The organism is Brevibacterium renqingii, from assembly GCF_017808105.1.
Classification (GTDB): Bacteria; Actinomycetota; Actinomycetes; order Actinomycetales; family Brevibacteriaceae; genus Brevibacterium; species Brevibacterium renqingii.
On record NZ_JADBHF010000005.1, the window covers coordinates 1 to 115343 of the forward strand.

At 65.9% G+C, this 115343-nt stretch carries 94 protein-coding genes, 1 tRNA gene and 3 pseudogenes (1 of these 98 running past the window's edge); 54 read left to right on the top strand and 44 right to left on the bottom strand.

Annotation, left to right across the window (positions count from 1 at the left end; genetic code table 11):
• Positions 1–95: 95 nt before the first annotated feature.
• Positions 96–172, bottom strand: a tRNA-Leu gene (locus IHE57_RS06360).
• 90 nt (positions 173–262) lie between these two features.
• On the opposite strand from IHE57_RS06360, the gene IHE57_RS06365 reads away from it, so the two are divergent.
• Together IHE57_RS06365 and ppk2 are read left to right on the top strand one after the other, a co-directional pair.
• Positions 263–1552, top strand: a complete 1290-nt coding sequence (locus IHE57_RS06365; protein WP_209371792.1) for an MFS transporter — start codon at positions 263–265, stop codon at positions 1550–1552.
• Positions 1553–1619: 67 nt separating this feature from the next.
• Positions 1620–2522, top strand: a complete 903-nt coding sequence (gene ppk2, locus IHE57_RS06370; protein ID WP_209371794.1) for a polyphosphate kinase 2 — start codon at positions 1620–1622, stop codon at positions 2520–2522.
• A gap of 282 nt (positions 2523–2804) precedes the next feature.
• Here ppk2 and IHE57_RS06375 read toward each other — a convergent pair whose 3' ends face one another.
• The 5 genes from IHE57_RS06375 to IHE57_RS06395 form a co-directional block, all read right to left on the bottom strand.
• Positions 2805–3929, bottom strand: coding sequence for a TIGR01906 family membrane protein (locus tag IHE57_RS06375; RefSeq protein ID WP_366933872.1), 1125 nt, complete (start codon positions 3927–3929; stop codon positions 2805–2807).
• A 133-nt stretch (positions 3930–4062) separates the two neighbouring features.
• Positions 4063–4989, bottom strand: a complete 927-nt coding sequence (locus IHE57_RS06380; protein ID WP_209371796.1) for an AEC family transporter — start codon at positions 4987–4989, stop codon at positions 4063–4065.
• Positions 4990–5062: 73 nt separating this feature from the next.
• The gene (locus IHE57_RS06385) at positions 5063–5374 is read right to left on the bottom strand and encodes a hypothetical protein (protein WP_209325402.1); all 312 of its coding nucleotides are present in this window, start codon (positions 5372–5374) and stop codon (positions 5063–5065) included.
• Between the two features lie 97 nt (positions 5375–5471).
• Positions 5472–6641, bottom strand: coding sequence for an acyl-CoA dehydrogenase family protein (locus IHE57_RS06390; protein ID WP_209371798.1), 1170 nt, complete (start codon positions 6639–6641; stop codon positions 5472–5474).
• A gap of 57 nt (positions 6642–6698) precedes the next feature.
• Positions 6699–8258: an AMP-binding protein gene (locus IHE57_RS06395; RefSeq protein ID WP_209371800.1), complete on the bottom strand. Its 1560-nt coding sequence runs from the start codon at positions 8256–8258 to the stop codon at positions 6699–6701.
• A 142-nt stretch (positions 8259–8400) separates the two neighbouring features.
• Between IHE57_RS06395 and IHE57_RS06400 the strand changes: the two genes are divergently transcribed.
• The 6 genes from IHE57_RS06400 (at position 8401) to IHE57_RS06425 (ending at position 15650) form a co-directional block, all read left to right on the top strand.
• Complete coding sequence (locus IHE57_RS06400) at positions 8401–9009, top strand: TetR/AcrR family transcriptional regulator (protein ID WP_209371803.1); 609 nt, start codon at positions 8401–8403, stop codon at positions 9007–9009.
• A 229-nt stretch (positions 9010–9238) separates the two neighbouring features.
• Complete coding sequence (locus tag IHE57_RS06405) at positions 9239–10249, top strand: ABC transporter permease (protein ID WP_209371805.1); 1011 nt, start codon at positions 9239–9241, stop codon at positions 10247–10249.
• A gap of 3 nt (positions 10250–10252) precedes the next feature.
• A complete protein-coding gene (locus IHE57_RS06410; protein ID WP_209371807.1) occupies positions 10253–11941 on the top strand; it encodes a dipeptide/oligopeptide/nickel ABC transporter permease/ATP-binding protein in 1689 nt (562 codons plus the stop codon).
• Entirely contained in the window at positions 11938–12753 is an 816-nt protein-coding gene (locus IHE57_RS06415) for an ABC transporter ATP-binding protein (RefSeq protein ID WP_246475903.1), read from the top strand. The genes IHE57_RS06410 and IHE57_RS06415 overlap by 4 nt, the downstream gene beginning before the upstream one ends.
• A complete protein-coding gene (locus IHE57_RS06420; protein WP_209371810.1) occupies positions 12750–14039 on the top strand; it encodes a serine hydrolase domain-containing protein in 1290 nt (429 codons plus the stop codon). Before IHE57_RS06415 ends, IHE57_RS06420 begins: the two co-directional genes overlap by 4 nt.
• Before the next feature lie 30 nt (positions 14040–14069).
• Positions 14070–15650: an ABC transporter substrate-binding protein gene (locus IHE57_RS06425; RefSeq protein ID WP_209371812.1), complete on the top strand. Its 1581-nt coding sequence runs from the start codon at positions 14070–14072 to the stop codon at positions 15648–15650.
• A 128-nt stretch (positions 15651–15778) separates the two neighbouring features.
• Here the strand turns inward: IHE57_RS06425 and IHE57_RS06430 are convergent, their stop codons facing one another.
• The 3 genes from IHE57_RS06430 to IHE57_RS06440 form a co-directional block, all read right to left on the bottom strand.
• Entirely contained in the window at positions 15779–17671 is a 1893-nt protein-coding gene (locus tag IHE57_RS06430) for an alkyl/aryl-sulfatase (RefSeq protein WP_209371814.1), read from the bottom strand.
• A gap of 90 nt (positions 17672–17761) precedes the next feature.
• Positions 17762–18103: a DUF202 domain-containing protein gene (locus tag IHE57_RS06435; protein WP_209325393.1), complete on the bottom strand. Its 342-nt coding sequence runs from the start codon at positions 18101–18103 to the stop codon at positions 17762–17764.
• Positions 18100–18492 carry a YidH family protein gene (locus tag IHE57_RS06440; RefSeq protein ID WP_209371815.1) on the bottom strand — a complete coding sequence of 131 codons (393 nt, stop codon included), beginning with the start codon at positions 18490–18492 and terminating at the stop codon, positions 18100–18102. Before IHE57_RS06440 ends, IHE57_RS06435 begins: the two co-directional genes overlap by 4 nt.
• A gap of 193 nt (positions 18493–18685) precedes the next feature.
• Between IHE57_RS06440 and IHE57_RS06445 the strand changes: the two genes are divergently transcribed.
• Both IHE57_RS06445 and hrpA read left to right on the top strand, forming a co-directional pair.
• Positions 18686–20017, top strand: a complete 1332-nt coding sequence (locus IHE57_RS06445) for an Nramp family divalent metal transporter (RefSeq protein ID WP_209371816.1) — start codon at positions 18686–18688, stop codon at positions 20015–20017.
• 134 nt (positions 20018–20151) lie between these two features.
• On the top strand, positions 20152–24384 hold the full coding sequence (gene hrpA / locus IHE57_RS06450) for an ATP-dependent RNA helicase HrpA (protein ID WP_209371820.1): 4233 nt from the start codon (positions 20152–20154) through the stop codon (positions 24382–24384).
• A 284-nt stretch (positions 24385–24668) separates the two neighbouring features.
• On the opposite strand, the gene IHE57_RS06455 is transcribed toward hrpA, so the two are convergent.
• Positions 24669–25043, bottom strand: coding sequence for a hypothetical protein (locus tag IHE57_RS06455; protein WP_209325389.1), 375 nt, complete (start codon positions 25041–25043; stop codon positions 24669–24671).
• 210 nt (positions 25044–25253) lie between these two features.
• Between IHE57_RS06455 and IHE57_RS16680 the strand changes: the two are divergent.
• Positions 25254–26078 (top strand): annotated as a pseudogene (locus IHE57_RS16680) (GTP-binding protein); the annotation flags it as partial.
• A 90-nt stretch (positions 26079–26168) separates the two neighbouring features.
• Here IHE57_RS16680 and IHE57_RS06465 read toward each other — a convergent pair.
• Positions 26169–26270 (bottom strand): annotated as a pseudogene (locus IHE57_RS06465).
• A gap of 111 nt (positions 26271–26381) precedes the next feature.
• Between IHE57_RS06465 and IHE57_RS06470 the strand changes: the two are divergent.
• The 11 genes from IHE57_RS06470 (at position 26382) to IHE57_RS06520 (ending at position 38262) form a co-directional block, all read left to right on the top strand.
• A complete protein-coding gene (locus IHE57_RS06470) occupies positions 26382–26846 on the top strand; it encodes a hypothetical protein (RefSeq protein WP_209325388.1) in 465 nt (154 codons plus the stop codon).
• Between the two features lie 155 nt (positions 26847–27001).
• A complete protein-coding gene (locus IHE57_RS06475; protein ID WP_209325387.1) occupies positions 27002–28087 on the top strand; it encodes an inositol-3-phosphate synthase in 1086 nt (361 codons plus the stop codon).
• A gap of 312 nt (positions 28088–28399) precedes the next feature.
• Entirely contained in the window at positions 28400–29983 is a 1584-nt protein-coding gene (locus tag IHE57_RS06480; RefSeq protein WP_209371822.1) for an AbgT family transporter, read from the top strand.
• A 209-nt stretch (positions 29984–30192) separates the two neighbouring features.
• The gene (locus tag IHE57_RS06485; RefSeq protein ID WP_209325492.1) at positions 30193–30987 is read left to right on the top strand and encodes a Bax inhibitor-1/YccA family protein; all 795 of its coding nucleotides are present in this window, start codon (positions 30193–30195) and stop codon (positions 30985–30987) included.
• A 203-nt stretch (positions 30988–31190) separates the two neighbouring features.
• Positions 31191–32738, top strand: coding sequence for a sodium-dependent transporter (locus IHE57_RS06490; protein ID WP_209371824.1), 1548 nt, complete (start codon positions 31191–31193; stop codon positions 32736–32738).
• A 248-nt stretch (positions 32739–32986) separates the two neighbouring features.
• Positions 32987–33877 (top strand): dihydrodipicolinate synthase family protein, encoded by an 891-nt coding sequence (locus tag IHE57_RS06495; protein WP_209371825.1) that lies wholly within the window; start codon positions 32987–32989, stop codon positions 33875–33877.
• A 1-nt stretch (position 33878) separates the two neighbouring features.
• Positions 33879–35366 carry an aldehyde dehydrogenase family protein gene (locus IHE57_RS06500; RefSeq protein ID WP_209371826.1) on the top strand — a complete coding sequence of 496 codons (1488 nt, stop codon included), beginning with the start codon at positions 33879–33881 and terminating at the stop codon, positions 35364–35366.
• Between the two features lie 29 nt (positions 35367–35395).
• On the top strand, positions 35396–35752 hold the full coding sequence (locus IHE57_RS06505) for a hypothetical protein (RefSeq protein WP_209325382.1): 357 nt from the start codon (positions 35396–35398) through the stop codon (positions 35750–35752).
• Positions 35753–35903: 151 nt separating this feature from the next.
• The gene (locus IHE57_RS06510) at positions 35904–36116 is read left to right on the top strand and encodes a hypothetical protein (RefSeq protein WP_209325499.1); all 213 of its coding nucleotides are present in this window, start codon (positions 35904–35906) and stop codon (positions 36114–36116) included.
• A complete protein-coding gene (locus tag IHE57_RS06515; protein ID WP_209371827.1) occupies positions 36113–37660 on the top strand; it encodes a sodium/proline symporter in 1548 nt (515 codons plus the stop codon). Before IHE57_RS06510 ends, IHE57_RS06515 begins: the two co-directional genes overlap by 4 nt.
• Positions 37657–38262 (top strand): hypothetical protein, encoded by a 606-nt coding sequence (locus tag IHE57_RS06520; RefSeq protein WP_209371828.1) that lies wholly within the window; start codon positions 37657–37659, stop codon positions 38260–38262. The genes IHE57_RS06515 and IHE57_RS06520 overlap by 4 nt, the downstream gene beginning before the upstream one ends.
• A gap of 34 nt (positions 38263–38296) precedes the next feature.
• On the opposite strand, the gene IHE57_RS06525 is transcribed toward IHE57_RS06520, so the two are convergent.
• Complete coding sequence (locus IHE57_RS06525) at positions 38297–38731, bottom strand: VOC family protein (protein WP_253720008.1); 435 nt, start codon at positions 38729–38731, stop codon at positions 38297–38299.
• Positions 38732–38749: 18 nt separating this feature from the next.
• Here IHE57_RS06525 and IHE57_RS06530 point away from each other — a divergent pair, with 18 nt between their 5' ends.
• A complete protein-coding gene (locus IHE57_RS06530) occupies positions 38750–39724 on the top strand; it encodes a helix-turn-helix domain-containing protein (protein WP_209371830.1) in 975 nt (324 codons plus the stop codon).
• Between the two features lie 76 nt (positions 39725–39800).
• Here IHE57_RS06530 and IHE57_RS06535 read toward each other — a convergent pair whose 3' ends face one another.
• From IHE57_RS06535 to IHE57_RS06550, 4 genes are all read right to left on the bottom strand, one after another.
• On the bottom strand, positions 39801–41315 hold the full coding sequence (locus tag IHE57_RS06535) for an alpha/beta fold hydrolase (protein ID WP_209371831.1): 1515 nt from the start codon (positions 41313–41315) through the stop codon (positions 39801–39803).
• 92 nt (positions 41316–41407) lie between these two features.
• The gene (locus IHE57_RS06540) at positions 41408–43522 is read right to left on the bottom strand and encodes an iron ABC transporter permease (RefSeq protein ID WP_209372109.1); all 2115 of its coding nucleotides are present in this window, start codon (positions 43520–43522) and stop codon (positions 41408–41410) included.
• Between the two features lie 21 nt (positions 43523–43543).
• A complete protein-coding gene (locus IHE57_RS06545) occupies positions 43544–44584 on the bottom strand; it encodes an ABC transporter substrate-binding protein (RefSeq protein ID WP_209371833.1) in 1041 nt (346 codons plus the stop codon).
• Between the two features lie 64 nt (positions 44585–44648).
• Positions 44649–45458 (bottom strand): ABC transporter ATP-binding protein, encoded by an 810-nt coding sequence (locus IHE57_RS06550; RefSeq protein WP_216629727.1) that lies wholly within the window; start codon positions 45456–45458, stop codon positions 44649–44651.
• Between the two features lie 237 nt (positions 45459–45695).
• Between IHE57_RS06550 and IHE57_RS06555 the strand changes: the two genes are divergently transcribed.
• Positions 45696–46829, top strand: coding sequence for a metallophosphoesterase family protein (locus IHE57_RS06555; protein ID WP_209371840.1), 1134 nt, complete (start codon positions 45696–45698; stop codon positions 46827–46829).
• Positions 46826–49483 carry an AAA family ATPase gene (locus IHE57_RS06560; protein WP_209371842.1) on the top strand — a complete coding sequence of 886 codons (2658 nt, stop codon included), beginning with the start codon at positions 46826–46828 and terminating at the stop codon, positions 49481–49483. The genes IHE57_RS06555 and IHE57_RS06560 overlap by 4 nt, the downstream gene beginning before the upstream one ends.
• 28 nt (positions 49484–49511) lie before the next feature.
• On the opposite strand, the gene IHE57_RS06565 is transcribed toward IHE57_RS06560, so the two are convergent.
• Genes IHE57_RS06565 through IHE57_RS06580 form a run of 4 tightly spaced genes read right to left on the bottom strand, consistent with a single transcriptional unit; the run spans position 49512 to position 54338 of the window.
• Positions 49512–51212, bottom strand: a complete 1701-nt coding sequence (locus IHE57_RS06565; protein WP_209371844.1) for a class I adenylate-forming enzyme family protein — start codon at positions 51210–51212, stop codon at positions 49512–49514.
• A gap of 51 nt (positions 51213–51263) precedes the next feature.
• Positions 51264–52466, bottom strand: a complete 1203-nt coding sequence (locus tag IHE57_RS06570) for an acyl-CoA dehydrogenase family protein (protein ID WP_209371846.1) — start codon at positions 52464–52466, stop codon at positions 51264–51266.
• Between the two features lie 10 nt (positions 52467–52476).
• Positions 52477–53307, bottom strand: a complete 831-nt coding sequence (locus tag IHE57_RS06575; RefSeq protein ID WP_209371848.1) for an SDR family oxidoreductase — start codon at positions 53305–53307, stop codon at positions 52477–52479.
• The gene (locus IHE57_RS06580) at positions 53304–54338 is read right to left on the bottom strand and encodes a phosphotransferase family protein (protein WP_209371849.1); all 1035 of its coding nucleotides are present in this window, start codon (positions 54336–54338) and stop codon (positions 53304–53306) included. Before IHE57_RS06580 ends, IHE57_RS06575 begins: the two co-directional genes overlap by 4 nt.
• A gap of 111 nt (positions 54339–54449) precedes the next feature.
• On the opposite strand from IHE57_RS06580, the gene IHE57_RS06585 reads away from it, so the two are divergent.
• Positions 54450–55484 (top strand): NADPH:quinone oxidoreductase family protein, encoded by a 1035-nt coding sequence (locus IHE57_RS06585; protein ID WP_366933875.1) that lies wholly within the window; start codon positions 54450–54452, stop codon positions 55482–55484.
• Between the two features lie 9 nt (positions 55485–55493).
• Here IHE57_RS06585 and IHE57_RS06590 read toward each other — a convergent pair whose 3' ends face one another.
• On the bottom strand, positions 55494–56657 hold the full coding sequence (locus IHE57_RS06590; protein WP_209371850.1) for an acyl-CoA dehydrogenase family protein: 1164 nt from the start codon (positions 56655–56657) through the stop codon (positions 55494–55496).
• 172 nt (positions 56658–56829) lie between these two features.
• Here IHE57_RS06590 and IHE57_RS06595 point away from each other — a divergent pair, with 172 nt between their 5' ends.
• Both IHE57_RS06595 and IHE57_RS06600 read left to right on the top strand, forming a co-directional pair.
• On the top strand, positions 56830–57522 hold the full coding sequence (locus IHE57_RS06595; protein WP_209371851.1) for a TetR/AcrR family transcriptional regulator: 693 nt from the start codon (positions 56830–56832) through the stop codon (positions 57520–57522).
• 59 nt (positions 57523–57581) lie between these two features.
• Complete coding sequence (locus IHE57_RS06600; RefSeq protein ID WP_209371852.1) at positions 57582–59159, top strand: AMP-binding protein; 1578 nt, start codon at positions 57582–57584, stop codon at positions 59157–59159.
• Between the two features lie 15 nt (positions 59160–59174).
• Here IHE57_RS06600 and IHE57_RS06605 read toward each other — a convergent pair whose 3' ends face one another.
• On the bottom strand, positions 59175–60554 hold the full coding sequence (locus IHE57_RS06605; RefSeq protein WP_366933876.1) for an MFS transporter: 1380 nt from the start codon (positions 60552–60554) through the stop codon (positions 59175–59177).
• A 466-nt stretch (positions 60555–61020) separates the two neighbouring features.
• Between IHE57_RS06605 and IHE57_RS06610 the strand changes: the two genes are divergently transcribed.
• The gene (locus tag IHE57_RS06610) at positions 61021–62595 is read left to right on the top strand and encodes a BCCT family transporter (protein WP_209371853.1); all 1575 of its coding nucleotides are present in this window, start codon (positions 61021–61023) and stop codon (positions 62593–62595) included.
• A 43-nt stretch (positions 62596–62638) separates the two neighbouring features.
• Here the strand turns inward: IHE57_RS06610 and IHE57_RS06615 are convergent, their stop codons facing one another.
• The 4 genes from IHE57_RS06615 to IHE57_RS06630 form a co-directional block, all read right to left on the bottom strand.
• Positions 62639–63364: a DeoR/GlpR family DNA-binding transcription regulator gene (locus tag IHE57_RS06615; RefSeq protein ID WP_209371854.1), complete on the bottom strand. Its 726-nt coding sequence runs from the start codon at positions 63362–63364 to the stop codon at positions 62639–62641.
• A 38-nt stretch (positions 63365–63402) separates the two neighbouring features.
• Positions 63403–64449 (bottom strand): 4-hydroxythreonine-4-phosphate dehydrogenase PdxA, encoded by a 1047-nt coding sequence (gene pdxA, locus IHE57_RS06620; protein ID WP_209371855.1) that lies wholly within the window; start codon positions 64447–64449, stop codon positions 63403–63405.
• A gap of 74 nt (positions 64450–64523) precedes the next feature.
• Entirely contained in the window at positions 64524–65987 is a 1464-nt protein-coding gene (locus IHE57_RS06625) for a four-carbon acid sugar kinase family protein (RefSeq protein ID WP_253720010.1), read from the bottom strand.
• Complete coding sequence (locus IHE57_RS06630; protein ID WP_209371856.1) at positions 65984–67465, bottom strand: GntP family permease; 1482 nt, start codon at positions 67463–67465, stop codon at positions 65984–65986. Before IHE57_RS06630 ends, IHE57_RS06625 begins: the two co-directional genes overlap by 4 nt.
• A gap of 220 nt (positions 67466–67685) precedes the next feature.
• On the opposite strand from IHE57_RS06630, the gene IHE57_RS06635 reads away from it, so the two are divergent.
• Together IHE57_RS06635 and IHE57_RS06640 are read left to right on the top strand one after the other, a co-directional pair.
• Entirely contained in the window at positions 67686–69872 is a 2187-nt protein-coding gene (locus IHE57_RS06635) for a heavy metal translocating P-type ATPase (RefSeq protein WP_209371857.1), read from the top strand.
• A gap of 188 nt (positions 69873–70060) precedes the next feature.
• Positions 70061–70573, top strand: a complete 513-nt coding sequence (locus tag IHE57_RS06640) for a hypothetical protein (RefSeq protein ID WP_209371858.1) — start codon at positions 70061–70063, stop codon at positions 70571–70573.
• 55 nt (positions 70574–70628) lie between these two features.
• Here IHE57_RS06640 and rraA read toward each other — a convergent pair whose 3' ends face one another.
• From rraA to IHE57_RS06660, 4 genes are all read right to left on the bottom strand, one after another.
• A complete protein-coding gene (rraA, locus tag IHE57_RS06645) occupies positions 70629–71096 on the bottom strand; it encodes a ribonuclease E activity regulator RraA (protein ID WP_209371859.1) in 468 nt (155 codons plus the stop codon).
• Positions 71097–71135: 39 nt separating this feature from the next.
• Positions 71136–72158, bottom strand: coding sequence for a D-cysteine desulfhydrase family protein (locus IHE57_RS06650; protein ID WP_209371860.1), 1023 nt, complete (start codon positions 72156–72158; stop codon positions 71136–71138).
• A 46-nt stretch (positions 72159–72204) separates the two neighbouring features.
• Positions 72205–72672, bottom strand: coding sequence for a hypothetical protein (locus tag IHE57_RS06655; RefSeq protein WP_209371861.1), 468 nt, complete (start codon positions 72670–72672; stop codon positions 72205–72207).
• Between the two features lie 230 nt (positions 72673–72902).
• Positions 72903–74246 (bottom strand): dicarboxylate/amino acid:cation symporter, encoded by a 1344-nt coding sequence (locus IHE57_RS06660; protein ID WP_209325354.1) that lies wholly within the window; start codon positions 74244–74246, stop codon positions 72903–72905.
• Between the two features lie 231 nt (positions 74247–74477).
• On the opposite strand from IHE57_RS06660, the gene IHE57_RS06665 reads away from it, so the two are divergent.
• The 3 genes from IHE57_RS06665 to IHE57_RS06675 all read left to right on the top strand — a co-directional run bounded on the left by IHE57_RS06665 (position 74478) and on the right by IHE57_RS06675 (position 78244).
• Complete coding sequence (locus IHE57_RS06665; RefSeq protein WP_209325353.1) at positions 74478–75479, top strand: acetamidase/formamidase family protein; 1002 nt, start codon at positions 74478–74480, stop codon at positions 75477–75479.
• Between the two features lie 65 nt (positions 75480–75544).
• Complete coding sequence (locus IHE57_RS06670; RefSeq protein ID WP_209371862.1) at positions 75545–76303, top strand: SDR family NAD(P)-dependent oxidoreductase; 759 nt, start codon at positions 75545–75547, stop codon at positions 76301–76303.
• A gap of 87 nt (positions 76304–76390) precedes the next feature.
• Positions 76391–78244, top strand: a complete 1854-nt coding sequence (locus IHE57_RS06675) for an acyl-CoA dehydrogenase (RefSeq protein WP_366933878.1) — start codon at positions 76391–76393, stop codon at positions 78242–78244.
• A gap of 11 nt (positions 78245–78255) precedes the next feature.
• Here the strand turns inward: IHE57_RS06675 and IHE57_RS06680 are convergent, their stop codons facing one another.
• The 3 genes from IHE57_RS06680 to IHE57_RS06690 all read right to left on the bottom strand — a co-directional run bounded on the left by IHE57_RS06680 (position 78256) and on the right by IHE57_RS06690 (position 81260).
• A complete protein-coding gene (locus IHE57_RS06680; RefSeq protein WP_216629945.1) occupies positions 78256–78990 on the bottom strand; it encodes a phosphatase PAP2 family protein in 735 nt (244 codons plus the stop codon).
• Positions 78991–79058: 68 nt separating this feature from the next.
• Positions 79059–79724 carry a response regulator gene (locus tag IHE57_RS06685; protein ID WP_209371874.1) on the bottom strand — a complete coding sequence of 222 codons (666 nt, stop codon included), beginning with the start codon at positions 79722–79724 and terminating at the stop codon, positions 79059–79061.
• Positions 79725–79784: 60 nt separating this feature from the next.
• A complete protein-coding gene (locus IHE57_RS06690) occupies positions 79785–81260 on the bottom strand; it encodes a sensor histidine kinase (RefSeq protein ID WP_366933879.1) in 1476 nt (491 codons plus the stop codon).
• 159 nt (positions 81261–81419) lie between these two features.
• Between IHE57_RS06690 and IHE57_RS06695 the strand changes: the two genes are divergently transcribed.
• On the top strand, positions 81420–82190 hold the full coding sequence (locus tag IHE57_RS06695) for a DUF4352 domain-containing protein (RefSeq protein ID WP_209371876.1): 771 nt from the start codon (positions 81420–81422) through the stop codon (positions 82188–82190).
• A 19-nt stretch (positions 82191–82209) separates the two neighbouring features.
• Here the strand turns inward: IHE57_RS06695 and IHE57_RS06700 are convergent, their stop codons facing one another.
• Positions 82210–83001 carry a fructosamine kinase family protein gene (locus IHE57_RS06700; RefSeq protein ID WP_209371878.1) on the bottom strand — a complete coding sequence of 264 codons (792 nt, stop codon included), beginning with the start codon at positions 82999–83001 and terminating at the stop codon, positions 82210–82212.
• 139 nt (positions 83002–83140) lie between these two features.
• Between IHE57_RS06700 and IHE57_RS06705 the strand changes: the two genes are divergently transcribed.
• From IHE57_RS06705 to IHE57_RS16330, 5 genes and pseudogenes are all read left to right on the top strand, one after another.
• Positions 83141–84202 (top strand): zinc-dependent alcohol dehydrogenase, encoded by a 1062-nt coding sequence (locus IHE57_RS06705; RefSeq protein WP_209371880.1) that lies wholly within the window; start codon positions 83141–83143, stop codon positions 84200–84202.
• 57 nt (positions 84203–84259) lie between these two features.
• Positions 84260–84643, top strand: a complete 384-nt coding sequence (locus IHE57_RS06710) for a 6-pyruvoyl trahydropterin synthase family protein (protein ID WP_209325346.1) — start codon at positions 84260–84262, stop codon at positions 84641–84643.
• A complete protein-coding gene (locus IHE57_RS16685; protein ID WP_209325345.1) occupies positions 84640–85695 on the top strand; it encodes a glycosyltransferase family 4 protein in 1056 nt (351 codons plus the stop codon). The genes IHE57_RS06710 and IHE57_RS16685 overlap by 4 nt, the downstream gene beginning before the upstream one ends.
• Positions 85692–86582 carry a class I SAM-dependent methyltransferase gene (locus IHE57_RS06720; RefSeq protein ID WP_209371882.1) on the top strand — a complete coding sequence of 297 codons (891 nt, stop codon included), beginning with the start codon at positions 85692–85694 and terminating at the stop codon, positions 86580–86582. The genes IHE57_RS16685 and IHE57_RS06720 overlap by 4 nt, the downstream gene beginning before the upstream one ends.
• Positions 86579–87049: pseudogene (locus tag IHE57_RS16330) on the top strand (lysylphosphatidylglycerol synthase domain-containing protein); the annotation flags it as partial. The gene IHE57_RS06720 and the pseudogene IHE57_RS16330, both read left to right, overlap by 4 nt.
• A 313-nt stretch (positions 87050–87362) precedes the next feature.
• Here IHE57_RS16330 and ribA read toward each other — a convergent pair.
• Both ribA and IHE57_RS06730 read right to left on the bottom strand, forming a co-directional pair.
• Positions 87363–88805, bottom strand: coding sequence for a GTP cyclohydrolase II RibA (gene ribA, locus IHE57_RS06725; protein ID WP_209371884.1), 1443 nt, complete (start codon positions 88803–88805; stop codon positions 87363–87365).
• 28 nt (positions 88806–88833) lie between these two features.
• A complete protein-coding gene (locus IHE57_RS06730) occupies positions 88834–89562 on the bottom strand; it encodes a CDP-alcohol phosphatidyltransferase family protein (RefSeq protein WP_209371886.1) in 729 nt (242 codons plus the stop codon).
• A 320-nt stretch (positions 89563–89882) separates the two neighbouring features.
• Here IHE57_RS06730 and IHE57_RS06735 point away from each other — a divergent pair, with 320 nt between their 5' ends.
• A complete protein-coding gene (locus IHE57_RS06735) occupies positions 89883–90818 on the top strand; it encodes a formylglycine-generating enzyme family protein (protein ID WP_209325341.1) in 936 nt (311 codons plus the stop codon).
• A gap of 9 nt (positions 90819–90827) precedes the next feature.
• On the opposite strand, the gene IHE57_RS06740 is transcribed toward IHE57_RS06735, so the two are convergent.
• Positions 90828–91760, bottom strand: coding sequence for a LysR family transcriptional regulator (locus tag IHE57_RS06740; RefSeq protein ID WP_209371889.1), 933 nt, complete (start codon positions 91758–91760; stop codon positions 90828–90830).
• 172 nt (positions 91761–91932) lie between these two features.
• On the opposite strand from IHE57_RS06740, the gene IHE57_RS06745 reads away from it, so the two are divergent.
• From IHE57_RS06745 to IHE57_RS06765, 5 genes are all read left to right on the top strand, one after another.
• On the top strand, positions 91933–93276 hold the full coding sequence (locus IHE57_RS06745; protein WP_209371891.1) for an MFS transporter: 1344 nt from the start codon (positions 91933–91935) through the stop codon (positions 93274–93276).
• A gap of 20 nt (positions 93277–93296) precedes the next feature.
• Positions 93297–94802, top strand: a complete 1506-nt coding sequence (scpC, locus tag IHE57_RS06750; RefSeq protein ID WP_209371893.1) for a succinyl-CoA:acetate CoA-transferase ScpC — start codon at positions 93297–93299, stop codon at positions 94800–94802.
• 200 nt (positions 94803–95002) lie between these two features.
• Positions 95003–96268 (top strand): sensor histidine kinase, encoded by a 1266-nt coding sequence (locus IHE57_RS16690; RefSeq protein ID WP_209371895.1) that lies wholly within the window; start codon positions 95003–95005, stop codon positions 96266–96268.
• Entirely contained in the window at positions 96265–96945 is a 681-nt protein-coding gene (locus IHE57_RS06760; protein ID WP_209371897.1) for a response regulator, read from the top strand. Before IHE57_RS16690 ends, IHE57_RS06760 begins: the two co-directional genes overlap by 4 nt.
• Positions 96946–97061: 116 nt before the next feature.
• Positions 97062–98213: a fatty acid desaturase family protein gene (locus IHE57_RS06765; RefSeq protein ID WP_216629946.1), complete on the top strand. Its 1152-nt coding sequence runs from the start codon at positions 97062–97064 to the stop codon at positions 98211–98213.
• A gap of 71 nt (positions 98214–98284) precedes the next feature.
• On the opposite strand, the gene IHE57_RS06770 is transcribed toward IHE57_RS06765, so the two are convergent.
• From IHE57_RS06770 to IHE57_RS06780, 3 genes are all read right to left on the bottom strand, one after another.
• Entirely contained in the window at positions 98285–99166 is an 882-nt protein-coding gene (locus IHE57_RS06770; RefSeq protein WP_366933880.1) for an MBL fold metallo-hydrolase, read from the bottom strand.
• Positions 99167–99272: 106 nt separating this feature from the next.
• Complete coding sequence (locus tag IHE57_RS06775) at positions 99273–100019, bottom strand: MgtC/SapB family protein (protein WP_209371906.1); 747 nt, start codon at positions 100017–100019, stop codon at positions 99273–99275.
• A gap of 63 nt (positions 100020–100082) precedes the next feature.
• A complete protein-coding gene (locus tag IHE57_RS06780; RefSeq protein ID WP_209371915.1) occupies positions 100083–102407 on the bottom strand; it encodes a DUF3533 domain-containing protein in 2325 nt (774 codons plus the stop codon).
• A 94-nt stretch (positions 102408–102501) separates the two neighbouring features.
• Between IHE57_RS06780 and IHE57_RS06785 the strand changes: the two genes are divergently transcribed.
• Entirely contained in the window at positions 102502–103182 is a 681-nt protein-coding gene (locus tag IHE57_RS06785) for a TetR/AcrR family transcriptional regulator (protein WP_209371917.1), read from the top strand.
• A gap of 111 nt (positions 103183–103293) precedes the next feature.
• On the opposite strand, the gene IHE57_RS06790 is transcribed toward IHE57_RS06785, so the two are convergent.
• Both IHE57_RS06790 and IHE57_RS06795 read right to left on the bottom strand, forming a co-directional pair.
• Positions 103294–104358, bottom strand: coding sequence for an Rv2578c family radical SAM protein (locus IHE57_RS06790; RefSeq protein ID WP_209371919.1), 1065 nt, complete (start codon positions 104356–104358; stop codon positions 103294–103296).
• Positions 104359–104460: 102 nt separating this feature from the next.
• Positions 104461–104991, bottom strand: coding sequence for a flavin reductase family protein (locus IHE57_RS06795; protein ID WP_209371921.1), 531 nt, complete (start codon positions 104989–104991; stop codon positions 104461–104463).
• A 282-nt stretch (positions 104992–105273) separates the two neighbouring features.
• Here IHE57_RS06795 and IHE57_RS06800 point away from each other — a divergent pair, with 282 nt between their 5' ends.
• The 4 genes from IHE57_RS06800 to IHE57_RS06815 all read left to right on the top strand — a co-directional run bounded on the left by IHE57_RS06800 (position 105274) and on the right by IHE57_RS06815 (position 110233).
• The gene (locus tag IHE57_RS06800) at positions 105274–106635 is read left to right on the top strand and encodes an MFS transporter (protein ID WP_209371923.1); all 1362 of its coding nucleotides are present in this window, start codon (positions 105274–105276) and stop codon (positions 106633–106635) included.
• Positions 106632–108011 carry an LLM class flavin-dependent oxidoreductase gene (locus tag IHE57_RS06805; protein WP_209371925.1) on the top strand — a complete coding sequence of 460 codons (1380 nt, stop codon included), beginning with the start codon at positions 106632–106634 and terminating at the stop codon, positions 108009–108011. The genes IHE57_RS06800 and IHE57_RS06805 overlap by 4 nt, the downstream gene beginning before the upstream one ends.
• A gap of 74 nt (positions 108012–108085) precedes the next feature.
• Complete coding sequence (locus IHE57_RS06810; protein WP_366933887.1) at positions 108086–108619, top strand: MFS transporter; 534 nt, start codon at positions 108086–108088, stop codon at positions 108617–108619.
• Positions 108620–108706: 87 nt separating this feature from the next.
• Positions 108707–110233, top strand: a complete 1527-nt coding sequence (locus tag IHE57_RS06815) for an MFS transporter (protein ID WP_343071879.1) — start codon at positions 108707–108709, stop codon at positions 110231–110233.
• Positions 110234–110345: 112 nt separating this feature from the next.
• Here IHE57_RS06815 and IHE57_RS06820 read toward each other — a convergent pair whose 3' ends face one another.
• Positions 110346–111029 (bottom strand): GntR family transcriptional regulator, encoded by a 684-nt coding sequence (locus tag IHE57_RS06820; protein WP_209371927.1) that lies wholly within the window; start codon positions 111027–111029, stop codon positions 110346–110348.
• A 12-nt stretch (positions 111030–111041) separates the two neighbouring features.
• Positions 111042–112718 (bottom strand): DUF885 domain-containing protein, encoded by a 1677-nt coding sequence (locus tag IHE57_RS06825; RefSeq protein WP_209371929.1) that lies wholly within the window; start codon positions 112716–112718, stop codon positions 111042–111044.
• Positions 112719–112836: 118 nt separating this feature from the next.
• Between IHE57_RS06825 and IHE57_RS06830 the strand changes: the two genes are divergently transcribed.
• From IHE57_RS06830 to IHE57_RS06840, 3 genes are all read left to right on the top strand, one after another.
• Entirely contained in the window at positions 112837–114033 is a 1197-nt protein-coding gene (locus IHE57_RS06830) for an MFS transporter (protein WP_209325327.1), read from the top strand.
• Between the two features lie 101 nt (positions 114034–114134).
• A complete protein-coding gene (locus IHE57_RS06835) occupies positions 114135–114932 on the top strand; it encodes a nitrilase-related carbon-nitrogen hydrolase (protein WP_209371931.1) in 798 nt (265 codons plus the stop codon).
• A gap of 101 nt (positions 114933–115033) precedes the next feature.
• Positions 115034–115343, top strand: partial view of a TetR/AcrR family transcriptional regulator gene (locus IHE57_RS06840; protein WP_209371933.1) — the 5' end (the start) only. It continues 398 nt past the right edge of the window; the window shows 310 of its 708 coding nt (coding positions 1–310); its start codon is at positions 115034–115036; its stop codon lies beyond the right edge, outside the window.

A 115343-nucleotide genomic window follows, 5' to 3' on the forward strand; every position in this document is an offset into this window, starting at 1 on the left:
AAGGGCTGGGGCGGCAGATCCCAGTGAAGACCAGCATCGACACGCCCTGCCCATACACACATTTTGGCCTATAACCCATGTACTGAGACATCACATGGTCCCCCCAGTGGGACTCGAACCCACACTGAATCGATTTTAAGTCGACTGCCTCTGCCGATTGGGCTATAGGGGGACACTCCAGAACACACTGTATCGGCTAACCGACGATGCCGCGATCTGAGACGCGCCGCAGACGCTTCCCCGACGGAGTTAGCCTCGAGCCATGACGACGAGCCGACCGAGCCTCCAGGCCTGGGTGATCCTCGTCGTCGGCGTCCTCACCCAGATGGCCGCCACCATTGCGATCGCCGGTCCGGCGTTCCTCATTCCCCATATGCATGCCGACCTCGGCTTCACGCTGACGCAGGCCGGCACCGTCGCCGCGGCACCCAGCTTCGGTCTCATCCTCACCCTCATCGCTTGGGGCGCCTTCGCCGACAGGTACGGTGAACGGCTCGCCATGACCTTGGGGATCGGCTTCACGGCCCTGGCCTCCGCGGTCGCAGTCCTCGTCGTCGACTCACCGATCTGGATGGTGATCGTCATCGCAGCCTCCGGAGCGGCCGCAGCATCGGTGAATTCCGCCAGCGGCCGCGTGGTCATGGGGTGGTTCCCCCGCCATCGGAGGGGACTGGCGATGGGTATCCGACAGATGTCCCAACCCCTGGGCACCAGCGTTGCGGCCGTGACCGTCCCGCCGATCGCTGCGGCCGGGGGCTTCCCCGCCTATCTGTGGTTCGTCGTCGCCGTCTCCGGGGCACTGACCCTGACCTGCTTCGCCGTCATCCGCAACCCACCGCAGGCGTCCACCCGCACCGAGGTGGCCGACCTCGACCGTGCCCCCGCCTCCGAGCCGACGGCGACCGGGAGCGGATCTGCCGGGCCGGGATCGGCCTCGGCGGGGGAGTCGTCAGGGAGTCCTGCCTCGGCGGTCAACCCCTACCGCAGCGATTCCTTCCTGTGGCGGATCCACGCGGTCTCCGCCCTCCTGGTCATTCCGCAGTTCGCCTTCTCCACCTACGGACTCATCTGGCTCATCGCCGTACAGGGAATCGGTGCGGGAGCTGCCGGCGGGATCGTCGCCACGGCCCAGATCGTCGGTGCCCTCGGTCGCATGGTCGTCGGCGGGCTCTCCGACCGCACACGGTCGCGGGTCGGGCTCATGCGCATGGTGGCGATCGCCGCCGTGGTGTTCACGGGCGCGATCGCCTTCCTCTCACTCGATCGGATGCCGATCGCGGCGGCCATCGTCTTCGTGCTCGCCTCGGCGGTGTCCGTCGCCGACAACGGCCTCGCGTTCGCCTCCGTGGCAGAGGCGGCGGGACCTCGCTGGTCGGGGAAGGCGATGGGCGCGCAGAACACGGGGCAGTTCGTCATGTCGGCCCTGCTGGGCCCGGGCTTCGGCGCACTCGTGACTGCCTTCGGCTACCCTCTGTCCTTCGGTGTCATCGCAATCGCCCCATTGCTCAGCCTCGGAATCATTCCCCAGCGCGACGTCGATCGCATAACCTGAAGTTCATCCGGGAGCGCCAGCACGCACCGGGCACGGCATCGTGTCGACATCGGAAGGGGAGGATCTCGTGAACGATCTGTTCCAGGAGAACCTGCGGGAGTACATCGACAAACTCCGCCTCGAAGGCTACGCCGTCGAGGACAGCCAGACCACGGACCCGCACCTCATCGACCCCCTGGGCCGAGCCGTCGAGACCTGGCGCGAGGGGTACCCCTATGCAGAGCAGATGGACAGAGAAGCCTACGAACTCGAGAAGTACAGGCTGCAGGTCGAGCTGCTGAAGTTCCAGTACTGGGGTCAGGACACCGGCGCCAAACACGTCATCGTCTTCGAAGGCCGCGACGCCGCCGGCAAGGGCGGAACGATCAAGCGGTTCACAGAACATCTCAACCCTCGTGCGGCGCGCGTCGTCGCACTCAACAAGCCCTCGGACAGGGAAGCCGGTCAGTGGTACTTCCAGCGCTATATCTCGCATCTGCCCACGAGCGGAGAGATCGTGATGTTCGACCGCTCCTGGTACAACCGGGCGAACGTCGAGCGGGTGATGGGCTTCTGCACGGACGAGGAGTACGAGACATTCATGGAGCAGGCTCCCGTGTTCGAGAAGATGCTCATCGATTCCGGCGTCCACGTGACGAAGTTCTGGTTCTCCGTGACCCAACGCGAGCAGCGCACTCGCTTCGCGATCCGTCAGATCGATCCGGTGCGGCGGTGGAAGCTGTCTCCGATGGATCTCGAATCACTCGACCGATGGGACGACTACACGAAGGCCAAAGAGGAGACCTTCCGCCGCACGGACACCGACCATGCCCCCTGGATCACGATCAAGAGCAACGACAAGAAACGAGCCAGGCTGAACGCGATGCGCTACTTCCTCAACCAGTTCGACTACGAGGACAAGGACTCCTCGGTCGTCTACGACGCCGACCCGCTGCTCGTGCGCCGAGGGCGTGACGCCGTCGACGACTGAGACGGCGGGCTTCGGCAACCAGCTGCCGACCGGTCCACGGTCCGATCAGTGACCGGCCTCGGCTCGTCGACGATTGTTGCCGGGGAGGAATCTGGTCGGTTCGCTGCGGGTGGATCCACTGCGAAATCCGACGCTGGATCGCGATGGATCCACCCGCAGCGAACGCGGGACGAGATTCCGCTGGTGCCGGGGGAGAAATTCGGCCGGGTGGAAGGGGAAAGACCACCCGGCCGGAACCGTGGAGCGGGAATCTCACCCGCAGAATCGCTGCCGATCAGCTGTTCAGGCGCCGGCCTCTTTCCGGGCCCTGCGCAGAGCGCGGCGCTTCTTGTGACCGGCGAAGCTGAAGCAGAAGAGGACGATCGCCAGGAGGACGAACAGGCCTCCACCGGCGATGCCGGCATCGACCCAGAACTGCGGCGGGAACAGCCGGATGAGCGAGTCGTCGGCGTAGAACTCCCACGTTCCGTCAGCGAAGAAGACTTTGTGGAAGCTGCGGAAGAAGCTGTCCCAGCCGAGCAGTGCGACGACGGCGACGGCGCCCATGACGATGATGCTGAAGATCGCTCCCAGGCGCACTCCCGTGTGGATGCCCATGCCGCCTCGACGGCACATGTAGAGGCCGAAGAGGACTGCGCCGATGAGTCCGATGAGAGCCACGAGGTAGAGCAGGGAGATCAGTCCCTTGACATCGGCCATGTGGCTGAGCTCTTCCGAGATGAAGATCGGTTCCCCGTTGGGCATGACGACATCGGCGAGGTAGCGCCGGGAGTCGAAGTTGTGCAGATAGTCGATGACGTACGTGGCATAGTGCTCGCGATCGGCCGAGCCGAAGCCGAACCGATCGGCAGGGAAGCCCGGGCGGAAGTACTCGAACTTCAGGAACACGCCCGAGGCGATGAAGCGCACCGCCAGTGCCAAGAGGACGAACGGGGTCGCGAGCACGATCCAGATCGTGCCGATGACGTCGAGGACCGACCGGCGCTTCTCCGGGACCTCGGGATCGCGGGCATCGGTCGAGGTCGCCGCCTTCGACACGGCCGCCCAATCGGCTTCGCTCATCACCGAGGTGCGCGCATTCGCAGGCACCTCACGTGTCTGACCGGTGTCGGCCGCTGCGAGCTGATCGCCGGAACGCGTGCTCGCGGTCGTCTGCTGGGCGTGCGGATTCGTCGAATGGGCGGGAGCCACCCGGACCGGACCCGTCGACGGCTTGGCGTCCGTGCCGTGCCCGGGGGTCTCCTCGGCGATGGGATCCGTGATGGGATCGAACGCCTCGGTGTCCGTCGACGGATCGTTGGCAGCCTCCAGCGAGGTGTCCGACTGCTTTTCGGCAGCCTTGCCGGATCCTGAACTCATCCGCCTGCTCAGGAGGTCTTCGGTGTCGTTCTTCTCATCTCCAGCCACATCCCCATTGTCAGTGAACGGCAGGACCATCTCGGGTAGGACACGCCACAGGTCCGCAGATCACCGTCGCGCGGGGAGAGGCGCCTGCGGCAGACCCGCCGGTGCCGCCCGGTCACGTGTCTCGCTCCTGCGCTCAGCCCAGGAACGCGGCCACGATGACGAGCGCGGGAACGGCGAGGACGGTGGTGATGAAGACGGCATCGCGCATGAGTGCCTCGGACTGCCGATACTGCATCGAATAGATGTAGACGTTCTGGGCCGTGGGCAGGGCGGAGGTGACGACGATGGCGAACAGGTCGATGCCTCCGTATCCGAGCATCGGGCCGCCGATCACCCAGGCGATGAAGGGCTGGCCGATGAGCTTGGCGCCCGTGATGTAGCCCAACTGCGAACGTGTGCCCTTGGCCGGCAGCGCCCACCCGTCCTTGAGCGAGATGCCGAAGGCCAGCAGAGCCCCGGGCACGGCAGTGGCACCGATCATGTCGATGGGTTCGAAGACGAAGCGGGGGAGTTCGAACCCGGTCGCCGAGGCAGCCACGCCGGCGGCCGCGCCGAGGACGATAGGATTCCGCAGGACCTGGAACAGGGCGGAGTGCCAATGCGAATCGTGCTGCTTCCGACCTGCACCGTCGAGCACGGCCATGCCGATCGGTGCGAGGACGAGCAGTTGGAACAGCAGGACCGGGGCGACGTAGCCGATGTCGTGGAGCACATAGGCGGCGATGGGGATGCCCAGATTGCCGATGTTGACATAGCTGGTCGCCCAGGCCGAGAACATCGCCTCGCCGGTGCTGCGCCGGCGGACCCAGCGCGTGAGTGCGAAGAGGGCGAGGCCGACGATGATCGCCGAACCGCCTGTCGCGAACAGGGCGGTGTTGAAGATGAGGCCGAGATCGGTGTCGGCGACGGTGACATAGAGCAGGGCCGGGGTGCCGGCATAGAAGACGAGTTTCGCGATGACCTGCTGACCGTGTGGTCCGAGCACACCCGAGCGGCCGAGGACGAAGCCGACGAGGATGACCGCCGCGATGACGGCGAAGCCTTCGAACACAGCCAGCATGGGTTACTCGCGGTCTCGCTTTCCGAGGTGGTGGGCACCGGGGGCCCGATGCCGGCCGGGAGCCCGGTGTCGATCAGGCGGCGCTGTCCGAGACGATGTAGGACGCGGCCGCGCTGACCGCGCTCACGGTGAGGACCGCGGGCCACGCACCGATCTTCTTCGCCAGGGGATGGGAGGCGCCGAACCCGCCGAGGTAGGTCAGCCCGAGTGCGGTCGCCGCAGGCCAGCCCTTCTTCGCGTACCAGGAGCGGGCGGCATAGGCGCCCGCGGCGGCGAGCACGACCCCGCCGAGCGGGCGGACCCCCGTCTCACGGGCAGTGAGGAAGCCGCCGACGAGTCCGACGGCGACGAGCGGGGCAGTGGAGACTTCGAGTGCGTCCTTCATGGACACCAGTGTAGGCAACGCAGCAGTCGGCTCGAACGTCGGTCTCACAACGAGGAACGATCGCGGACCTCCAGGAGGTCGAGGACCGCTGGGCGGTTCATGAGAGCAGGGCCTTGGCGATCCCGTTCTTCTGGATCTCGTCGGAGCCGGTGAGCATCCGGAACATCCGCAGGCGCCGCCAGATCCCTTCGATCTCGGACCCGTGGACCATGCCGGCCTTCCCCTGCAGCTGCATCGCGGAATCGACGATCGAGAAGGCCTTCTGAGCGACGAAGAGCTTGCACATGAAGGCCTCGGGCATGATCGCCTCACCCCGATCGAGGGCGGCGAGAGCGTCGAAGGTCATCGAGCGCGCCGCGTAGTAGTCGGTGGCCATCTCGGCGAGCGTGTGCTGGACGGACTGCAGCTGGGCCATCGAGCCCGCAGCGACCTGGCGATTGCGGACGAAGTCCACAGTCAGCGTCAGCGCTCGCCGCACCTGCCCCAGGACCGTCGGGCAGTGCAGCAGCCGATTCGTGGTCACCCTGCCGAGACCGATCTTCAGTCCCTGACCGACCTCACCGAGGAGCTGGTCGGGCTCTACGCGCACATCGTCGAGGATGATGTCGGACTCGATGTGCTGGCCGGACAGGGGGACCTCGCCTTCGACGACCTGGACGCCGGGGGAGTCGAGATCGACGAGGAAGGCCGAATACGCCTCCTCCTCGCCGGCCATGCGGGCGATGAGGATCGAGAAGTCGGCGAACGGACCGGCCGAGGAGAACACCTTGTGGCCCGAGATGCGCCACCCCTCGCCGTCTGGGGTGGCCACGGTGTGCATCGCGCGCACATTCGAACCGGCGTCGGTCTCCGTCAGGGAGAAGCAGCATGCGCGCTCTCCGCGGACGACGGGCAGCAGATACCGTTCGATCTGGGCCGGGGTGGCGAAGCGGAAGATCGAACCCACTCGCAGAGGCCCTCCCATATCCCCGAGCACGCTCTGGGACAGCACCCGTCCCGAGGCGGAGACCTCTTCCTTGAGGATGGCCAGATCCGTGTGGCTCAGTCCCCGTCCGCCGAGCTCCGGCGGGAGGTGGATGCCGTAGAAGCCGAGCTCATGGGATCGCTTCCACACCGTCTGCAGGGTCGCGCGGTCGAAGCGGGACTCCGGATGCAGCTCGTGCTCCTGTTCGTATTCGGCGAGCTCCCCTTCGAGGTAGGTGCGCAGGCTCGCGATGGTCTCGGCGAGCGGATGGTCGGAGTAGTCGGGGTTGAGGGTGAAGGACATGTCTGGCTCCAATCGACATGGGTGGTTGCGGCTGACCGAAGGCGGTGGGCCGGTCGCTCAGTTGACGCTGCGTTCGGCCCCGGCCCAGTAGCCGGAGCGGACCTGACGGCGATCGATCTTGCCGTTGCGGTTGACGGGCAGCTCGGTGACGAAGTCGATGCGCCGCGGTTTCTTGAAGCGGTCGAGGCGCTGACCGCAGAAGTCGATGATCGACTCCGCGCTCGGCTGCGATCCGCTGCGGGCGACGACGACGGCGGTCACGGACTCGCCCCACCGGTCATCGGGGGCACCGACGACACAGACCTCGCTGACATCGGGGTGCTCATAGACGGCGGCCTCGACCTCGGTGGAGTAGATGTTGAATCCGCCGGAGATGATCATGTCCTTCTTCCGATCGACGATGAAGACGTACCCGTCGGGGCGGATATAGGCGATGTCGCCGGTGAGCACCCAGCCGTCGCGGAACGTCTCCGCGCTGAGCTCCGGAGCTCCCCAGTACTCGCTCACGCAATCGGGCCCCCGCACTGCGAGCTCACCGAGCTCCCCGGCGGGCACGCGCCTGCCGTCGTCGTCGAGCACCGCGACCTCCGAATCGAAGACGGCGCGCCCGCAGGAGAGCAGCAGCTGCGGATCGGACTCGATGCCGCGGACGATGTCGTCCTTGGTCAGCGCCGTGACCCCACTGGTCGTCTCCGCCTGTCCGTAGCCCTGTTCGATGATCGGGCCGAATGCCTCCACGGCTTCCCTCAGCCTCTGCGGGCTGACCGGTGCGCCGCCGACGGTCAGAGATCGCAGCGTAGCGACATCGGCCGGATCCACGCCGTGATCGAGGAGCATGTGCAGCATGGTCGGGACGACGAAGGAAGAGGTCACCCGCTCGTCGCGGACCAGGCGCAGGAACTCGCCGGCGTCCCAGGTCGGCAGAACGACGATCGTCGAGCCGCGGCTGAGAGCGGCCAGGACTCCCATGCCCGAGGCGTGGGTGATCGGTCCGGCGACGAGGTACCTGGTCTCCTCGTCCGTCGACTTCGAAGGGTCCATGAGCCGTTTGCGCATATTCGCCAGACGGTTGCCGACCGTCTGGACCGCGGCCTTGAGCTTGCCGGTCGAGCCCGAGGTGAAGTTGAGCACGCAGGGATCGGACTCCTCGGCGTCGATCATCACCTCGGAGGGCTCGGTGCCTGCGCCCTCGGAGAGGAAGTCCGCGTAGCCGCGCTCGCCTTTGTCTCCGAGGACGACGAGGCGAACATCCGCCTCTGCCGCCGCGACGGCGGCTTCGGCGGAGGCGAGATGGGCGCGATCGACGAAGAGGACCGCGACGCCCGCGTCGCCGAGGATGTGGGCGGTCTCGGCCACCCCGAGGCGGGCGTTGATGGGCACTCGCAGCGCCGAGAGCTTGTAGAGGGCCGCTTCGATGACGACGAGTTCTCCGGTGTTCCCGGCGAAGGTCGCCACCGGCGTGCCCCGCGTGACGCCATGGGCGGCGAGGGCGCCGGCCAACGCCGTCGACTGGGCGTCGAGCTCGGCGAAGCTCAGGCGCAGGCTGCCGGCGACCACCGCCTCGGTGGCGGGCCAGTGCTGGGCGGCGCGGGCGATGTAGTAGCCAAGGTTGAGCATCCGAGATCTCCTCACGACAATGTGACTAGAATTAGACACAGTGTACAATTTTGGGCACTGAAGTCCAGAAGTGACGATGTGTCGGTACCGTTGTGGCTGAGGTGTCGCCGGATGTGACGGCGCGAATGCAGGAAGGGTGGAAATGGCCGAGAATCGCCGGACGCGCAGGACTCAGCGCGCGCTGAAGTCGTCGCTGATCGATCTCGTCCTCGAGCGCGGCTACGATGCCGTGACCATCGAGGACATCGCTGCCGAGGCCGATATCTCGCGCGCGACCTTCTACGCCTACTATCGCGACAAACCCGCGCTGCTCACTCGGATCGTCCTCGATCTGCAGGATGAGCTCGCCGCGCGGCTCGAGCAGCTGCGACTGCGCGAGACGTCCTACTTCTCCGGCGAAGCGCTGCGGATCCTCTTCGAGCACGCCGAGGAGCAGCGAGACGCCTACCGTGTGATCCTGCGCGGGGAGGGCGACGGCACGGCGCTGCGGATCTTCGTCGACACGCGCACCGAGGCGGCCAAGGAGATCTTCCTCAAGCGCGCCGAGGTGACCGGGACGCAGTTCCGGATCGATCCGGAGATCCTCACGCGCGCCTGGGTGGGCGAGCAGGTCACGGTGCTGCTGTGGTGGCTCGAACCCGAGGAGCGGCCGATTCCCGCTGTCGAGGTGGCGCAGGTGCTCACCGAGCTGTCCGTGCACGGTCGTATGTGGGCCAGCGGCTTCGACGAGGTCCCCGAAGGGACGTTCTGAGCGCAGTCGTCCGCCTGCAGGGCTCTGCTGCGCCTGCTGAGTGCGCGTCTTGAGGTCCGGGCGTCACTGTGGGCCGATTCATCTGCGCCCGAGAGTTCTGCGTCTCGACTGAATCTTGACAGTGTGTCTAAAAGCGGACAATATGTAATTCAGACCACGTCCTCGAGCGCACTGTTCCGTGCCGAGGCGAACCATGCAGTCGCACACGACACGAGGAGGTGTTGTCTTCATGGCCCTGTCCATCACGTCGACTCGGGGCGCCAGTCCCAACGCCCGGCGCCGGAGGCCCACCGAGCACCCATGGACCCGGTTCCGCATCCGCCGCGGCGGGGGAGTGCTGCTGTCTTTCGTCCTGCTCATCGTCATCACGTTCTTCATCGTGCCGCTGCTGCCGGGCGACCCTGCCGTCGTTGCGGCGGGCGAGGGCGCGACCGCCGAGCAGATCGAGGCCACGCGAGCCGCGCTCGGGCTCGAGGCACCGCGGGGAGCGCAGTTCGTCAACTACGTCGGCGGCATCTTCACCGGTGACATGGGCGCATCCTTCGCCACCGGCCTGCCGGTGTCTTCGGTCGTGCTCGCTCGCCTGCCCTTCACCGCCGAGATCGCACTCATGGCGATCGTGCTGACCCTGCTGCTCGGGGTGCCCGCCGGCACCGCGGCGGCTCTGCTCACCCGCGGTGGCCGCCGCCCCGGCCTCGACCATGCGTTCAACGCCGCGACGAGCTTCGTCTTCGCCGTACCGAACTATGTCCTCGCCACACTCATCGTCTACATCTTCGCGGTGCTCCTCGGCTGGTTCCCCGCCTCGGGTGCGGCGACCCTGTCATCGCTCGTGCTGCCGACGGCCGCGATCATGATCGGCCCTGCCTGCGCGCTCGCCCGCATCGTGCGGCGGGAGGCGGCGAGCATCCTCGAACAGGACTATGTGCGCACCGCACGCGGCTGGCGTCTGAGCACCTGGAAGATCACCACTGCCTATGTGCTGCCGAATCTGCTCACCACCACTCTGACGCTCTCAGGCCTGATCCTGGCAGGCATGCTCGGCGGTGCCGTCGTCATCGAGACCGTCTTCGGCTGGCCCGGGCTGGGCACCGGAATCGTCACGGCGATCACCGATCGCGACTATCCCGTCATCCGCGGCACCATCCTGCTGCTCGGGATCATCGCCACCCTTCTCATCCTCGTCGTCGACATCGTGCTGGCCCTCGTCGATCCCCGAACCCTGGAAGCGGGTGAATGACCTATGTCCACTGCCTCACGTCGGACCCTCTGGCGTCCGGCCTTCACACTCGGTGTCGTGCTCATGGCCGCGGTGGTGCTCATCGCCGTCCTCCCCCCGATCTTCGTCACGGGTGCGGCGACAGCCATCACCGATGACACAGCTCTGCCTCCGGGCAGGGGCCACCTGCTGGGGACGAACGACTTCGGCCAGGACAACCTCGCCCGGGTCCTCGTCGCCACCCGCCTGACCCTCGTCATGACCGTCTGCGCCTCGGCGATCTCCGTCGTCGGCGGTCTCGTCGTGGGAGTGGCGATCTGGCTGGCGCCGCGCACCGTGCGCGAATGGTGCCTGCGTCTGCTCGAGACCACCGTCGCCTATCCGACGCTGATCACCGCCCTCATCATCGCCGCGATCCTCCTGCCCGGTGCGACCACGGCCGTCTTCGCCCTGGGCATCGCGGGAATTCCAGGATTCGCCCGCGTGACGGCAAACCTCGCCGGTCGCACGGCCCGCAGCGAATACTTCCTCACCTCACGCTTTCTCGGCGTCGGCTCCTACCATCTGGCCGTGCGGCATATGATCCCGGCGATGGCCGAACCGCTGCTGGTGCTGGCGACGACGATCTTCTCCGCCACACTCGTCGAGATCTCCGCCCTGTCCTTCGTCGGTCTCGGTGTCCAGCAGCCCCAATACGATCTGGGTTCGCTGCTCAACGACAGCCTCGAATCCCTCTACACCCAGCCGATCGAGGCGCTGGGACCTGCCGTGATGATCGTGCTCGCCTCCGTGGCGGCCATGCTCATCGGCGACGGCCTGGCCGCTCACGCCGATCCCCGCACCGCCCGGACCTGGTCCCCGCGCACCCCCGAGGCGAACGCCGCAGCCTCGCCCGCGGCAGACGATGAGGCACTGGTGCGGGTGCGCGAGCTCGCCATCCGTGGCGGCGAGGACCGCCGCACCCTCGTCAAGGGGATCGACCTGCACGTGGCCCCCGGCGAGATCGTCGGCCTCGTGGGTGAGTCCGGGTCCGGAAAATCACTCACCGCGATGTCCGTGGCCGGTCTCCTCGCCGATGACCTCGATCTCGAGGCGGCAGAGCTGCGGGTCGGCGATATGAACATGAAGGGCACGCCGGCGGCGGCGCAGCTGGCGCAGGAGATCGCACTGATCTACCAGGACCCCGGCACCACCTTCAACCCCTCACGCACCATGGGCCCACAGCTGACCGAGGTCCTGCGTACGCACTCGGGATATTCCCGCCGGGAAGCTCGGGAGGCCCTCATCGAAGCCCTCGCGACCGTCGGCATCGATCAGCCCGAACTGCGGATGAAGCAGTACCCGCACCAGCTCTCCGGAGGAATGCGCCAGCGGGCGATGATCGCCGCTGCCGTGGTCAACCGCCCGCAGCTGCTCATCGCCGATGAGCCGACGACGGCTCTCGACGTCACCGTGCAGGTCGAGGTGCTGCGCATCTTCCACGAGCTGCGTCGGCGGCTCGGCACAGCGGTGCTCTTCATCTCCCACGACCTCGGCGTCGTCGGAGAGCTCTGCGACCGCGTGGTCGTCATGCGCGACGGCGCCGTCGTCGAGGAGCTCAGCGCCGCCCAGCTGGCCGCCGGCGACGTCGCCGATCCCTTCACCGCAGCACTGCTCGACGCCGTGCCCCAGATCGATATGAGCCGAGGACTGCCGGAAGGGAGCAGATCATGACCGTCACCGTGGAAGAGGAGACGCCGCCGATGCCCGCCGAGGCTGATGTGATCGTGCGCGCCAGGGAACTCAACCTCTCCTTCGGCCACCACCACGTGCTCAAGGACATCGACCTCGACATCCCGCGCGGACGCGTCGTCGGACTGGTCGGAGAATCGGGCTCGGGAAAATCGACTCTGGCCAAAGCGCTCGTGGGAATGAACAGGATCTCCTCGGGCAGCCTCACCGTCGCCGGCACCGATCTGGCCCGGGCGAGCAGACGAGCCCGGCACGCGCTCTATCGGAGGATCCAATACATCCCACAGGATCCGTACTCCTCGCTGGACCCCCGTCGGACCATCGCTCAGACCCTGGCCGAGGCGTTCGCGCCGAAGAGCGGCAGCCCCCGGACCTACGCCGAGGCGATCGCCGCGGTCCTCGAAAGCGTCCAGCTGCCGGCATCGGCCGCCGAACGCTACCCGCACGAGTTCTCCGGCGGACAGCGGCAGCGCATCGCCATCGCCCGCGCGCTGGCCGTCGGGCCAGAACTCTTCGTCGCCGACGAGATCACCTCGGCCCTCGACGTATCGGTGCAGGCCGAGATCATCCGCCTCCTCGCCCGACTGCGCGAGGGCGATGCGGAGCACTCGATGGTCTTCATCACCCACAACCTCGCCGTGGCCCAGGCGGTCTGCGACGACATCGTCGTCATGAGAGCCGGACGAATCGTCGAGACCGGCGAGCTCGACCGCGTGTTCGCCGCACCTCAGGCAGAGTACACCCGGACGCTGCTCGACTCCGTTCCGGGCGGAAAGGGGTTCACGTTCTCATGACTTCGACGGCGAGGCCCGGTCGACACACGGCCGCAGAGGCAGCCGAGCAGGCACGATTCTCCGATCCTGCCGCCATCCGCGCCCATATGGTCAATGACGAGGAGCGCATGCCGGTGCGCACGGTCCGTGCCCGCCGTGGGGACGGAGCGCACGCAGGCCGGCAGAGCGGGGGATCGGCTGCGACCGCGGCAGCTGGCTGCTCAGTGAGTGACAGCGAGGCCTCGACGGGCAGGACCGACCGCCTCGGCGAGGTCATGGTGCCGGGGGTCGACGGCAGCGAGGTGAGCCTGCGCAGGTTCTGCGACAGTGCGGACACGACCGGCCTGCTCGTCCTCCATCGCGGCCGACTCGTCCACAGCGACTGGCGCCACGGTTTCGGTCCCGATGACAGGCACGTCACCGCTTCGATCTCGAAATCCGTGTTCGCTCTGGTGCTGGCACCGCTGATCCGCAGCGGGGACATCGACCCCCGCCGGGCCATCGGCGACTACGTGCCCGAACTCGAGGGCACCGGCTTCGGCCTCGCCGACGTCGACGACGCCTTCCATATGCTCACCGCCGTCCGCTACGGACAGCGCCCCTTCCACAAGGAGGCCGAGGCACGGGCCTTCTTCGCCGCCGTCGGCATGGTGCCCGCACCCGCGGACTACGCCGGGCCCCGAACCCTGCTCGAGAGGTTGGCGACATCGCGAGAGGACGGCCCCAGCGGGCAGTCCTTCCGATACGAGAACGGCAACACGGAAGCACTCGGCGAAGCCGTCCGCCGGACGACCGGAGCCACCGTTTCCGCTCTGCTCGAAGAATTGGTCTACTCGCGCATCGGAGCGAACGGCGACGCTCATTTCGGACTCGATCCCACCGGCCGCGAGCTCGTCTCCGGTCGCTTTTCCTGCACTCTGGGCGACCTCGCCCGTCTCGGGCAGCTCATGGCCGCCGGAGGCGCGGTCGGTGAGGACCAAGTGCTGCCGGCGGACCTGATCGCCGACTTCTGGACGGTGCCCGAAGGCCCCGCATCCGATGTCGTGGGCACCGGCGACGAACGGATCGACCGACCTGTGCTGGCCTATCGGCGCGGATGGTGGCTGCCGCTGGACGGCGAAGGGGCCCTCGTCGCCCGCGGTCGCTCCGGGCAGCGGCTCTACATCAACCCCTCCCGGCAGACGGTGATCGCCCATTTCGGCGCCCACCCAGTCGCCGAGGCCTTCGACACGCCCCGCTTCGAACCGGTCTTCGCTCGCCTCAGCCGTGAACTCGAGGCACGCGAGGCCGCGCTGACACCCCACTGATCCACCCGCCCACCACCACGAGGAGACAGCATGTCCAACACCAGACGCCGGTCGATGACGACCGGCCTCGTTCCCGCCGTCGCAGGTCTCGCCGCGCTGACACTGGGACTCAGCGCGTGCACGACCGGAGCCACCGGAAGCGCCGGCGAGGGAACCACCGACACCATCCGGTCGACGATGATCGCCGACCCCAACAGCTTCTACCCGTACACCGCCTCGGGCACGCCGGGCACGCAGGCCAGCAGTCTGCTCTACGCTTCGCTCGTGGCACTCGACTCCGATGCGGAAGACGGCGTCAGCGGGGACCTTGCGACGGATTGGGACGTCACGCCGAAGAAGGGAACGTTCACCCTGCGGGAGGGAGCGACCTGCGCCGACGGAACGGCGATCACCCCGAACATCGTCAAGGACTCGCTCGAGGAGTTCGCGAAGACCTCGAAGCAGAAGAGCCAGGTGTTCGGGCCCAGCACCCCGAAGATCAGCGCAGATGACGACGCCGGGACTGTGAGCATCGAACTCGACAAGCCCTGGGCGGACATGCTGCGTGGACTGTCGCAGCCCGAAGCCGGAATCGTCTGCCCGGCAGGACTCGAAGACCCCGAGAAGACCGCCACCGGAGAGGTGGAAGCGGCGTTCTCCGGGCCCTACACCTTGGAAGACTTCAAACCGGGCGCCAGCGTGGAGTTCACGCTGCGCGACTCCGGATACACTTTCCCCGAATTCGCCGAACCGCTCAAGGGCGATCCGGCGAAAACCGTGCGCTACACGGTATCGACCGACTACAACAGCGTCGCGAACAGCATGATCACGGGCGACCTCGACGTCGCCACCATCACCGGCGAACCGATGGTCCGCTTCAAGGACGAAGAGGACTTCGGTGCGGAGCGCTTCTCGGTGGGCACGATGTTCCTCGTCTTCAACGAACGCGACGGACGCGTCTTCGCCGAGGCGGACAAGCGACGGGCAGTGGCCCAGGCGATCGATCGCTCGGCGTATGCGAAAGCGGCGACGAACGGTCTGGGCGAGCCGTCGACGAGCTTCGTGTCCGAGACTGTTCCCTGTGCCAACACAGACGAATCCGGCCTGATCGCCAATGATCCTGCGGCCGCGGCCGAGGGCCTCGACGGAGCGGAGACGGTGCAGCTGGGGACTCCGGCCGTCGCCAAGGGCGCCGGCAACAAGTACGTCGACCAGGTCATCAGCGAAGCCGGAGCGAAGAACACGCTGCGATCGGTCGACCCGGCAGGACTGGCCACAGAACTCGCCTCCAAGCCCGAGTCCTGGGATATGGCGATCCTCAACTTCATCAACACCTCGGGTACCGTCTACGACGGGATCTCCCGGTTCACCGGAACGGTGACCGAGGACGGAGGACGGAACTCGACCGGAGACGAGCACAAGGATGTGCAGAAGCTGCTCGCCCAGGCCATGGCGGAAGGCGATGAGGGCAAGCGCTGCGACATCTATGCGAAGCTGCAGGAGAGGGTTTTCGACCAGGCCTACGCCGTGCCGCTGAGCGGCATCCCGGCCCAGCTGACGACCGCTCCGGGATTCGAGCAGCGGATCTATGACGGTCTGCCGGCGACGAAGACGATGCGCATCACGCAATGATGCCCAGGCACCGCGCCTGAGCGGATGATGCCGGAGCGGCCGGCGGGGGACAGCCCCCGCCGGCCGCTCAGATGCTGTTCGGGCGCTGACGTCTCCTCGAACCCGATTTCAGCAGGGGCCGGGGACCCTCATCGGGGTTCGACGATGGGGAACCCGCGCCGCGCGGTGGCGAGCAGCGCACGCAGACGATCCCACACCTGCGTATCGCCGGAGGTGGCGAAGCCCGCGAGGCCGTGCGCGGCCAGGCGCGAGGCGCCGCCGAGCGGGACCTCGACCCTCAGGTCCGCCTCAGCGCTGGAGGACGACGCGCTCGAAGGATCCCGTGTCGTCCCTGTCGCGAGAGGTTCACGGTGGTGGCGGAGGACCCCGTTGCTGACTTCGACGCGGTGGACGGCCCGGGCCGAGTCCTCGGCGTCGAGTTCGACGAGATCGATGCACATCCGCGTCGAGGCCGCTGCGTGGCCGTCGAGGCGCACGGACATCGCGTCGAGCACATCGGCGATGCCGAGATCCGCTGCGATCCGGTTGCGCGACCGGCCTCGCTGCGGTCGCCCGCCCGCATCCTCGGGTGCGGCGAGGAGCTCGGCGGCGGCAGTGAGGTACTCATTGCGCCACACGGCATTCTCACACCCGTGGCCCAGGCGCTGCAGCACTTCGGCGAGGAGCTCGCGGGCCCTGCTGTGGCCGGGGTCGGCGAAGACGCAGGCGTCGAGCACCTCGGCGGCGAACCGCAGGTCCTCGGTGCTCGCATCGGTCAGTGTGACAGTCATCCGCGATACCGCGGAATCGACCCCGCCGAGCAGGGAGATCCAGCGCCCTGCGCTCTCCGACTTCGGCAGCGGCCACAGATGTGAGGGATTGCCGTCGAACCAGCCGAGGTAGAACTGGCAGATGCCCTTGACGTTGTGGCTGACCGAGCCGTAGAACCCGCGGACGACGGGGGAGGAGGCCAGGGCGTCGGGCAGTTCCAGGCGTTCGGCGATCTCATCGGCGGTGAAGCCGTCATTCATCAGCCGCACCGTCTGATCGTGCAGGAAGCCGTAGACATCGCGCTGAACGGTGAGGAAGTCTGCGACTCTCTCGCGTCCCCACGTGGGCCAGTGATGCGTCGCGAAGGCGACGGAGGTCCGCGGCCCGAAGAGCCGCAGCGTCTCATCGAGATAATCGGACCAGCGTTTGGCGTCGCGGACCTGTGCGCCGCGCAGTGTGATGATGTTGTGCAGGGTGTGGACCGCGTTCTCCGCAAGACACAGTGCGCCGAGGTGGGGGAGGAGGAAGTTCATCTCCGCCGGAGCCTCGGTGCCGGGAGTGAGCTGGAAGACGAACTCCAGGCCGTCGATGGTCCGGGTCTCACCGGTGGCAGTGATCGCATCGCTGGGAGCAGTCAGCGTCGTGGTCCCCGTTGCCACCCGCTGACCGAGACCGCAGCCGATGTGGCCGGCCGGGCCCGGCTCGAGTTCGGTGCCGTACATGAAGACCGAGCGTCGGCGCATCGCCGGACCGGCGAGGAGGTTCTCCCGCAGAGCGTGGTGGTGGAAGCCCTCCGGAGCCAGGACCGGCGCCTCTGGCGCAGCATGGGAGAGGAGGGCTTCGACCCCGCCGAAGTGATCGACGTGCGGATGGGTGAGGATGATCCCGGTGATCGGTCTCCTGCCGCGGTGGGCGAAGTAGAGCTCAAGGGCCGCCTCGGCGGTTTCCGTGCTCGTGAGCGCATCGACGGCGATGACACCCTCATCGCCCTCGATGAGGGTGAGATTGGCGAGATCGAATCCGCGCACCTGGTAGACGCCTTCGGTGACGAGGAAGAGCCCGTGCCGTGCGACCCGGGCCGAATGCTCCCACAGCACAGGATCGGCGGCGGCAGGAGCCGGACCGGCGAGGAAGTCGTAGGCGCTGAGATCGTAGACGAGACTGCCGTCATCGGCCGTGATGAGAGCCTGTGCGCGGGTGCCGAGGAAGCCCCGTGCGCTGTCCTGTCGGATCTGTTCCAGGGCCGTGGGATCGGGTTCGGGAAACGCCAAGGGAACTCCTTCGTACCGGGTTTTCTCTCAGCCTACAAGGAGTATGGAAGTTTACATAGTGTCTGATTCTGGGAGGAGGTGCCGACCGGTTCAGCTCACAGAGATCTTCAGCACGCTCGCGATGCCGAGCGCGGAGATGAGGCAGACCGAAGTGGTGAGGAACGCGATCGCCCACGGGGTGGGGCGCCCGCGTTCATTGCGGATCGATTGGATGCCGAGACGGTAGCGCCGCGACTGCAGAGCCACCGCCGCGATCGCCAGACCCACGCAGACGACGAAGACGATGACCGAGAGGGCCCCGAAGGCGTCGATCCACCGGATGAAGATGAGGCTGACGACCGTGAGAGTGAGACTCGTGCGCAGCCAGGATTGGGTCGTCCGCTCGGGCTGCAGACCGGGGTCGGAGTGAGGCGGTTGCCGGGGAGGTGTCACAGGAGCCCTGCGAACACGAGCAGCAGCAGACCTGCACCCAGGGCGGAGGCGAGGCTGACGATCGGCACGATCAGCGGCAGCGGCAGAGACCTCTTGTGGCGCATCGCCGATTCGATGCGGTGCCACCGGAACGCGGCGCCGGAGGCGAGGATGAAGCCGATGACCATGAGCACGATCGACAGAGTGGCCCGCAGCTCGGTCGAGAAGATCTCCGAGGTGAAGGCCTCGACCGCGATTCCGCCGCCGATGAACGCCAGAGCTGTGCGGATCCACGACAGGAATGTGCGCTCGTTGGCCAGGGTGAATCGCGGATCCGGGTCCTCCCCGTCGGGGAAGATCCGGCGGGCGATCCGGCTGCGGGTGTTCTCGGCGGAATCATGGTCACTCACACCTCGAGGATAGCGGCAGACGCTGGGCTGTGGGTGTGGAGGCCGGGCCGATGAGTCGAATACGATTGCTCACTGAAGACGAATCCCGTCGCAGCGATGCTGTTCCGCGAACTCCGGTGTCGCCTCCGTGCGCGCGGCACAGGAGAGCCGCGAGCGCAGACGAGCATGCGGCCGAACGCGAAGGTGAAGCAGTATGAGCGAGAACGCATCCGGACCGGATGGAGCGGGACCCGGCGACGCAGCCGGCTCCGGAGCCGTATCCGGAGTCGAAGAGGCATCCGGCCCGGCCAGATGGAAGGTCATCGGCCCCGGGCTGGTCGTCGCGGCGACAGGCGTCGGCGCCGCCGATATGGTCGCGACCCTGGTGGCCGGCAGCCAGTTCGGCTACGGGCTGCTCTGGGCGGTCATCGTCGGCGTCATCCTCAAGATCGTCCTCGTCGAAGGCGCCGGGCGGTTCAGCCTCGCGACGGGAAAGACGATCTTCGAGGGCTGGCGGTCGCTCGGACGTTGGACGACCTGGTATTTCGGGCCCTACATGATCATCTGGGGCTTCGTCTACGGGGCTACGGCCATGAGTTCGGCGGCGCTGCCTCTGGCCGCTCTCTTCCCCGGCCTCAACCTCACCGTGTGGTCGGTGGTCATGGGGCTGGCCGGCTTCGCGATGGTCTGGTTCGGACGCTACGCGGTGTTCGAGAAGATCACCGCCGTCCTCGTCGGCATCATGTTCATCACCGTCGTCGGCCTGGCGATCATCGCCGCGCCGAACATCCCCGACATGCTCAAGGGGCTCGTTCCGCTCATCCCCGAAGGCGGAGTGATCTACACACTCGCGTTGGCCGGGGGCGTCGGCGGCACCATCACCTTGGCCGCCTATGGGTACTGGCTGCGCGAGAAGGGCTGGCACACCCCGAAGTGGATGCGCGTGATGCGCATCGACAACTCGATGGCCTACGTGATGACAGGGATCTTCGTCATCGCCATGCTCATCGTCGGCGCCGAGGTCGTCCGTGCCGCAGGGGTCTCGATCTCCGCCGACGACAAGGGACTGCTCGACCTCGCCGACGTCCTCAAGGCCCGCTACGGCGAGGTCGTCGGCATCGGCTTCCTCATCGGCTTCTGGGCCGCTTCGTTCTCCTCGATCATCGGGGTCTGGAACGGCGTCTCGCTCATGTTCGCCGACTTCTGGGGCCATATGCGCAATAAACCGGGCGGCCACCCGGACACTCTCACAGGAGGGAAGTACTTCAAGTTCTATGTGCTGTGGCTGACGTTCCCGCCGATGCTGCTGTTCATCCTGGGCAAGCCGATCGGCCTGATCCTCGCCTACGGAGTCCTCGGTTCGCTCTTCATGCCGTTCCTGGCCATCACTCTCCTCGGGCTGCTCAACGGCAAGAAGATCCCGAAGGAATGGGCGAACAGGATGCACACGAACATCGCCCTGGCGATCACGGCCCTGCTGTTCATCATCCTCGGTGTCCAACAGCTGTACTCGGCTCTCGCGCCGCTCTGGAGCGGCGGGGCCTGAGCCCCGAGCGCGGCGGTGGGGTCTGAGCGCGAAGCATTCGGCGTCGACGGTTGGGGATGACCCAGCACCTCCTCGGGTTCACACCCGCCTCGGCGGGCTCGGAATCCGGCATTGCCGCTAAGCTGGGAGGCGCAATGGCAGAAGAGAATCCGACCCCGTCACCTGAGCCTTCGGACACGACTCCTCAACGGGCGCCTCGGCGGCGCAACAAGGGACGTCGGCAGTCCGGACGCTCGCAGCAGCGACGGAAGACCACCGCCGCCCACCACCAGGAACGTCGCGCCCGGCTCAAAGCCGCGCGCGCCGCCCACCCGGTCATCGTCACCTACCCCGAAGACCTGCCCGTCACCGGGGCGAAGGACGAGATCGCCGAGGCGATCAGAGACAACCAGGTCGTCATCATCGCCGGCGAGACGGGCTCGGGCAAGACCACGCAGCTGCCGAAGATCTGCCTCGAGCTCGGCCTCGGCGTCGACGGACTCATCGGCCACACCCAGCCCCGGCGGATCGCGGCGCGGACGGTTGCCGAGCGCATCGCCGAGGAGCTCGGCGAGGACCTCGGCAACACCATCGGCTACCAGGTGCGCTTCACCGCGCAGGTCGCCGACCCCACCCGGGTGAAGGTGATGACCGACGGCATCCTCCTGTCCGAACTCTCCCGCGACAGACTGCTGCGCGACTACGAAGTCATCATCATCGACGAGGCGCACGAGCGCAGCCTCAACATCGATTTCCTCCTCGGCTATCTCAAGGAGGTGCTCGTTCGCCGTCCGGACCTCAAGGTCATCATCACCTCGGCGACGATCGACCCCGAGTCGTTCTCTGCGCACTTCGGCGACGCTCCGATCATCTCGGTCGAAGGGCGGACCTTCCCGGTCGAGGTCCGCTACCGGCCGCTCGGTGACGAACCCGATGACGACGACGTCGACGGACCGGGAGACTCGGGGAATTACGAGACCGGGGTGGAGGAGCAGACCGACGGGATCATCGCGGCTGTCGACGAACTGGCCGCAGAGGAGCCCGGCGACATCCTCGTCTTCCTCTCCGGCGAGCGCGAGATCCGCGATACCGCCGATGCACTCTCAGACCACCTGCGCCGGCGTCCGCGGATGGGCAATTGGGAGGTCGTGCCGCTGTTCGCCAGGCTTTCGGCAGGTGAACAGCAGAAGGTCTTCCAGCCGCACACCCGGCCGCGCATCGTGCTGGCCACGAACGTGGCTGAGACCTCGCTGACGGTGCCCGGGATCAAATACGTCATCGACGTCGGCACCGCCCGGATCTCCCGCTATTCCAACCGCACCCGGGTGCAGCGGCTGCCGATCGAACGGATCTCCCAGGCGAGCGCGAACCAGCGCAAGGGGCGGTCGGGGCGTACCAGCGAAGGCATCTGCATCCGGCTGTACTCGCAAGAAGACTTCGAGACCCGACCCGAATTCACCGATCCGGAGATCCTCCGCACGAACCTCGCCAGCGTCATCCTGCAGATGGCCGATCTCGGATTCGCCTCCAGCGACCAGGAGATCCTCGAGTTCCCGTTCCTCACCCCGCCGGATCCCAGAGCCGTACGGGACGGTCGGACGATGCTCACCGAACTCGGGGCTCTGGTCAGTGATGGAGCAGGGAAGATCCGCGTCACCGAGATCGGACGGAAGCTCACGGTCCTTCCGATCGATCCGCGCCTGGCCAGGATGGTCATCGCCGGCGCCGAGGCAGGGTGCGGGGGAGAGATCACGGTCATCGTCGCGGCACTGTCGATCCAAGACCCCCGGGAGCGCCCGGCAGAGGTCCGTGCCGCAGCCGACGAGAAACATGCCCGCTTCACCCACCGCGGAAGCGACTTCCTGTCCTACCTCAACCTATGGAACTACCTGCAGAGTCTGCAGGCCGAGATGGGCTCCTCGAAGTTCCGGCGCCGGTGCAAGGCCGAATTCCTCAATTTCGTGCGCATCCGCGAATGGCAGGACCTCGTCGGTCAGCTGCGGTCCCTGCTCGGCTCCGCCGGCATCCGGATCGACAAGGCCGTCTGGCAGCCGGCAGCTGATGCGGACCAGGACCCCGCCTCGGGCGACACTGTCGGCACGAGTGGCACGGGCGAACGAAGGCACCCAGGCGGCGGCAAGCCGCCGGTCGACAGCGCACCGGGCAAGGGAAAGATCGGCTTCGCCGAACTCAGCGCGGCCAACCGCAGGGCGAAGAGGCAGGGAGGCTCGGGTGCAGCCGCGGACGCCGGCAAGCAGGTGGCGGCAGTGAAGCTCGACCCCCACGCCGCCGCCATCCACCGTGCTCTGCTCACCGGACTGCTGACGATGATCGGCTCACGCTCCGAACGCCATAAGGACTACCAGGGAGCGCGCGGCACCCGCTTCGCCATCTTCCCCGGCTCCGGACTGTTCAAGACCAACCCGGACTTCGTCATGGCCGCAGAACTCGTCGAGACCTCCCGTCTGTGGGCCCGAACGGTCGCCGCCATCGACCCCGATTGGGTCGTCGAGGCCGCCGGCGATCTCGTCACCCGCCAGCATTCGGACCCGCACTGGTCGACGAAGGCCGGGGCTTCGATGGTCTACGAGAAGATCTCGCTCTACGGAGTCACACTCGTGAGCGACCGACGGGTCGGATACGGCACCTTCGACCGTGAGGCCGCGCGGGACATGTTCATCCGCAAGGGGCTCATCGAAGGCGACTGGCACGAGCGCTTCGGTTTCCTCACGCACAATCTCGAAGTCGTCGAGGAGGCCGAGGAATTGGCCTCGCGAACCCGGAACCGACGTGTGCTCGACCAGGACGACGCCCTGTTCGACTTCTTCGACGAACGCATCCCTGCAGGCATCACCTCGGCGGCGGATTTCCGCTCCTGGTGGAAGAAGCAGAAGCGCCGGGACGCGCATCTGCTCGATCTCACGACATCGGTGCTGCTGAGCGACGACAGCGAGGAGCTGACCGCCTCGGTGGCGGCGGATTTCCCGATGGAATGGGAACTGGCCGATGGCACACAGGCGAAGCTGCGCTACTCCTTCGACCCCGGAAGCACCGACGACGGGGTGACCGTGGAGATCCCCGCCGAGGCGGTGCCCGCCGTCGACGCCGAGGAATTCAGCTGGCAGGTGCCCGGCCTGCGCGAGGAGCTCGTGGCCGCCTATATCCGTTCGCTGCCGAAGAGCAAGCGACGCTATTTCGTGCCTGCCCCCGATGTCGCCCGCGACATCCTTCCCTCGCTCACCCCGTATCAGGGCAGCCTGCCGGAGGTGCTGGCGGCACATCTGAGCGAACGTGCCGGTGGGGGAGGGCTGAACGACCTGGTCCCCATCACGGTCACCGCCGCCGATTTCGACCGGACGCGGATCCCCTCGCATCTGCGTCTGACCTTCCGCGTCGTCGACGGGAAGAAGACCGTCGGCCTCGGTGAGGACCTCGCCGCTCTCACCACTCGCGCCAAGCCCCAGGTGCGCAAGGCACGGCAGAAGCAGACCTCGTTCGCCCCGACGACGGGTCTGACCGGCTGGACGTTCGGGCAGCTGGCCGAACCGGAGCAGGCCGCTGCAGGCGTCGTACCGGGGCTGGCCGACCGGTCGCGATCGGTCGACCTCGTGGCCTTCGACACTGCTCTCGAGGCCAGACTGGCGACGCGGGAGGCGCTCATCACCCTTCTGGCCCGCGATGCGAATGAGGCCCTGAAATACCTGCAGGACGGGCTCACGACCGAGGAGAAACTCGTCCTCGCCGGTCATCAGAGATCCGCCGACGCCCTGCTCACGGGCCTCATCCGGGTCGGAATCCGCGGACTCGTCGCAGACCGACTGGGCCCCGCCGAATCCGGATGGGTGGCCACAGCGGAGGAGTTCGAACGGCTGCGCACGCACGTGCACGCCCAACTGCCGCTGAGCTGTTCCTCGCTGCTGCCGCACCTGATGAAGGCACTGAAGACAGCGACCGAACTCGACAAGTCGGTCTCGAAGGCCTCGTCGCTGGCCATCCTGTCGAACCTCGCCGACGTGCAGGCCTGGCGCAGCTCTCGTACGAGCGAGACTGCGGTGGCTGCGATGACACCGCAGATGCTGCGCGAGCTGCCCCGCTGGGTGCAGGCCGAAGTGGTGCGCATCGCAGGGATGCAGGAGTCGCCGATCCGCGACAAGCAGCTCATGGACCGGGTATCCGGCAGCGGCGATGATGTGGCCAAGAAGATCGGCAACCGTTTCCCACCGCTGGCGAAGGCCGAATGGTCGCAGCTGATCGTGTCGCTGCCCGAGGACTGGATCGAGGTCGTGCTCATGCTCGAGGAGCTGCGAGTGTCGCTGTTCGCGAACTCGCTGGGCACCGCGCACCCGGTCTCGGAGAAGAGGATCGCGAAGGCGCTCGCCCAGCTCTGAGGCGGGGCGAGCGCGAGGTGGTCATCGGCAGCGGTGGTGCGTGCAGGGTACCCCTCGTCGAGCTCGCCGCCGGCATCCTTCACCGTTGCTGGTACGACGACCCGTTGCACCAGGGCGTCTCGGCACTGCCGGTGACTGATGCGTTGCGGACTGTAGGAGGTGCGGCGGAGTGTAGGCGATGCTACGAAGTGTAGGAGACGCCGCGACCTGTAGGGGCTGTGTGCAGTGCTGCGTGATGCGTGCTGGAGGCGAGGCAGGAGTCAGGTCCGGAGGCAGGGCGGGAGTCACGCGGAGGCGCCGGAGAAGAAGCCTCCGAACAGCCACCACAGCGGCAGCACTCCGGCCACGAGCACCGTCGCCACAGCCCACTGGATGCGCCACTTCCACGTGCGCCGACGGGTGCCGATGAAGAGGAACGCGAGGTAGAGGATCAGGCAGAAGCCGCCGGAGAGGCTGAGCAGCACCATGACGACGGCGTCCCAGCCCGAGGTGCCCAGATCGAAGAGATATTTCGTCATCTGAGCCATCTGCACGGAGAAGTAGATCGCGGCGGCCAGCAGCGGGAGTCCCAGCACCGCTGCGATGATGAGCGGCAGGGCCTTGAGCCATCGTTCCCTCGGCTCCGAACGGCCGGCATATTCTACGAATTCCTCAGACATCGCCCACCAGCATATGAGGAGAATCCGACAGGACGCTGGATGCGCTGCCCGACGGATCCGGCAAACACTGCCCTGACTGGCGAACACTGCGCTGCCCGGCGAGCACTGCGCTGCCCGGTGGACCCGGCGAGTGAGGCGAATGCTGCGACGACCGGCGACTGTGACTGAACGGACACGCCGAGGCAGAGAGAAGAACGATAGGATATTGCGGTGACTTCCGGCCAGTATTCCGATAAGGACATCCGACACGAGGCGGCCCGCCGCCGCACGTTCGCTGTCATCTCCCACCCCGACGCGGGCAAGTCGACGACAACCGAGGCGCTCGCCCTGCACGCGCGCGCTATCGGCCAGGCCGGAGCCACCCACGGCAAGGCCGGGCGCCGCGCCACCGTCTCCGACTGGATGCAGATGGAGCAGGACCGCGGCATCTCGATCTCCTCGGCGGCGCTGCAGTTCGAATACCGGGATGCGGTGTTCAACCTCGTCGACACCCCCGGCCACGCGGACTTCTCCGAGGACACCTACCGTGTGCTCTCGGCCGTCGACTGCGCAGTCATGCTCATCGACGCCGCCAAAGGCCTCGAGACCCAGACGATGAAGCTCTTCGAAGTCTGTGCCCACCGCGGCATCCCCATCATCACGGTGGTCAACAAGTGGGACCGGCCCGGTCTCGACGCGCTCGAACTCATGGACGAGGTGCAGCAGCGCACCGGGCTGCTGCCGACCCCGATCACCTGGCCTGTCGGCCAGTCCGGCGACTTCCGCGGTGTCCTCGACCGGGCCACCGGCGAATACACGAAGTACACCCGCACCGACGGCGGCGCGACCATCGCCGGTGAGGAGACCTTCTCCGCCGAGGCGGCCCACGACCTCGAGGGCGAGGCCTGGACGACAGCCGTCGACGAATCGGATCTGCTGGAGATGGAGGACCAGAACCACGATCAGGAGACCTTCCTCGCCGGGAAGACGACCCCGGTGATGTTCGCCTCCGCCGTCCTCAACTTCGGCATCCACAAACTCCTCGATATGCTCGTCGACTTCGCCCCCGCCGCCGAGGCGCGTGTGGACAAGGACGATCAGCCCCGTCCCGTCGACGACCCTTTCTCGGGATTCGTCTTCAAGGTGCAGGCCGGAATGGACTCGAACCATCGCGACCGGCTCGCCTACATCCGCGTCTGCTCCGGTGTGTTCGAACGCGGCACCGTGCTCACCCATTCGGCCACCGGCAAGCCCTTCGCCACGAAGTACGCGCAGCAGGTCTTCGGGCGCGACCGCGACGTCGTCGACGAGGCCTTCCCCGGTGACGTCGTCGGACTCGTCAACGCCTCCGCCCTGCGGGTGGGCGACTCGCTCTACCTCGACAAGAAGGTCGAGTTCCCGGGCATACCGACGTTCTCCCCGGAACACTTCATGGTCATCCGCGCCAAGGACTCCTCGAAGTACAAGCAGTTCCGCCGCGGCATCGAACAGCTCGACCACGAGGGGGTGATCCAGGTGCTGCGTTCCGATCTGCGCGGCGACCAGGCACCTGTGCTCGGCGCGGTCGGTCCCATGCAGTTCGAGGTCGCGGAGGATCGGATGACGAACGAATTCAACGCCCCCTGCTCCCTCGAGCGCCTCAACTTCTCCTTGGCCCGGCGCACCACCCCCGAGTGCGTGCCGACGCTGGCTCGGGAGCGGTCCGTCGAGGTGCTGCACCGTTCGGACGGCGAGCTGCTTGCGCTGTTCTCCGACCGGTGGCGGCTGCAGGGCGTGCAGAAGAACCACCCTGATCTGGTCCTCGAGCCGCTGGTCGTCAGCTGAGACGAGAACCATCGCCGTCGGAGGCGGGTTCACGGAGTTTTGACGGGGTCATTATTATGGATAGGCGGGGCCGAGAACATGAGGTCCTGCTTGGGGAGACCGCCTGCAGGGTCAATCCTGCCGCACGGTGAGACCCGAAACGACAAAGGAGAACTGTGGCAACGAAATCGATTCGAGTCGCGATTGCCGGCCTGGGCAACTGCGCCTCGTCCCTGATCCAAGGTGTTGAGTACTATCGGAACGCGTCCCCCGGGACGAAGGTTCCCGGTCTCATGCACGTGGAGTTCGGGGACTATCATGTCGGTGACATCGATTTCGTTGCCGCCTTCGATGTCGACGGCAAGAAGGTCGGCGTCGATCTCGCCGAGGCGATCACGGCCAGTGAGAACAACACCATCAAACTCAGCGATGTGGAGCCGACCGGCATCGAGGTCCTGCGCGGACCCACCCTCGACGGTCTCGGACAGTACTATCGCGACACGATCGTCGAATCCGATCGTGACCCCGTCGACGTCGCCAAAGCACTCAAGGACGCCGAGGCGGACGTGCTTGTGTGCTACCTGCCCGTCGGTTCGCAGGAAGCCGTGGAGTTCTACGCTCAGGCAGCCATCGACGCGAAGGTCGCCTTCGTCAACGCCCTGCCCGTCTTCATCGCCGGCACCAAGGAATGGGACGAGAAGTTCCGCGCCGCCGGTGTCCCGATCGTCGGCGACGACATCAAGAGCCAGATCGGTGCGACCATCACCCATCGCGTCATGGCGAAGCTGTTCGAGGACCGCGGAGTCGTCCTCGACCGCACCTACCAGCTCAATGTCGGCGGAAACATGGACTTCAAGAACATGCTCGAGCGCCAGCGCCTCGAGTCGAAGAAGATCTCGAAGACCCAGGCGGTGACCTCGAACACGAGTGCACAGCTGTCCGATCGCGACGTCCACATCGGACCCAGCGACTACGTCGAGTGGCTCGACGACCGCAAGTGGGCCTTCGTCCGTCTCGAGGGCCGCAATTTCGGTGACGCTCCCGTGTCCTTGGAATACAAGCTCGAGGTCTGGGACTCACCGAATTCGGCCGGTGTCATCATCGATGCCGTCCGTGCGGCGAAGATCGGCCTCGACCGCGGCATCGGCGGAGCTCTCATCTCCGCCTCCTCCTACTTCATGAAGTCACCGCCGGAGCAGAAGGACGATGACGCCGCCCACGAGGCGGTCGAAGCGTTCATCCGCGGCGACATCGATCGCTGAGCTCAGCGAGTCAGCAGACCCGGCCGAGGCGGCTTCGCCTCCGAGAGGCTGAACGGCGCGTCGATCACACACCATGTGATCGGCGCGCTTTCCGCATTCACCCCCGATTCGGCGGGCTGCCGACGATGTGGGGGACTGCGACAGGATGTCCCGGGATTCGGCACACCGGGACGGCCGGCCGCCTCGGCGCATCCGACATATGAGACCTCCGAGACTCAACCGGAGTTGTCCCTACACTGGTGTCTTCGAAGTGCTTGCGCTCACATACGCATCCCCCGCACCGATCGGTGCCCCCACGACCGAGGAGACCCCATGTCGAGCACCAACACCGTCACCGACGAGAAGCCGCGAGGTTCTGCCGACCTCAGCTGGCTGATGCGGCTTCTGGTCTTCATCGAGAAGGCCGGCAACAAGCTGCCGCATCCGTTCTGGCTGTTCCTCTCATTGGCCGTGATCGTCATGATCCTCTCGGCCGTGTTCTCCGCCGTCGGACTCAGCGCGGTCAACCCGGCCACCGATGAGACGGTGACGGTGACCAACCTCTTCTCCACGGAGTCCCTGCGGGAGATCGTGGCCGGAGCCACGACGAACTTCGTCACCTTCCCGCCCCTGGGGCTCGTCCTCATCGTGCTCATCGGCGTCGCCGTGGCCGAGCAGTCGGGACTCATCCCGGCGATGCTGCGCGGAACCATCGCCGGGGCCTCGCCGAAGTGGATCACCTTCATCGTCGCGCTGGCGGGAACCGCCGCCTCGATCGCCTCCGACGCCTCGTACATGATCATGATCCCCCTCGGCGGACTCGCCTTCAAAGCCGTCGGCCGCAACCCTCTGCTCGGCTGCCTCGTCGCCTATGCGGCCACCTCGGGCGGCTATTCTGCGGCCCCGATGGTCAACTCCTTGGATACGATCCTCGGCGGGCTGTCCACCTCGGCGGCTCAGATCATCGACTCCGAGTACACGGTCAGCCCGGTCGCGAACTTCTACTTCAACTTCGTGTCGATGTTCGTCGTCGCCGTCGCGGTCACCCTCGTCACCGAGCTGGTGCTGTCGAAGCGGGCCGATCAGATCGAACTCGACGAGCCCGATGAGAACGATCCGGACGACTTCGGTGTCAAGATGGCACTCGACGCCAACGAGAAGCGCGGCATGGTGTTCGCGATCATCAGCATCGTCGCCTGCGCAGCCATCCTGTTCTTCCTCGCCCTTCCGGCGGATTCGTTCCTCCGCGACGAGGCCGGAGGGTTCGGTCCCGAATCGGGTCTGATGGCGGGGATCGCGGCGATCATCGGATTCGGATTCTTCATCGTCGGCATCGTCTACGGCTATGCCACCGGCACGATCAGGAAGACCGCCGACATCCCCGACATGATGGCCAAGGGCCTGCTGCCCTTCGTCCCGGTCATCGTGCTGTTCTTCGCAGCCAGCCAGTTCCTCGCACTGTTCAAGATGTCCAGCCTCGGCGAGATCCTGGCCATCCGCGGTGCCGAATTCTTCGGTTCGCTCAATACCGGATCGTTCGTCATCCTCCTGGGCGGTTGGCTGCTCGTGGCCCTCGGCGCCCTGTTCCTCACCTCGGGATCGGGACTGTGGACGCTCATGGCTCCGGTGCTCGTGCCGATGTTCATGCTGCTGTCGATCGCACCCGAGACCACCCAGGCGCTGTACCGGATCGGCGATTCGACGACGAATATCATCTCGCCGATGAGCCCGTACTTCGTCGTCGTCCTCGGCTTCGTCCAGAGATACAAGAAGGAGGCGGGGATCGGCACCGTGCTCTCATTCACGATTCCGCTGTCGTTCGCGATGTTCGTCCTCTGGGGACTGCTGTTCTTCATCTGGTGGGCCACCGGCATCCCCTGGGGCCCGGGCGCGGCCACGCACTACCAGATGGGGTGAGTGCGCGCATGAGGGAATTTCCCTTCACACAGGTGCGTTGAGCACAGCAGTGCATCACGATCGCACAACGCTCGTCGGGCCGACGGGCACCCCTCAGTATCCGTCCAGTTCATACGGCTAGACTGACACCGTGAATCAGCACTTGCGCAGCATCCCGTCTGCGTACGCAACCTACTCAGATCGAAAGGATCTCGACCGTGAGTAACCCCATGATGAATCGGGCGATCAACCAAGGTGCCCGGGCCGGCCGCAATGAGCCGGTCATGTCCGACCAGGAGCTCAACGAGCTCTTCAACAAGCCGGCGGCCGAGAACCGCAATGCCGGTCCGCAGGTCGCCGACCGGGCGATGACCTACGACGATGTGATGATGAAGACCGGTGTGCTCTTCGCCATCCTCCTCGGCGGTGCCGTCGTCGGTTGGTTCGTTCCCGTGCTGGCGTTCCCCGCGATGCTCATCGCGCTGGTCCTCGGCCTGGTCAACGCCTTCAAGAGGGAGCCGAACAAGGCTCTGATCATCGGCTACGCCGCGTTCGAGGGAGTCTTCCTCGGCGGCATCTCCTCGCTGTTCGAGGCCATGTACTCCGGCATCGTCGTCCAGGCTGTGCTCGCCACGCTCTGCGTCTTCGGCGTCATGCTCGCCCTGTTCAAGTTCAAGGGTGTGCGCTACGGCTCGAAGATGAAGAAGTTCCTGCTCATCGCCGTCGGCGGTTATGCGATCTTCTCGATCATCAACCTCGGTGTCGCCATGTTCACCGGCTCCGGCGGTGCCCGCAGCGTCGAGGTCAACATCATGGGTATGACGATGCCGCTCGGCGTCATCATCGGCATCGTCGCCACGGTGCTGGCCGCGATGACACTGATCATGGACTTCCAGATGATCGAAGAGGGCGTCAAGCACAGGATCCCGGAGAAGTACTCCTGGATGTGCGCGTTCTCGCTCATGGTCACCCTCGTGTGGCTCTACATCGAGATCCTGCGTCTCATCTCCTACTTCAGGGACTGATCACTCACACCGCCTCCACCGCGTCCTGAGCAGGGCGCCGGAGTTCGCAGGCGGAGAGTTCCGAAGGGCGGATCCCCGAGCCGGGGTCCGCCCTTCGTCGGCTCGGCGGCCCTGGCCGAGGCCGGAGCCCGGGTGAACTCTTCTCTTCGCGATGCGTTGGGGGTACAGTGAGGGCACCGATAGCGCAGTCGGATGAGTTCCCGGTGACCGGTGCCGTCGGGACGGACCGGGGCCTCGGCACGGTGGTCTTCCTGACGGTTGGGAGGGACATCATGGCCGTGCGCACCGGCGAGTTCTTTGCGAACCGTTTCACCTTCGTCGCCGCCGCGATCGGAATGGCCGTCGGCACAGGCAATCTCTGGCGCTTCCCGCGCGTCATCGGCGAATGGGGAGGCGGCACCTTCCTCATCGCCCTGATCATCGCGAATCTTCTCTGGGCGATCCCCATCCTGATGTCCGAATCGATCCTGGGCACCCATACGCGGCTCGGCACGGTCGGCGCATTCCGCGATTTCATGGGGCGCAGATTCACCTGGGTCGGCGGCGTCGTCGGCTTCATCGGCCTGGGCGTCGCCTTCTACTATTCGGTCGTCACCGGCTGGGCCCTGCGCTACTTCGCCTATTCGCTCACCGGAGAATTCTCCACGGGCACGGACACGCAGAAGGTGTGGGAGGACTTCGTCTCGAACCCGTTCCAGACCGTCCTGTTCCACGCGATCGCCATCGCGCTCGTCGGCTTCGTCGTCTATCGCGGACTGAAGAACGGCTTCGAGAAGCTGCTCAACATCATCATCCCCGCGCTCTTCGTCATCCTCGTGATCCTCACCATCCGAGCACTCACCCTGCCGGGAGCGATCGACGGGCTCACCTATATGTTCGTCCCCGACTGGAGCCAGTTCGGTGACGGAGAGATGTGGCGAGAGGCTTTCACCCAGATGGCCTTCTCGACCGGAGCCGGGTGGGCCCTGTACCTGACCTATTCGGTCTACGTCGACAAACGCGAGGACAAGTCTCTCAACGCCAGCGTGGTCGTCGCCGGCAACCTCTTCGCCTCGCTGCTGGCCGGCATGGCCGTCATCGGAACCGTCTTCGCCCTGCGCGGCGCCGACTTCGCAACCGAGGCCGTGGCCGCCGGCGACCAGGGGTTCGCATTCGTCTACTTCGCCGAGCTGCTCGGGCAGATGCCGGGCGGAGTCGTCTTCGGGCCCCTGTTCTTCCTCGCGCTCTTCCTCGCCGGGGCGTCGAGCCTCATCGCCATGGTCGAACTCGGCACCCGCAACGTCATGGACATGGGTGTGCGTCGGACCCGAGCGGTGCCGGCCATGATCATCGTCATCTTCATCTGCGGCATCCCCTCGGCGCTGAGCCTGTCGTTCTTCACCAACCAGGACAATGTCTGGGGCATCGGGCTTCTCCTCAGCGGCCTCGGGGTGGCCATGGCGATGTGGAAGTTCGGCGTGCACAGGGTCAGTGCCATGATCGAGGCGGTGGCCGATCTGCATTTCGGTCGAGCCTGGATCTTCTGCATCCGGATCTTCCCGCTGCTGTTCGTCGCCCTGTTCGGTTGGTTCATCGTCGACGCGGTCACGGGTACGGACCAATGGTGGAACCCGTTCCAGGAGTTCAGCCTCGGCACGATGGTCCTGCAATGGGGCGTGCTCATCATCGTCATGCTGCTGCTCAACCGGTTCCTCGCCAGGAAGGTCGTGGCCGGACCGATGACCGAAGGGGTCGAAGGAGGTGAGAGGTGATGGCAGAGACGGTCATCTGGACCATCGTCTTCGTCGGCGGTGACCTCGCCGTCCTCGTCGCACTGCTGGGCTTCGCCATCCGCAAGGACAAGCAGAAGCTCGCGGCCGAGAGCTGAGCGGAGAGATCGCATCCGCGGGAGCCCGGACCGCTGCGGCGAAGCGGCCATTGCATGTGATCACACTCACCTCTATGGTCTGAGTATCGAGACGATACCGTGGTCGTCCACCGACAGTGAGGGGATCTTTCAATGACGAAACCGATGCGCGGCGTGTTCGCGGTGCCGACGACGCCATTCAACGAGGACGGAACGCAGAACATCGAAGCTCTGACCTCACGGGTCGAGGCCGTACTCGATGCCGGGGTGGAGGGGATCCTCTGTCTCGGGGCGACGGGCGAAGCGCTGGCACTCAGTGACGAGGAGCGCGAAGCTCAGATCCGCGCGATCGTCGACACAGCAGGCGACCGTGCGAATCTCGTGGTCGGATGCATGGCCTACACTCCCGAGCAGATGAGCGCGCACATCGCGAATGCGAAGTCCTGGGGCGCCGATGCCGCCATGATCACTCCGCCCTTCTACGGCGGACTCGAACCCGAAGCGGCCGCCGCGGCACTGCACGCGGCGATGAAGGACTCCCCGCTGCCCGTGATGGTCTACAACAACCCTCATTCGACCGGCACCGACCTCCTGCCCGAGCACCTTGCCGCCCTTGTCGACACCGGAAGGCTGTGGAGTGTCAAGGAGACTTCCGGGGCCGCCAGCCGCGTACGCGAGCTGCGGGCCGAACTCGGCGACGACGTCGAGGTGTTCGTCGGCGCCGACGGAATCGCCCTCGAAGGCTTCGTCCAGGGTGCCAGCGGGTGGGTGGCCGCCTCGGCGTGGCTGCTGCCCCGGCAATGTCAGGCGCTGTGGTCCCACGCACGGGAGGGCGACTGGGCGGCGGCTGTCGAGCTGTGGAACGACTTATCAGGTGCACTCGCCCAGATCGAGGACAACCCGGCGTTCATCTCACTGATCAAACAGGCGCTGAGCCGGCTCAGCATCGACCAGGGGCCGGTGCGCCCACCGCTGCCGACCGCCGACAGTGAGGCGCTGGAATCCCTGCTGTCGACGATCAGCGCACTCGCGAAGGGGAACTGACATGACCGACACCGGCGCACAGGCCCTGGCCGCGCTCCTCGACCCGGATCACGGGGTCTTCACCACCGGCGGCTTCGCCACGGGGCAGGGGCCCGGACTCGACCTCGTCTCACCGATCGACGGGGAGCTCATCGGCACCGTCCGCGAAGCCTCCGGACATCAGCTCGACTCGGCGGTCGCCTCCGCCCGCCGCACCTTCAGTGAGGGCTCCTGGTCGGCCGATGGGGCGCATCGCGCGAAGGTGCTGCGCCGCCTGGCCGATCTCGTCGTCGACAACGCCGAGCAGATCGCCTACCTCGACGCCATCGAGGCAGGCAAGGTCTTCACCGACAGTGTGGCAGAAGACGTCGAGGACGTCGCGTCCAACCTCCGGTTCTTCGCGGACCTCATCTCCCGCGATGACGGCCGCTACCTGCAGGGGCCCGAGGGCTGGGGCTGGGTGCGCAAGATCCCCGTCGGCGTCGTCGGGGCCGTCCTGCCATGGAACTACCCGATCGCCATGCTCGGGTGGAAGGTGGCACCGGCGCTGGCCGCCGGCAATGCGATGATCATCAAACCCTCGGAGGACTCGACGCTCAGCGCTCTGCACTTCGCAGGGCTGGCGCAGCAGGCAGGGGTGCCCGACGGCATCCTCCACGTCCTCACCGGCACCGGCCCGAACATCGGGGAGGCTATGGGGCTGCATGCCGGCATCGATGTGCTCACCTTCACCGGCTCCGGTCCTGTCGGACGCTCTTTCCTCGAGTCCTCCGCGAAGTCGAACCTCAAGAAGGTCTCGCTCGAATTGGGCGGGCGCGCGGTCTACATCGTCGATGCTGAACATGCCACCGACTTCGCTGCCATCGCCGCCGACATCGCCGGTGCCGCATTCGGAACCAGCGGACAGAACTGCACGGCCTCCTCCCGTGTGATCTTCGTCGGCGACGATGACGCGGACTTCCAACAGTTCCGCGAGGCGCTCGTCGCCGCCACCGAGGGGCTGACGGTCGGCGATCCTCTCGTCGAGGGCACCGATATCGGTCCCGTGATCAACAAGAAGGCCCGCGACCGGATCTCCGTCTGGGTCGATGAAGCAGTGGGCAAGGGCGCGAGCATCATCAATACCACCGCCGAGGTGCCTTCCGCAGGGACCTGGTTCCCACCGACGGTCATCGAAGGTGTGCCCGAGGACAGCGAGCTCGGACGCGGCGAGATCTTCGGACCGCTCACCCAGCTGCTGCGCACCTCGAGCCGTGATGAGGCCGTGAGCGCGATCAACGACGAAGCCTACGGTCTGGCGTCGACCGTATGGTGTGAGGACCTGGGCACCACGAAGTGGTGGTCCGATCGTATACGGGTCGGAACCCTGGCGGTCAACGGCTACAGCGAAGGGACCGTGGCCACTCCGTTCGGCGGCCTGCGCCAGTCCGGGTTCTGGGGTCGCGACAACGGCCCCGAGGCGCTCGAGACCTACCAGGAGACGATGACGGTCTGGATCGCTGGGAACTGAGCAGGGCAGGTGGGACCTAAGATGGGTTCATGACCGCTCTGACCGACGACCTCGAGACCGAGATCCGGCGCCTGCGTGTGCGCATCATCGGATTGGACTCGCGCCGACTCGACGAGCCCGGCGGAGGGCCGGAGACCGGTGCCGACACGGGGCGGACGGCGAAGTCCCGCCGGGAGACCATCGAGAGAGCGCTCGCCGAATTCTCCGACATCGCCTCGGGCGGGCGCGCTGTGCCCGACCTCGGCGATGCGAGCCTGGCCGACCAGGTCGTCGTGCTGCTGGACCACGGTCGGAGCGTGGGCCAGAGCCTGCCCGAGGCAGAGCGTGACGCGATGCTCACTGAGCTCCTCGACGCCGCAGTCGCCCTGCGCCGCGGACTGGCCTGACCCCGCGCCGACTGCCGAACCGAGCTCGGCTCATGCACACTCCCGGGCGTCTTCGATCTCGACCCTGAGAAGCGTGTGAGTCGACCGACGGAACGCTGTATGCTCAGCCCCAGCAGTCAGCGTTCCGACATCACAGTGAGGTGGTTGAAACATGTTCGGCCTTCCGGCGGCAACGGTCGCCATCATCTTCGGGATCCCCGCGGTCTGGGTGCTCTACACCCTTGTGTTCGTCTATCTTTCGCGCGGCTGGAAGGCAGAGGACGTGGCAGAGGATCGCGCATTGCTGAACGGCGGTGGCGGCAGCCCGCGTCCCGGTGGCGACGACACCGGCCCGGCCGCCTCGGCGAACGGGGGAGCGGCGTGAACATCGAAACCTGGTTCCTCGTCATCTACTTCGTCGCGATGGCCGCCATCGGGGTGGCCACGCTGAAGATGGGCAACAAGGACAGCGAGGGCTTCCTGCTCGGCGGGCGCAGCCTCGGACCGGCGGTGACGGCCCTGCGCCTGCAGTCCTCATCGATGTCCGGCTACATGTTCCTCGGGGCCGGTTCGCTGGCATACACGAAAGGCTACTTCTCGCTGTGGTATGCGATGGGCGACATCGGCGGAGGCGTCCTCAACCTCTCGATCCTCGGTCGGCGGATGCGCAAGCTCTCGCAGATCCTCGGGTCCCTGACCTCGATCGAATACCTCGAACACCGCTACCCCTCGCGGTGGATCCGCGCGATCGCGGCCCCGATCGCTGTGGCCTGCATCTTCTTCTACGTCATGACCCAGTTCATCGCCGGCGGTCGCGGACTCGAGATGGTCACCGGCATCCCGTACGCCTGGGCCCTGCTCATCGCCGTCGGCGTCATCGTCTTCTACACCTTCCTCGGAGGCTACCTCGCGGTGGCCTACACGGACTTCGTGCAGGCGATCATCATGCTCATCGGCATGCTGTGGATCCTGATCGGCACGATGCAGGCCATCGGCGGCTGGACGGTCGGCAACGAAGCCGTCGGTGAGATCAACCCGAATCTGCTGACCATGTGGGGCCCGGACGGCATCGAGTCCGTCCAATGGGGCGTCATCATCGGCGCGGTTCTCGTGTTCTCCATCGGCTACATGGGGTGGCCGCACGTCAACGTCAGCCATATGGCGATGAAGCGCCCCTCGGTCGCGCGCACCGCGAGCATGTACGCCACCGGCTTCAACCTGCTGTTCATCCCCGCCCCCTACATCGTCGGTGTCATGGCGCTCATCCTGCTGCCCACGCTCGACAATCCCGAGCTCGCGGTCTTCCAGGTCGCCGACACCGTGCTGCCGGACTTCGCCGTCGGCATCGTCATGGCCGGCATCATGGCCGCGATCATGTCCACCGCCGATGCGCTGCTGCTGCAGTCGGGCACGATCGCCAGCCAGGACCTGTTCCGGCGCTTCGTCAAACCGGACATGACCGACAGGCAGTCCGTGTGGATCTCACGGTTCACCGTCCTCATCCTCGCGATCATCGGCTACTGGGTCGCCGTGAACGACCCGCCATCGGTCGCCGAGGTCGCGATCTTCGCGACCACCGTCCTCGGAGCCGCCTTCGTGCCCGTCTACGTGGCCGCGGCGTGGTGGAAGAGGGCCAACGTACCCGGGGCGATCGTGTCCATGATCCTCGGCACCGTCTCGTCCGTGGGTTGGCAGCTGGCCGGCCTCGTCGACAGCACCGGAATCGACCCGATGGGCATCGGAATCGTGTGCTCGACGCTTGCGATCATCATCGTCTCTCTGGCCACGCAGCGATCTCATCCTGTGCCCGAGCATGTCCTCGCCGCCCTGGAAGAGACCGAGAAGATCGGTGCCATTCCCGCTCACTTGCTCGCCGGGCAGAACGACGCCCTGGCCGGGCAGGTGCCGAAAGGGGCAGGAGAGAAGTGAGTGCCGAGCTCGGCGCCGAGTCGTGGGACGACCTGTCCGTCGTCGACCCCGTGCGGATGCATCCGAATATCACCGGCGCCGAGGCGCTCGCTGTCTTCCAACGCAAGCTGCCGGGTGCCGTCGCCGAGGTGCGAGAGGTGCACCACCCGTTCTGGTGGGCTCCGCTGCGGGTGAGGACCCGAGGACTGCTGAGGCGGGAGTCTCACGGTCCGGGGCAGGAGATGAACGTATTCGTCAATGCTGTGACCGGGCGCGCGATGATCGCCGACTTCACTCCCGTCGGCATAGTGGAGGCGGGGGAGGCGTGGTCGACCATTCTGGATGAGCATGGAGGTCAGTCACGACTGCCGAGTCGGTCCGAGGCGGAGCGGACGGCGCGTGCATTGGCCCGGGCAAAGGTCGTCAAAACGGTGAAGCTCGGTATGGGGATCGAGATCTCAACGGCCGACGGGCACGGCCTGCGCGGGGTGCTCAAACCCAATTGGCTCGTCACCGGAACGAACTCGAAGCACTCGGCGACGATCCTCGTCGACGGCCTCGATTCCTCCCACTACATCGTGCGAGTGGAGAAGCTCGACAGGAACGGGGCTGCGCTTCGGTGACAGCGGGTTCCGGCGGAGCTGCGACGGAGACGGGTCAGCCCCAGTTCTTCGCATCGGAGATGCAGAAGGGGTGGCCTGCGGGATCGATGAGCACGACCCAGGACTCACCGGGCTGAGGATCGGCGAGTGCGGCGCCGAGTTCCACACAGCGGTCAGCTGCCGCCCGGACGTCATCGGCGGCGAGATCGAGGTGGAACTGCTTATGCCCGTCGTCGGGCCAGTCCGGGGGCCGGTAGTCGGGAATCGTGCCGACGCCCAAGGCATGGCTGGGGCCGGTCAGCATGGCATAGTTCTCGTCTGCATAGACCATCGGCCACCCGAGAACCGCGGAATAGAATTCGCCGAGTGCTGCAGCATCGGGGGCATCGAGGGTGACCATGGCCAGTCGGGCGACAGGTGCAGGGGCAGCGGCGTCGGCGACGGTCGACGTGCTGACGGTCTGGGCATCGGTCTTCTGTGTGTCAGTCATGTCTGACATTCTTGTGCCATGGACGATGTCGTCGCTAGGAAAAATGCGTCAGCAGAGGGAGGGACGCCTCAGCACTTCTTCGGGCGTGTGCTCAGACCCGGCGAGCTGCTCGACCACGCGAGCTATTCGACACCGCGCATGGTCTCGGAGCGGCTGCGGCCCTTCGTCAAACGCTACTGGGCCGTCACATGGGACCTTCCGGACGGCGAGAGCTATCAGACGTCGACGGTCTCGGAACCGACCATCAACCTGACTTTCGAATTCGGGTCCAGCAGACGGGTGAGCACTGACGGACCAGGCGTATGGGTGACCGGACCGGTGACAGAACGGCGCTTCGATGTGGGCATCTTCGGTCGGGGAGGGGTACTCGGGGTGAACTTCCATCTCGGCGCGACACTGGCGTTCTCGGATCGGGCGCCGTCGATCATCCGCAACTCGACCGTGGCCGCCGCCGAATGGTTTCCCACACTGGAGGCCGACCTCGGACTGGCCGAGGCTTTCTCACCGGTGCCCATCGCCGCGTCCGGACTGCACCGGACTGAGGCAGCGGCGGCCGGTGAACCACAGGTCGACCCCGACACCGTTGTTCCCGATATAGAGGCTCTGGCCGAGTCGGTCGAGAATTGGCTGCTCTCCCGGCGCCCGGAGATGACTCAGGGCTACAGTCGCCTGAAACATGTGCTGGACGTCCTCGCCGACCCCGAGGTCGTCAGTCTGCAGATCCTGTCCCGTCGTACGGGGATCGGCGAGCGCACACTGCAGCGGATGTTCGACCGATACTGTGGTGTCGGCGTGAAGAAGATCCTGGCTCGCGCTCGGATCATCGACGCCGTCGGCGCCATCGATCGCGGGTGGAACGGGTCCTTGGCCGATCTCGGGATTCACTTCGGGTGGTACGACCAATCCCATTTCAGTGCCGACTTCCTCCGCGTGACCGGGTTCAGCCCGCGGGTGTACTCGCAGAGGGCATCTGCGCGGGTCAATCGGGGATGATCCCCCTGCCGTCGACCTTCGGGATGGCGACGAGCAGCTTCTGCGTATTGAACAGTTAAGACACGGACAAGTCGGTCTATTGCCGTCTTGCGAAGATGAGGCCCCCGGGTCGTTCCTCGTCCGGGCCGATGACCGTCTCCGAAACGATGACGAATCCTGACGCCCGCAGCCATCCGGTCATCGTCTCCGGCTCTCGTCGATGGCTGTCGAGGCTGATCAGGGCTCCCGTATATCCCTCGTCTGTATGGCGAACACCGGTCCCGGCGGGGAAGCCCAAGAGGAGCAGACCGTCGCCGCGTAACACGCGGTGGAACTCGTCGATGACTCCTGGCATGGCGTCGTCGGGGATGTGGACGGTCGACCAGAAGGCCAGGGCACCGGCCAAAGAGCCTTCGGGCAGGTCGAGATCGGTCATCGTTCCGACCTCGAATCTGATCTCGGGATAGTCACGGTGGGCGATGGCGACCATTTCGGGCGAGAGGTCGATGCCGAAAGAGTCGACGCCGAGCCGGTGAAGATGGGCAGTCACATATCCGGGGCCGCAGCCGATGTCGGCGACAGGTCCTCCTCCCGCCTCGGCGATCATCTCAGCGAAGATCTGGAGACCGGAACGCAGGTGCGGGTGCCCGGCGAGGAGCCCACGGACCTGTTCAGCGTACCCGGCCGCGTCGATGTCGTAGGATCTGCGGATCTGGGACAGCCACGTCGTCGATGTCGCAGCGGCTTCGGAATCCGCCCGCGAGCTGTGTGCGCCGCGGCTCAGAAGATGGTCGCGGAGCACCGGCAGCAGCGTGCTCCATGCTGGTGGAGGGGGCGTCTCATGGCCCATCCCGTCGAGCACGAGAAGAGTGGAGTCGGGGACCATCCGTGCCAGAGCCTCACCGTGTGGCAGCGGGAACATCGGATCGGATGCACCGTGGACGACCAATGTCGGTGCTCGGATCGCTGCCGGGTCGACGGTCGTCTCGGCTGCGATCAGGAAATGATTGGCCTCTGCGGCTGCGATGTCTCCGCCGCGCCGGATTTCGAGTGCTGCGATGGCGCGGATGCGGGCCTCGTCGAATCCCCACGAGCCTGCAAAGGGGCGTTCGCCCTCGACCCGGTGGGTGAGGACAGCGTCCGGATCGGACCAATCGATGTGACTGTCGCCGGAGAAGGTCGCCTGAACCGATTCCGTCGGCGGCGGCAGAGGGGGCGGCGTACCGCCCGCCGGGGAAGTCGCGATGAGGGTCAGTGTCCTCACTCGGCCCGGGAACTCCACAGCGATGGTCTGGGCGATTCCGCCTCCCATCGATACTCCGATCAGATGAGCGGAGTCGATGCCGAATGAGTCGAGGATGCGCACAGGATCGCTCGCGAACTCAACGGCCGAATATCCCGGATACCCAGGTGGAGAAGTCGTCGACCGACCGGTGTCCCTGTGGTCGTAGCGGATGACCTGGTAACCCTCATCGCGGATGAGCCCGCAGAACTCGGGTGTCCACCAGTCCATGGACTGTGCGGCACCGGCGATGAGCAGGACGGCAGGGTCATCGGGTGCGCCGAATCGGTCGACGCAGAGAGTGGCGTCCTCGAACTCGACCGATTCCATGACAGCGGCCTCCCCGTTGACAGCGCTGTGGAGAACCGAGTCTATCGACGGAATCTGCGCATTTCACCCCTCTTTCAGGCGTTGGTCCGTGATCACGCCCGCGAACGGGCCAGCAGGTACACGAAGTACGGGGCGCCGATGAGGGCGACGATGAGGCCGGCGGGAATCTGAGCGGGGGCGATGATCGTACGACCGATCGCATCGGCGGCGACGAGTCCACCGGCACCGAGCAGCATGGACACCGGCAGCACGCGGGCATGCTGCGCCCCGACGAGGGCTCTGGCCGCATGCGGAGCGACGAGGCCGATGAAGCCGACCACGCCGACGGCCGAGACGCTGACGGCGGCGAGCACCGCTGCTGTGATGAGCACACCGAGGCGCACGGGTTCACGGGCGACCCCGACCAGCCTCGGCGTATCATCGTCGAGAGCCAGGAGGTCGAGTTCCCGAGCCCACACGAACGCCAATGGAATCGCGATGACGAGTGCAAGGGTCACCGGTGCGACATCGGCCCAGACCCGCCCGTAAGTCGACCCGGACAGCCAGGTGAATAGGGCAGGGGTGTCCCAGGGATTGGCGCGGATGAGGAAGAGCGTGGTCAGCGCCGTGAACCCGTACCACATGCCGATGCCGACGAGAACGAGACGATCCGTATTCATCCCGCCCCGCCAGGCGAGGGCATAGACGAGGGCGAAGGCCACCAGTGCCCCGATGATCCCGGCCGTCGAGATCAGGACGACGGTGGCGCCGGGCACCAGTGTGATGACCACGACCGCCCCGAGCCCGGCTCCTCCGGTGATGCCGAGCAGGCCGGGTTCGGCCAGAGGGTTGCGGGCGCTTGCCTGCACGAGAGCGCCTGAGAGTCCGAGGGCCGCTCCGGCAGCCAGCGCTGCGGCCACTCGTGGGGCACGCGAGTCGAAGGCGAAGTCGATGACAGGGGTCGCCTGGTCGGTGAGCCACAGCGAGACATCGCCGAGGAGGTAGAAACGTTCGCCGGTCAGCAGCGCAAGGATCGCGGCGGCACCGACGAGCACGCAGCCGCCGACGATGACGACGGCCGTCCGCCGGGCCCCGTGAATCCGCGAGCGTGCTGCAGAAGTAGCCTGGGCAGGACTCGCGGTGCGCGTCGATCGTGCGAGGGCGATGAGGACGACGGCGCCGAAGATCGTCGTCGTCACTCCCGACGGCAGCGTGATCGCCTCGTCGGCTCCGACGATGGCGCGCAGCAGCGCATCGGCGAAGATGACGATGATCGCGCCGATGAGTGCGGTCGCAGGAATCATCACCGCATGCTTGCCCAGCGCCGGGGCCAGCCGCCCGAGCAGTCGGGCGATGACAGGGGCGCAGAGTCCGACGAATCCGATCGGTCCCGCCAGAGTCACCGCCGTGGCGGTGAGGAGCACGGCGAGCAGGATTCCGATGGCCCGGGTCGAGCGGAGCGGCACTCCGAGCACCGAGGCGGCGTCATCGCCGAGGCTGAGCAGGTCGAGGCGGCGGGAGAGCAGGATCGCTGCGATGACGATGAGCCCGATGACGGGAGTGCTGCGGACGGCGGCGGTGCCGTCGAGTTGATTGAGCGTACCCGAACCCCAGGAGAAGAGGCTCGTCGTCTCCTCAGAAAAGAGGATGAGCAGCGTCGAGGTTCCCGCCTGCAGCGCCAATGCCGTCGCAGTGCCGGCGAGGACGAGTCGAGTCGTCGACGCGGCCGCCCCGCCGGCGAGTCCCAGCACGAGAGCCGCGGCGGCCAGACCACCGACGAAGGCGACCCCGCCGGAGGCCCACACCGGGACGGCGACGCCGAGGGCCGTGACCACTGTGACCGCGAAGTACGACCCGCCCGTGACCGCGAGCGTGTCGGGCGAGGCCAGCGGATTGCGCGCCAGGGACTGGAACAGCGCACCGGCCACACCCAGGGCGATGCCGACGAGGATGCCCGCACCTACGCGCGGCAGCCGGGACCCGAGCACGATGTCACGCGTGCTGGGACCTGCCTCGGCGGGGGAGGCCGTACCGGTTGCGGCCGCGACCAGATCTCGGACACCGATTCCCGAGGTGCCCTGCGTGATGTGCCAGGCGCAGAGCAGCGTGAGGACGCACACCAGTCCGAGGAGGATTCCGGCGGCGGAGAGGACGCCGACGGCTCCGACCTTCTGCACGGACGCGTCGGCTGTCTTTGCGGACGGTGCCTCGGCCGCGGTGGTGGGCATTGTCGTGGGCACGGTCACGGGCTACTTCGTCAGAGCGTCGACGTAGGCGTCGAGGGCCTGCTCGGAGGACTTGGGGCCTCCGAAGGTCCAGATGCCGGAGGGAAACGCAAAGGTGCGGTCGTCCTTGACGGCGGGGATGTTCGCCCAGATGTCGTTCTTCTTCAGCAGCTCGACGTAGTCCTCGGACTCGGGGTCTTCGGTGCCGGTGTAGAAGAAGTTCGCGTCGCCGACCTTCGAGATGCCCTCGATGTCGGTCTGACCCAGCCCATAGGCCGGATCGACCTCGCCGGTCCAGGCGTTCTTCAGCCCCAGCTCTTCGCCGAGTTCGCCGATGAGCGAGCCCTGGCCGAAGGGCCGGATGGCGACATTCGAGCCGTTGACCCATCCGTCGAAGTAGACGAACTCCTTGGTTGCCAGATCGGCTTCGGCGATGGCTTTCTTCGACTCGGTGACCTTGGCGTCGAAGTCGGCGAGTACGGATTCGGCCCGTTCGGTCCGTCCGGTGGCCTCGGCGACAGTGGTGAAGGTGTCCTTCATGTATTTCACGGGGTCCTCGCCGTCGGCTCCGGCCATCGCCATGACCGGGATGCCCTGGTCCTCGAGCTGACCGACGATCTTGTCATCGCGGTTCGTCGTTTCGATGATGACCAGATCGGGGTCGGCCGACAGGATCGACTCGACGTTGGGTTCCTGGCGGGTGCCGACGTCGGTGGTTCCCTCGGGCAGCTTCTCTGCCGTGTCCCAGGTGGTGAAGCCCTTCGCATCGGCCACAGCGACGGGGTCTACACACAGGGAGAGGAGGTCCTCGGTGTACTGCCACTCGAGTGAGACGACCTTCGCCGCCGGTTCGTCGAGCGAGATCTCGTGTCCGGTGTCGTCCTTGACGGAGACCGGTTCTGTCGAGGCGGTGCTCGAATCGTCCGCACACGAGGCGGAGGTCGTGGACTTCGCATCGGCGGCGTCGGTGTCGGTGGTTCCGCATCCGGTCAGGGCGAGAGCGCAGATCGCCGTTGCCGAGGCGAACGTGGCGAAAGCGGTGCGCGGCAGGTGTGTTCTGGTCATTGTCTTCCTTCTATGGGCCGATCATCGATCGGAGGGTGGGTGGAGCACGGATGAACGGGGTGCTTCAGGTCGAAACGGCGGACCGCCGGTGTCGCCGCTGCAGAGCCTCGACCCTGACGAGTCCCGTGTCCTCGTCGACGCGGGTGCTGATCGGAACCCCGTAGACGTCGCTGAGGACATCGGCCGTGAAGACCTCCTCGCAGGTGCCGGCGGAGCGGATATGTCCCTGATCGAGAAGGATCACGTGGTCGGCCACCGTGGTTGCATGTCCGAGATCGTGGAGGACGACCCCGACGGCGATGCCGTGGTCGTCGGCGAGTTCGCGCATGAGATCGAGGATCTCCGCCTGGTAGCGCAGGTCGAGGTGATTCGTCGGTTCGTCGAGCAGCAGCACACCGGTGTCCTGTGCCAGGCATGTCGCCAGCCAGACGCGCTGCAGTTCACCGCCCGAGAGCTGATCGACAGGGCGTTCGGCCATGCGGGCCGTTCCGGTGAGCTCGAGTGCACGACCGATGGCCGTGCGGTCCGCGTCCGTGAGAGCGGCGAAGCGTCGGCGGTGCGGATGGCGACCGTAGGCGACGATCTCGCGGACGCTCACGCCGGAGGGGTGCGGACGGGACTGAGACAGAAGCGTGACGACTCGTGCGAATTCCTTGGCCGTCAGGGCGCTCGAAGCCGTGTCGGTGCCGTCGGCGGTGACGACGACGTCGCCGGAGGCGATCGGGTGGAGACGGGCCAAGGAGCGCAGGACAGTCGACTTGCCCGATCCGTTGGGGCCGAGAAGCGCCGTCACTCGACCGGGAGCGATCGACAGGCTGACGCCGTGGACGACGGAAGGCCCGCCGTAGCACAGGGTGAGGTCTGTGGCAGTCAATGCAGTAGGGTTCACAAATGCTTAGCCTAACCTAACCGTCCGTGATTCGTGATGCGCTTGAGAAGTCGTCGGTGGCGACAGCGGTTCCCGGAGGCGCCGGTTGGCCTTCTTCGTTGGCGTTCGTCCAGGCAGGACCGCCGGAGCGAGTCGGAGCTGTGCCGTGCATCACTGATGTCAGTCCCGGCGTATATGGTGGCCCCTCGACCGTAGGATGGGTGAGGAGACGAGGAGGAGCAGATGAGATTCATCGCCACGGGGGACTGGCAGCTGGGTATGACAGCTCACTACCTCAGCCAGGAGGCCCGCCCGCGGTTTCACCGGGCCCGGCTCGATGCTGTCGCGCGCATCGGCGAGGTGGCTGCTGAGAAAGGCGCGGAATTCGTCCTCGTCTGCGGAGACGTCTTCGAGACCAATCAGCTCGACCGAGCAATCATCGCCCGTGCCTTCGAAGTCCTCGCCTCCTTCACGGTCCCCGTCGTTCTGCTCCCGGGCAACCACGATCCGTTGGACGCGTCATCGATCTACGATTCCCCGGCGTTCGTCTCCCGAGTGCCCGGGCACGTCCATGTGCTGCGTGACAGCGAACCGTTCGAAGTCGTTCCCGGAGTCGAGATCGTCGGAGCTCCGTGGTTCTCCAAACATCCCCAAGGCGACCTCGTCGCGGCAGCGACGGCCGACCTCGCCGAGGTGGCCGCTGGCGCCGTCCGCATCATCGCCGGCCACGGCGCCGTGAGCGTCCTCGACCCCGATCGGGAATCCCTGGCGACGATCGACACGGACAATCTGCAGACCCTGCTGCGTGAGGATCGGGCCCAATTCGTCGCCCTCGGCGACAGGCACGCCACCTACGAGGTCGCCGAGAGGATCTGGTACCCCGGAGCGCCCGAGGTGACCTCGCGGAGAGAGGACGATCCCGGCAATATCCTCCTCGTCGACATCGACCGCGACAGCCATCTGGCCGGGGTAGAGAAGATCCCTGTCGGAACCTGGACCTATACGGTCATCGAAGCCGACCTCAACTCGGACGAGGACGTGGCCGAGTTCGAACAGCGGCTGAACGCAATGCCGGACAAGGATCGGACCGCGATCTGGCTCGTGCTGCGAGGCACACTGCCGACCGCGGCGAAGGCACGGCTCGACGACATCCTCGACCATTTCACCGACCTGTTCGCGCTCGTCTCCCTGTGGGAGCGGCACATGGACCTGGCCGTCATCGCCGCCGACGAGGACTTCGCCGATCTTGGCCTGAGCGGGTATCTGCAAGAGGCCCTCGACGAACTGTCCGAGCAGGCGGCCGGCGACGGTGAGGACGCCGTCACGGCCCAGGACGCCCTGGGCCTGCTCTTCCGATTCGCCAGGAGCGGTTCATGAGACTCCATTCCATCAGCCTCGTCGACTATCGGGGAATCACCGATGCCACCGTCGAATTCGGTTCGGGAGTGACGATCGTCGAGGGGCCGAACGAGATCGGCAAGTCCTCCATTCACCAGGCGATCACTCAACTGCGGGAGGACAAGGCCAGCTCTCGAAAAGCCAGCATCAAGGACACGCAGCCCGTCGGCTCCGATGTCGGCCCCCAGGTCGAACTGCACCTGAGCACGGGAGGATACGAGCTCCGGTACCGCAAGCGGTGGCTCAAGCAGCCATTCACCGAGTTGAACATTCTGCACCCCGTGCCCGAGCAGCTCAGCGGGGACGAGGCCCACGAACGATTTCTCAGCATCCTCGACGAGACGGTCGACGTGGATCTGCTCGACGCTCTTGATGTCGCGCAGGGCAGAAGCCTGGCTCAGGCGCCGCTGGCCGAGATCAAGGCTCTGCACGGTGCCTTGAACGACTCCGGGGAGGAGCCGGCCGACCATGATGCCTTCCTCGATCGTGTCGAATCCGAATACCTGTCGTTCTTCACTGCCAAGGGCAAGGAGACGGGAGAGCTGAAGAAGCTTGCTGAGGAGGTCCCTGCCGCAGCCGAGCAGTTCCGTGAACTCGACGAGCGCAGCAAAGAGTTGGACGCGCTCGTGGACAGGCACGCTCGGGCGACCGAACGGCTGACGTCCGTGCGTGCCCAGCTCAGTGCGGCCGTCACCGAACGTGACGAGGCAGAAGAGGCCTCGAAAGCAGTCTCCGGGCTCAAGGCCGAACTCGATCGGGCCGTGGAGCTGGCCGAGTCGGCGGAGCGCGAGGAGCAGCGGGCCGAGGAGGCCAGGGAGCGCCGTCTCGCCCTCATCGCTGAAACCGAATCTGCCGCAGAAGCGGTGCAGGCCGCCGAGGTGGACCTCGAGCGGGCCGTGGGCGCCCAACGGGACAAGGACACCGAATTCGCCGCCGCGCAGAAGACGCTCGAAGGGAAACAGGCCGATCTCGATCAGGCCCGGGCAAGGGCGAAGTCCGAGTCCACTGACTTGGCCAAGGCCCGAGCCCGACGCGAAGTGAGTGAACTGCGCAGGAGGCTGTCGAGCATACGCGAACAGGAGCGCCGAGCGACCGAAGCGAAGGCGACGATCGGGTCGATCACCGTCACGGCCAAGGACGTCGAGCGCCTGAGCGCCTTGGTCACCGAAGTGCGCATCGCGCAGAATTCGAAGACTGCCGCTGCCGCGCAGATCGTCGCCCGACGCCTCGGCGACGCCGCGATCAGCATCGATGGCACGGAACTGCCCGACGGCTCCACCGAGGAATTCGCCGTCGTCAGAGATACGCGGATCCTCGTCGACTCAGTCCTCGACATCACTGTGCGCCCCGGCCAGTCGCCGGCGGAACTCGACCGGGCAGTCGAAACAGCGCAGACCGCGCTCGACTCCGAGCTCGATCGTCTCGGTGTCGAAAGCCTCGACCAAGCCCGGCAGCGCGCCGACGTCCGGACCGACGCCGAGGCGGTTCTGGCGGAGACGAGGGCGACGCTGCGTGTGCTCATCGGCGGCGACGACCGTGCGGAACTCGATACTGCCCTGTCCCGGGCAGAGCACCTGGCCGGGCAGTCTCCGGAGACAGGTGGCACAAGCGGCTCGTCCGGCGACTCCGCCGGCGAGTCGGACGTCGAGACCGTCGAGGATCAGGCCGCGATCGACGAACTCGAATCGGCCGTCGAATCGGCTGCTGCAGCGGTCGACTCCGCACAGGAGGCAGTCGACAGAGCCCGAGTCGTGCTCGAGCGCAGACGCGCCGAGCGTGACGAGACGCGGGTGGCGGCGGTGCGAGCACAGACGACCCGCGAACAGGCGACGACGACATCGGACAATCTCGCTTCACGTCTTGCCGCGGATCGGGAGGCGAACTCCGATGAGGCACTCGATGAGGCGCTGACCGCGGCGAAGAGCCAGTCGGAGAAGTCGACGGACCAGGCCGCCGCGGCGCGCTCGCGCTATGCAGAATCCGATCCCGAGACCCTGGAGATGCGGCTGCAGAATGCCCACCAACTCGTCGACAGCAAACAGAAGCAGCTGGAGACCGACCGAGAGGAAGTCGACCGGCTCTCCGCGCTCATCGATGACCGCGCGAGCGAAGGCATCTACGACAAGCTCAAAGCCGCAGAGGAGTCGTTGACGTCTCTGCAGTCGAGACAGGCCCGTCTGCGTCGGCAGGCCGATGCGATCAGATTGCTGCGTGAGACGGTGCTCGCCCACAAGGAGGAGGCCCAGCGGAAGTACGTGGCTCCATTCAAGGAGCAGATCGAGAGACTGGGACGGGTGATCTTCGGACAGGGACTGTCAGTGGAGATCTCCGAGGGCCTCGAGATCGTCTCCCGTACGCTCGACGGTCGAACCGTGGCCTTCGAATCGCTGTCGGGTGGGACGAAGGAGCAGCTGGCGCTCATCGGTCGGCTCGCCGTGGCCACTCTGGTCGACGACAGCACAGGGGCTCCGGTCATCCTCGACGATGCCTTCGGCTTCGCCGATGAGAAGCGGCTGGCAGCGCTCAACGTCATCCTCGGCAACGTCGGCCGGAATGCGCAGGTCATCCTGCTCACCTGCCAGCCCGGTCGTTTCGGTGCCATCGGCGGGGCGCAGACAGTCAGCCTCGCGTGAGACGAGCGGAGTCGACCTGACAACGTCGTCACTCTGCAGGCGTCGCCGCCTCGCGCGCTGCCTCGGCGGCCTCGACGGCATCGGCGCGAATCGTGCGCCTCAGGATCTTGCCCGAACTCGTCTTCGGCAGCTGATCGATGAATGTCACCCGGTGCGGGGCCTTGTACGAGGCCAGATGCTCGCGACAGTAGGCGATGACCTCTTCGGCTGTCGCCTCTGCCCCCGGCTGCAGAGTGACGAAAGCGGCGACATCCTCTCCGCGATACTCGTCGGGAATGCCGACGACCGCAGCCTCCTGGATGGCCGGATGGGTGTAGAGGACGTCCTCGACTTCGCGCGGCCAGACCTTGAAGCCGGAGGCGTTGATCATGTCCTTCTTCCGGTCGACGATGAACAGCCAACCGTCCTCGCGCATGAATCCGACATCGCCGGTGTGCAGCTCGCCGTTGGGGATCTGCTCCGCGGTCGCCTGAGGGTTGTTGAGGTATTCGCGAACCACCTGCGGTCCGGAGATGGCGACCTCGCCGACTTCACCCGGCCCGACTGGTTCGCCGTCATCATCGAGGATGCGGATCAACACGTCGGGCTGAGGAAGGCCGCAGGCGAGGTTGCCGCTGTCGGGATCAACAGGTGCTTGGAATCCGTGAGGAACGGTTGCCACCTGAGCACAGGTCTCCGAGAGCCCGTAGCCTTGGCCGACATAGATGTCTGCTCTCTGCTCGAACTTCTCGACCAGACCCTCGGGCAGCGGCGCACCGCCGGACATCAGGGACTTGAACGACGCGAACTTCTCGGCGGCGAAATCCGGGTGAGCCATCATCGCCGTGTAGATGGTTGCCGGTCCGGCCATATACGCCGGCTTCTCCCGATCGCACAGGGCGATGAGCGAGCCCGGCTCGAACCGATAGTTGAGGATGAGCCGCGCCCCGCCGGCGACCGCGGCGAGGAACTGGCAGACGAACCCGGTGATATGGAACAGCGGGGCGAGTGAGACGTAGCCGTCTCCGGGGCCGAGCATGGGGTTGCGCAGGCAGTATCGCGAATTGCTCGAGATGTTGGCGTGAGTCGCCGCCGCGCCCTTCGACCGGCCCGAAGTCCCCGACGTGTACGCGATGAGCGCGAGGTCATCGACGGCCGGTGAGAGCGGGGTGAAGTCGGTGTCGAGGCGATCTCTGACGGCTGCTTCGAAATCCGGGAGATCGGGCACCTCCGGCAGTGCGTCGAACATCGCGAAGATCGCCTCGGGCCCTTCCGTCTGGAAGCTCCGATCATCGCTGAGGACGACGAGCGGAAGATCGGTCGCATAGTCCCTGACCCGATTGAGGTAAGCCGCCTTCGAGACGATGAGCCCCTTGACCTCGGCATCGCTGAAGATATGCTCGAGCTCGCCGCGATACATGGGGTTGAGCGGGACGACAGCGGCACCGGCCTTCCAGATCGCATAGGTCGAGACGACGAACGCCGGCGTGTTCTGCTCGTAGATTCCGATCCGGTCTCCGGGTTCGACTCCCTGTTCTGCGAGGAAGGCGGCGAAGGCGGTCGACCAGCGGTCGAACTCCTTCCAGGTCAGCCTGAAACCGTAGTAGGTGATGGCCTCCTCATCGCCGCGGGCCCCAACCGTCGCGGCGAGGTCGGCCAGAGGGGTCGAATCCTCGAGTACATAGGGCTCCTGGGCGATCTCACCCAGAGTGGTGATCCAGGGTCGTGTCTCGAACCAGCTGCTCGTCATTGAACGTCCTCTCTCGGATGGTCCTTGCAATTGGGTGGTGTCGGCGGCGGATCAGCGGTGTTTCTTCAGCTCATTGCGCGCGATGGAGCGCTTGTGCACCTCGTCGGGCCCGTCGGCCAGGCGCAGAGTGCGCATATGGGCCCAGAACCTGGCCAACGGGAAGTCATCGGTGACTCCGCCGCCGCCATGGACCTGGATCGCCCGGTCGAGGACCTTCAGGGCCATCGTGGGGGCGACGACTTTGATCTCGGCGATCTCGTTCTTCGCGACCTTGTTGCCGTACTTGTCCATCATGTCTGCGGCATGCAGGGTCAGCAGCCGGGCCTGATCGATCTCGATTCGGGATTCGGCGATCCAGTCCTGGATGTTCGACCGGTTCGAGAGCTTCTCCCCGAAGGTCACGCGTTCCTCGGCACGCTTGACCATGAGTTCGAGTGCTCGTTCGGCGACCCCGATGGCGCGCATGCAGTGGTGGATGCGCCCGGGCCCCAGCCGTGCCTGACTGATGGCGAAGCCTTCGCCCTCGCCCTTGAGGATGTCCTTGAAGGGCACAAGCACATCCTCGAACAGGATCTCCGCATGCCCCTCTCGGTCGGCATAGCCGAAGACGGGAAGGTTGCGCACGACTTTCACTCCCGGGGCGTCGATGGGCACGACGAGCATGGACTGCTGACGGTGCACTTCTGCGCTGGGATCTGTCTTGCCCATGACGATGAGGACTCGGCAGTTGGGGTGCATGCCGTTGGAGGCGAACCATTTGCGTCCGTTGAGCAGGAAGCCTTCTGCGGTGCGTTCCATGCGCATCTCGACGTTCGTAGCATCGGAGCTTGCGACCGCGGGTTCGGTCATCGCGAAGGCCGAGGCCATCGTTCCCTCGAGCAGCGGACGCAGGTACTTCTCCTTGTGCTCATCGGTGCCGAAGAGGGTGAAGACCTCCATATTGCCCGTGTCCGGAGCGTTGCAGTTGATCGCCTCGGGCGCGAGTTCGATGCTGCGGCCGGTGATCTCGGCCAGCGGGGCGTATTCGAGGTTCGTCAGGCCCGGGCCCCATTCGCGATGCGGGTGGAACAGGTTCCACAGACCCTGACGTTTCGCCTCGGCCTTGAGATCCTCGAGGATCTGCGGCTGGGTGTGCGGGCTGGCCGTGGCAGCCATCTGTTCGGCGTAGACGGGCTCGGCCGGGTAGACGAATTCGTCCATGAACGCATTGAGGCGGTCCTGAAAGTCGCGTCCGCGTTCGGTCGTTTCCAGCAAGGTGTGCTCCTTATTCTCCGTTGAGGCGAGTCTGATAGCGGGACATCCCGCGCAGCCAGCGGTCGTAGTCGCTGCCCTTCATGCGGTACATCTCGAGCACTTCGGGGTGAGGCAGGATGAGGAACTGTTCATGCTCGACGGCATCGAGGACGATGGAGGCGACCTGCTCGGGTTCGAGGACAGTGCCGGCCTCCGTGACCGCTCTCTGCGCAGCCCCGCCGCCGGTTCCCGCATCGCCGAGCAGGTTCGTGTTCACACCCATCGGGCACACCACCGAGGCGCGGATGCCGTCATCGCGATACGTCACCGACAGCCATTCCGCGAAGCCGACCGAGGCATGCTTGGTCACCGAGTACGCAGCCGAGCCGATCTGGGTGAGCAGTCCCGCCGCCGAGGCAGTCGCGACGAAATAGCCGGATCCGGCCGCCTTCCAGCGGGGCACGAGAGCCTGGGCGGCGCGGATATGGGCGCGCACGTTGACATCGATGATCGCATCCCACTCGGCATCGGAATCTCCGAGCATGGCCGGGCCGATGATTCCGGCATTGGCGAAGTACATGTCGACGCCGCCGAGGCGGTCGTCGGCGAAGGCGATGAGCTCGCCGACGCCAGCGACCGAGGAAACGTCCCCGACCCAGGAATGGGCGTGCGGTCCAGCACCATCGGAGTCACCGTGTGAACCAGCGGCCAGGTGCTCAGCGGTCTGCTTGACCGTGGGGGAGAGATCGGCGAGGACGACCGAGGCGCCGCGGCTGATGAGCTCGGCGGCCAGAGCTGCGCCGATTCCGCCGGCGGCACCGGTGACGATGGCTCGGGCACCGTCGACGCTCCGGGAGCTCATGTCTGCTCCAGCAGAGTCAGCGCCTGCTGCGCGAGGTCCTCGACTCCGGCGCCGGCGGCCTCCGGATCGAGGTCGAGATCGCCCATCTTCCCGGTCGCGAGCCGAGTGTAGACGCCTTCGCGGATACATGCGAGCTTCCACATCGCGAAGGCCGAATAGTAGCCGACATCGTGGACTTCGTGGCCGCTGGCCTCCTGATAGCGGTCGATGAGCTCGTCCGTCGACGGGAAGCCGTCCTCGGCGGTCGGCACCCAGATGCTCGTGTACTCTTCGGGCACGGTGAGCATGGCGATGAAGTAGCCGAGGTCGGTGAGCACCTCCCCGACAGCGGTGAGCTCCCAGTCGACGACGGCGTTGACCGCTCCGCTGGGGGAGAAGATGAGGTTGTTGGGTTTGTAGTCGCCGTGGGCGATGCCCACGGGACTGCCCGCGGGGTCGGGCATGGATTTCAGCAGGACGTCGTGGACCTCGTGGATCATCGGGGTCTCACGCATCGCGATCTGCTCCACCTGGCCGAGCCATCGCCGCAGCTGACGTTCGATGAGACCCCCGGGCCGGCGCAGATCACCCAGTCCGACCTCGTCGATGTCGACCGCATGGATGGCTGCGAGGGTGTCGATCATCCCGAGAGCGCAGGAGCGTTTGTCGTCCGGGCCGGGCCCGTCGGGGATCCGCGCCCAGTCGTCGGGAGCGTTGATCGCAAAACCGGGACAGTGGTCCATGAAGACGAAGGGCACATCGAGGACCTCGGGGTCGTCGACGATCTCGAGCACATTGGGCACCGGGACGGCGCTGCCGGACAATGCCGACATGATCCGCCCCTCACGAGCGACGTTGTGCGCGCTGCCTCCCTCGTGGCCCAGAGGCGGGCGGCGGAGAACCCAGCGGGGACTGTCGGCGACAGTGATGGTGAATGTGAGGTTCGACCGGCCGATGGACATGACTTCGACGTCGAAGTCCCTGACTCCGAACCTCTGCTCGATCCATCTGCCGATGCTCTGCGCATCGAATCCTGCCGGTGCCTGCGTCATCCTTGACCTTCCCGAGTGAACAATCGTTCAGTAGAGTTCACAGTATTCAAAGCGGGCAGGGGAGTCAAGCCGTGAAAGTGACCGCCGTCACCGGCGCAGATGTGATAGGGCTTGAGCTATCGCCGCGGCGAGACGCCCACCGGGCCCGCACCCGACAACGACAGTGAGGACACCATGAAAGCCATCCGCGTCACCGCCCTGACCGGTCCCGATGATGTTGAGCTCGCCGAGGTGGAGCGTCCGAGCCCCGGCCCCGAGCAGGTCCTCATCGACGTCGCCTATGCGGGCGTGACCTTCCCCGAGCTCCTGCAGACCCGCGGCATGTATCAGACGAAGCACGAGCTGCCCTTCGTCCTCGGCTCCGAGGCCTCGGGCATCGTCGCTGAGGCGGGTCCGGGCTCCCGCTTCTCCGTCGGTGATCGAGTGGCTGCGATCACGGGAGTCGCCACCTTCGCCGAGTACCTGCTCGCCGATGATGCCTCGACCATGGCGCTGCCGGACACCGTCAGCCTCGCCCACGGTGCGGGCATGCCGATGAACGTGCTCACCGCTGATTTCGCCCTCCGGGTCCGCGCCGGGGCTCAGCCGGGGCAGAGCGTGCTCGTCCACGGTGCTGCCGGCGGATTGGGTTCGGCGGCTGTGCAGATGGCGCTGGCGATGGAGCTCGAGGTCATCGCTGTCGTGTCCACGGAGGCGAAGGCCGCAGCGGTGCGAGAGCTCGGCGCCGATCACGTGGTGCTCGCCGACGGCTTCAAGGACGCGACCAAGGAGATCAGCCCACGCGGGGTCGACTATGTCGTCGATCCCGTGGGAGGCGACCGCTTCACCGACTCCACGCGTGTGCTCGCCCCGTTCGGCCGCCTGCTCGTCCTCGGCTTCACCGCCGGGGAGATCCCTTCGGTCAAGGTCAACCGTCTGCTGCTGAAGAACATCTCGGTCGACGGGGTGGCCTGGGGTGCGGCAACGGTCGGCGATCGTTCCTTCATCGCCAGGCAGTGGGAGGCAGTCAGCGGGCATATCGCGGCGGGACGGCTCAATCCGCGCATCCACGCGACCTATCCGCTGGCCGAAGCCTCCCAGGCGCTCAGGGCACTCGATGAGCGTGCGGTCATGGGCAAGGTGCTCCTCGAAGCCGCGGGGGAGTGACGCTGCGCATCACCTCTTGTGTCGGGAGGCGATGTCGCGTCCGATGAGCTCCTTCATCACTTCGTTGGCGCCGCCGAAGATGGCCTGAATGCGGTTGTCCTTGAATGCTCGGGCGATGGGGAATTCGAGCATGTAGCCATAGCCGCCGAAGAGCTGCAGGCACCGGTTGACGACCTCGATCTCGAGATCGGACCCGAGGTACTTCGCCTTCGCCGCATCCACGGCGGTGAGTTCGCCGACGTTGAGCGCGAGTGCGCAGCGGTCGACGAAGGCTTCGAGGGCGTCGACGCGCGTCTCGAGCTCGGCGAGTTCGAAGCGCGTGTTCTGGAAGTCGCCGATCGTCTGTCCGAAGGCCGGGCGCTCGAACACGTACTCAGCCGTCCATTCCAGGGCGGCGCGGGCCGCGGCGAGCGTGCCGGAGCCGATGAGCAGACGCTCGGTCGGCAGGTTGACCATGAGATGGATGAAGCCCCGATCGAGTTCGCCGAGCAGCGCCTCGGCGGGCACCCGGACGTCCGAGAAGGAGAGTTCGGCAGTGTCCTGCGCGTCCATGCCGAGCTTCCGCAGCTTCCGTCCGCGCTCGAATCCGGGGGTGTCGGCGTCGACGATGAACAGCGAGGTGCCGCGAGAGGCCTTGGCCTCCGTGTCGGTCCTGGCGACGACGATGACGAAGTCGCAGTGGATGCCGTTGGTGATGAAAGTCTTCGCTCCGTTGATCACCCAGTCATCGCCGTCGCGGAGAGCCTTCGTCGTGATTCCCTGGAGATCCGAACCGGCGTTGGGCTCGGTCATCGCGATCGCCCCGATCATCTCTCCCGAAGCCAGGCCGGTGAGATACTTCTCCTTCTGGGCCTGCGTGCCGAACGCCATGAGATATCCGGGCACGATGCCGTCGGAGACACCCCAACCGCTGGTGGCCGAGCCGACGCCCCGACGGGCGATCTCTTCGCTGCGCACCATGTCGAAGCGGAAGTCCGTGACCCCGGCACCGCCGAACTCCTCGGGGATGGTCAGACCGATGACGCCCGCCCGTGCGGCCCTGCACCACATCTCGCGATCGACGAGGTGATCCTCTTCCCACTGGTCGATATGGGGCACGACCTCCCGGTCGAGGAAGGCGGCGACGGTGCCGCGGAAGGCTTCGTGGTCCTCGTCGTACAGGTTTCTCTTCACAGTGTCGGTCCTCTTCTGCTGTGGTCGTCGGCGATCGGCTCACCGATGCGAGGGCTGCGGGGTCTCGCGCCGTGCGTGTGATCGCCCTCACTGATCGTGCGCTCAGCTTGACAGCTCAGGAAAAAACAGTCAACACGGACCGTAACTGTGAGATAGTCGTAACTGACGAGACTTGTCGAAGCAGACGGAGGGCACAGTGGACGCCCGCAACCAGGCCGATCGAACGGCGGTTTCGCGTGAGCTCATCCTCGACGCGACGATCGAATGCCTGCTCCGGGAGGGCTACTCCGCGACGACGACGGTCAAGGTCCAGTCCCTGGCCGGTGTCACCCGCGGACGCCTGCTCCACCACTTCCCGTCGAAACAGGCCCTGCTCACTGCCGCGGTCGCCCGCCTCGGCGAGCAACGGCTCGACCGACGGCTCGAGGACGGCGGGGACGAACTCGATCACATGCTCGACGCCGAACGCCCGGCCGACGACGAGGTGGGGCCGCGCATCGATTGGGCGATCGTGAGCCTGTGGACGGGACTCATGCACAAGAGCTTCTTCTCCGCCCTCGAATTGTGGACGGCCTCGCGGACCGATGACGAGCTTGCTGACAGTGTGCGCAGCCACGAGAAGGTCGTGCTCGACAGGGTCAGAGACAATGCGAAGGACCTGTTCGGCCCGGTCGTCGCCGCTGCCCCGGACTACGACGAGATCTTCACGATGCTGTTCGCGAGCATGCGGGGGATGGCGGTGACCTACACCTTCTCCCGCCGCGACCCTCGACATGAGCCGATGATCGGCACCTGGCAGTCGGTCGCACGCTCGCTGCTGTCGTACCATCTCGCCGAAGGCGGCGAGACTTCAGCTGCGCACTGACGGCGGAGAGCAGATCCGAGAACCCGAGCACCGGAAAAGCCGAACACAAGGAAGTGATCATGTATCCAGGCAGATGGGCAGCACAGAATCCCGAGAAACCGGCGATGATCATGGCCGACACCGAAGCGGTCCTCAGCTACGGCGAATTGGAGGACAGATCGCTGCGGCTGGCCAACCATCTGCGCTCTTCGGGCGTCTCCCCAGGCGATCACATCGCAGTGATGGCGGAGAACCGCTTCGAAGTCGTCGAAGCGCTGTGGGCGGCGCTGCGAACCGGCGGGATCATCACCGTCGTCAACACTCACCTCACCGCTGCGGAATCCGCCTATATCGTCAGCGACTGCGACGCCGTCGTGCTCATCGTCTCGACCCAGGTCGAGCACGCCGCCGAGCTGGCGCGGTCGTGCAGCCACGTCGCTCACCGGATCCGCATCGGTGAGACCCCGAGGGGAGACGACGCCGCGGCATTCAGCGGCTGGGACGAGTATGAGACCGTCCTCGCCGCCGCCTCGGACGAGAAGCCGGAGATGGAGCCGCGCGGCGATGACATGCTCTACTCCTCGGGGACGACGGGGCGTCCGAAGGGAATCCTGCCGGCACCGAAGGGGCTGACGATCGAATCCGAAGGCGTGCCGACCATTCAGCTCTTCACAGCCGCCTACGGCTTCGCCGAGGACTCCGTCTACCTCTCACCGGCCCCGCTCTATCACGCAGCGCCGCTGCGGTTCGTCATGACGACCCATGCGCGGGGCGGAACCGCGGTCATCATGCCGAAGTTCGATGCGGAGACATCACTGCATCTCATCGAGAAGCACGGAATCACGCACTCCCAGTGGGTGCCGACCATGTTCATCCGCATGCTCAAGCTTCCCGAGAAGGTGCGCAGATCCTATGACGTCAGCAGCCTGAGAGCCGCGATACACGCGGCCGCGCCCTGTCCACCGGAGGTAAAACGCGCCATGATCGAGTGGTGGGGCCCGGTCATCTGCGAATACTATGCGGCCACCGAAGCCATCGGAGTCACACTCATCGACAGTGAGCAGGCGCTCGCCCGACCCGGATCGGTGGGACGCGACGGAGTGCTGGGAACGGTGCACATCTGCGGCCCGGACGGACAGGAGCTGCCGACCGGCGAGGTCGGCCTCATCTACTTCGAACGCACAGACACACCGCTGTTCGAATACTACAAAGATCCGGAGAAGACGCAGGCCTCACGCCACCCCGAGCACCCGGAGACCTGGGCGACAGCCGGAGACATGGGCTGGCTCGATGAGGACCGATATCTCTACATCGCCGACCGAGCGAGCGGCCTCATCATCTCCGGAGGGGTCAACATCTACCCCCAGGAGATCGAGAATGCGCTCGCCGTCCACGAGGCTGTGGCCGATGTCGCCGTCATCGGCAGAGCCCACGACGAACTGGGTACGGTTCCCGTCGCATACGTGGAGCTGGCTGAGGGAATCCGCCAGGAAGGGCGTGCAGCAGAGCTCGCGGACTGGCTGAACGGGCGGCTCGGCCGCTTCAAGATCCCTCGCGAGTTCCATTTCGTCGAGAGCCTGCCGCGGACTCCGACGGGCAAACTCGTCAAACGTCGTCTTCCCGATCTCGAGGCCCTGCCGCAGTCCTCTGTGCAGTAGCTGTCGGCCCGGCCGTCATTTCGAATCAGTGGGCTCTGCCTCCTCGAAGACGATCTCGGCGCCCTCTTCGGGAAGACCCGCACCGCGCAGGGAGGCTCCCTTGGTCTCCTTCATGAACAGCGCGGCGACGAAGCCGATCACGCATGCCCCCATGACATAGTAAGCGGGCACGATCGGATTGCCGGTCGCCTCGATGATCGCCTCGTTGACCGAGGGGGCGGTGCCGCCGAAGATCGCCGTGGACACGTTGTAGGAGATCGCGAAGCCCGCGAAGCGCACAGGGCCGGGGAACATCGCCGGGAAAGTCGCCGAGATCGTCGACAGCTGCGGGATGTAGAGGACTCCGAGGACCGCAAGACCGATGAGCGCCCAGACGAAGCCGTTGGCCATGAGCATGAACATCGGGATGGCGGCGACGAAGAGGCCGATGAGGGAGAAGTACCAGACGGGTTTGCGTCCGACCCTGTCGGACAGGACGCCGCCGAAGGGAATGAGAAGCATCATGAACGCCTGCGCCAGGAACATGACGGTCAGGGCGACCGACGAGCCCATGCCGACCTGGTTCTCCAGATAGCTGGGCATATAGGACAGGAGCGTGTAGTTGACGACGTTGACTGCGACGACCATGCCGCCGAGGACGAGCAGCTGCTTCTTGTAGTGGGCGAACAGGCTGCGGAAGACTTCCTTGACCGATTTACCCTGATCGTTGTCGTCGAGCTCTTCGTAGACCGGGGATTCGTCGAGCCGTGACCTCAGATACAGGCCCACGACTCCGAGAACGCCTGCCATCATGAAGGGGATCCTCCAGCCCCAGGCCATCATGGTCTCCTCTCCGAGCCCGAGCTGGAGCAGGAGCACCACGAGGGAGCCTGCGGCCATACCCGCCAGAGTGCCGAACTCGAGGAAGCTGCCGAAGAATCCCCTTCGCCTGTCAGGAGCGTACTCGGCCATGAATGTCGCGGCACCGCCGTACTCTCCTCCGGAGGAGAAGCCCTGAATGACGCGCAGCAGTACGAGGATGATCGGAGCGAGGACGCCGATCGTCGCATAGCTGGGGAGGAGGCCGATGCAGAAGGTCGATCCGGCCATGAGGAGGATCGTCAATGCCAGGACTCTCTTGCGACCCAGACGGTCGCCCATCGGCCCCCAGAAGATGCCGCCGAGCGGGCGGAAGACGAACGAGAAAGCGAACGTCAGAAGCGTGAGCAGCGTCCCCTTCTCTCCGGGGAAGAAATGCTGCGTGATGTAGGTGACCGATACGGCGAAGAGGCCGTAGTCGAACCATTCGGTCGCGTTTCCTATCGCCGAGGCGACGACGGCTTTCCTCACCGTCTTGAGCTCCGGTTCGGGCGGGGATGCGGGAGATGTCGAATCATGGGTGTTGGGGTTGCTCACGAGTTCCTCCGATCGTACGAGTCGCCGTCGAGGCGGCCCTCAGCAGAAGCCGAAGTCACGCTACGAGCATCGACTCAGGGTTTCAACAGCGGATACGCTGTCAAATCAACGGCGTGTCCTCTCGACCCAAACAGGAAATCAAGCTTCTGACCTGGATCGATGGGCGGACGCTCCGGATCTCCGATCCTGTCCCCTTTCACAGGGAACCCTGAGGCGAGCGTTATGCTCGGTCGCATGTTCTCGGACTTCGGCGATAGGGGGTCGCGAGACCGGGTTCGGCCGTCGCACAGTGCTTCGATGCGGGTGAGTATTCCCACATCCGAGCGGAATCCGTCCCGCCCACGGACGGTGCCGGTCTTCCGCCCCCTAGACTGGGCCGCTGCGATTCCAGACGGAACGAGCATCGGAACCCAACAGCTCCGCCCCCGACAGTACGGTCGGTGGGGCACGGAAGGCAGCACGACCCATGGACCAGTCCAATACCCGTACGGAATCAACCGATCAGGAGGCTGATCCTCCTCCCGCAACCGCCGAATCCGCTCAGACCGGGCGTGGTCGCATCGATTTTCCCGTTGCCGGAACGAGCGTGGGGATCCTCGCGACCTTCGTCGTTCTGGCCCTCATCCTCCCCGATCGCATGTCGACCTGGGTCGGAGACGCATTCGCCGCCTGCGCCGAGATCTTCGGCATGTACTGGCAGATCCTCCTGCTCGCGACATTCCTCATCGCGCTCGCCCTCATCTTCACCCCCTGGGCGAAGGCCCGCTTGGGCAATCAGGCGCGACCGGACTTCAACCGCTTCGCCTGGATCGCGATGATCATGACGACTCTGCTCGCAGCCGGGGGAGTGTTCTGGGCCGCGGCTGAGCCGATGTACCACTACACCTCGACCCCTCCGTACTTCGGAGGCAGCGGCGTTGACGCCGTGGCCGCCGCACTGGCCACGAGCTTCATCGACTGGGGCTTCCTCGCCTGGGCGATCCTCGGGTCGTTGGGCACCATCGTGATGATGCGGGCGGCGGATAAGGGCATGCCGCTGCGCCCGCGAAGCCTTCTGTACCCGATCATGGGCAGACGTGCGGCCACCGGCCCGATTGCGGCGATCGTCGATGTCGTGTGCGTGATCTCCGTGGCGGCGGGGACCATCGGTCCGGTCGGCTTCCTCGGTCTTCAGGTCTCCTACGGTCTGAACTCCCTGTTCGGGGTCCCCGATGTCTATCCCGTCCAGCTCCTCGTCATCGCGCTGCTCACCGCAGTCGCCGGTGTCAGTGTCTTCTCCGGCGTCAGCCGCGGAATCAGGTTCCTCAGCTCCGCGAATGTGTGGATGGCGCTCGGGCTCATGGCCGCAGTGCTCGTGCTCGGCTCGGCATGGTTCGTCGTCAAGAGCTACTTCAGCGGCGTCGCGCTCTATGTCACCGACTTCTTCAGCATGACGCTCTACCGCGGAGACACCGAGTGGCTCTCCGGCTGGACCGTGTTCTTCTTCGGCTGGTTCCTCGGCTATGCGCCCCTGATGGCGATCTTCGTCGCCCGGATCTCCAAGGGGCGGACGGTCCGCGATCTGCTCATCAGCACCACAGTCCTGCCTCCGATCGCCACGACCTTCTGGTTCACCGTGCTCGGCGGCACGGGCATCTTCCTCGAGCAGAGGACCGAGGGTTCGATCTCGAAGCCGCTCATGGACGGCGGACTGCCCGCCGCAGTCATGGCGATCAGCGACAACCTGCCGCTGTCGCTGATCATCAGTCTCGGCTTCCTCCTCCTGACGATGACCTTCGTTGCGACGACCACGGACTCGATGTCATTTGCGATGTCGCAGTCGTGCATGGCCTCGGGGGAGCCCTCGCCGAGGCTGAGAGCCACCTGGGCTCTGCTCATCGGCATCACCGCGGCCGTGCTCATCAGCCTCGGCGACGGAGGTGTCGATGCTCTGCAGTCGGCGATCGTCATCACCGCGGTGCCGGTGGGCTTCGTCATGCTGCCCTCGCTGGTCGCCGCTCCCGTCTTCGTGCGGCAGATGGCTCGTGAACAGAAGGTGTGAGCTCGGCCGAGCCGAGCCGCGCCGGGCCGGTCGCCGAGAGCCTTCACCCGTGAGTGTGCGAACCGTGCTCGTCGATCCACACCCACCCGGGCGGCATCGGCGCCCAGGCGGCGACCTCGCGGCCGGCCTTGGAGCTGTCGGCGAGCACGACGACGGTGCGGGCGCGTTCGGCGATGAGTTCCTTGGTCCGTGCTTCGTCCAGCGTCGGTTCGCCCAGTCCGTTCCTCGGATCGACGGCGTCCGCGCCGAGGAATGCGACGTCGACATGGATCCGTCCTAGCGCATGGTCGCTCAGGGCACCGGTGGTCCCGTGCGACATCGTCGAGACCTCACCGCCGATCATGATGACCTTCGGGCCCCTCGGATGAGCCAGGGCGAGGGCGATCTCGAGCCCACGAGTGACGACGGTGAGATCATCGCGGTCGCGGATCCTGTCGGCCAGACGCACGGTCGTCGAGCCGGCATCGAGGAAGACCGTGCGCACACTCGAGTCTGCGAGGTGGCCCAGCGCCCAGGTCGCGATCGTGTCCTTGGCTACGGCATTGTGCTCCATCCGCTGCCCCAGCGGCGGTTCGACGTAGCCGGCGGCGGTGGCGCCGCCGATCGTGCGGATGACATCGCCGGATTCGGCCATCTCGCGCAGGTCGCGGCGAATCGTCGATTCGGAGGTGTCGAGTTCGGCGGCCAGACGCGCGATCGTCCAGGTCCCGCTCTTGAGCAGGGACAGGATGTCCTCGCGACGTCTCAGCGTGCCTGTCCGAATCGCCATTCAAGGTGTCCTCTCACTGGTGGAAGCGGCCGTCGGAGTCAGCGCGGCAGGTACTCGGCGCGGATGCCGTCGACGTAGGGAGCGTAGCCGATCGCCGCCCGGTAGGCCGAGCGCATCGTCCCGGCGTCGGCGATGCCCTGCCCGGCGATGTCGAAGGCCGTGCCGTGATCGACGGAAGTCCGCAGGATCGGCAGGCCCACGGTGACCGAGATCGTCCCATCGAAGTCGAAGGTCTTCGAGGCGATATGGCCCTGATCGTGGTACTGCGAGAGGACGCCGTCGAAGCGTCCGGTCAGCCCCTGGTGGAAGACGGAGTCGGCTGGAATCGGTCCGGCGACTTCGAAGTCTCCGGCGGCATTGACCTGCTCGACCGCGGGACGCAGGATCTCGATCTCCTCATCGCCGAAGGCCCCGTTCTCGCCCCCATGCGGGTTGAGTGCGGCGACGGCCAGCCTCGGCGACTGCACTCCGTAGAGCTGCAGGGCCCGATGAGCGCGTTCGATGGAGTCGATCTGCGCGTCGACGGTGAGCGCGTCGATGGCCTTGCGCAGAGACATGTGGCGGGTGGCGAAGAAGATCTGCAGCTTGTGCCCGGGAGCCTTCGTGTTCTCGACGACGAACATGGTGTCCTGCTTCGTCACACCGGTCAGCTCCCCGAGCATCTCCGTGTGGCCCAGGTGAGCAGAACCCGATTTCCAGACCGCCTCTTTGTTGATGGGGCCGGTGACGATGCCGGCGATCTGCTGGTCCATGGCCGCCTTCGCGGCGACCTCGATGGCGGTGACTGCTGCTTGGCCGGCACGCGCGTCGACGGTGCCCCAAGCGGGCAGGTCGGTCCCGAGGACGCCGATGTCGAAGACGTCGATGACTCCTTCACCGGCCGAAGGGGTCGACCAGTCGGTGATCGTGCGCAGTTCGACATCGAGGTCGAGGACCTCGACGGCTCGTTTCATCGCTGCGAGGTCAGCCACTGCGATTCCGCGCTGATCGTCCCTGCCGGCGAACTCCGCGAGCACCTGTGCGGTGATCTCCGGTCCGATGCCGACCGGGTCGCCCACGGTGACGGCGAGTGCTGGTGCTGTCATGTCAATCTCCTCAGATGGTTGTCTGTGCTTGGATGCTGCCGATGGTCGCGGAGTCGTACGCTGTCGCTGTGAAGTCATTCCCTCCTCACGCGGGAGGTCGCCTTGAGGTATTCGAAGCAGTGTGCTGCCGTGGTCGGCCCTCCGATCAGGCCGCCCTTGGTCACGATGGGCAGCCCGTCTGCGCGGCCTCCGACGAGGCGGCCGCCGACGGCCAGCGGCACGATCTCCTTCTCCACCTCCATGCCGACCGCGCCGAGCTCCCGCATGACGGTGGCCGTGACGTCGCCGCCGGTCGTGTAGAGACCGGTGACCGAGACCGAGTGCATGATCGCCGCTGCGATCATCGCCAGCCGTCGCGTCGTCGTCTCGGACTCTTCGTCGCTGAGCTCGAGCAGGTCTCCGGACTCGAGCACAGTCGCGATGATGATCGCCCGCGCCGAGGCGGCTTCTTCGACCCGTTCGAGCGTCGTGTCGACGTCGGGCAGGCTGTCTTCGTCGAGGACGGTGCGGATGAGCGCGACCGTCGGATCCCCGGCGAGCTCGGCCAGCTGCATGCGGGTGACCTCGGTGGCGGATCCCGAGATGCCGAGGAGGACCTCGTCCGAGCGGGTCGGCAGCAGGGAGAGCGCCAGTGAGAGGCTGCCGGGGCCGGGGTCGATCGTCACCCAGTCGAGCAGTTCGTCGGGAGGCAGTCCCGCGCGGTCTCGGACATTTCGTCCGGTCACTTCAGCAGCGCTCTTGCGAGAACCGGACGGCGGCGTTCCCATCGAGATCTCGGCGATCTCGGCGCTCACCTCGGCGACGACGGAGCCGACGAGCTCGACGTGGGCTGTCGTCAGCGCATCGGCGATGATGACCTCGGCGCCGGAGCGGATCGCCTCGAGCACCTCGGCGCGGATCGCGCTGCGTCCCTCGAGCACCGAGGAGATCTCGATGAGACGGCACTCGAGGTCGGTGCCGGAGCGCAGGATCTCCTCGACGTCGGAGGTGAGCATGGGGGAGCGGACGTCATGACGCAGCTCGGTGTGTTCGAGCAGTCGACCGTCGAGCAGCTGGCGGCCGCCGACGGTCGTGCGGTCGGCATCGGGGAAGGCCGGGATGCACAGCCCCAGAACGCGTCGGTGCCGTCCGTCGTCCCTCTGCCGGTCGGCGGAAGCGACGAGCCTCCTGCGTGCGCGCAGGGCCGCCTCGGCGGTCGCCCCCACATTTCCGCGCAGAGTCGTGTCGATCCGGCAGGACACGAGATCGACGTCACCGGCCGCGGCGATGAGCGCCTCGGTGAGCTCGGCGGCATCCTGCGACGGCAGATGCCGGGAATCGGCGTTGACGACGACGGCATCGTAGTCGTCGAGGAACCCACCGAGGCCGACCGCCGCCTCCTGATCGTTCGCCGAGACCGTGATCGTGCGCAGCCCCGCCTCGGCGAAGAGCGCACCGCAGGCGTTGCCGCCGGTGAGGTCATCGGCGACGATGAGGATCCGCGGGTCGGCGCCGCAGGTGCCTGCCGTTCCGGACTGGGGCATGGGACGTTCGCTCATACGACCAAGTCGAGCACGAACAGCAGCGGAAGGGAACCGAGCCAGACGGCCGTGGTGATTCCCGACCAACCCTTGATCGCGTGGATTCCGTCGAGGCCGGCGAAGCGGGTGACGACCCAGAAGTACGAGTCGTTGAAGTAGGAGAAGACCATGGAACCGGCCGTGCAGGCCATGACGGCGACGAGCGGATCGAGGCCCAGCGGTGCGATGAGCGGTGCCGTCACCGAGGCGGCGGTGATCATCGCGACGGTGCCGGACCCCTGTGCGAGACGGACGAGGGAGGCGATGAGGAACGGCACGAGGAGGGCTGGGAGGCTGATCGAGGCGATCGCCTCGGCAAGGGCGTCGCCGACGCCCGATTCGCGCAGAACCAGTCCGAAGCTGCCGCCGGCTCCGGTGATGAGGAGGATGAGACCGGCCGAGGCTGCACCGTCGGCGAGCCACCCCTGGACCGTGTTCCGTGGGGTCAGGCGTGGCAGAAGCGTGTAGACGGCGAGCACGAGGCCGATGATCAGAGCGATGACGGGGTTGCCGAGGAAGGCGAGAGGAGCGACCCATGTCGAGGGTTCGTAGGCGTCGCCGGCGAGCTCGCCCTGCGCGTCCTTGTCGATCGCGGTGCCCACGGTGTTGGCCACGATGAGCAGCAGCGGCACGATCAGCGGGAGGAATCCGAGGAAGGCACCTGGCTTCTTCGACGTCTCGGTCTCGACGTCGGCCGAGCCGGCCCCGACGCCGCCGGAAGCCGAAGGACCTTCCGTCGCAGTCGTGCCGTCAGTGGCGGCGGCGGACGTGGTGCCGGAGGCGCTCGCCGAGGTGGCTGCGAGTTCTGTGTAGACATCGTGTTTGACCGCCGCGTTGAGGACGGGTTCGAGCTTCGGCCCGATCCAGCGGGCGTAGACGACGACAACGGGCAGGAGGATGACGGTGAAGACGAGGCCGGCGAGGATGACGGACCCGATATCGGCGCCGAGGATGCCGGTGGCCGCCAAGGGGCCGGGCGTCGGCGGGACCATATGGTGGGTCAGCGTCATCCCGCAGCCCAGCGCGAGTGCGAGGGTGACATAGCCGCCCTTCTTCACGCGGGCGATGGAGCGGGCGAGCGGGTTCATGATGACGTAGCCGGAGTCGCAGAAGACCGGGATGGACACGAGCGAGCCGACTGTGCCCATGGCCCAGGGCTCGCGGCCCTTGCCGAAGGCGCGCAGGAACGCGCGGGCGAGTGAATCGGCGGCACCGGAGACTTCGAGGATCTTTCCGATCCCGACGCCGAGTCCGATGACGATGCCGATGCTGGCCAGGGTGTCGCCGAATCCCGTGGTGATCGACTCGACGATGGAGAGCAGGTCCTGACCGGCGACGATCCCGGTGACGACTGAAGCGAGGAGCAGGGCGATGAAGGCGTCGAGGCGGGTCGCCAAGACGATGACGACGATCGTCGCGATCCCGGCGATGAGCGCCAGGATGAGTTGCAGGTCCATGAGGTTCCTCCGCAGTGAGGCCGGCTCGATCGGTGAGCCAGGGTGGGTGTGGTTCTCGGCGGCTGCCCGGTCCGATGGCGCAGCACAAGCGCCCGGACCAGAACCGAAGATGAACAGTATGAGCAAGTATGTTCTATAGGTGCGCAACTATGCAAGGTATGCGGTAGCGGTGGGGTGAATCACCATTGAAAGGTACCCCTAGGGGGTATATGTTGAGGGTATGAGCAATCAGCAGAATCATCAGCAGCACAGTGTGGGGCTTGACCACTCGGCACATGCCGGGCACGAAGGCCACACAGACCACCACGGCAGTGATCGTTCCGGCGCCGCGGTCGCGCACGAGCACGGCGGCCACGGAAGCCATGAGGGTCACGGCGGCCATGAGGGCCACGCAGGGCATGGGGGACACGGCGGCCATGGTGACCATGTCGCGCAGTTCCGGCGTCTGTTCTGGATCATGCTCATCATCGCTATCCCGGTCGTCGCCTTCAGCCCGATGTTCGGCCACCTCGTCGGCTATGAAGTTCCCGAAACCGGTGTGCTCGGTGTCCTGCGCTGGCTCTCGCCGATCCTCGGCACCGTCATGTACTTCTGGGGCGGCAAGCCGTTCCTGACCGGCGGCCTCGACGAGATCAAGGGCCGCAGTCCGGGCATGATGCTGCTCATCGCCTTGGCCATCACGGTCGCCTTCCTCTCCTCCTGGGGCTCCTCGCTCGGCCTGCTGGACCCCCAGCTCGACTTCTGGTGGGAGCTGGCTCTGCTGGTCGTGATCATGCTCGCCGGGCACTGGATGGAGATGCGTTCACTGGCGCAGACCACCTCGGCGCTGGACAGCCTTGCCGCGCTCCTTCCCGATGAGGCGGAGAAGGTCGTCGACGGCGAGGTGGTGAGCGTCTCGCCCGATGAGCTCGAAGTCGACGACATCGTTCTGGTCAGGCCCGGCTCCGCGGTCCCCGCCGACGGACAGGTGATCGACGGATCGGCGAGCATGGACGAATCCATGGTGACCGGCGAGTCGACGACAGTCCGCCGCAGCGAGGGCGACTCTGTCGTTGCAGGAACCATCGCCACTGATTCGGGCCTGCGGCTGAAGATCACGGCCATCGGCGACGATACGGCGTTGGCCGGGATCCAGAAGCTGGTCTCCGATGCGCAGAACTCGTCCTCGCGTGCCCAACGGATCGCTGACAGGGCCTCGGCATGGCTGTTCTGGTTCGCGCTCGGCGCGGCGATCATCACGGCGATCGTCTGGTCTCTGCTCGGCATGCCGGATTCCGCTGTCGTGCGCACGATCACCGTTCTCGTCATCGCCTGTCCCCATGCCCTGGGTCTGGCGATCCCGCTGGTGGTCTCCATCGCCACCGAACGTGCCGCCCGCACAGGAGTGCTCATCAAGGACCGTCTCGCACTCGAAACGATGCGCACGGTCGATTCCGTGCTCTTCGACAAGACTGGAACCCTCACCAAGGGCGAACCCACCGTCACCGGCGTCGAAGCACTCGAGCGTGATGAGGACGAAGTGCTCGCCCTGGCCGCCGCGGCCGAGGCCGACAGCGAACACCCCTTGGCCCGTGCCATCGTCCGTGCGGCCGACGAACGCGGACTCGAGGTGCCGTCGGCGGCGAACTTCTCCTCCTCGCCTGCGGTCGGCGTCAAGGCCGAGATCGACGGCTCCACCGTCGAGGTGGGTGGGCCGAAGCTGCTCGAGGAGCACAATGCCTCCGAGGTCGCGGCCGCCGACCACTGGCGAAGCGAAGGTGCCATCATCCTGCACGTGATCGAAGCCGGTGAGGTCATCGGTGCGCTGCGTTTGGCCGATGAGATCAGACCGGAGTCCCGAGACGCCGTCGACGCCCTGCATGCCATGGGTGCCCAGGTGGTCATGATCACCGGTGATGCCGAGGCGGTTGCCCAGTCGGTCGCTTCCGAGCTCGGCATCGATCGCGTGTTCGCCGGTGTCCACCCCGCAGACAAGTCTGCGAAGGTGAGCGAACTGCAGAACGAGGGCAAGCGGGTCGCGATGGTCGGTGACGGCGTCAACGACGCGCCGGCTTTGGCGCAGGCCGATGTCGGCATCGCCATCGGCGCCGGCACCGATGTGGCCATCGGTTCGGCCGGAGTCATCCTCGCCTCCGATGACCCGCGTTCCGTCCTGTCCGTCGTCGAGCTCTCGCGCGCGACCTACCGGAAGATGAAGCAGAACCTGTGGTGGGCGGCCGGATACAACCTGCTGTCCGTGCCGCTGGCAGCAGGCATCCTCGCACCGATCGGCTTCGTCCTGCCGATGAGCGTCGGTGCTGTCCTCATGTCGATCTCGACGATCGTCGTGGCGCTCAATGCACAGCTTCTGCGCCGCCTCGACCTGCGTCCGGAAGCTGCGGTCGCCCGCGTCAGCAGGGATCGCTGATCGGCGCGCTGGAAGCGATGTGGTCACGGGCGGTGAGGCGGTTCCGTCTCGCCGCCCGGGGTCAGCGGTCGAGCGCCGCCTCGTTCGAGGTCGCGCCGCTCAGTGAGGCTTGCCGAAGCGCCCCGGCCGATAGCAGGTGATGGCGAAGCGATGCGACATCGGGGACACTCGTCGATAGGGTGGTTCCTATGTGGTTCGTTTCGAAGACCGTCCCTGCCTCCGCGGTCGCCGGGGCGCTGATCGTTGCGCTCTTCGGGCTCAGCGCGTGCAGCGACAGCGCGACAGAGCCCGAGGCGGAATCGACGCCGACGCAGACCTTGGAAGTCGTGGCCCAGGGCTTCGACACGACCGAAGACCTCTCCGACTATCTGTCCGAGGATTTGGACGAGGTCGAAGTGCGGCTCGAGTCCGAGTCGAATCCGGACTACGACGAGGAGGTCGATGCGGATCGCCTCTACGTCGATTTCGCCTCGGATGAGCATAGGTCCGCAGACATGGAAGCGACCGCGGCCATCATCCAGGCGGCGTCGCGGGCGACATTCGACTTCGACGTGCTCATGGTCACCGGAGACGTCTCAGCCGGTGAGTGGTCCTACCTCTACAACCGGCAGACTGTTGAGAAGCTCACTGAGGGTGACCGGATCGCCGTCGCTGACGTTTGGGGCGCTGCCGAACAGGACTTCGACACCATCCACCGCTGACTCCGCTGCTGTCGATTCAGCGGAGCGCGGCCGAGGTTCTGACGGACCGCCCCGCCTACTTCTCGACCGCGACCCCGTCGGCGTCGGCGAAGACCATGGCACCGGGACGGATGGTCGCACCGCCGATCTCGACGATCACATCGATCTCACCGACTCCCTCCTTCGCGCTCTTGCGAGGGTTACTGGCGAGTGCTTTGACTCCGAAGTCCATCTCGGCCAGCGCCGCTCGGTCGCGGACAGCACCGTTGATGACGACTCCCGCCCAGCCGTTGCGAACTCCCGCCTCGGCGATCATGTCGCCCATGAGCGCGGTGGCTATCGACCCGTCGCCGTCGATGACGAGCACGGCACCGTCGCCGGCCTGATTGAGGGTCCGTTTGACCAGGGCGTTGTCCTGGAAACAGCGAATGGTGCGGGCGGGACCGGAGAAGGAGGTCTTGGCTCCGAAGTCGCCGAAGTCCAGGGCGATCGAGTAGAGGTCCTCGCCGCGCTCGTCCCAGAGATCTGCTGTCGATACCGTCATGTCTGTGCCTTTCGCCGAGTTGGTGAGAGTGCGGATCGGTCAGTCGAATGCTCGGGCTCGTGCGTAGAGGCCGGGCACACCACCGGAGTGCATGAATACCACTGTTTCGTCAGTTCCGAACCTGCCCTGACGGATGAGATCGATCAGTCCTGCTGCGGCCTTGCCGGTGTAGACGGGGTCGAGGAGGATTCCCTCGGCGCGGGCGAAGAGGCGCACGGCCTCGACCATTCCCTCCGTCGGCAGGGCATAGCCGCTTCCGACGTAGTCGCCGAGACCCACCGTGTGGTCGCGGGGGACGGGAGGAAGGTCGAGGAAGTCGGCAGTGGAATCGACGAGTTCGACGATCTTCGGCTCCTGTTCAGACCGGGAGCGGCTGACATTGATGCCGAGTACCGGGATCTCGCTGCCTGCTCCGTGCAGGCCCACGACCAGTCCCGCTTGCATGCCCGCCGACCCGCTGGGGGAGACGACAGCTGCGACGTCGAGTTCGGCGGCGTTGATCTGTTTGAGCAGTTCGTCGGCACAGTCGACGTATCCGAGTGCGCCGATGACGTTCGAACCTCCGACGGGGATGACATACGGCGTCTTGCCTTCACCCCTCAGCCGGTCGGCCAGCGCCTGAGCTTCGCGGAGCAGGTCGCTGCCATTGCCGAAGACGGTGACCGAATCGGCGCCGAGGAGGTCGAAGAGCAGGAAATTGCCGGTGTGTTCGGGTGGGTTGGCACCGGCAGGACCGAGTCCGGTTCCCTCCGGACCGAGATCCTCCTCGACGATGAGATGGCATTCGAGCCCCTCACGCCGCGCGGCCGCCAAAGTCAGTCTGCAGTGATTGGACTGGACGCCTCCGACGGTGATGAGCGAATCCGCGCCCTGTTCAAGCGCATCGGCGATGAGGAACTCGAGCTTGCGGGTCTTGTTGCCGCCCTGAGTCAGCCCCAGACGGTCGTCCCGTTTGATCCAGATCTGCGGCCCTCCGAGTTCGGCGGAGAGGCGCGGCAGAGGCTCCAGAGGGGTCGAGCCGTCGGTATAGCTGCGACGAGGAATCATCTCAAGGCTGATCATGGAACCCGAGTCTACTCGTGCCCAGCCGTCGCCCGCAGGGGCAGTCTCAGCTGTCGAATCGAACCCGTTCGACAGCGCCTTCGGAGCCGCGGTCGGCAGCCCTGTTGTCCACGCTCAGGGTCAGCACGTCTCCGGTCTCACGGTTCACGTAGACGGCGGCGGTGTGTTCCGAGTCGGCATCGGCCGTGATCCTGCGCCACTGCTTGATATGAGCTGTCCCATGACCGGCCAGAGCCTGGACGACGCTCGGATGGGCCCGTTCCTTCACCTCCTGATCGTTCCCCTGTGACCAAGCGGTGACGAGCCTGTCGGCGTATTCGGCTGCTTCCGTCGGATGCCCGGTGGACTGTGGGGCGGACGACGACGAACCGGGTTGATCGGTCACAGGTGCGGCAGAGGCTGTCGGGGTCGCCTGTGCGGTATTGGTTGAGACAGTCAGCAACAGGACGCTGGCCAGCCCGAGGCTTGCGGCGAGAACAGCGGAAGGACGCAGGTGCGAGGTCGTGGTCGGCATGTGAGGCTCCTTTTGAAAACAACGGGCGTTGACGTCACCGAGTATCGTCAGTCTGAATGAGCGTCGCTTGCCGAATTCTGGAAGTTCCCTTGGAACAGGTCTCAGGCGGGAGAACGCCGCATTGCAGTGATGCGTCAGGACCGAGACATTTCCGTGCAGCCTGAGTCTTCACATGCTCATCTCTGCGCAAGTGTGACAAGAACGGAGGAGCCTAAGGAATCAAATCGTGATCATCGGTTCGCAGCGCGAGCCGTGTCCGTCTCCGGTTCTGCGGCTGCGGATCCCTCCTGCTCCTTGTCCATCCAGTCCTTTCCGTCGAGGATGCGCGCGACCATCATGGAGCTCGACTGGTCGCCTACGGCGTTGACCGTGGTCGCCGGCGGGTCGATGACTGTGCCGATGATCTGGATGATCGGCAGGGCGGCGGGTGGGAAACCGTAGAGCGTGATGATCATGAGTTCACCGATGAAGCCGCCCGAGGGGATTCCGGCCATGACCATCCCTGCCAGCAGGGCTACAGCGATGCCCAGGAGGATGTTCTCGATCGTGAAGAAGTCTCGTTGGAAGACGGCGAAGAGGAACGCGATCTTGAGGATCGCCGACAGGCTCGAGCCCTCCATGTGGATCGTCGCTCCGATCGGTACGATCGTCTCCCGGATGTCTCGAGGCACTCCGATGCGTTCACCGGCACGGAGGTTCGCCGGGATCGCCGCCACCGAGGACGAGGTCCCCAGGGAGATCGCCGTCGGTTCGAGGACATTGCCCCAGAAGCGGGTGACTCCGCGGCGTCCTCCGGCAAAGAACGCATAGAACGTGAAAGCGACGATGAAGTAGACGATCGCCACCGGATAGTAGACGAGGAAGGCGCGGACGTAGTCGCCGACGAGTTGGGCTCCGAGATCGCCGATGAGGGCCGCGAAGTAGGCGCCGAGGCCGATCGGGGCGTAGTACATGATGATCGAGGTGAACTTGAGGAACACCTCGGTGCCGGAGGAGAGGAACTGTGCGAAGGGCTTGCCGGCCTCCCCGATCCTGCTCGTTGCGAAGCCGACGATGACTGCGAACACGATGAGAGCGAGCATGTGCTCGGCCGACAGGATCTTCGAGAAATCGTCGACGACGACGGTCTGGACCAGCTGTTCACCGATGGAGCCGACCTCCTCGACGTTCTTCGGCTCCTGCATCTCGACCTGCACACCCTCCGTGGCGTTGAAGAGCCAGAGCGCGGCGACCATGACGATGGAGGCGATGACGCCGGTGACCGCGAAGACGCCGAGCATGCTGCCCATGATCTTGCCCAGGCGCGCTGCGGAGGACATGCCGGAGACAGCCGAGGCGATGGAGAAGAACACCAATGGCACCACGAGAGTGAACATCATATTGATGAACAGGGTGCCGAATGGCTTGATGACGGTGGCGCGTTCGCCGAAGACGAGCCCGATGACGGCACCGATGACGACCCCGGCGAGGATGAAGAGCGGGAATCGGTAGTTGCGCAGGATGCGGACGGCCTTCGAGGTCGGCTGATCCTGGGGCGTGGAGTCCGCTGTGTCGGAATCGGCTGGGGAGGGCATAGAGTCTGCCTTTCACGTAGTGCGTGGTGCCAGACGGAGTTCTGCTCCACCTTCTCCCTCATTGGTACGGGCAGGGTCAATGCAGATTCCGATCGAAAGTTCCTGGCTGTAGAGATCTTAATGGCGACCGCAGGCGACTTGGAAAGAGCCCTGACCGGCCGCCGTCCGTCAGCGCCGCGGCGACCGTAGTCTCCCTATTGGTTCTGTGTCCTGCATCACATACCATGAGATATGGAGATCATCGACTTCGTCCCCAGGCCCGATGAGTTCGTCTACACCTTCGGTGGGGTGGCCCCCGCGGCGACGATCCAGCCCGGAACCGTTTTGAAACTGTGGTCCGAAGATGCGTTCAACAATGCAATAACCTCACGGTCGGACGTGCCCAGCTCGAAACTGGACCCTCATCGGCTGAATCCGCAGACTGGTCCGTTCTATGTCAATGGCGCCGAGCCCGGGGACACATTGGCGATCCACATCGTTGATCTCACTCCCGCTCGCCGGTGGGGCGCATCTGCGACGATTCCGCTGTTCGGCGGACTGACGGCAACGGATCGCACAAGCCTTCTTCATGAAGCATTGCCCGAAGCCGCTTGGATCTATGAACTCGACTCAGAAGCGCAGACCGTGGGCTTTCAGAATCGGGCTGGTGATTTCGAACTTGCCTTGCCGGTCGAGCCTATGCTGGGCACGGTCGGAGTCGCACCCGCAGGCGGGGAAGTCCACTCCTCTCTTACACCTGAGCGCTTCGGCGGGAACATGGACACCCCGGAGATGAGGGCCGGCACCACCGCATTCTTCGGGGTGAACGTCGAAGGGGCCCTGTTCTCCATCGGAGATGGACACTACCGGCAAGGAGAAGGCGAAGCGTGCGGCACCGCAGTCGAAGGGGCCATGAACTCGACGATCATCGTCGATCTCGTCAAGGGAAGCGGCCCTCTGTGGCCGCGGCTGGAAAGTGACGAACACTGGATGGTCGTGGGTTCTTCACGACCGATGGAAGACTCATGGAGGATCTCTCAGGTGCAGATGATCCGCTGGCTCGCCGAGCTCTTCGATCTTGAGATCATGGATGCTTACCAGCTGCTGACTCAGATCTCTCTGGTTCCAGTCGCCAACGTGGTCGATACGAACTACAGCGTCGTGACGAAAGTTGCGAAGTCACTGCTTCCGGTAAGGAGCGCATTCAACGGGCTTCACGCAGACCTGCGTCAGCGTGCACGGGAACTTCTATAGACGAAGAGCGCGATTCTCGCGGTCGGGTGACTCGAGTCGCGATGAGCAAGGGGGGAAGAGGAACAGTGGATCTGAAGATCGGCGGCAAGACCGCAATGGTCACCGGCGGGACAAGGGGTATAGGCCGTGCCATCGTCGAATCATTCTTGGCAGAAGGGGCCGACGTGGCCTTCTGCGCTCGCAGCGCTCAGGCGGTAGTCGATGCCGAAATGGAGTTCGCGTCTCAGGGAAGAGCGATCGGAACTGCTTTCGATGTCAGTGACAGTGTCGCGTTGAGTGACTGGGTCCTGGCCACCGCCGAAGAGTTCGGCGGAATCGACATGGTCGTCAGCAGTGTCAGTGCGCTCGCGATTCCCGACACCGAAGCGAACTGGTACCAATCTTTCAATGTTGATCTGATGGGCACGGTCAATCTGTCCAAAGCGGTGATCCCGTATCTGAAGGAAAGCGATGTGGCATCGCTGATTGCCATCTCGAGTGTCTCCGGCAGAGAGGCGGACTTCGCGTCTGGACCCTACGGAACGATGAAGACTGCGATCATCGGTTACATGGCCGGTCTTGCGCCGCAACTGGCAGGGAGCGGAGTGCGGATCAACACCGTCTCACCCGGCAATACGTATCATGAGGGCGGAGTCTGGCCAGGGATCGAGGCAGACGATCCTGAACTGTTCGACTATGCGCTCGGACTCAATCCGAGCGGTCGAATGGGCACACCCGAAGAGACGGCTGCTAGCGTCGTATTCCTGTCGAGTCCGCGGTCCAGCCGTACCTCGGGGGCAAATCTGCTCATTGACGGAGCGCTGACACGCGGAATTCAGTTCTGAGCAGAAGAAGAGAGGTTCCCTGATCGAAGGGATGATCCTCCGCCGCAGACCCTTTACTTAACGAACGATTAGCTTAGACTGAGAGCTGTGACTGATCAGAACACAGGCAAAGGCGCCGTGCAGGCAACGGAATCCCTCCTCTCCGCCAGGGACATCGACTTCCTTCTCTACGACTGGCTGAAGGTCGACGAACTCTGCCGCAGGCAGCGCTTCTCGAGCCACTCGCGTGAGGTCTTCGACTCGGTGCTCTCGGCGAGCGAGCAGCTGGCCAAGGAACAGTTCGCACCGCACTCCAGGAAATCAGATCTCAACGAACCGACCTTCGACGGTACGACGGTCACCGTCATCCCGGAGATCAAGACCGCGCTCGACCAGTTCGCAGAAGTCGGACTGCTGTCGGCGACGATGGATGAGAGCGTCGGCGGGATCCAGCTGCCGCAGACGGTGGCGAAGGCCTGCTTCGCGTGGTTCCAGGCGGCCAATATCGCCACCGCCAGCTACCCGATGCTGACCATGGCCAACGCCAATCTGCTGCTCGAGTACGGAACCCCGGAACAGGTCGAGACTTACGTCCTGCCCGAACTCGACGGACGCTTCTTCGGCACCATGTGCCTGTCCGAACCCGAGGTCGGTTCCTCTTTGGGCGATGTCACGACGAAGGCTGTGCCGGACCCCGAAGCCGGCGAGGGGGCCTTTCGGCTCCACGGTACGAAGATGTGGATCTCGGGCGGCGACCACGAACTGTCGGAGAACATCGTCCATCTCGTACTCGCTCGTGCCGAGGGCGACCGTCCCGGCACTAAGGGACTCAGCCTGTTCCTCGTTCCGAAACATCTCGTCGAGGACGATGGCACCCTCGGTGAGCGCAACGACGTCGTCCTGTCGGGGCTCAACCACAAGATGGGATGGCGCGGGACAACGAACACCCTGTTGTCGTTCGGTGAAGGTGCCCACCGGCCGGCAGGCTCCGCCGGCGCGATCGGCCACCTCGTCGGGGAGCAGGGCCAAGGTCTGGCCTGCATGTTCCACATGATGAATGAAGCACGCATCGGAGTCGGCGCGGGAGCCGTGGCCATCGGATACCACGGATACCTCGACGCCCTCCGCTATGCCCGCGACCGTCGCCAGGGCCGCCCCGACGGTGCCAGGGGTGCGGACTCCGGCCAGGTCCCGATCGTCGAGCACGCAGACGTTCGGCGCATGCTGCTGTCGTCGAAGAGCTACGTCGAGGGCGGCCTCGGTCTCATCCTCTATGCGGCGCGTCTCCTCGACGAGGCCGAAACGGGCGGATCGCAGTCCGAGCGTGAGCGGGCGGCGCTGCTGCTCGACGTGCTCACCCCGATCGTCAAGACCTGGCCGAGCGTCTGGTGCCTGAAGGCCAATGACCACGCCATCCAGGTGCTCGGCGGGGCGGGATACACCCGTGACCACGACGTCGAGCAGCTCTATCGGGACAACAGGCTCAACCCGATCCATGAAGGCACGCACGGCATCCAGGCCAAGGACCTGCTCGGCCGCAAGGCCATCATGTCCGAGGGGGCGGGACTGTCGGTTCTGCTCGAACAGATGCGAACGACCCTCGCCGAGGCGGCCGACGACCCCGAATGGAGCGCAGAATGCGCGGCGCTCGGTTCCGCCGCCGACCGCATCGAGTCCGTCACCGCCGCAGTGTGGGCCGACAAGGACCCGGCCCGTGCCCTCGAGAATGCGTGGACCTACTTAGAAGCGGTCGGACATACTGTGGTGGCGTGGCTGTGGTTGCAGCAGGGCAGGACCGCAGAGGAGACTGCCAGGGACCGCGGTGACTCGGCGTTTCTGCGCGGGAAGGTTGCGGCCGCGCGCTATTTCTTCACTCATGAGCTGCCGCAGACCGGTCCGTGGTTCGACCTCGTCGAGAGCAGGTCGACGACGTTCGCGGATCTCGATGACGCGAGCCTGTGACGAACGCAGCCTCAGAAGGGCGGGGCCGACAGCCGTCGGTCGACCGTCATGAGGATCCGCAGGAACAGACCGCCGGCCAGGAGGCCGCCGATGAGGTCGGTTGCCCAATGCCAACCGAGGAGGAATGACACTACCACGGAGTTCACGCCGATCGCGGCCACTGCCCACCACAGAAGCCGCACCGTCCTGGTGGACGCACTGCTGTAGGTCGCGATGAGATAGGCGACCGCGCCGTAGATGAGCACGGATTCGGCGGCGTGACCGGACGGATAGCTGATTCCGCGGTCACCGAGTTCGAGCAGGCCGCCCTGGAAGAACCTCGGATCGTGCAGAGTGGTCGCCGGTCGGGCGAGCAGAATCTTCAGCGAACCGACACCGAGGAAGAACGCGGCCTCGGTGCCCAGGGCGAATGCGACCGGGCGCCAAGAGCGCCTTCGGTAGGCCAGGGTGATCGCTGTGATCGCCAGTACGGGCAAGCAGACGGCCTGTCCGGCGATGGGATCGAGGATGTGCTGAGCGAACCAAACGAGATCGGGGTCGGCGAGGTAGAGCCAGCGTCGGTTGAGCTTATAGTCCCAGACACGCAGAGGGCCCGCCGCAATCACGGTCACCGCGATGAAAGCGAGCGCCAGGGCCCAGAATGAGGTTGCCTGGGACAGCAGCCCCTTTGCTCGAGCCGTCCAGGGACTACGATCTGAGGGGCTGCTGATTATATTCTCGGATTCGACATAAGACTCAGCAACCATCACTGCTGATTTTAGACGGAGTGAGGAATCACTTCTGCCGTGGGTGATAAAGAAACGATGAATTCTGGTCAGAACTTCCGAGCGCGCACCACTGTGGTGGCGACACGCACACGATTGTTCGTATCGAGTTTGATGTTGATCCGGTTGAGATGCGTCTTCACGGTGGCCTGGCTCATGAACGTGGCCGCGGCGATCTCCTGATTCGACAGCCCCTCGGCGACGAGTTCGGCGATCTCCATCTCTCGCTCGGTGAGTTCGGCGAGCAGAGCCTCGGCCTCGCGCTGCAGACGATGGTCGGGACTCGAAGTGACCTTGGCGATCATGCGCCGCATGGACTGCGGCGCCAGAATGGGCTCTCCTGCCTGGGCCTTCCGGACCGCGACGGCGAGCTCCACCGGGCCGATGTCCTTGAGCAGGTAGCCGGCGGCTCCGGCCTCGAGTGCGCGGAAGAGGTGATCGTCGCTGTCCATGCTCGTCAGAGCCACCACCTTCGGTGCTCGCACGCTGTTGAGGAGACGCTCGATCGCTTCGATCCCACCGATCCCGGGCATCCGAATGTCCATCAGCACGACGTCGGGGTAGTGCAGCGCGACTTTCTCAATGGCTTCTTCGCCGCTGGCTGCCGAAGCGACCACGTCGATGTCTTCTGCGGCCTGCAGAATTCCCTTGATTCCGGTGATGACCATGGGATCGTCGTCGACGACGATGACGCGGATCGGGACGGCTTGGTTCATGAGCGTCACATTACCCGAGGGCGATGACACGGTTCGACGGGGACTCGGGCGGCCTTCGGGTCAGGCTTCCGCGGCGAACGGCGGGAACTCCGCTTCTACGAGGAACTCCTCGCCTCGCACTCCGAACGAGGCGTGCCCTCCGAACATGTCGGTCCGTTCGCGGATCCCCTCCAGCCCGGAGCCCGTACCGGTGGAGGCCAAGTCCGTCGCCGGTTCGGGAACCGGCGCGGCAGCGCCCGAGGTGCGGCGGGCAGCCGAGTCAGGGGCGAACTGGGGGCGAGGCGGTGCATCCGGGAATCTGCGCTCCTGGGCCAATGGGTTCGCCACCGAGATCCGTGCCCCGCCCGCCGCTGAGACGTTGACGTCCACGGTCACGGGTGAGTTCGGCGCATGCTTCATCGCATTGGTCAGCGCCTCTTGGACGATGCGGTAGATCGCGCGGTCGAGAGCCGGTGGGCACGTGTCGACGTCCTGGATGATGATCGAGGGACGGACGATCGTACCGGTGGACTGAACGGAGGCGATGAGCTGCGGAATCGAGCGCATCGACGCGCGGTTCGGCGGCGCAGGCTGTCCGTGTCCCGGGCGCAGGTCTGCGAGATTGCCATCTCTGACCCCACCCACCAGGTGGCGCAGATCCTCCAAGGACGCTCGCGCTTCCTGCCGTAGGGCAGACGCGGCCGAAGCAACCTCGGGGTCGGCCTGAGCGCCCACCTCCAGGGCCCCGCTGTGCAGCGAGATCACCGACAGGCGGTGAGAGAGCGTGTCGTGGAGTTCGCGCGCCAGCAGTTCGCGTTCGGACTGCCGGGCGAGTTCGGCCGTGAGCGACTCGTTGCGCAGCGTCTCGCGCTGCGCAAGCGACTCCACGGCTCGCATCCTCCTGGTCCGTCGCAGAAGCACGCCCACGCCGAGGCTGATGCCGAGTCCGATGGCGCAGGCGGCGACCGTCATGATCCCGATGGCCAGGAACGAGTCCTCGGGAGGGATCGTGGCTTCGACGCCCGTGATTTGCGCGGGGTCCGGCAGGAAGAAGATGCTGAACGGGTTGTGCCGTGCCGGAGCCAGACACATCCGCACAGTGGCCAGGACGACGAGGGTGGCCCCCACGACCGAGGCCGTGACCGCCTGTCGTTTGGGCGCCCGGATGACGAGGTGGAACAGGGCGATGAGAAGCAGCAGGGCATCACCCCATGCGATGGTGAGCCCAGCCCCGGCGATGAAAGGGACCCACGGCCATCTGTGACGCAGGAACACCGATCCCCAGACGGGGACGAGCAGCAGCACGGCGACGATTCCGGTGTCATTGAGCACCCCGTCGGAGAACGCCCAGGCATTCGCCGTCAGCGCCATCGCCGAGCAGAGGAGCCCGAAGAGGAACAGCCCCATGCCGATGAGGATGCTTCCCGCGATGCGCACACCGCGAGGGATCTTCCGCGACAGTGCGAAGCGGACGCCGGCGGGACGACCGCGACCGACGGCGCCGGGGGCGGAGGACTCACGGCCGCTGGCGGACGGAGGGACGGAATGATCTGACACAGAAGAATCGTAACCGCGGGCACTGACGCGTGCCGTCCGCCGATCGGCTGGAGGCTGTCAACCAATCGGCTGTCGGGGTCCAGCCCGTCGGCGGACGCGCCGGAGGGGAATCGAGACGAGGCTGAAGGAGTCAGTCAGAAGCCGTTTCGAAGGAGCGCCATGTCCCACCCGCAGAACCCGCAGAACTCTCCGGTCCCGCCTCAACCTCAGCCGCCTCATCAGCAGCATCCTCAGAGCCCGCAGCAATGGGCGCCGCAGCAGCAGACTCCCTCACCCGGATACCCCGACGGTCCCTACCCGCCGCAGAATCATCCCGGCTACGGGCAGAAACCGCCGAAGCAGAAGAAGCCGCTGCTCAAACGCTGGTGGTTCTGGCTGATCGTCATCATCGTCGTCATCGCCTTCTTCGGCGTCGTCAGCGGCGGCGGAGACGAGGCCTCCACCGATTCGGCCGAGTCCAACTCTGCCGGTGGCCAGCAGCCGGAAGGGTCTGCTGAGGAGGAGAACGCAGACAAGCCGGCCGAAGAGGCGGAACACGGCATCGGCGACACGGTCGCCGCCGACGGTTGGGAGATCACCGTTGACTCCGTCGAGGACGGTGTCTCGAAGGTCGGCGACGAATACCTCGGTGCGCAGGCCCAGGGACAGTTCGTTCAGGTCGCCATGTCGGTGAAGAACACCGGCTCGGATCCGAACTACTTCTTCGAGGACGACATCAAACTCGGTGACGACGAGGGCAACACCTACTCGGCGGATTCCGAAGCCGGCATCTACGCAGCCGAGGACAACATCCTCTTCCTCGAGGAGATCAATCCCGGGAACACGGCCGAAGGCGTCCTCGTCTTCGACGTGCCCGAAGACGTCGATCCGAACCGGCTCACATTCGCAGGCGGACTGTTCTCCGATCCGGTGGAGATCTCGCTGAAGTAGATGCATACGGAGGGCATGGCTATCGGTCCAGACTCTGCGCGCGAGCAGTGATCGTTCGTGCAGCCCGCAGGGTCTGGCCGAGGAAGCCCCGCCCGAAGATCCGGACATGGGCGAGCAGGGCGAAGAAGCTGTGCGCCGGAAGGTCCTGTCGCCAGTCCTCCGGCATCGGATGGGCCTGCTCATAGCCGGAGAAGATCTCTTCGAGGAACGGGGTGCCGAAGAGGGCGAGCAGGGCGAGATCCTCCAGCCGGTGACCACCATGGGCCGCTGGATCGATGAGGGTGCACCCGCCGGACGTCCACATGAGGTTCCCCGCCCACAGGTCACCGTGGACGCGAGCCGGAGCCTCGGTGCCCTCTCCTCCGATTCCATCGAACCCGCCCGCAGAGATCGCCTCCACCGCCGAGGCGACAGTGGCCCTCTCCTCACCTGTCAGGGCTCCCTCGACGGAGGAGAGGAGCGGTGTCAGGCGCTGCGAGGCCCAGAATTCGGAGAAGGAGGTCACCGACTCCGTCGACACCTCGAACGGGGAGTCGAGAGGGCCGAAGAATGCCGGTGCGGCCGGCGAAAAGCCGAATCCGGCAGCTCCGGCATCGTGCAGACGTGCCAGCCTGCGCCCGAAGTCGAAGGCTGCGGCGGCGTGGGGACCGGTCTCCTCGAGTCGTTCGAGCTGCAGGAAGTCCTCGCCCTCGTCGACGACTTCGACGACGGGAACAGCTCCCGGTTCGGCCAGCCATCGCAGACCTGCGGCCTCGGCCGCGAGGAAACCCGTCGGCACGGCTTCACGCTGTTTGAGGAAATATGAGGTCATGCCCTCAGGGTAGCGGGCCGATGGTCAGAGGTCAGGGGCCGATCCAGACGACGAAGTCAGCCGGTGGGAGCACACGGCCGATCACGGCAGCGGCCTTTTCGGTCCCCACTGATCGGGGCACCACCTGTAGGATCGCAGTATGGCTTGGCAGTACTGGACCGAAGCCGCGCGGCAAGGGGGCTGGCGCGAGGTGCCGACCCCGCATGCGGATCCGCGGTCAGGGGAGGAAGTGCGGATCCGCACGACTGCCTCGGCGGTGTCGAAGGGCACCGAGACGCTCGTGCACACCGGAGGGATCCCCGCCCGGATCGCAGGACTGATGCGCGCACCCCACCAGCTCGGCGAGTTCCCGTTCCCCGTCTCCTACGGCTATCTCGCCGTCGGGATCGTCGACGAAGGTCCCGCCGAGTGGATCGGGCGCAGGGTCTTCGGTCTCCTGCCCCACCACAGCCATCACGTCGTGCCAGTCGATGACATCCACGCCGTCCCCGACGGAATCGGCGACCATCGGGCACTGTTGGCCGGAGCCGTCGAGACCGGGATCAACATACTCTGGCAGCACCCCCCGCGCATCGCCGACCGCGTCGCGATCGTCGGCGCCGGAATGATCGGCGCCTCCACGGCGCTGCTGGCTTCCCGCATGCCGCTCGACCGTCTTGAAGTCGTTGACAGCAGCCCCAGCCGTCGCGCGCAGCTCAGTGCCCTCGGACTCGCTGCCGTGGCACCGGAAGAAGCCGCGGGCGACTGCGACGTCGTCATCCACACCTCCGGCCACCAGAACGGTCTGGCACGGGGGCTCGAGATCACCGGTGACGACGCCACGCTGGTCGAAGCGTCCTGGTACGGAGACGACAGCCCCACCGTGCCGTTGGGAGCCGACTTCCATGCTCGTCGCCTCAGCATCATCGCCTCCCAGGTCGGCGAGGTCGCCGCCGGGCATCGGGCGCGGCGCACTCGGAGGCAGAGGATGCAGGCGGCATTCAGGGCACTCGAAGACGATCGCTTCGATGCGCTGCTCACCGGTTCCTCTTCGTGGTGCGAGCTGCCGAGTCTGATGGAGGCACTCTGCTCAGGCGGAGAGCTTGCGGCCGAGACCCTGTGCCACGTCATCGACTATTCTCGGGCCGATGAGGGCGCGGATCCCGGCGCGGTCCAGGCCGGGGAAGTCACCGAGAACGCGAGCGGCCCCACGCGCCGATGACCAGCCGACAACCGGGGTCGGTCCATATCCGCGGCCCCGAGATCTGAGGAGGAGACGATGTTCAGTCTGACCGTCAACGACCACGTGATGATCGCCCACAGTCTGCCGCACGAATTCTTCGGACCGGCGCAGGCGATGCACGGAGCGACCCTCGCCGTCGAGGCGACCTTCAGCCGTGCGGATCTCAATGAGCATTCGGTCGTCCTCGACATCGGTGAGGCGATGAGCCTCCTCGACGCGGCACTCGAACCGCTGCGCTATGCCAACCTCGATGAGCATCCGGATTTCCGCGGACGCCTGAGCACCACCGAAGCCGTCGCCGAGTACATCGGCCACCGGCTCTCCGACGCCCTGGCCGACCGACCGGACGTCGGCATCCGGCTCGACCTGCGCGAGAACCCGCGCGCCTCCATCGCCTACACCGTTCCGGGACGTCCGTGAGGGTCCACCTCATCGAACCCGAACTCGGGCGCATCAGCGGGGGACTGGCCTACAACCGGGCCCTCGCCGAGGCGGCCGAAGCCGCGATCGTCCGCCACACTGTGCCCGGTTGCTGGGACCGCCCCGGCCGAGCAGAGGCCTCTGCGGTGGCCGCGCTCATCGAGGCCGCCCCCGGCCCCGTCCTCCTCGACGGACTCATCGCGACCGGCCTGCCCGACCTGACGAGACCGCCCGGGCGAGGTGTGGCTGCGGGCGTGCATGTGCTCGTCCATTCCCTGGCCGCCGACGATGCCGCACAGACCGGCACCGCCTCGCAAAGCCGGTGGTCTGCCGCGCTCGAGAAGGAACGACGCGCGCTGATGTCGGCTGCGGGCGTGATCACGACGAGCCGGTTCACTGCCGAAATGCTGTCCTCCCGATACGGAATCCACGCCGAGGCGGCCCCACCGGGCAATCCCGCGCGAGCCCAGGCGACCGGAAGCGGGGGAGGACACTTCATCTGCATCGGGGCGGTCACGGAGAACAAGCGGCAGCTGCTCATCACCGAGGCACTTCGGGCCATCATCGCTGACGAGCGCGGTCGAGATGACCGAGGAAGGCTCACCTCCTGGCACTGCACCTTCGCCGGACCGATCGTCGAGGCCGACTATGCGCATCGTCTGCGCACAGCCTGTGCAGACCTCCCGGAAGGCAGAGCCGAGGTCGTCGGCGAACTCGCCGAGGACGAGCTCGACGCACTCTACGGAAGCGCGGACCTTCTGCTCCTGCCTTCCCGCTCGGAAGCCTACGGGATGGTCGTCGCCGAAGCCGCGGCCGCCGGGATCCCCTCCTTCGTCACCTCCGGCACCGGGGCCGAAGAACCTCTCCGGTCGGGCCTCAGCCTGCCTGCCGATCGCGAGTCATGGGCTCGGGCTCTGCGACGCTGGATGGACGATGAGCACTTCAGGGTGCAGCTGCGCGCAGAGGCGCAGCAGCGCAGGGAAGAAGCCGTACGCGGCTGGGATCAGACAGCGGCGGACGTCTTCGGTGCGCTCGCAGGACACCGACGATGACTGCTGCCGAACCCGACTGGCTCGACCTGCGGCTGACCGTCGACGATGCGGCCAGACAGCAGTCGCTGCCGCTGCTCGACCGCGCCGTCGCGGCCCTCGGTCCCGAGGACGACAAACCGCTGCTCGTCATCGATATCGGCGCGGGCACGGGCAACTCGGCCCGCTGGTTCGACGTCCGGCTGCGCGAACGTCTGCCCGGCCGCGAGCTCACGTGGGTCCTCTTCGACGCCGACCGAGCATCACTCGACCTCGCCGGACGATCGCTGCCGCAGGCCCGCACCGTCTGCGGACCGATCTCGGCGCTTCCCGACATCGCTCGCGGCCTCCTCACCGTCGATCTTCACCGCACGGCAGCGGACCGAGCCGGAGCCGCCGCAGAGCCCGTGCGACAGAAGCGACCGGATCTGCTTCTCACGTGCAGCGCTCTGCTCGACGTGCTCACCTCGGCGGATCTGGACGCAATCGTGCGCACGCTCGACGAACTCGCCGGAATCGGTCTCTTCCTCCTCAGCATCACCGGCGGCTGGTCCCTCGACCCCGCCCACCAGCACGATGCCCTGCTCGACGCGGCCTTCACCGCCCACCAGCATCGCGTCGGCCGACTCGGCTGTGACGCGCCCGACGAGCTCATGGCCCTGGCGCGGGCGCGCGGCGCCGAGGTCATGAGCGGGTCGAGCCCGTGGAGACTGCAGGCACCCGAGGACCGCGAATTCCTCGCTCGGTTCCTCACCGAACGCATCGAGGCCGCCGTCGACGAAGACCCGGAGCTGGCCGAGACCGGCAAACAGTGGTGCGCCGATCGCCTCCGACAGCTGGACGCGCGGCTCGATGTCACAGTCGGCCACCGCGACGTGCTCATCGACGCGAGCAGAACCTCACGGCGATGACCTGGGCGAAGAGGCTCCTCGCCCTCCTCCTCACCGTCGTGCTGCTGGCACTGACGGTCCGCCTCGTCGGCGCCCAGGCGCTTCTCCACGGATGGGAGGTGCTCAATGTCTGGACGATCCTGGCCTCCCTGGTCTGCGGATTCATCATGACCGGTGCTCAGGCGCTGCGGTGGAAGCTGCTGCTGGCGCTCAAAGGCACGCACATCGCCTGGTCGCGCGCACTCGCCGACTGCTATTCCTCGAGTCTGCTGAATATGGTCCTGCCCGGCGGACTCGGCGGCGACCTCGCACGCGTGGCCGTCTACCGGCATACGGGAGCGAAGAAGTGGCTCTCGCCGCTCACCGCCGTCGGTGCCGAGCGTCTGAGTGCGACGACCCTGCTCTTCGCCGCTGCCGCCCTCAGCCTCATCGCAGTGTCGACCCGGGCGGCGCTCGCAGCCGCGGCGGTGTCCGTGACAACTCTGGTCATCTCACTGCTCGGGATGCGGGGGATGGAATGGCGGCGCAGCCTCATCGTCTGGCTGTCCTCGGCGCTGGGCATGGCGGCTCTTTTCGCGCTCTTCCTCATTGCCATGGTCGCGCTCGGGGGACCGGTTGCTCCCGTTCTCGCCGTCGTCGGTCTCGCGGCTATGAGCCTGCCGATCGGTGTGGGCGGCTGGGGCGTGCGGGAGCTGAGCGTGAGCCTCGTCGCCGCCGGAGCGGCAGTGTCGATGGAGGCGGCCGTGACGGCCTCGACCGGTTACGGCCTGCTCGCGATGCTCTCCACCCTGCCGGGGACTGTCACCCTGTGGACGGCGTCGAGCCGACGGTCACGGAGTTCGGGACCGGAGCCTGCGAAGAATGCTCGACTGCCGCAGGACTCAGCAGGTATTCGGTGCAGATGTCCTCGCCGAGCTCGAAGCGACGGAACGGTGTGCGCAGCGCCTGGGCCATCACCTCAGAACCCTCGAAGCGGATTCCCGGCACACCGTCGCCGATGAAGACCGGTGCGGTGGTGAGGAAGAGCCGGTCGAGGACTCCGGCGGAGAGGAACCTCGAGACGGTGCGGCCACCTCCTTCGACGAGGATGGAGCCGGGCACATGTTCGCGGATGAGTGCGATGACCGTCTGCGGGGCTGCGGTCTCTCCGGCTCCCATCGGTGGGAGCCGGACGACGCGCACATGATCCCCGACGTCGGAACCCACGGTCGCCTCGGCGCCGATCATCCACAGCGTCGCAGCAGGACCGGTGCGCAGCACCGTGGACTCCGTCGGCACACGTCCCCGGGGATCGAGGACGACGCGCACGGGATTCTCGCCCTCGACCGCCCGCACTGTCAGCTGCGGATCATCCGCGATGACCGTCTGAGCCCCGACGAGGACCGCCCCGACGCTGGCCCGAACCCGATGGAGGTGTGTCCGGTCGGTGCGGCCGGAGACGAAACAGGCGTCGCCGGTGCTCGTGGCGATGAACCCGTCCTGGCTCTGTGCCAGCTGAGCGACCACCTCCGCCTCGTCCGAGAGAGTGTCGTAGACATCCCTTCCGTTGAGCGGAAGATGCGAGCTGACAGGCGGCTCATGGCGGGCTTGCCTCGTCGATGGCACCGCGGTGAGCTCCTCCTCGAGGTGGGAGGGAACGTCATGGTTCATCCGCAGCCGTTTGCTCATCAGGTATCTGCTGTTCTCCGGCCGGTCGGCCACAGGCAGCCGCACCCGTGAGGCGACCTCGATGCCCAGCGCCTCCAGAGCCTCCTGCTTGCTCGGATTCGACGAAAGGAGTCGGATGCGCGGACAGCCGAGTTCGCGCAGAACCGCGGCCGCGGCATCGTAGTCCCGAGCGTCGTCGGGCAGACCGAGAGCCCGGTTCGCGCTCACCGTGTCGAGACCCCCGTCCTGCAGGGCATAGGCCTGCAGCTTCGCGGCGAGACCGATTCCGCGTCCCTCGTGCTGCGTCATGTAGATGAGGAGCCCGTGACCGGAGGCGGCGATGGCGGCGAGCGCCGCGGTGAGCTGGTCTCCGCAATCGCAGCGATGTGAGCCGAGGGCGTCTCCGGTGAGGCATTCGCTGTGCACCCGCACCAGGGGAGCGTCCCTCTTCTCCGGGCTGCCCATGCTCATGACGGCATGCGTGATCCCGTTGTGGGTGAATGACCTGATGGTGAACGTCCCATGTTCGGTCGGCAGGGAGCTGCTCGGTCCGACGACGAGGGGCGGCGGGACGGAGCGGCGGTGCATCGAAGTCATATGAGCAGTATAAGAGAGAACCGTGTGGTCACGGGGTCCGAATTTTCGTCGCATCGGAGATGGCCGGCCTTGACGCGCCGCGCTCGAGCCAGATGATGTCACGAGCGAATGACCAGGTGAGGGCTGTGAGAGCGATGCCGGCCGCGGTGCAGCCGAGCCAGGTATGGGCCTGTGCCAAGGGAGAGCCGGCCGTGACGAGGAGGATCCCCTGGGCGGCCGCGACGATCTTGCGCACTCGGGAATGGGGCAGCTTCTGCTGCCAGCGTGCGCGCAGAGATGTGATGGCCTTGAAACCGTAGTAGTAGAGCCCCGGCAGCATCGTCCACGGTCCCCAGAGCGGAACGAGAGATACCGAGAGGATGAGGACGAAGAGGGCGTCGACCCTCTCGTCGAATGCCTCACCCGCAGCGGTGACCACGGTCCGGCGGGCCACGAAACCGTCGCCGGCATCGAGCAGCAGCGCTGACGCCGCCAAAGTCACAGCCGTCCAGCTCAGCCCCGGCTGAAAGATCATGGCCGCCGTGCAGATGGTGATGATCCCCAGCCGGGCGGCCGTGATCGCATCGGCCGGTGACCACGGCCTGCCTGTGCAGAGCCGAGGGCCGGCACCGACGGCGCCGATGAAGACGACGACCAGCACGGTCAGGGGGTGCGGTCGGACGAAGACGCCGATGATCGCCGAGGCGGTCAGCAGCAGCATCGACAGGACGTCGATGCGGAGTGCTCCGGCGGTGTTCACTCCTCGTCGCAGCAGCATCGAGGTCCTTTCCTCGCCCGATCCGAGGTGTCCGGTCCGCGGTCTCGACATGGGCGAACGCGAACCGGCAACCCTGACAACTTCACCCTAGGACATCGCCCGCCAGTCAGGGGAGCCTGCTCGCTCGCGAGGGGAATTCGAACGACCGCCGGGTGTGCGGCGTCGAAGGCGCTGAGGGCGTTGCGTGTCTGGACGTCGTATGGTGGTTCGACAGTGAGAACCGAAATGAGGGGTGCGCACACGTGAACGGAACGGCCGACGGATCCGAGGCTGGCCTCGGCGATCTCGCACACACCTGCTGTGCGCCCGCCGCGAAGCGAATGAGCAAGGCCGAAGGCACGGCGGTCGGCGCGGCCTGTCGAAGCGGCGAGCGAACAGCGGAGGCGAAGGACTTCAGTTTCGATTTCGTGACCGTAGGCGGCACCTTCGATATGGGCGACCCGTTCGGCGACGGTCATCCGGCCGACGGCGAAGGGCCTCGCCATCGGGTGAGTCTCAGCGACTTCGAGATCGCGACGACGAGCGTGACGAACGAGGACTTCGCGGGCTTCGTCGAGGACACGGGGTTCGTCACCACCGCAGAACGGCTGGGCACCTCCGCGGTGTTCGCCATGCTCCTCGAGACGAACCCGCAGGCGCGCAGCCACGTGCTCGGGCAAGCGCCGGGCGTGCCCTGGTGGGTCGAAGTGTCCGGGGCGAACTGGGCGGCTCCCGAAGGCCCGGGCTCCGATGTCGCCGACCGCCGAGGGCACCCGGTCGTCCATATCAGTTGGGACGATGCCCTGGCGTACTGCGCCTGGGCGGGCGTCCGACTGCCGAGCGAAGCCGAATGGGAGTGCGCCGCCCGCGGCGGCCTCAAGGGACGACGCTACCCGTGGGGCAACCGGCTGCTCGTCGACGGAGAGTGGAACTGCAATATCTGGCAAGGCGACTTCCCGCGCAGCAACACCCTCGAAGACGGGTTCATCGGCACTGCTCCTGCCCGGCATTTCTCCCCCAACGGCTTGGGGCTGTACAACACCGTCGGCAACGTCTGGGAATGGTGTTCCGACTACTTCGACCGCGACTACTATCAGCGCTCGCCCCAGACCGACCCGCCCGGCCCTGCCACGGGGGAGAAGAGGGTCATGCGCGGGGGATCGTTCCTCTGCCACGACTCCTACTGCAATCGCTACAGAGTGGCCGCGAGGTCGTCGAACACTCCCGACTCCTCGGCGTCGAACATCGGATTCCGCATCGTGCGCGATCCTCGGTGATCATCGACTTCAGTGCTTCAGGTCGTGGCCGAGTCGGCTCATCAGCCGTTGCGTCTGATCCGCCAGTGTCTCGAGCGTGAAGCGAACGGTTTCGCGGGAATCCGCGCCGGCGCGGGTGACAGCGGCGATATGGCGGGACGGCGAGTTGTCGCCGCTGAGTGGGATCCGTCGGACGGGGTGGAGATCCTGGGACCGTGACAGGCGAGATGCGACACAGACGCCGAAGCCCTCGCAGACGAGCGCGGTCCCGGTGTTCCAATCATTGGCGAAGTGGCCGATGCGCGGGGTGAACCCGGCCGCCGCGCAGCTGGCCATGAGGAGCTGATGGTAGGTGGTGCCGGGCCGGCCCAGGATCCAAGTCTCCTCGACGGTGTCGCCGATCGTGACGGATTTCCGATCGGCCAAGGGATGGTCGAGCGGGACCATGAGATCGAGAGGATCATCGATGAGGAAGTGCTGACTGAAGCGTTCGTCTCCTCCGGCGGGGATGCCGGGAGCGGCCACGATGACGCCGACGTCCGCGTCACCGGAGAGCAGGAAGTCGAAGCACTCGCTGGGTTCGGCCTCGATGGTCTGCGTCTGCAGATGAGGGAACTTCGCATTGAGCACCTGCATGGTCGGCGGCAGCAGGAGTGCCGCAGCGGTGGAGAAACCGCAGAGACCCAGCCTGCCCGACACCGTTTCTGAGAAGCGTCCGAGATCGGCCAGAGCCGATTCCCATTCCGCGGACATGGCGTCCACATGGCCCAGCAGCGAGGCGGCCGCCGGCGTGAGCCGGACGTTGCGTCCGTACTGCTCGAGCAATGTGACACCGAGCTCCTCGGCGAGTTGTCTGACCTGATGGGACACGGTCGATGGCGAATACCGAAGGGCATGGGCCGCCGCGGTGATGGTGCCGTGCCGTTGGATCATGCTCAACATGGTGAGCCGACTGTCGATCATGCGGTCCTATCGAATGATTCAGTGGAAATTCTTGCGATAGACAACAGTACTCGTTCGGGCCCATGCTGGAACAGCAGCTTCGCAACACCACGAGGTCGGCAGCGCAGAGCCTGCGGAAGCGGCCCGCGCCACTGAGCGCGCATTCAGACCGATGAGACGAAGGAGGTTCCGGATGCCCGAATACGCACGCATCAGAGGGTCGAGGCGTCAGATGTGGTTCGGATCCCTGGTCCTGCTGGTGCTCTCGGCGGCCGCGAACATGGCCAGCCCGCTGTATCCGCTGCTGCAGGACGCCTATGGGATGTCCGACACGCTGATGACCGCGCTCTATGCGACCTATGTCCTCAGCTGTCTGCCGTCGCTGCTGCTGTTCGGGTCGGCGGCGGATGCGTTCGGTCGCAAGCCGGTCCTGTTGGCTGCGATCGGTCTGGTCGGACTGGGCACTGCGGGATTCGGGCTCAACGGCCTGGGGACTGCAGGCCTCTTCGCCGGAAGGGCGCTTGTGGGCATCGGACTCGGTTTGGGCACAGGCGCCGGAATCGCATTGATGGTCGAAGCCTCACCGGCTCGGAAGGCCTGGTTGGGAACGACCTCGGCGACGATCTCGTTCGTTCTGGGCTCGGGCCTCGGCCCGATTCTGGCGGGAGCCGTCTCAGCGCTGAGCGGCGCCCCTCTGGTGCTGCCTTTCATGGTCATGTGCGCGATGACCGCCATCGTGATGATTCTGATCGCGGCGATGCCATTGCATCGTCCGTTCACTCGACAGCGATGGCGACCGACGTGGCCGTCGGTGCCCGGCCCCATGCGCATGAACTTCAACATCGCCGCTCTGACCGGATTCGTCGGCTGGACGGCACTCGGCCTCTTCCTCGCATTGCTGCCATCGATGGCACAGTCGATTCTTCCGAAGTCGGGAACCTTGTCCTCGGGAGTCATCGTGGGTTCGGTCCTGGTGGTCTCGACGGCGAGCCAGCTGGTGGCGCCGAAGTTCCGCCCCCGAGCCGCGCAGACGCTGGGTCTCACCCTCATGGGACTCGGAGCGGCCCTCCTCCTGGGCTCGAATCTGCCGACGATCGGACCCGATGGGGTGACAGCGATCATGGTGATCGCCGCCGTGGCAACGGGTACCGGGCACGGTCTGAGCTATTGGGGAGCCAATCGTGAGGTCGATGTGCTCACTCCGACGAAGAACCGCGCAGGAATCTCCGCGGCACTGTATCTGGCCTTCTACGCCGGAGCGGGGGCCCCAGCGGTCGTCGTCGGAATCCTGGCCCTGAGCATGCCGCTGGTGGTGGCCACGATGATCTTCACTCTGGCGCTGCTGCTGGCGACGATCGTCGCCATTCCGGTTCCCGTCCTGGCGCAAACCGTGGTGCGGCAGTCGCGCGCTGCTTCCGCGATGTCTGCAGAAGACGGAAGGGAGGGCGATAGCGGGACCATCCGGGAAAGCACCACGGCCGACCGCTCGAGCCAAGCGGCACGACCTGGCGGGACCGCCTCGGTGCTGGAGCCATAGCGCCCGATAGACTTCGGACCATGTCGAGAATCACGTGCCCGGAGCTGAGAACGAAGACCGCTTCCGCCGCCGAGGCGGCCAGCCATATCGACAACGGCCACAGAGTGGCCATGAGCGGATTCACCGGTTCGGGGTATCCGAAGGCAGTGCCGGGCGCGGTGGCGGATCGGGCGCGTGCTGCGCACGAGCGCGGAGACGACTTCAGCGTCGAGCTGTGGACCGGCGCTTCGACGGCGCCGGAACTCGACGGAGTGCTCGCAGAGGCGCAGGCGGTGAGCAAACGGCTGCCGTTCCAGTCCGATCCGGACATGCGGGCCTCGATCAACTCCGGCGGCACCGAGTATGTCGACACCCACCTCAGCCATTCGGCGCAGCAGGCTTGGTTCGGCTTCTACGGAAACCTCGATATCGCCGTCGTCGAGGTCGCTGCGATCCTGCCCAACGGGCTTCTGGTGCCCGGCAGCTCGGTCGGCAACTCGAAGACGTGGCTCGACTTGGCCGACAAGGTCATCCTCGAGGTCAACGAATGGCACCCGCGTGCATACGAGGGTTTCCACGACGTCTACTACGGCACCCGCCGGCCGCCCGAGCGTCTGCCGATCCAGCTGCTCGAACCCATGCAGCGCATCGGCGATCCGTACCTGCGTGTCGATCCCGCGAAGGTCGTCGCCGTGGTCGAGACCAATGCTCCCGACCGGAACCTTCCGTTCAAGCCGACCGATGACGATTCGAAGGCGATCGCGAATCACCTCGTCGATTTCCTTCGCCACGAGATCCGGGCCGATCGGCTGCCGCCAGAGCTGCTCCCGCTGCAATCGGGTGTGGGCAATGTCGCCAACGCAGTGATGGGCAACCTCGCAGACAGCGAATTCGAAGGTCTGACCGCGTACACCGAGGTCATCCAGGACGGGATGCTCGACCTTCTCGACAACGGCAAACTCGCTTCGGTGTCGGCCACCGCGTTCTCACTGTCGGCCGAACGGGCAGCCCATTTCAACGAGAACATCGAGTCCTACAAAGGCCGGATCCTGCTGCGGACACAGGAGATGTCGAACCATCCCGAGGCCATCCGCCGCCTCGGAGTCATCGCGATCAACGGGATGGTCGAGGCCGACATCTACGGCAACGTGAACTCCACCCATGTGATGGGCTCGTCGATCATCAACGGCATCGGCGGTTCCGGCGACTTCGCGCGCAACGCCTACCTCGACTTCTTCGTCTCGAACTCGTTGGCCAAGAACGGTGCGATCTCCTCGATCGTGCCGTTCGCCAGCCACATCGACCATACCGAGCACGACACGCAGATCCTCGTCACCGAACAGGGACTGGCCGATCTGCGCGGACTCTCACCCGTGGCACGAGCCCGGAAGATCATCGCCGCCTGCGCCCACCCCGACTACCGCGAACGGCTTTCGGACTATCTCGAGCGGGCGATCGCCGCGAATCCGCACGGACGGCACACTCCGCACCTGCTGGGCGAGGCCCTGTCCTGGCACGAGAGCTTCACGACCACCGGACGGATGTAGAGGGCCGGTCCTGCTCACTCAGCCGGCGAGCCAGGTCGGCACGGCGGCCACCACCCAGGCCAGCCCGGGGCCGATGAGGCTGATCGTCTGAAGATTGTCCGTGACTTCGCCCGCGCGCGGTTTGCTACTGTCGGTTGAGGACGCGGACGAGGTTCGGCTTCACATCAGACGACCGAATTCGCGGGAGGGAGCGGCCGCCTGTGGTGGTGAACCAGATGTTCGGCAGATTCCTGCCGTCGAATCGCAGACTCAATCCGGCGGCGCTGGCATGGGTGGTCGTCGTCTTTGCGGCCATCGTCATGCTGGCCGTGCAGTCCTCGATCGCCGCGGGAGTCTATGATGCTCCCGTGGCGTTGGCCTTCGGTCTCACTGTCGTCCACGCCGGAACGATGCCGCTGTCCATGCTGCGTCCGCTCTTCGGTGCCATCCTCTCGTCCTGTGCGTGCGCCGCGCTGCCGCTGATCGGCCCCCATGCAGCCGATGCGTCCTGGCCGTGGATGGTGCCGGTGATGATCACTCAGATCGCAGTCATCCTCATCATCGGCCTGCGTGCGCACTGGGGGATCGCGCTTTCGGCACTCCTCGGCAGCATAGGCGGGTCCGCGCTCGCGGCCGTGATCGGTCATGCTCTCTTCCACCTCGAACGAACCGACGCGTCGATCATCAACATCATGATCTATGCCTGCATCGCAGGTGGCGTCTACGTCGCCGCCGTCATCGTCCAGCAATGGCAGCTCATCCGCTCCCAGCTGCTGCAGGAGAAGGAGAACACCGCCGAGGAGCATTCGAAGCGCGTCACGATCGAAGAGAGGGCCCGAATCGCGCGTGAGCTGCACGATATCGTCGCTCACAGCATGTCCATCATCAACATCCAGTCCTCCAGCGCACCCTTCCGCCATGCAGGGATCGACGCCGGGGTGGCGAAGGAGTTCGAGGACATCTCGACCTCTGCGCGCGCGGCGCTCACGGAGATGCGCGGTCTGCTCAGTGTGCTGCGCAACGACGATTCGGCACACGAACTGGCCCCGCAGCCGAAGCTCTCCGACGTCGACGAGCTTGTCGACAAGGCTCGACAGGCGGGAGTGAGAGTCACCCTCGAGCGCCGCGGAGAACCCTTGGATGCCGTCTTGCGCGACAGCACCGGGTTGGCCGGTTATCGGATCATCCAAGAGGCCCTGAGCAATGCGATCCGGCATGCCCGGGACTCGGACATCGCCATCAGGATCCGAAGCGATGGCGCTTCGGTCCGCATCTTAGTGACCAATACCCGGGGTGAAGGCCCCACCGAGGCCGTTTCGACCGAAGAGCATCGGGGGCAGGGCCTGGTGGGGATGCGCGAACGTGCCGGTTCCGTCGGCGGTGAGATCCGCAGCGGCCGGACGGCGACGGGAGGATTCGAAGTGGAAGCTGTGCTGCCGCTCAGCCTGACAGGGCCGGTGGCCGATGAGAGGCGGGAACGCGCATGATCCGCATCGTCATCGCCGACGACCATGCCATGGTCCGGGCAGGATTCGCTGCTCTGCTGGAGGCCCATCCCGACCTCGAAGTCGTCGGACAGGCGCAGGACGGCGAGGAATGCGTGAGAATGGCGGCCGACTGCGCCCCCGACATCGTGCTCATGGATGTGCGCATGCCGATGATGGACGGCATCGAGGCGACGCGGACGATCGTCGCGGACTCACGAGCCGCCTCGGCGACAGGTCCTCGGATCATCATGCTCACCACCTTCGACATCGACGATTATGTCTTCGACGCGATCCGGGCCGGGGCCAGTGGGTTCCTCCTCAAGGACGCTCCGCCCGATGAGCTCGCCGAGGCGGTGCGCGTCGTGGCCTCGGGTGAGGGGCTGCTGGCCCCGAGCGTGACCAAACGCGTCATCGAGCACTTCGCCGCGACGCCTCGGACATCCCCGGCCCCGACGCTTTCCGGCCTGCCGGAGCTGACGGATCGCGAGCGGGAGATCCTCGTGCTCGTCGCGCGCGGCGAATCCAATTCGGAGATCGCGGCCAGTCTCTTCATCGCCGTTCAGACAGTGAAGACGCATGTCTCGCGGATTCTGTACAAACTCGATGCCCGGGATCGGGCCCAGGCCGTCATCGCGGCCTACGAATCGGGTCTGGTCGTGCCCGGGGCCCAGCTCTGAAACGGCTCTCAGATCTTCTGGCTCGGTCCCTTCGCTGACCCCCTACTCGGGTAGGGGGTGGGAAACGGCTCCACGGGGTGACGCGCAATGCGCGTGCGAACCATAGCGTTGAGGATATGAACCCATCCGAAGTGCTCAGCACCCCCTTGTCGATTCCCGCTCCGGACCCGGCCGCCCGCGCCGAGGTGCTCGAACGGCGGCGTGCCAGGCGCGGCACTGCACAACAGGAGTTCACAAGCGACTTCAGCGCCCTCATGGCCCAGGTCAAGGAGGCCGGTCTGCTCGCCCGACGCCCGGGATGGAATCTGCTGCGCTTCTGCCTCCTCGGCCTCGGGTATGCGGCCGCGTTCATGATGCTCTTCTTCGTCGGCGAGAGCTGGTGGCAGCTGGCCACCGCCGTCGTCTTCGGTGCGCTGTTCACTCAGACGGCCTATGTCGCCCACGATGCGGCTCACCGGCAGATCTTCTCCAACGGCAAGACGGGCGAATGGGTCTCGACGATCATCGGCAATCTCTTCATCGGCCTCAGCTACGGCTGGTGGCTGAAGAAGCACAATGCTCTCCACCACGCGAACCCGAACAAGGCAGGCGTCGACGGTGACATCGCCCCCGGCGCACTCGTCTTCGTCGCCGAGGATGCCCGTGAGCGCACGGGTTTCGCCGCTTGGTTCGCGGCCCGACAGGGTTGGTTCTTCCTGCCTCTGCTGACGCTGGCGGGACTGCAGCTGCATGTGGATTCGGTGAGGGCGATCCTCCGCGGCCAATCGTCGATCAAGCGACGCTGGACCGAGGGCATCCTCATCGCCATCAGACTCATCGGGTTCCCGGCGTTGGCGATCTGGGCCGCTGGTCCGCTGATCGGCAGCGTCTTCGTCCTCGTCCAGGTCGCGGTCTTCGGCGTCCACATGGGCGGTTCGTTCGCTCCCAACCACAAGGGGCAGCCGATCGTGCCCAAGGACGTCAAGATCGATTTCCTGCGCCGTCAGACGCTGATGTCGCGCAATATCTCAGGTGGTCGCCCGATGGGGTTCCTCATGGGCGGACTGAACTACCAGATCGAACACCATCTGTTCCCGAGCATGCCGAGCATCAATCTGCACAAGGTGCAGCCGATGGTGCGCGAGTACTGTCGGCAGAAGGACATCACGTACACGGAGACCACTCTCCTCGAATCCTTCAGGATCATCATCCGCTACCTCAACCGCGTAGGCCTCGGCGAGGCCGATCCCTTCGACTGCCCGGTCACCGCGCAGTTCCGCTCCCGCTGAGCTCGAAGCGCCTCAATGAGATCATCGAACCTGCGGGTATGTGGGCGTCCGGGGGCGAACGCTGCGGGTCCTCAGGTGAGGTCGTCGTGTTCTCCGGAGACCCATTCGGCGTAGCGCTCCGCCGAGGTCCGGACCGCACTGTGAGCGCCGGTGGCGATGTGCTGACCGAAGTTGCCGTACATCCGATCGAAATCGAGGTCGGCCACCGAGGCGGAGATGCGCCGGACGACAGCGGCCGACAGCGGCAGGTAGTTCGGGAAGCTGCGCATGAAGGTCACCCAGCCTTCTCGGGCGACCGGGCCGATGGAGTCTCCGCTGAACATCACTCCGGCCCCGTCCTCGGCCGTCCACACGGCGACGGCGCTGCCGGCGAAGTGACCGCCGGTGCGACGCAGCACGGTTCCCGGCAGCGGCGTCGCCTCGTGGTAGTAGGTGCAGATGGTGCCGGCCGTCCGCTGCACCCATCCGAGATCGGCACGGCAGACGAAGATCGGAGCATCGCCGAACGCGGCGCTGTATTCCACCTGTGTGCCGAACATATGCGGATGGCTCGCAGCGATGGCTGCGATGCCGCCGAGTTCGCGGATGCGGGCGACGGCTTCGGCGTCGATGTAGGCGGGAACGTCGAACAGCAGATTGCCGAGTTCGGTGCGCACGAGATAGCAGGTTTGGCCGATACCCAGCTTCGGTTCGACCCGGAGGGCGAAGAGTCCCGGCTCCCTCTCCTTCACGACGAGCGAATGGCCTTCAGCCTCCAGTTGGTCCCGAGTCGCCCACTGCTGGCCGGAGGCCGGGACCCACTGACGGTCATCGTCGCAGATCGGGCACAGCCGCGGAGGCGGCGTCGTCGTCTCCACCCCGCACGTGCGGCAGATCGTCACATCACTGAGCTGTGCGCCCCGGCCGCGGCCTGAGGCGGAGCGGCTTTCCGCGGCGCTGTTCGGGTTCGGCACGACGCCATCCTCTCGAGTCTCGACCGATGAGAGCACTGATTCCCACCGAGCCTAGTCCGCGGGTGAGTTCATGACCAGGGTCGGCGATGGCGACCCACGCGCGGGCTCAGACCGAGTCGCCGTCGTCGTCGACCGAATGGAGGCGATCTTCGCGCATGCTGACCGTGTCGACCCCGGGCAGATCCATGAGTGGGGCGACGAGGAGGTGCAGCGGGGGTTTGCCCTCGAACTTCGCCTCGATCGTGACCATTCGAACATCGTCGTCCTCGAATTTCCGCGAATCGACGATGGTGTTGGAGAAACCCATCCGTCCGGCCAATGCCAGGATGTCTCGCAGGACACCCTCTCCGTCCCGGTAGGAGATGCGCAGAAGTCGGCCGTGGTCGCTGTTCGGAATCTTGCGGATCAGCGGTGCGATGACGAAGAGTGTGAAGAGATGCAGGGCCGTGAGGATGGTCGCCAGCGACAGCATGCCCGCTCCGCAGGCCATGCCGACGGCGGCCGTCACCCAGATCGTCGCCGCCGTGGTCAGGCCGCGGACCATGTTGCGGCCCTTGAAGATGACCCCGGCGCCGAGGAAGCCGATGCCCGAGACGATCTGTGCTGAGATCCGCGACGGGTCGAGCCGCACGTCGTTCTCGAGCACCCCGGCGAAGCCGTAGGCCGAGACCAGGGTGAAGGCACATGTGCCGATTCCCACGAGCACGTGCGTGCGATAGCCGGCGGCCTTCTGACGGAACTGGCGTTCGAAGCCGATGAGCGAACACAGCACGAAGCTGGCCAGCAGCAGTTCGGCCTCGAGTGCCGTGGTGCTGCTGAAGAAGCCGTCGAGCGACACCGATGAACTCTCCATAGTGACTTCACCTTAGCCGTGACAGCCGAGGTGAGGAAGAAGACTGACCGGCCAGACGTTCGGTCAGACGGTGGAGGGGATCGACTCCACGCGGCTTCGGTCATCGATGACCGAGCCCTGCACGGTCTGGTGCCGGGCTGGATCAGTCGTGGTCCGGCCATCGGTGCCTGCCTCGGCGGATCGGGTGCCGTGCGAGCTCGGTGCGGCCTCCAGTGCCAAAGCCTGCTTCCGCTGTTCGTTGTCGATCTCGCGTTCGCGCTCGAGATGCAGGTTGCCGAAGTCGTGCTGTGTCCGCGGTGGTCTGATTCCGTCGATGAGGAACACCACGGCCAGAGAGACGAGCCCCCACAGGCCCAGCACCTGAAGATGCTCGGTGACGACATCCCCGTCGAAGTAGAGGATCGATCGGATCGTCTCGACCGCGGCGGCCATCGGCAGGAATTCGTGCAGGGTGGAGAAGAACGCCGGCACCATGTACTGCGAAAGCGCTCCGTTCGACGACGGCACTCCGGCGAACATGAGTGTGCCGATGACCGGAATGATCGCGAACATTCCGATGAGCCGTTCGAATACCATCGCGAACATCGAGATGCACGCGACGGCAAGGGTGCCCGAACCCCACAGAGCCGCGAAATGCCCTTCGACGGCTCCGGTGATCGGTCCCGCGATGAGCGCGACGACCAGGGACATGAATGGCGCGTAGACGGCGATGACGGGCAGCATCCGTTTGAGCGGGCGGATCCAGGGATTGGCGTTCGCTGCGACGATGACGACCATGAACCCGGCGAGGATCCAACCCATCGCCATGTACATCACGACCACACCGTTCTTGTCCCGATCGGGCAGCGGAGCCAGATCGTCGACATGGAGATCTGCATCCTGCGCGGAGGCGACCTCCTCGAAGATCTGCACGACCACCCGATAGGAGGCGTTGTTTCCGGCCTGATTGGCCAGCAGCTCGAAGTCCGGATTGTCTTCGTCGGGCAGGACGAGGGCGGCGACCTGATCACGGTCGTGGACGAGCCGCCGGGCCTCGCCCTCGTCGTCCACGGCGGTGAACTCGAACATACCGTCCATCTGCTCGTCGAGCTGCTTGATCGTGGCGTCGGCCTGCTCGGTCGACGTCCCGACCACGGCAACGGGCATGTCCTTCGGGGTCGGCGAGTGCATGGCCCCGAGCATGAACGAGATCATCATTGTCACCATCGCCAGGGGGAAGAGGGTCAGCGAGATGTAGCGGATGCTCTTCGAATCGGGACGGCGTCCGCCGTGGATGGACGGCACGTTGACGTCGAGCGGCACCGGATGGGAGTTGCGCTTCGCGTAGAAGTGGTCATAGATCTGGGTCAGGAGGAGACCGGCGACCGCGCCGAGGGCGAGCACCAGAAGGTGTCCGGTGACTCCGTCACCGTCGAAGTAGAGAACCGAGCGCAGGGACTCGCCGATCGCCGGCATGGGCAGGAACTCGTGGGTGAAGCGGAAGAATCTCGGCATCGTGTACACGGGCATCGCCATGTTCGACGACGGCATTCCGAGCGCCATGAGGAAGAGGATGCCGACGATGACCCCCAAAGCACCGACGAGCCGGGTGATGAAGAGCTGAACGGTGGAGATGGCGAAGATGCCCAGCCAGGCGATGCCGAGCACGGCCACGGTGTCCTTGACGTCGACGACGTCGAGGATCGGGCAGGCCACGGTCCACACGAGTCCGGCTATCGCTGCCGACCAGCCGGCGAGGATGGGCACGATGCGCTTGAACTTCAGCAGCTCGGGAGAATTCGACCGCAGCACGCTGAAAGGCATGTAGCCGGCCATGACGATGGCTGTCATGAGGAACATCGCAGCCATGTCGGACGGATCGCTGTCCGGCAGCGGGGCGATGTCGTCGGTCTCGATCTCGAACCCTTCGCCCTGGAGCGCCGGGCGGACGAGCTGCTCGACCGTGTTCGCCTGCTGGACGCCGGCCCCGCTGGCCGTGACGATCGTGGCGGTGTCGCCTTCGACGATGACCGCGCCCGAGGCTTCACGGTCGTAGACCTTCTCTCGGGCGGAATACGCATCATCGGTGACATCGACGTCGAACGCACCGGGCTGGGAGCCGTTGAGAGCGAACTCCACTTCATCGGCGCTGTCAGCTGACCCGGTCACGACGACCGGCATGTCATCGGCCGTGGGGGAGTGCATGGTGCCCAGATAGCTCGTGATCATCATACCGACGAACATGAGCGGCATGATGAAGATCGCGACTGTCCGACCGATGAACTCGGCCTTCTCCCGCGTGGCGGCGGCCCGATCGTCGGCCGTCGTGACCGAGTCTGCGGGAAGGCCGTCAGCCGAGTGCTCGGACTCGCGGGCCTCTCTTCTCGTCCGTGGTCGCTGGTCGGGCATCGCCGTCCTCCTGAGGGGCTGGAAATCCTGTGATCCTCATCGACCACGGTGAACCCGATCAGTTTAAGACGCGTGACTTAAAATTGTGAAATCGATGCCTGATGAAAAGATTGAGGACATGGGAACCCACAGTGACCGAGCGCGCGAAGCGCTGCTGGATGCGGCCGAAGAGCTCTTCGCGCGCAATGGGATCGACGCGGTATCGAACCGGCGCATCGTCGAGCACGCCGGGGCGGCGAATCATTCGGCGATCGCCTACCACTTCGGCGGACGCGACGGCCTTCTGCGTGCCCTCGTCGAAAGGCACCATGACGAGATGGCCGAGCGCAGACGGGAGCTCTCGTCGCAGCTGAGCGATTCGCCGAACATCCATGAACTCGTCCGCTGCCGACTGCAGCCGCTCATCGAAGTGCTCGACAACCTCCCGAGGCCGAGCTGGCGAGCTCAGTTCATGTCCCAGATATCGGCCGTCCCTTCGGCGATCGAAGTGGCCACAGAAGTGGCTCGTGAGGCAGACCTTCCCGATGAGCTGCGTTTCATCAACGGTGAGTTCGAGGGGATACCTGAAAGCGTTCTGCGGGGGCGTGCTTATCTGCTGGGATCCATGGTCGTCGGCGTATGCGCCGACCAGGAGGCGAAGATGAACGAGGACGCCAACAAGGGAAGCTGGGAGCAGGTCGGACGGTTCCTCATCGACGCCGCCGCCGGGATGCTCGGCGCTCCCGTCACCGACCCGAACGGCGCAGTGCGCTATCCCAATGTTCCCCTGCTCTGATCCGCATCGAGCAGGGACTCGACGTCGGCTGCAGCCGTCGGGACCGCAGACTGCGCCGTCGCTGACCTCACCGACCGCGCTCGCGCCATCACCGGCCCCACACCGTCGCGTTCAGAACAGGGCCTGTTGGGCCGGGGCAACGATCCCTGCAGCAGGGCTGTCGGCGGTCGCTGCCGGCTCCGACCGGAGACCGCCTCGCCTACGGGACGTCGCCGGATAGTCGTCATCGTCGGTCCCGCGCAGCCCGTAGCGGTCGATGAGCGGGTTGATGCGCTCACCGAGCCAACGGCGATACTCCTTGGAGGCATAGGACGACGTGGCGTACATCCTGCGATAGCGGTCGAGAAGCTCGGGGTGTTCACGCTCGAGCCAGGAGAAGAACCATTCGCGAGCTCCCGGCCGCAGATGCAGAGCCCCATAGACGACTCGAGCGGCTCCGGCGTCCCTGATCGCTCTGAGTGCCGAATCGAGGTGGTCGAGGGAATCGGTGAGCTTGGGCAGGATCGGCATCATGAAGACGGTGACGTCGAAGCCGAGATCGGCCGCGGCACGTACGGTGGCCAGCCGGGCCTTCGTCGTTGGGGTGCCGGGTTCGAGGCTCTGCTGCAGAGCGTCGTCGTGGACGGCGATCGACATGCTGATCTCCACCGACGTCTCCTCGGCGGCCCGTGAGAGAAGAGGCAGATCGCGACGCAGCAGAGTGCCTTTGGTGAGAATCGACATCGGCGTCGAGCGGTCGGCCAATGCCGTGATGATCCCGGGCATGAGGCCGTAGCGTCCCTCTGCCCGCTGATAGGGGTCGGTGTTCGTTCCCAATGCGACATGGTCGCGGGCCCAGCTCGGGCGGGACACCTCGGCGGCGAGCACCTCGGCGATGTTGACTTTGACGATGACTTGCCGATCGAAGTCCCTGCCGGCGTCGAGGTCGAGGTAGCGGTGGGTGTTGCGGGCGAAACAGTAGACACAGGCGTGGGAGCAGCCGCGATAGGGGTTGATCGTCCAGGTGAAGGGCATCGAACTGGACCGGGGGACCTTGTTGAGCGCCGATTTCGCAAGGACCTCATGGAAGGCGATTCCGGAGAACTCCGGAGTCCGGACCGTGCGGATGAGCCCCTTGGCGCCGAACAGATCGGGAGCCCTCGGGCCGGACGTGTCGCCCAGTTCGTTCCATCTCATGCTTCAATTCGAACATGAGTTCGAATGACGGTCAAGGCTGGAGACTGGTCGGATGTGCAAGGGGGTGCCGATAGCGCGCAGAGCGCCTGCGCGACGGTGACATCAGGAGACGCGCAGTCCTTTGAACTCGCTGCGGTGGAAGACGAGGGCATCGGCTCTGCCGTCGCTGCGGGCACCGAGGATCTCAAGCAGCGCCACTGTGTGGTCACCGGCGGCGAACTCGGCGTGAAGGCGGGTCCACAGATATGCCGAGCTCCCCGGAATCGTCAGAGCGCCGCTCGCGGTGACGTCGGGAGCGGCGTCGTTGAAGCGCCGGTTGCGGTCCGTCGATGCGAGCTGCCTGGCCAGGCCCTCTTGGTCCGTGCTCAGCAGTGAGATTCCCAGTTCCGGGGCCCGGCGCAGGGAGGGCCAGGTGGTCGAGGAGGTCTGGATCGCGACGCTGACCAAGGGAGGGACGAGGGAGACCCCGACCGTCAGAGTGGAGGCGACGATGCCGAGCGGAACCGCGTCGGCCTCGGCGCCGATGAAAGCGACTCCCTGTGGGAAATGGGAGAACGTCTCGCGGAGAGCCTCCGGCGAGGCGCGGTTCGCCTCCACGGGTGTGGCAGCAACGGGGCTAGTCGAGATCGTCATTCAATCACCTCACGTGTTCTGTTGAGCGATCCTGGACGTGCTCGCTGGTTCCGAGGCCACCGGATCGTTCGACTGTGTGTCGGTCGTCGGTGCCGATGATTCCAGAGACCGCCTTGAATTGCGACGTTCGAGTTCATATGACGACGTTCTTTGTCCGCGTGTGACGGATGATGTCAGGGCATGACGGAGCGCATCCGGTGGCGGTGCCTCAGGGGCTAGATTGCTCAGCGAAATGCTATCCCGGCACGGTTGCCTGCTCGAGCAGGCCCACAGGAGACGTTCATGACACAGCTTTCGGTCACCGACTCGACACCCCAGAGTCCGCCGCGGTTGCTCGCCGGCAAGAAGCGGGTGCTGGCTTCGGCTTTCGCCGGCACGACGATCGAGTGGTACGACTTCTACCTCTACGGCACAGCCGCGGCGCTGATCTTCGACGTCCAGTTCTTCCCCTCCGGCAGTGAACTCGGCAGCCGACTGGCCGCTTTCGCCACCCTGGCTGTCGGGTTCTTCGCCCGCCCTTTGGGCGGAATCATCGCCGGCCACCTCGGCGACCGGCTGGGTCGCAAGGCGCTGCTCGTGGTCTCCCTGCTGTCGATGGGCACCGCTTCCACACTCATCGGACTGGTTCCGAACTTCGCGACGATCGGCTGGTGGGCCGCGGTCTCCCTGGTCGTCCTGCGCATCGTCCAGGGCCTGTCCGCCGGAGCCGAATGGGGCGGCTCCGCGCTGCTCTCGGTCGAACATGCTCCGGCGCGCAGACGCGGACTGTTCGGCTCCTTCACCCAGATCGGATCCGCGGCGGGCATGCTCCTGGCCACCAGCGCCTTCTTCCTCGTGCAGAAGCTGCTGCCGAGCGATCAGTTCGAATCCTTCGGCTGGCGCATCCCGTTCCTCGCCTCCGCGGTGCTCGTGGCCTTGGCGCTGTGGATCCGCCTCGGCGTCTCCGATGCGCCGGAATTCCAGGAACTCAAGGACTCCGGCGAGGTCGCCCAGTCCCCGCTGCGCGAGGTCATCACCGCGTACCCGCGCGTGCTGCTCGTCACGATCGGGCTGCGCCTGGCTCAGAACAGCGTCTTCTATCTCATCACCGTCTACATGCTCAGCTATCTGTCTGAGAATCGCGGCGATTCCACCTCGGGGGTCACCGCCGTGATGATCGCCTCGGCGATCGGTCTGTTCACCGGGCCGGTCTGGGGATGGGCCTCGGACCGGCTCGGCCGCAGACTCGTGACCATCGGCGGACTGATCGGCATCGCCGTCTTCGGCTGGGTGTTCTTCGCCTTTCTCGACGCCGGGCCGCTGTCCTTCCTGCCCATCGTCGTCATCCTCGGCATGAATCTCGCCCACGACGCCGTCTACGGCCCCCAGGCCGCGTGGTTCGCCGAGCAGTTCCCCATCGAGGTCCGTTACTCGGGCGTGAATATGGGCTACCAGCTGGGCACCGTGATCGGCGGCGGCATCATGCCGATGGTCGCAGCTCTGCTCTACGTCGCCGGAGGGCACTCGCCCTGGCTCATCTGCGGCTACCTCACGCTGCTGTGCGTGCTCTCGCTCATCGCCGCCGCAGCGGCGAAGGACCCGGCGCGCCGCCTCGCCCGCTCCGCCGCCGGAACCATCACCACCAACACAGGAGACACCAGATGACGAAACCGATCCTGCTCAATGCCTTCGACATGATGACCCCGGTGCACCAGTCGCCCGGGCTCTGGCGCCACCCCGAATCGCGCATCGAGGACTTCACGAAGCTCGAGTACTGGATCGAGCTGGCGCAGACCCTGGAAGAAGGCGGCTTCGCCTCACTGTTCCTCGCCGACATCCTCGGGGTCTACGACGTCTACGGCGGCAATGCCGACGTCACGAACCGCGGGGGAGTGCAGTTCCCGCTGCTCGACCCGCTCGTTGCGGTCCCGGCCATGGCAGCGGCCACGAAGACCCTCGGCTTCGGCGTCACCGCCTCGGTGACCTATGAGAAGCCCTACCTGCTCGCCCGCACCCTGACCACGCTCGACCACTTCACGAACGGTCGGGTGGCCTGGAACATCGTGACCAGCTACGTCGATTCGGCCGCCCGCAACCTCGGCCTCAAGGGACAGATCCCACACGACGAGCGCTACGACAGGGCCGACGAGTTCATGGAAGTCGTGTACAAGCTCTGCGAAGGGTCGATCACTCCCGAGGCGCTCAAGGCTGATGCCGAAGCGAACGTCTTCATCGATCCCGCAGAGGTCCGGGACATCGGCCACGAGGGCAGGTTCTTCACCGTGCCCGGTCAGGCGCTCGCCGTTCCCGGCCCGCAGGGGACTCCGCTGCTGTTCCAAGCCGGAGCGTCGGCACGAGGCCAGGAGTTCGCGCTCGACCATGCCGAGGCGATCTTCTTCTCCGGACCGACCCCGCAGATTCTGCGCAGCTGGGTCGACAGGGTCCGTGACGGTCTCGTCGCACGCGGCCGTTCCCGAGATGCAGTGAAGATCTTCGCACTGGCCACAGTGATCGTCGACGACACTGATGAGGGGGCCGAAGAGCGCCTGACCGACTACCGCAGGTATGTCGACACGGAATCCGCTCTCTCCCTCTTCGGCGGTTGGACAGGCGTCGACCTCTCGGGAGCCTCACCCGATGACACGCTCGAATACGTGTCCACCGACGCCAACCAGTCGGCGCTCGCCTCCTTCACCACGATGGCCGGGGACAAGGCGTGGACGATCCGCGATCTGGCGGAGTTCGTCGCGCTCGGCGGCCGTGGACCGGTCATCACCGGTTCGCCCGAGACCGTCGTCGACGAATTCCAACGCTGGATGGACGAAGCGGACATCGACGGGTTCAACATCGCCGCCGCCGTCCGACCGGCCGACGCCGAACGCTTCACGAAGTACGTCTCACCCGAGATGCGCAGGCGCGGCCTCCTGCACGACCCAGTCGCCGGAGCCACGGTGCGCGAACGTCTCACCGGTGGGGGACCGCACCTGGCCGACGACCACAAGGGCGCAGGCTTCCGGCTGGACGCGGGCGTTCGCGTGTGATCGGCTCGGGCTGCGGAGTGAGGTTCGGCAGGTGAGTGCTCGAGGACTGAGAGGATGAAACAGTCGAGGACGCGATCGGCGACGGACTCGACGGCTTCGATCTGCTCATCCTCAGCTTCGCAGTCAGCGGGATCATCGCGAGCTTCGGACTCAGCGACGTCCAGGCCGGATCGCTGTCGACGATCGCTCTCCTGGGAGCCGTCCTGGGCGACATAGTCTTCGGCGCGCTCGCCGACCGTCTGGGCCGCCGCCCCGCTTTCTGGATCTTCCAGGCGGGAGCGATCATCTCGATCCTCGTCTACAGTCAGATGACCGACCCGACCGCTCTGCTCGCCGGCGGGTTCTTCATGGGCGCCTTCGCCAACGGCATGCTGGGCGGACACGGAGCGCTGCTGGCTGAGATGTACCCGACCGAAGTCAGGGCCACGGCTCAGAACGTCATCTTCAACATCGGACGCGCCATCGGGGGACTGGCGCCCATCGTCATCGCCCTGCTGGCCGGTTCCCTCGGGTTCGGCTTCGCCTTGGCGCTGCTGCCGACCATCTACGTCATCCAGTTCCTCGCGATGTTCCTGCTGCCGGAGAAGCGCGGTCTCGCTCTCGAATGAGCCGCTGAGGAGCCCCGGTCGTCGACGGTGACGAACTGTGACAGCGCGCGGGGGCGGTGAGCGGCCCCAGGGCCATACTTGTCGACTGTGACTTCGACAGAATCCGCCGACGATTCGGCGCAGACACCACTCGCCGTCGGCCAGACAGCATCCGCACAGACTCCTCCTGCCTCCGCAGCGACAGCGGCGGACAGTGCTCGTTCCCCGCGCCTCGTGCGCACCGCGGCAGATATCCACAACGTGCTCGCCGAGTTCGGTTCTCAGGGGACGAAGACGACGGCCGTCATCATCCTCGCCCTCGGCGGCATCTTCATGGACGCCTACGACTTCTCCTCTCTGGCCTTCGGCATCACGGCGATTCAGGACCAGTTCGGCCTCAGCGGATTCATGACCGGACTCGTCAACGCCTCGATCATGGTCGGCGCCGTCATCGGGGCGCTGTTCGGCGGCTACCTCGTCGACCGTTTCGGCCGCTACAGACTGTTCATGGCCGATATGGTCTTCTTCGTCGTCGCCGCGCTCGGCTGCGCCGTGGCACCGAACGAATGGTTCCTCATCGCCTTCCGCTTCGTCATGGGCATCGGCGTCGGCCTCGATCTTCCTGTGGCCATGGCCTTCCTCGCCGAATTCTCCAAACTCAAGGGCAAAGGCAACCGCTCACAGCGGGTCAACGCCTGGTCGCCTGCCTGGTACTTCGCCACCGGTGTCGGGTACCTCGTCGTTCTCATCATCTTCGTCACCCTGCCCTATGACCAGCACGCGATCCTCTGGCGCATCGTCGTCGGTTTCGGCGCAGTGCCTGCGCTCATCGTGCTCCTGGTGCGTCGTCGCTACCTCGCGGAATCGCCCGAATGGCTGGCCAATCAGGGCGATCTGCGGGCCGCAGTCGACGTCATGCGCTCCCACCACAACCTCGATGTCGAACTCGCCCCTGTCGATGAGCAGGACTCGCCCGCCTCCTCGGCTGATCCGGTCAAGGGTGGGAGATGGAGCGGCTTCGCTGAACTCTTCACCCCGCGCTACAGGGTTCGCACCATCGTGGCGCTCTGTGTCTCCGTGTTCTCGACCTTCGGCTACAACGCCGTCGCCTACGGCACTCCGCTCATCATCACGACGCTCTTCCATCAGACGCCGCTGATCACGATCGTCTCCTCGCTCATCATCAACCTCGGCTTCGGCACCATCGGCGGACTGCTCGGGATGAGCATCGTCAATCGCTTCGGCACACGCCGGATCACCCTGGTCGGATTCATGATCCAGGCTCTGTCGCTGGGGCTGTTGGCGATCGTGGGCATCCCGAACGGTGCCCTCGTCATCGTCTCCGTGGCCATGCTCTCGGCCTTCGTCTTCGCCCAAGCCGGTGGGCCCGGAGCGAACCTCATGAATTACGCGACGCTGTCCTATCCGACGCGGCTGCGCGGCATCGGAATCGGCTTCAACCAGTCCGTGCTGCGCGCCTTCTCGATCGTCTCGCTCATCATGTTCCCGATCCTCGCCGGCTCTCTGGGCACCGGTGTGTTCTGGATCGTCGCCTGCGCCCCACTGGCCGGTGCGATCGCCGTGGGCGTCGTGAAGTGGGATCCGACGGCCAAAGACGTCGAGCACGAGGGCTGACGGTCGCAGATCCTCGTACGGCCGAGTCCCTCGTCGGACTCGGTCTGAGCACATCGAAGGTGCGCAGCTGTGCGCCGGCTCGGAAGAAGGAGCTGAGCGGGTGGCCGTTCGGTCAGCCTTCCTCGGCCTGATCTGCGTCGTCGGCGGTTCGGGCCAGGCGTTTCGAATGCTTGTCGTGCTGCTCCCGGCTCGTCCCCAGATGGTGCGCGGCCAGGGCTCCGGCTCGAGCCTGGTCCCGGCGGGCGATCGCCTCGTAGAGTTCGGCATGCTCGGTGGCGACGACGCCGAGGTCATCGTGTCGGCTCAGCTGCCAGCGCATCCGCGAATCGAGCAGTGCCCCGATCTCCGCGAGCAGCTCGTTGCCCGAGAGCTCGGTGACGATGGCGTGGAATTCCGCCGCGCAGCGGTGTGCACCGACGACGTCCCCGGCCTCCGACAGCTCCTGTCCCTTGCGCATCGTGGCCTCAAGACGGGCCAGCCCCTCACGGTTGTGCCTTTGAGCGGCCAGCTCGAAGGAGAGCACGTCGAAGACCGTTCGGACCTCGTTGAGATCTGCGATGTCGCTGGGGGAGAACACCCGGACCGTTGACCACGTGTTCGGTCGGTTCGTCACCAGCCCTTCGGCAGCGAGCTTCTTCAGCGCTTCACGGATGGGCACACGGGAGACGCCGAGTTCGGTCGCGAGATTGCGTTCCACGAGCTTGTCTCCCGGCATCCGGTCGCCGTCGATGATCTCGTTGCGCAGCACCTCGGTGACCCGCGCCGTCTCCGAGCGCGGAGTCTCATCGGTCCCCACGTGGTCCTCGTCTCACCGTGTGCGCTCCATAGCGCGGCCGAGGGTATCGAGGCCGACAGAGCCGAGCCCCAGCGCCTGAGTGTGGAATGCCTTGAGATCGAAGTCGGCGCCGGCGGCGGACTTCGCTTCGTCTCGGAACTGCTCCCACAGGCGTTGGCCGATCTTGTAGCTGGGAGCCTGACCGGGCCACCCGAGGTAGCGGTCGAGTTCGAAGGCCAGGAACGACCGATCCATGGCGACATTGTCCGTGAGGAACTGCCAGGCCTTCTCCCGATTCCAGATCCCGCCGCCGAGGCTGTCCGGGGCCTCGAGCCCGAGGTGGAAGCCGATGTCGAGGACCACTCGCGCCGCACGCAGACGCTGCGAATCGAGCATGCCCAGGTAGTCGCCGGGATCGTCTAAGAATCCGAGGTCGGCCATGAGCTTCTCGGCATACAGCGCCCACCCCTCACCGTGTCCGGAGACCCAGCACATGAGACGGCGCCAGCGATTGAGAGTGTCCGAGACATAGGTGGCCTGACCGATCTGCAGATGATGACCGGGAACTCCCTCGTGGTAGACCGTCGTCCTCTCCTGCCAGGCGGCGAACTCCGTGACGCCTTCGGGCACCGACCACCACATGCGGCCGGGCCGGGAGAAGTCGTCGGTCGGGCCGGTGTAGTAGATGCCGCCGGTGGCAGAAGGGGCGATCATGCATTCGATCGTCCGTACAGGCTCGGGAATGTCGAAGTGGGTCTTGCCGAGTTCGGCGATCGCCTCGTCGGCCACGCTCTGCATCCACTCACGCAGAGCGTCGGTGCCGACGAGCGTGCGTTCGGGATCCTTGTTCAGAGCATCCATGACCTCGAACAGATCGGCGCCGGGCACGATCTTCGCCGCCACCTTGCGCTGTTCGGCGTCGATGCGGCCGAGTTCCTCGAGCCCCCAGGCGTAGGTCTCGTCGAAGTCGACCTCGGCGCCGAGGAAGTCCCGGGAGTGGAGTCCATAGGCTTCCCGGCCGCAGGCCTCGTTCTCGCCGGCAGCCGGCAGCAGCTGCGAGCCGAGGAACTCGGCCAGGGCCGATGCGGACTCCCGGGCCGCCGCAGCATGGTCACTCAGATCCGAGCGCAGGGCTGCAGGGATATTAGAGGCGCCGGCGACGAGACGGTCGAAGTTGCTGCCCGGTTCGGCCAGGGCCCGGGCCTGTTCGATGACCTTCTCGATCTGGATGCGAGCAGCGACGCGACCGTTCTCCCGTGCCGATGCGAGGGACTCCTGGTAGCCGGCCAGCGAAGCGGGAATCGCGGCCAGTGTGGTCGAGATCGTCTCCCAGTCGTCGGTCGTGGAGGTGGGCATGAGGTCGAAGGCATCCCGGACCTGCTGCAGCGGGGATTCGATGACATTGAGGCTCGCATGCTTGATGCCGGCCTCGAAGAGGTCCCTGTCGACGCCGAGACGATCGCGCATCGCATCGATGGTGACGCGATCGACCTCATCGAGTTCGGCTCCGGCTTCGGCCTCATCCAGGCGCTTGAGCGTGGACACGGTGAGGTCGTTGAGTGCAGAGAGCCCGGCGGGGGAGAGGTCGTCGAAACCCTCCGCGCCGTCGAGGCCCAGATAGAGGGCGAGAGAGGGGGAGAGCGCGAGCATGTCATCGACGTAGTCCTCGGCGACGGCGTCGACAGCGGAAGGAGTTCTCTTCTCAGTCATGGGATCCACCCTATCGCGAGCTGCGTCACGTTCGGCGTGGACTGCAGCCCCGGCCGTCGTCGAACCCGCTAATCTGTCTGTGTTCCCGACCCGCAGCAGAAAGCGAGACCGACCTCCAGTGGCACAAGCGAAGCTGTGGACGAAGGACTTCATCGTCGGCATCGGTCTCAACCTGTCGATGTCGATGGTGTTCTACCTGCTGATGACGTCCATGGCCGGCTACGCCGTGGCCCGGTTCGCCGCCGGCGAGGCAGCCGCCGGATTCGCGTCCTCCGCCTTCGTCCTCGGCGCCGTCTTCGCCCGTGTGCTCACCGGCAAGTATCTCGACTTCATCGGGCGCAGGCGTCTGCTCATCATCACGATGGCGGTCTCGGTGCTCGCCTCGTTGGCATATCTGGCCGCCGACAGCCTCACCCTCCTCATCGGTCTGCGCATCGTCCACGGCCTCGCCTTCGGAGCGGGCAACACTGCGATCATGACCGCCATCCAGAGCATCATCCCCGCCTCCCGTCGGGGCGAAGGGACGGGCTACTTCGGAACGGCCACGACGCTGTCGACGGCGCTCGGACCGTACCTGGGTGTGATCATCCCCCGCGAATCCGATTTCGCGATGCTCTTCATCGCCTCGGCCGTCATGTCCGTCGCGGCCCTCGTGGCCTGCATTCTCATCCGCTTGCCTGCCCAGGAGCTCAGCGACTATCAGCGGCGGACGAAATGGCATCTCAGGCTCGGCACGCTCGTAGATCGGGACGGGCTGCGGATCGGCTCGGTCATGCTGCTGGCCGGCACCGCCTACGCTGCGGCACTCGTGTTCCTCGCCGGCTATGCGGCCGAGCACGGGGTCGCGGCCGCGGCCTCACTGTTCTTCGTCGCCTTCGCTCTCGCCTCGCTCGTCGCCCGCCTGTTCGTCGGCCGGCTGCAGGACGTCTTCGGCGACAACGCAGTGATCTTCCCGGTCTTCGCCTGCGACATCGCCGGAAATCTCCTGCTCGCGCTGTGGCCGACGATGACGGGCATCGTTCTCGCCGGCGTGCTCATCGGCTTCGGATTCGGCTCGCTCATGCCCTGCATGCAGGCCATCACCGTCAAATCGGTGACGATGAATCGCGTTCCCGTGGCCACGGCATCCTTCTTCCTCCTCCTCGACGCCGGTTCGGGCATCGGCCCGGTCATCCTCGGATTCCTCTATCCGCTGACCGGTGGGAACGGGATGTTCCTCGTCTGTGCCGGACTCGTCGTCGCCGCCGTCGTCGTCTACATCGGAGTCCACGGTCGTCGCCGAGGCGGCCGACCCGGCCGGGAATACCTCGGGTGAGTCGTCCGGTTCCGCCCTCGTCGTGATCGCGATAGCCTGAGAGAGAACCGTACGAAGGGCCCTGGCCCTTCGGCTCAGAGCCCGCTGCCCGGAGGATCAGAATGAAGTTCGCGCTCGCTCAGATCAACTCGACCACCTCGGTGCCCGAGAATCTCGACAAAGTCCGCACCTTTGCTCGTGAGGCCGCCGAGGCGGGCGCCCGCTTCGTCGTCTTCCCGGAGGCCACGATGTCAGCCTTCGGATCCCGGCTGCGCGGCATCGCGGAGGAGAACACCGAATCCTGGAGAAGCGCCCTGGCCGAGCTGGCAGCCGAACTCGACCTCATCATCGTCGTCGGTGAATTCGCTGTCACCGGCGACAGGGTCATCAATCTCCTCGCCGCCTACACGCCTGAGGGCGAACGATTCGACTACGCGAAGATCCACCTCTACGATGCCTTCGGATTCAAAGAATCGGACACCGTGGAACCCGGAGCCGAACCTGTGGTGATCAGCATCGACGGCGAGGACATCGGTCTGGCTCTGTGCTATGACATCCGCTTTCCCAAGCTCTTCGCCGAACTCAGCCGCCGCGGTGCCCGCCTGGCTGTGGTGGCCGCCGCCTGGGGCGCCGGACCCGGCAAGGTCGAGCAATGGGAGATCCTCGCGCGGGCCCGAGCCCTCGATTCGAACATGTTCGTGGCCGCACTCGGCCAGGCCGATCCCGAGGTCAGCGGTGTCGAGGTGCCGAAGAAGGGGCCGACAGGTGTCGGGCACAGCCTCGTCTCCGACCCTTTCGGCCACGTCCTCAGCTCACTGGACGGGGCCGAGCGCCTCGAAGTCGTCGACCTCGACCTGGCCGAGGCGGACAAGGCGGCCGAGGCGGTTCCGGTGCTGGCCAACGCGAAGCTCGGATACTGAGTCCGAGGCGCTGCTGGAACGCCGGCGGCTGAATGCGAGTGTGCTCTAGAACACCTTAATTGCACTTGAGGCAAAAATGCACGGAGTGCAATAATAGGGTCATGTCATTCAGCTCGGAAAGCGATCCCTCGGCCCCGACAGAAGGGCTGCGTGAACGCAAGAAGCGCGAACGCGGCCAGGCTCTGCGGCGCGCCGCCGTCGATCTCGCCTTGGAGAAGGGCTACCACAACGTCACCGTCGAAGACATCTGCGAACGCTGCGGAGTCTCGCGCCGGACCTTCTTCAACTACTACTCATCGAAGGAAGAAGCACTCCTCGGACGCGCCGACACCGTATTCGATGAGGAGGACCAGCCTGCCATCGAGGAGTTCGAGGCCGGAGGGCCCCATGGGAACCTCATCGCCGATCTCG

Excerpts from the sequence above, each read along its gene's own strand:
- IHE57_RS06365 (WP_209371792.1), top strand. The coding sequence starts at position 263 with ATGACGACGAGCCGACCGAGCCTCCAGGCCTGGGTGATCCTCGTCGTC.
- IHE57_RS06380 (WP_209371796.1), bottom strand. The coding sequence starts at position 4,989 with ATGCTGGCTGTGTTCGAAGGCTTCGCCGTCATCGCGGCGGTCATCCTC.
- IHE57_RS06385 (WP_209325402.1), bottom strand. The coding sequence starts at position 5,374 with ATGAAGGACGCACTCGAAGTCTCCACTGCCCCGCTCGTCGCCGTCGGA.
- IHE57_RS06390 (WP_209371798.1), bottom strand. The coding sequence starts at position 6,641 with ATGTCCTTCACCCTCAACCCCGACTACTCCGACCATCCGCTCGCCGAG.
- IHE57_RS06395 (WP_209371800.1), bottom strand. The coding sequence starts at position 8,258 with ATGCTCAACCTTGGCTACTACATCGCCCGCGCCGCCCAGCACTGGCCC.
- IHE57_RS06400 (WP_209371803.1), top strand. The coding sequence starts at position 8,401 with ATGGCCGAGAATCGCCGGACGCGCAGGACTCAGCGCGCGCTGAAGTCG.
- IHE57_RS06405 (WP_209371805.1), top strand. The coding sequence starts at position 9,239 with ATGGCCCTGTCCATCACGTCGACTCGGGGCGCCAGTCCCAACGCCCGG.
- IHE57_RS06410 (WP_209371807.1), top strand. The coding sequence starts at position 10,253 with ATGTCCACTGCCTCACGTCGGACCCTCTGGCGTCCGGCCTTCACACTC.
- IHE57_RS06415 (WP_246475903.1), top strand. The coding sequence starts at position 11,938 with ATGACCGTCACCGTGGAAGAGGAGACGCCGCCGATGCCCGCCGAGGCT.
- IHE57_RS06420 (WP_209371810.1), top strand. The coding sequence starts at position 12,750 with ATGACTTCGACGGCGAGGCCCGGTCGACACACGGCCGCAGAGGCAGCC.
- IHE57_RS06425 (WP_209371812.1), top strand. The coding sequence starts at position 14,070 with ATGTCCAACACCAGACGCCGGTCGATGACGACCGGCCTCGTTCCCGCC.
- IHE57_RS06445 (WP_209371816.1), top strand. The coding sequence starts at position 18,686 with ATGAGCGAGAACGCATCCGGACCGGATGGAGCGGGACCCGGCGACGCA.
- hrpA (WP_209371820.1), top strand. The coding sequence starts at position 20,152 with ATGGCAGAAGAGAATCCGACCCCGTCACCTGAGCCTTCGGACACGACT.
- IHE57_RS06455 (WP_209325389.1), bottom strand. The coding sequence starts at position 25,043 with ATGTCTGAGGAATTCGTAGAATATGCCGGCCGTTCGGAGCCGAGGGAA.
- IHE57_RS06480 (WP_209371822.1), top strand. The coding sequence starts at position 28,400 with ATGTCGAGCACCAACACCGTCACCGACGAGAAGCCGCGAGGTTCTGCC.
- IHE57_RS06485 (WP_209325492.1), top strand. The coding sequence starts at position 30,193 with ATGATGAATCGGGCGATCAACCAAGGTGCCCGGGCCGGCCGCAATGAG.
- IHE57_RS06495 (WP_209371825.1), top strand. The coding sequence starts at position 32,987 with ATGACGAAACCGATGCGCGGCGTGTTCGCGGTGCCGACGACGCCATTC.
- IHE57_RS06500 (WP_209371826.1), top strand. The coding sequence starts at position 33,879 with ATGACCGACACCGGCGCACAGGCCCTGGCCGCGCTCCTCGACCCGGAT.
- IHE57_RS06505 (WP_209325382.1), top strand. The coding sequence starts at position 35,396 with ATGACCGCTCTGACCGACGACCTCGAGACCGAGATCCGGCGCCTGCGT.
- IHE57_RS06510 (WP_209325499.1), top strand. The coding sequence starts at position 35,904 with ATGTTCGGCCTTCCGGCGGCAACGGTCGCCATCATCTTCGGGATCCCC.
- IHE57_RS06525 (WP_253720008.1), bottom strand. The coding sequence starts at position 38,731 with ATGACTGACACACAGAAGACCGATGCCCAGACCGTCAGCACGTCGACC.
- IHE57_RS06530 (WP_209371830.1), top strand. The coding sequence starts at position 38,750 with ATGGACGATGTCGTCGCTAGGAAAAATGCGTCAGCAGAGGGAGGGACG.
- IHE57_RS06535 (WP_209371831.1), bottom strand. The coding sequence starts at position 41,315 with ATGGAATCGGTCGAGTTCGAGGACGCCACTCTCTGCGTCGACCGATTC.
- IHE57_RS06540 (WP_209372109.1), bottom strand. The coding sequence starts at position 43,522 with ATGCCCACCACCGCGGCCGAGGCACCGTCCGCAAAGACAGCCGACGCG.
- IHE57_RS06545 (WP_209371833.1), bottom strand. The coding sequence starts at position 44,584 with ATGACCAGAACACACCTGCCGCGCACCGCTTTCGCCACGTTCGCCTCG.
- IHE57_RS06555 (WP_209371840.1), top strand. The coding sequence starts at position 45,696 with ATGAGATTCATCGCCACGGGGGACTGGCAGCTGGGTATGACAGCTCAC.
- IHE57_RS06560 (WP_209371842.1), top strand. The coding sequence starts at position 46,826 with ATGAGACTCCATTCCATCAGCCTCGTCGACTATCGGGGAATCACCGAT.
- IHE57_RS06565 (WP_209371844.1), bottom strand. The coding sequence starts at position 51,212 with ATGACGAGCAGCTGGTTCGAGACACGACCCTGGATCACCACTCTGGGT.
- IHE57_RS06575 (WP_209371848.1), bottom strand. The coding sequence starts at position 53,307 with ATGAGCTCCCGGAGCGTCGACGGTGCCCGAGCCATCGTCACCGGTGCC.
- IHE57_RS06580 (WP_209371849.1), bottom strand. The coding sequence starts at position 54,338 with ATGACGCAGGCACCGGCAGGATTCGATGCGCAGAGCATCGGCAGATGG.
- IHE57_RS06600 (WP_209371852.1), top strand. The coding sequence starts at position 57,582 with ATGTATCCAGGCAGATGGGCAGCACAGAATCCCGAGAAACCGGCGATG.
- IHE57_RS06610 (WP_209371853.1), top strand. The coding sequence starts at position 61,021 with ATGGACCAGTCCAATACCCGTACGGAATCAACCGATCAGGAGGCTGAT.
- IHE57_RS06615 (WP_209371854.1), bottom strand. The coding sequence starts at position 63,364 with ATGGCGATTCGGACAGGCACGCTGAGACGTCGCGAGGACATCCTGTCC.
- pdxA (WP_209371855.1), bottom strand. The coding sequence starts at position 64,449 with ATGACAGCACCAGCACTCGCCGTCACCGTGGGCGACCCGGTCGGCATC.
- IHE57_RS06625 (WP_253720010.1), bottom strand. The coding sequence starts at position 65,987 with ATGAGCGAACGTCCCATGCCCCAGTCCGGAACGGCAGGCACCTGCGGC.
- IHE57_RS06630 (WP_209371856.1), bottom strand. The coding sequence starts at position 67,465 with ATGGACCTGCAACTCATCCTGGCGCTCATCGCCGGGATCGCGACGATC.
- IHE57_RS06635 (WP_209371857.1), top strand. The coding sequence starts at position 67,686 with ATGAGCAATCAGCAGAATCATCAGCAGCACAGTGTGGGGCTTGACCAC.
- IHE57_RS06640 (WP_209371858.1), top strand. The coding sequence starts at position 70,061 with ATGTGGTTCGTTTCGAAGACCGTCCCTGCCTCCGCGGTCGCCGGGGCG.
- rraA (WP_209371859.1), bottom strand. The coding sequence starts at position 71,096 with ATGACGGTATCGACAGCAGATCTCTGGGACGAGCGCGGCGAGGACCTC.
- IHE57_RS06650 (WP_209371860.1), bottom strand. The coding sequence starts at position 72,158 with ATGATCAGCCTTGAGATGATTCCTCGTCGCAGCTATACCGACGGCTCG.
- IHE57_RS06655 (WP_209371861.1), bottom strand. The coding sequence starts at position 72,672 with ATGCCGACCACGACCTCGCACCTGCGTCCTTCCGCTGTTCTCGCCGCA.
- IHE57_RS06660 (WP_209325354.1), bottom strand. The coding sequence starts at position 74,246 with ATGCCCTCCCCAGCCGATTCCGACACAGCGGACTCCACGCCCCAGGAT.
- IHE57_RS06665 (WP_209325353.1), top strand. The coding sequence starts at position 74,478 with ATGGAGATCATCGACTTCGTCCCCAGGCCCGATGAGTTCGTCTACACC.
- IHE57_RS06680 (WP_216629945.1), bottom strand. The coding sequence starts at position 78,990 with ATGGTTGCTGAGTCTTATGTCGAATCCGAGAATATAATCAGCAGCCCC.
- IHE57_RS06685 (WP_209371874.1), bottom strand. The coding sequence starts at position 79,724 with ATGAACCAAGCCGTCCCGATCCGCGTCATCGTCGTCGACGACGATCCC.
- IHE57_RS06695 (WP_209371876.1), top strand. The coding sequence starts at position 81,420 with ATGTCCCACCCGCAGAACCCGCAGAACTCTCCGGTCCCGCCTCAACCT.
- IHE57_RS06700 (WP_209371878.1), bottom strand. The coding sequence starts at position 83,001 with ATGACCTCATATTTCCTCAAACAGCGTGAAGCCGTGCCGACGGGTTTC.
- IHE57_RS06705 (WP_209371880.1), top strand. The coding sequence starts at position 83,141 with ATGGCTTGGCAGTACTGGACCGAAGCCGCGCGGCAAGGGGGCTGGCGC.
- IHE57_RS06710 (WP_209325346.1), top strand. The coding sequence starts at position 84,260 with ATGTTCAGTCTGACCGTCAACGACCACGTGATGATCGCCCACAGTCTG.
- IHE57_RS06720 (WP_209371882.1), top strand. The coding sequence starts at position 85,692 with ATGACTGCTGCCGAACCCGACTGGCTCGACCTGCGGCTGACCGTCGAC.
- ribA (WP_209371884.1), bottom strand. The coding sequence starts at position 88,805 with ATGACTTCGATGCACCGCCGCTCCGTCCCGCCGCCCCTCGTCGTCGGA.
- IHE57_RS06730 (WP_209371886.1), bottom strand. The coding sequence starts at position 89,562 with ATGCTGCTGCGACGAGGAGTGAACACCGCCGGAGCACTCCGCATCGAC.
- IHE57_RS06735 (WP_209325341.1), top strand. The coding sequence starts at position 89,883 with ATGAGCAAGGCCGAAGGCACGGCGGTCGGCGCGGCCTGTCGAAGCGGC.
- IHE57_RS06740 (WP_209371889.1), bottom strand. The coding sequence starts at position 91,760 with ATGATCGACAGTCGGCTCACCATGTTGAGCATGATCCAACGGCACGGC.
- IHE57_RS06745 (WP_209371891.1), top strand. The coding sequence starts at position 91,933 with ATGCCCGAATACGCACGCATCAGAGGGTCGAGGCGTCAGATGTGGTTC.
- scpC (WP_209371893.1), top strand. The coding sequence starts at position 93,297 with ATGTCGAGAATCACGTGCCCGGAGCTGAGAACGAAGACCGCTTCCGCC.
- IHE57_RS06760 (WP_209371897.1), top strand. The coding sequence starts at position 96,265 with ATGATCCGCATCGTCATCGCCGACGACCATGCCATGGTCCGGGCAGGA.
- IHE57_RS06765 (WP_216629946.1), top strand. The coding sequence starts at position 97,062 with ATGAACCCATCCGAAGTGCTCAGCACCCCCTTGTCGATTCCCGCTCCG.
- IHE57_RS06775 (WP_209371906.1), bottom strand. The coding sequence starts at position 100,019 with ATGGAGAGTTCATCGGTGTCGCTCGACGGCTTCTTCAGCAGCACCACG.
- IHE57_RS06780 (WP_209371915.1), bottom strand. The coding sequence starts at position 102,407 with ATGCCCGACCAGCGACCACGGACGAGAAGAGAGGCCCGCGAGTCCGAG.
- IHE57_RS06785 (WP_209371917.1), top strand. The coding sequence starts at position 102,502 with ATGCCTGATGAAAAGATTGAGGACATGGGAACCCACAGTGACCGAGCG.
- IHE57_RS06790 (WP_209371919.1), bottom strand. The coding sequence starts at position 104,358 with ATGAGATGGAACGAACTGGGCGACACGTCCGGCCCGAGGGCTCCCGAT.
- IHE57_RS06795 (WP_209371921.1), bottom strand. The coding sequence starts at position 104,991 with ATGACGATCTCGACTAGCCCCGTTGCTGCCACACCCGTGGAGGCGAAC.
- IHE57_RS06800 (WP_209371923.1), top strand. The coding sequence starts at position 105,274 with ATGACACAGCTTTCGGTCACCGACTCGACACCCCAGAGTCCGCCGCGG.
- IHE57_RS06805 (WP_209371925.1), top strand. The coding sequence starts at position 106,632 with ATGACGAAACCGATCCTGCTCAATGCCTTCGACATGATGACCCCGGTG.
- IHE57_RS06825 (WP_209371929.1), bottom strand. The coding sequence starts at position 112,718 with ATGACTGAGAAGAGAACTCCTTCCGCTGTCGACGCCGTCGCCGAGGAC.
- IHE57_RS06835 (WP_209371931.1), top strand. The coding sequence starts at position 114,135 with ATGAAGTTCGCGCTCGCTCAGATCAACTCGACCACCTCGGTGCCCGAG.